General features: G+C 72.4%; 88 protein-coding genes, 4 tRNA genes and 3 pseudogenes (1 of these 95 running past the window's edge). 65 read left to right on the forward strand and 30 right to left on the reverse strand.

The window, feature by feature from the left end; genetic code table 11:
- Positions 1-331, reverse strand: a pseudogene (locus tag IO40_RS37165) (hypothetical protein); the annotation flags it as partial.
- Positions 332-405: 74 nt separating this feature from the next.
- Between IO40_RS37165 and IO40_RS0125105 the strand changes: the two are divergent.
- On the forward strand, positions 406-1,302 hold the full coding sequence (locus IO40_RS0125105; protein WP_016468995.1) for a LysR family transcriptional regulator: 897 nt from the start codon (positions 406-408) through the stop codon (positions 1,300-1,302).
- Positions 1,303-1,468: 166 nt separating this feature from the next.
- Positions 1,469-4,078: an aminopeptidase N gene (gene pepN / locus IO40_RS0125110; RefSeq protein ID WP_030408478.1), complete on the forward strand. Its 2,610-nt coding sequence runs from the start codon at positions 1,469-1,471 to the stop codon at positions 4,076-4,078.
- A gap of 297 nt (positions 4,079-4,375) precedes the next feature.
- Here the strand turns inward: pepN (IO40_RS0125110) and snpA are convergent, their stop codons facing one another.
- Positions 4,376-5,059, reverse strand: a complete 684-nt coding sequence (gene snpA, locus IO40_RS0125115) for a snapalysin (RefSeq protein ID WP_031176190.1) — start codon at positions 5,057-5,059, stop codon at positions 4,376-4,378.
- 235 nt (positions 5,060-5,294) lie between these two features.
- Between snpA and IO40_RS0125120 the strand changes: the two genes are divergently transcribed.
- Complete coding sequence (locus tag IO40_RS0125120) at positions 5,295-6,275, forward strand: LysR family transcriptional regulator (RefSeq protein WP_030408479.1); 981 nt, start codon at positions 5,295-5,297, stop codon at positions 6,273-6,275.
- Positions 6,276-6,330: 55 nt separating this feature from the next.
- Here IO40_RS0125120 and pepN (IO40_RS0125125) read toward each other — a convergent pair whose 3' ends face one another.
- Positions 6,331-8,952 carry an aminopeptidase N gene (gene pepN, locus IO40_RS0125125; RefSeq protein WP_031176191.1) on the reverse strand — a complete coding sequence of 874 codons (2,622 nt, stop codon included), beginning with the start codon at positions 8,950-8,952 and terminating at the stop codon, positions 6,331-6,333.
- A 194-nt stretch (positions 8,953-9,146) separates the two neighbouring features.
- Between pepN (IO40_RS0125125) and IO40_RS0125130 the strand changes: the two genes are divergently transcribed.
- Complete coding sequence (locus IO40_RS0125130; RefSeq protein WP_016468990.1) at positions 9,147-9,785, forward strand: DsbA family protein; 639 nt, start codon at positions 9,147-9,149, stop codon at positions 9,783-9,785.
- A gap of 136 nt (positions 9,786-9,921) precedes the next feature.
- On the opposite strand, the gene IO40_RS0125135 is transcribed toward IO40_RS0125130, so the two are convergent.
- Together IO40_RS0125135 and IO40_RS0125140 are read right to left on the reverse strand one after the other, a co-directional pair.
- Complete coding sequence (locus IO40_RS0125135) at positions 9,922-10,563, reverse strand: superoxide dismutase (RefSeq protein ID WP_030408482.1); 642 nt, start codon at positions 10,561-10,563, stop codon at positions 9,922-9,924.
- Between the two features lie 173 nt (positions 10,564-10,736).
- A complete protein-coding gene (locus tag IO40_RS0125140) occupies positions 10,737-12,188 on the reverse strand; it encodes an amino acid permease (RefSeq protein ID WP_016468988.1) in 1,452 nt (483 codons plus the stop codon).
- 418 nt (positions 12,189-12,606) lie between these two features.
- On the opposite strand from IO40_RS0125140, the gene IO40_RS0125145 reads away from it, so the two are divergent.
- Positions 12,607-13,215 (forward strand): biotin transporter BioY, encoded by a 609-nt coding sequence (locus IO40_RS0125145; protein WP_016468987.1) that lies wholly within the window; start codon positions 12,607-12,609, stop codon positions 13,213-13,215.
- A gap of 135 nt (positions 13,216-13,350) precedes the next feature.
- On the opposite strand, the gene IO40_RS0125150 is transcribed toward IO40_RS0125145, so the two are convergent.
- Positions 13,351-14,814, reverse strand: coding sequence for an amino acid permease (locus IO40_RS0125150; RefSeq protein WP_031025844.1), 1,464 nt, complete (start codon positions 14,812-14,814; stop codon positions 13,351-13,353).
- A gap of 191 nt (positions 14,815-15,005) precedes the next feature.
- Here IO40_RS0125150 and IO40_RS0125155 point away from each other — a divergent pair, with 191 nt between their 5' ends.
- Positions 15,006-15,509, forward strand: a complete 504-nt coding sequence (locus IO40_RS0125155) for a ribose-5-phosphate isomerase (RefSeq protein WP_016468985.1) — start codon at positions 15,006-15,008, stop codon at positions 15,507-15,509.
- A gap of 4 nt (positions 15,510-15,513) precedes the next feature.
- Positions 15,514-16,359 carry an Fpg/Nei family DNA glycosylase gene (locus IO40_RS0125160; protein WP_016468984.1) on the forward strand — a complete coding sequence of 282 codons (846 nt, stop codon included), beginning with the start codon at positions 15,514-15,516 and terminating at the stop codon, positions 16,357-16,359.
- Positions 16,360-16,390: 31 nt separating this feature from the next.
- Here the strand turns inward: IO40_RS0125160 and IO40_RS0125165 are convergent, their stop codons facing one another.
- Positions 16,391-17,647 (reverse strand): GNAT family N-acetyltransferase, encoded by a 1,257-nt coding sequence (locus tag IO40_RS0125165; RefSeq protein ID WP_016468983.1) that lies wholly within the window; start codon positions 17,645-17,647, stop codon positions 16,391-16,393.
- 148 nt (positions 17,648-17,795) lie between these two features.
- Between IO40_RS0125165 and IO40_RS0125170 the strand changes: the two genes are divergently transcribed.
- The 3 genes from IO40_RS0125170 to IO40_RS0125180 all read left to right on the forward strand — a co-directional run bounded on the left by IO40_RS0125170 (position 17,796) and on the right by IO40_RS0125180 (position 22,610).
- Positions 17,796-18,959 (forward strand): PP2C family protein-serine/threonine phosphatase, encoded by a 1,164-nt coding sequence (locus IO40_RS0125170; RefSeq protein ID WP_016468982.1) that lies wholly within the window; start codon positions 17,796-17,798, stop codon positions 18,957-18,959.
- Positions 18,960-19,125: 166 nt separating this feature from the next.
- Complete coding sequence (locus tag IO40_RS0125175; RefSeq protein ID WP_016468981.1) at positions 19,126-19,995, forward strand: ABC transporter ATP-binding protein; 870 nt, start codon at positions 19,126-19,128, stop codon at positions 19,993-19,995.
- Entirely contained in the window at positions 19,992-22,610 is a 2,619-nt protein-coding gene (locus IO40_RS0125180; protein WP_031176192.1) for an ABC transporter permease, read from the forward strand. Before IO40_RS0125175 ends, IO40_RS0125180 begins: the two co-directional genes overlap by 4 nt.
- Positions 22,611-22,719: 109 nt before the next feature.
- Here IO40_RS0125180 and IO40_RS0125185 read toward each other — a convergent pair whose 3' ends face one another.
- On the reverse strand, positions 22,720-23,958 hold the full coding sequence (locus tag IO40_RS0125185; RefSeq protein ID WP_016468979.1) for an acyltransferase family protein: 1,239 nt from the start codon (positions 23,956-23,958) through the stop codon (positions 22,720-22,722).
- Between the two features lie 572 nt (positions 23,959-24,530).
- Here IO40_RS0125185 and IO40_RS0125190 point away from each other — a divergent pair.
- Positions 24,531-24,725 carry a hypothetical protein gene (locus tag IO40_RS0125190; protein WP_016468978.1) on the forward strand — a complete coding sequence of 65 codons (195 nt, stop codon included), beginning with the start codon at positions 24,531-24,533 and terminating at the stop codon, positions 24,723-24,725.
- A 294-nt stretch (positions 24,726-25,019) separates the two neighbouring features.
- Here IO40_RS0125190 and IO40_RS0125195 read toward each other — a convergent pair.
- Positions 25,020-25,090, reverse strand: a tRNA-Gly gene (locus IO40_RS0125195).
- Positions 25,091-25,147: 57 nt separating this feature from the next.
- Here IO40_RS0125195 and IO40_RS0125200 point away from each other — a divergent pair.
- From IO40_RS0125200 to clpX, 5 genes are all read left to right on the forward strand, one after another.
- A tRNA-Pro gene (locus tag IO40_RS0125200) sits at positions 25,148-25,224 on the forward strand.
- A gap of 101 nt (positions 25,225-25,325) precedes the next feature.
- A complete protein-coding gene (tig, locus tag IO40_RS0125205; protein WP_016468977.1) occupies positions 25,326-26,726 on the forward strand; it encodes a trigger factor in 1,401 nt (466 codons plus the stop codon).
- Positions 26,727-26,977: 251 nt separating this feature from the next.
- Complete coding sequence (locus tag IO40_RS0125210) at positions 26,978-27,583, forward strand: ATP-dependent Clp protease proteolytic subunit (protein ID WP_030408487.1); 606 nt, start codon at positions 26,978-26,980, stop codon at positions 27,581-27,583.
- Between the two features lie 70 nt (positions 27,584-27,653).
- Positions 27,654-28,313, forward strand: coding sequence for an ATP-dependent Clp protease proteolytic subunit (locus IO40_RS0125215; RefSeq protein WP_016468975.1), 660 nt, complete (start codon positions 27,654-27,656; stop codon positions 28,311-28,313).
- 182 nt (positions 28,314-28,495) lie between these two features.
- On the forward strand, positions 28,496-29,779 hold the full coding sequence (clpX, locus tag IO40_RS0125220; RefSeq protein ID WP_016468974.1) for an ATP-dependent Clp protease ATP-binding subunit ClpX: 1,284 nt from the start codon (positions 28,496-28,498) through the stop codon (positions 29,777-29,779).
- A gap of 158 nt (positions 29,780-29,937) precedes the next feature.
- On the opposite strand, the gene IO40_RS0125225 is transcribed toward clpX, so the two are convergent.
- Together IO40_RS0125225 and IO40_RS0125230 are read right to left on the reverse strand one after the other, a co-directional pair.
- A complete protein-coding gene (locus IO40_RS0125225; protein ID WP_016468973.1) occupies positions 29,938-30,933 on the reverse strand; it encodes a hypothetical protein in 996 nt (331 codons plus the stop codon).
- A 284-nt stretch (positions 30,934-31,217) separates the two neighbouring features.
- Positions 31,218-32,249, reverse strand: a complete 1,032-nt coding sequence (locus IO40_RS0125230; RefSeq protein WP_016468972.1) for a hypothetical protein — start codon at positions 32,247-32,249, stop codon at positions 31,218-31,220.
- 132 nt (positions 32,250-32,381) lie between these two features.
- On the opposite strand from IO40_RS0125230, the gene IO40_RS0125235 reads away from it, so the two are divergent.
- Entirely contained in the window at positions 32,382-35,015 is a 2,634-nt protein-coding gene (locus tag IO40_RS0125235; protein WP_031025834.1) for a valine--tRNA ligase, read from the forward strand.
- Between the two features lie 182 nt (positions 35,016-35,197).
- Here the strand turns inward: IO40_RS0125235 and IO40_RS0125240 are convergent, their stop codons facing one another.
- Both IO40_RS0125240 and IO40_RS0125245 read right to left on the reverse strand, forming a co-directional pair.
- Positions 35,198-35,962, reverse strand: a complete 765-nt coding sequence (locus IO40_RS0125240) for a glucose 1-dehydrogenase (RefSeq protein ID WP_016468970.1) — start codon at positions 35,960-35,962, stop codon at positions 35,198-35,200.
- The gene (locus tag IO40_RS0125245; protein ID WP_016468969.1) at positions 35,959-36,600 is read right to left on the reverse strand and encodes a TetR family transcriptional regulator; all 642 of its coding nucleotides are present in this window, start codon (positions 36,598-36,600) and stop codon (positions 35,959-35,961) included. Before IO40_RS0125245 ends, IO40_RS0125240 begins: the two co-directional genes overlap by 4 nt.
- Before the next feature lie 80 nt (positions 36,601-36,680).
- On the opposite strand from IO40_RS0125245, the gene IO40_RS0125250 reads away from it, so the two are divergent.
- The 10 genes from IO40_RS0125250 (at position 36,681) to IO40_RS0125300 (ending at position 49,372) form a co-directional block, all read left to right on the forward strand.
- A complete protein-coding gene (locus IO40_RS0125250; RefSeq protein WP_031025833.1) occupies positions 36,681-37,955 on the forward strand; it encodes an ABC transporter substrate-binding protein in 1,275 nt (424 codons plus the stop codon).
- Between the two features lie 94 nt (positions 37,956-38,049).
- Entirely contained in the window at positions 38,050-39,609 is a 1,560-nt protein-coding gene (gene folC / locus IO40_RS0125255; RefSeq protein ID WP_031025832.1) for a bifunctional tetrahydrofolate synthase/dihydrofolate synthase, read from the forward strand.
- Positions 39,610-39,975 carry a DUF4233 domain-containing protein gene (locus IO40_RS0125260; RefSeq protein ID WP_030408493.1) on the forward strand — a complete coding sequence of 122 codons (366 nt, stop codon included), beginning with the start codon at positions 39,610-39,612 and terminating at the stop codon, positions 39,973-39,975.
- Between the two features lie 147 nt (positions 39,976-40,122).
- The gene (gene ndk / locus IO40_RS0125265; protein WP_016468965.1) at positions 40,123-40,536 is read left to right on the forward strand and encodes a nucleoside-diphosphate kinase; all 414 of its coding nucleotides are present in this window, start codon (positions 40,123-40,125) and stop codon (positions 40,534-40,536) included.
- A gap of 240 nt (positions 40,537-40,776) precedes the next feature.
- Positions 40,777-41,796 (forward strand): rod shape-determining protein, encoded by a 1,020-nt coding sequence (locus IO40_RS0125270; protein ID WP_016468964.1) that lies wholly within the window; start codon positions 40,777-40,779, stop codon positions 41,794-41,796.
- A gap of 153 nt (positions 41,797-41,949) precedes the next feature.
- On the forward strand, positions 41,950-42,885 hold the full coding sequence (gene mreC / locus IO40_RS0125275; protein WP_016468963.1) for a rod shape-determining protein MreC: 936 nt from the start codon (positions 41,950-41,952) through the stop codon (positions 42,883-42,885).
- Between the two features lie 9 nt (positions 42,886-42,894).
- Positions 42,895-43,620, forward strand: a complete 726-nt coding sequence (gene mreD, locus IO40_RS0125280) for a rod shape-determining protein MreD (RefSeq protein ID WP_030408495.1) — start codon at positions 42,895-42,897, stop codon at positions 43,618-43,620.
- A 174-nt stretch (positions 43,621-43,794) separates the two neighbouring features.
- Positions 43,795-46,113, forward strand: coding sequence for a penicillin-binding protein 2 (gene mrdA, locus IO40_RS0125285; protein ID WP_016468961.1), 2,319 nt, complete (start codon positions 43,795-43,797; stop codon positions 46,111-46,113).
- Positions 46,110-47,309 (forward strand): rod shape-determining protein RodA, encoded by a 1,200-nt coding sequence (rodA, locus tag IO40_RS0125295; RefSeq protein WP_016468960.1) that lies wholly within the window; start codon positions 46,110-46,112, stop codon positions 47,307-47,309. The genes mrdA and rodA overlap by 4 nt, the downstream gene beginning before the upstream one ends.
- Positions 47,310-47,446: 137 nt before the next feature.
- Positions 47,447-49,372 (forward strand): TIGR03960 family B12-binding radical SAM protein, encoded by a 1,926-nt coding sequence (locus IO40_RS0125300; RefSeq protein ID WP_030408498.1) that lies wholly within the window; start codon positions 47,447-47,449, stop codon positions 49,370-49,372.
- 267 nt (positions 49,373-49,639) lie between these two features.
- Here the strand turns inward: IO40_RS0125300 and IO40_RS0125305 are convergent, their stop codons facing one another.
- Positions 49,640-51,214 (reverse strand): recombinase family protein, encoded by a 1,575-nt coding sequence (locus IO40_RS0125305; protein ID WP_030408499.1) that lies wholly within the window; start codon positions 51,212-51,214, stop codon positions 49,640-49,642.
- 184 nt (positions 51,215-51,398) lie between these two features.
- Here IO40_RS0125305 and IO40_RS39495 point away from each other — a divergent pair, with 184 nt between their 5' ends.
- On the forward strand, positions 51,399-51,530 hold the full coding sequence (locus IO40_RS39495) for a hypothetical protein (RefSeq protein WP_258775743.1): 132 nt from the start codon (positions 51,399-51,401) through the stop codon (positions 51,528-51,530).
- A 541-nt stretch (positions 51,531-52,071) separates the two neighbouring features.
- On the opposite strand, the gene IO40_RS0125310 is transcribed toward IO40_RS39495, so the two are convergent.
- The gene (locus IO40_RS0125310) at positions 52,072-52,407 is read right to left on the reverse strand and encodes a hypothetical protein (protein ID WP_030408500.1); all 336 of its coding nucleotides are present in this window, start codon (positions 52,405-52,407) and stop codon (positions 52,072-52,074) included.
- Positions 52,408-52,743: 336 nt separating this feature from the next.
- Here IO40_RS0125310 and IO40_RS0125315 point away from each other — a divergent pair, with 336 nt between their 5' ends.
- The 7 genes from IO40_RS0125315 to obgE all read left to right on the forward strand — a co-directional run bounded on the left by IO40_RS0125315 (position 52,744) and on the right by obgE (position 63,429).
- Positions 52,744-53,538 (forward strand): VOC family protein, encoded by a 795-nt coding sequence (locus IO40_RS0125315; RefSeq protein ID WP_016468957.1) that lies wholly within the window; start codon positions 52,744-52,746, stop codon positions 53,536-53,538.
- 95 nt (positions 53,539-53,633) lie between these two features.
- The gene (locus IO40_RS0125320) at positions 53,634-54,779 is read left to right on the forward strand and encodes a hypothetical protein (protein WP_031025827.1); all 1,146 of its coding nucleotides are present in this window, start codon (positions 53,634-53,636) and stop codon (positions 54,777-54,779) included.
- Positions 54,780-55,036: 257 nt separating this feature from the next.
- Positions 55,037-55,846: a TIGR03936 family radical SAM-associated protein gene (locus IO40_RS0125325; protein WP_031176195.1), complete on the forward strand. Its 810-nt coding sequence runs from the start codon at positions 55,037-55,039 to the stop codon at positions 55,844-55,846.
- 245 nt (positions 55,847-56,091) lie between these two features.
- On the forward strand, positions 56,092-60,900 hold the full coding sequence (locus IO40_RS0125330) for an Rne/Rng family ribonuclease (RefSeq protein ID WP_031176196.1): 4,809 nt from the start codon (positions 56,092-56,094) through the stop codon (positions 60,898-60,900).
- A 327-nt stretch (positions 60,901-61,227) separates the two neighbouring features.
- A complete protein-coding gene (gene rplU / locus IO40_RS0125335) occupies positions 61,228-61,551 on the forward strand; it encodes a 50S ribosomal protein L21 (RefSeq protein ID WP_016468953.1) in 324 nt (107 codons plus the stop codon).
- A 13-nt stretch (positions 61,552-61,564) separates the two neighbouring features.
- Complete coding sequence (rpmA, locus tag IO40_RS0125340) at positions 61,565-61,822, forward strand: 50S ribosomal protein L27 (RefSeq protein WP_016468952.1); 258 nt, start codon at positions 61,565-61,567, stop codon at positions 61,820-61,822.
- 158 nt (positions 61,823-61,980) lie between these two features.
- Positions 61,981-63,429 carry a GTPase ObgE gene (obgE, locus tag IO40_RS0125345; protein WP_016468951.1) on the forward strand — a complete coding sequence of 483 codons (1,449 nt, stop codon included), beginning with the start codon at positions 61,981-61,983 and terminating at the stop codon, positions 63,427-63,429.
- 133 nt (positions 63,430-63,562) lie between these two features.
- Here the strand turns inward: obgE and IO40_RS0125350 are convergent, their stop codons facing one another.
- Together IO40_RS0125350 and IO40_RS0125355 are read right to left on the reverse strand one after the other, a co-directional pair.
- A complete protein-coding gene (locus IO40_RS0125350; RefSeq protein ID WP_031176197.1) occupies positions 63,563-64,816 on the reverse strand; it encodes a phospholipase D-like domain-containing protein in 1,254 nt (417 codons plus the stop codon).
- 269 nt (positions 64,817-65,085) lie between these two features.
- On the reverse strand, positions 65,086-67,179 hold the full coding sequence (locus IO40_RS0125355) for a hypothetical protein (protein ID WP_016468949.1): 2,094 nt from the start codon (positions 67,177-67,179) through the stop codon (positions 65,086-65,088).
- Between the two features lie 403 nt (positions 67,180-67,582).
- On the opposite strand from IO40_RS0125355, the gene proB reads away from it, so the two are divergent.
- From proB to IO40_RS0125380, 5 genes are all read left to right on the forward strand, one after another.
- Complete coding sequence (proB, locus tag IO40_RS0125360) at positions 67,583-68,689, forward strand: glutamate 5-kinase (protein ID WP_031176198.1); 1,107 nt, start codon at positions 67,583-67,585, stop codon at positions 68,687-68,689.
- 233 nt (positions 68,690-68,922) lie between these two features.
- On the forward strand, positions 68,923-69,297 hold the full coding sequence (locus tag IO40_RS0125365) for a hypothetical protein (RefSeq protein ID WP_225841818.1): 375 nt from the start codon (positions 68,923-68,925) through the stop codon (positions 69,295-69,297).
- Between the two features lie 192 nt (positions 69,298-69,489).
- Complete coding sequence (locus IO40_RS0125370) at positions 69,490-70,770, forward strand: glutamate-5-semialdehyde dehydrogenase (protein WP_016468946.1); 1,281 nt, start codon at positions 69,490-69,492, stop codon at positions 70,768-70,770.
- Positions 70,771-70,882: 112 nt separating this feature from the next.
- Entirely contained in the window at positions 70,883-71,545 is a 663-nt protein-coding gene (locus tag IO40_RS0125375; RefSeq protein ID WP_033229722.1) for an SCO2584 family spore wall biosynthesis protein, read from the forward strand.
- A gap of 227 nt (positions 71,546-71,772) precedes the next feature.
- Positions 71,773-72,894, forward strand: coding sequence for an SCO2583 family membrane protein (locus tag IO40_RS0125380; protein ID WP_031176201.1), 1,122 nt, complete (start codon positions 71,773-71,775; stop codon positions 72,892-72,894).
- 122 nt (positions 72,895-73,016) lie between these two features.
- Here IO40_RS0125380 and IO40_RS0125385 read toward each other — a convergent pair whose 3' ends face one another.
- Complete coding sequence (locus IO40_RS0125385) at positions 73,017-74,111, reverse strand: M48 family metallopeptidase (RefSeq protein WP_016468943.1); 1,095 nt, start codon at positions 74,109-74,111, stop codon at positions 73,017-73,019.
- Between the two features lie 231 nt (positions 74,112-74,342).
- Between IO40_RS0125385 and IO40_RS38035 the strand changes: the two genes are divergently transcribed.
- The 8 genes from IO40_RS38035 (at position 74,343) to IO40_RS0125420 (ending at position 79,541) form a co-directional block, all read left to right on the forward strand.
- Positions 74,343-74,510 (forward strand): hypothetical protein, encoded by a 168-nt coding sequence (locus IO40_RS38035; RefSeq protein WP_016468942.1) that lies wholly within the window; start codon positions 74,343-74,345, stop codon positions 74,508-74,510.
- Positions 74,511-74,582: 72 nt separating this feature from the next.
- Positions 74,583-75,227, forward strand: coding sequence for a nicotinate-nucleotide adenylyltransferase (nadD, locus tag IO40_RS0125395; RefSeq protein ID WP_016468941.1), 645 nt, complete (start codon positions 74,583-74,585; stop codon positions 75,225-75,227).
- The gene (locus IO40_RS0125400) at positions 75,224-77,116 is read left to right on the forward strand and encodes an LCP family protein (RefSeq protein ID WP_031176202.1); all 1,893 of its coding nucleotides are present in this window, start codon (positions 75,224-75,226) and stop codon (positions 77,114-77,116) included. The genes nadD and IO40_RS0125400 overlap by 4 nt, the downstream gene beginning before the upstream one ends.
- A gap of 154 nt (positions 77,117-77,270) precedes the next feature.
- A complete protein-coding gene (gene rsfS / locus IO40_RS0125405; RefSeq protein ID WP_031176203.1) occupies positions 77,271-77,723 on the forward strand; it encodes a ribosome silencing factor in 453 nt (150 codons plus the stop codon).
- Positions 77,720-78,373, forward strand: a complete 654-nt coding sequence (locus tag IO40_RS0125410) for a histidine phosphatase family protein (RefSeq protein WP_030408511.1) — start codon at positions 77,720-77,722, stop codon at positions 78,371-78,373. Before rsfS ends, IO40_RS0125410 begins: the two co-directional genes overlap by 4 nt.
- Before the next feature lie 89 nt (positions 78,374-78,462).
- Positions 78,463-78,535 (forward strand) — tRNA-Ala (locus IO40_RS0125415).
- 570 nt (positions 78,536-79,105) lie between these two features.
- Entirely contained in the window at positions 79,106-79,300 is a 195-nt protein-coding gene (locus IO40_RS39890; RefSeq protein WP_078565664.1) for a hypothetical protein, read from the forward strand.
- A gap of 7 nt (positions 79,301-79,307) precedes the next feature.
- Positions 79,308-79,541, forward strand: a complete 234-nt coding sequence (locus tag IO40_RS0125420; protein WP_016468937.1) for a hypothetical protein — start codon at positions 79,308-79,310, stop codon at positions 79,539-79,541.
- Here the strand turns inward: IO40_RS0125420 and IO40_RS0125425 are convergent.
- A complete protein-coding gene (locus IO40_RS0125425; protein WP_174500710.1) occupies positions 79,520-81,073 on the reverse strand; it encodes a glycosyltransferase 87 family protein in 1,554 nt (517 codons plus the stop codon). The genes IO40_RS0125420 and IO40_RS0125425 overlap by 22 nt on opposite strands.
- On the opposite strand from IO40_RS0125425, the gene IO40_RS0125430 reads away from it, so the two are divergent.
- The 6 genes and pseudogenes from IO40_RS0125430 to IO40_RS39895 form a co-directional block, all read left to right on the forward strand.
- A tRNA-Ala gene (locus IO40_RS0125430) sits at positions 81,041-81,113 on the forward strand. The genes IO40_RS0125425 and IO40_RS0125430 overlap by 33 nt on opposite strands.
- Positions 81,114-81,400: 287 nt before the next feature.
- Positions 81,401-84,274, forward strand: a complete 2,874-nt coding sequence (gene leuS, locus IO40_RS0125435) for a leucine--tRNA ligase (protein ID WP_031176205.1) — start codon at positions 81,401-81,403, stop codon at positions 84,272-84,274.
- 160 nt (positions 84,275-84,434) lie between these two features.
- Entirely contained in the window at positions 84,435-85,241 is an 807-nt protein-coding gene (locus tag IO40_RS34065) for a hypothetical protein (protein ID WP_033229724.1), read from the forward strand.
- A 35-nt stretch (positions 85,242-85,276) separates the two neighbouring features.
- The gene (locus IO40_RS0125445) at positions 85,277-86,122 is read left to right on the forward strand and encodes a DegV family protein (RefSeq protein ID WP_030408514.1); all 846 of its coding nucleotides are present in this window, start codon (positions 85,277-85,279) and stop codon (positions 86,120-86,122) included.
- Between the two features lie 897 nt (positions 86,123-87,019).
- A complete protein-coding gene (locus tag IO40_RS34070; RefSeq protein WP_016468932.1) occupies positions 87,020-88,006 on the forward strand; it encodes a ComEA family DNA-binding protein in 987 nt (328 codons plus the stop codon).
- Between the two features lie 1,058 nt (positions 88,007-89,064).
- Positions 89,065-90,717: pseudogene (locus IO40_RS39895) on the forward strand (ComEC/Rec2 family competence protein); the annotation flags it as partial.
- A gap of 421 nt (positions 90,718-91,138) precedes the next feature.
- Here the strand turns inward: IO40_RS39895 and IO40_RS39030 are convergent.
- Complete coding sequence (locus tag IO40_RS39030; RefSeq protein ID WP_030408517.1) at positions 91,139-91,384, reverse strand: hypothetical protein; 246 nt, start codon at positions 91,382-91,384, stop codon at positions 91,139-91,141.
- Positions 91,385-91,596: 212 nt separating this feature from the next.
- Here IO40_RS39030 and holA point away from each other — a divergent pair.
- Positions 91,597-92,520: pseudogene (holA, locus tag IO40_RS39035) on the forward strand (DNA polymerase III subunit delta); the annotation flags it as partial.
- Positions 92,521-92,949: 429 nt separating this feature from the next.
- Here holA and rpsT read toward each other — a convergent pair.
- Complete coding sequence (rpsT, locus tag IO40_RS0125470; protein WP_016468929.1) at positions 92,950-93,216, reverse strand: 30S ribosomal protein S20; 267 nt, start codon at positions 93,214-93,216, stop codon at positions 92,950-92,952.
- Positions 93,217-93,448: 232 nt separating this feature from the next.
- On the opposite strand from rpsT, the gene lepA reads away from it, so the two are divergent.
- Both lepA and IO40_RS0125480 read left to right on the forward strand, forming a co-directional pair.
- Complete coding sequence (lepA, locus tag IO40_RS0125475) at positions 93,449-95,320, forward strand: translation elongation factor 4 (RefSeq protein ID WP_016468928.1); 1,872 nt, start codon at positions 93,449-93,451, stop codon at positions 95,318-95,320.
- 250 nt (positions 95,321-95,570) lie between these two features.
- Positions 95,571-97,460 (forward strand): AMP-dependent synthetase/ligase, encoded by a 1,890-nt coding sequence (locus IO40_RS0125480; RefSeq protein WP_031176208.1) that lies wholly within the window; start codon positions 95,571-95,573, stop codon positions 97,458-97,460.
- 207 nt (positions 97,461-97,667) lie between these two features.
- Here IO40_RS0125480 and IO40_RS0125485 read toward each other — a convergent pair whose 3' ends face one another.
- A complete protein-coding gene (locus IO40_RS0125485) occupies positions 97,668-98,279 on the reverse strand; it encodes a response regulator (RefSeq protein ID WP_016468926.1) in 612 nt (203 codons plus the stop codon).
- Between the two features lie 301 nt (positions 98,280-98,580).
- Between IO40_RS0125485 and IO40_RS0125490 the strand changes: the two genes are divergently transcribed.
- The gene (locus tag IO40_RS0125490; protein WP_016468925.1) at positions 98,581-100,368 is read left to right on the forward strand and encodes a SpoIIE family protein phosphatase; all 1,788 of its coding nucleotides are present in this window, start codon (positions 98,581-98,583) and stop codon (positions 100,366-100,368) included.
- A 94-nt stretch (positions 100,369-100,462) separates the two neighbouring features.
- Here the strand turns inward: IO40_RS0125490 and hemW are convergent, their stop codons facing one another.
- From hemW to IO40_RS0125510, 4 genes are all read right to left on the reverse strand, one after another.
- Positions 100,463-101,704, reverse strand: a complete 1,242-nt coding sequence (gene hemW, locus IO40_RS0125495; protein ID WP_016468924.1) for a radical SAM family heme chaperone HemW — start codon at positions 101,702-101,704, stop codon at positions 100,463-100,465.
- A 450-nt stretch (positions 101,705-102,154) separates the two neighbouring features.
- Positions 102,155-102,484: an SCO4225 family membrane protein gene (locus IO40_RS0125500; RefSeq protein ID WP_016468923.1), complete on the reverse strand. Its 330-nt coding sequence runs from the start codon at positions 102,482-102,484 to the stop codon at positions 102,155-102,157.
- Between the two features lie 114 nt (positions 102,485-102,598).
- Complete coding sequence (locus IO40_RS0125505; protein ID WP_031176209.1) at positions 102,599-103,435, reverse strand: DUF3097 domain-containing protein; 837 nt, start codon at positions 103,433-103,435, stop codon at positions 102,599-102,601.
- 12 nt (positions 103,436-103,447) lie between these two features.
- Positions 103,448-104,200, reverse strand: a complete 753-nt coding sequence (locus tag IO40_RS0125510) for an MBL fold metallo-hydrolase (RefSeq protein WP_016468921.1) — start codon at positions 104,198-104,200, stop codon at positions 103,448-103,450.
- Between the two features lie 204 nt (positions 104,201-104,404).
- Between IO40_RS0125510 and hrcA the strand changes: the two genes are divergently transcribed.
- The 6 genes from hrcA (at position 104,405) to IO40_RS0125540 (ending at position 110,571) form a co-directional block, all read left to right on the forward strand.
- Positions 104,405-105,421 (forward strand): heat-inducible transcriptional repressor HrcA, encoded by a 1,017-nt coding sequence (gene hrcA, locus IO40_RS0125515; protein ID WP_016468920.1) that lies wholly within the window; start codon positions 104,405-104,407, stop codon positions 105,419-105,421.
- Positions 105,422-106,552, forward strand: coding sequence for a molecular chaperone DnaJ (gene dnaJ / locus IO40_RS0125520; protein ID WP_016468919.1), 1,131 nt, complete (start codon positions 105,422-105,424; stop codon positions 106,550-106,552).
- A 99-nt stretch (positions 106,553-106,651) separates the two neighbouring features.
- Positions 106,652-107,731 carry a nitronate monooxygenase gene (locus tag IO40_RS0125525; RefSeq protein WP_031025786.1) on the forward strand — a complete coding sequence of 360 codons (1,080 nt, stop codon included), beginning with the start codon at positions 106,652-106,654 and terminating at the stop codon, positions 107,729-107,731.
- Entirely contained in the window at positions 107,728-108,465 is a 738-nt protein-coding gene (locus IO40_RS0125530; RefSeq protein WP_016468917.1) for a 16S rRNA (uracil(1498)-N(3))-methyltransferase, read from the forward strand. Before IO40_RS0125525 ends, IO40_RS0125530 begins: the two co-directional genes overlap by 4 nt.
- A 789-nt stretch (positions 108,466-109,254) precedes the next feature.
- Positions 109,255-109,641 carry a histidine triad nucleotide-binding protein gene (locus IO40_RS0125535; RefSeq protein ID WP_016468916.1) on the forward strand — a complete coding sequence of 129 codons (387 nt, stop codon included), beginning with the start codon at positions 109,255-109,257 and terminating at the stop codon, positions 109,639-109,641.
- A gap of 6 nt (positions 109,642-109,647) precedes the next feature.
- The gene (locus tag IO40_RS0125540; protein WP_016468915.1) at positions 109,648-110,571 is read left to right on the forward strand and encodes a ribonuclease Z; all 924 of its coding nucleotides are present in this window, start codon (positions 109,648-109,650) and stop codon (positions 110,569-110,571) included.
- A gap of 4 nt (positions 110,572-110,575) precedes the next feature.
- On the opposite strand, the gene IO40_RS0125545 is transcribed toward IO40_RS0125540, so the two are convergent.
- The 4 genes from IO40_RS0125545 to IO40_RS0125560 form a co-directional block, all read right to left on the reverse strand.
- The gene (locus tag IO40_RS0125545; protein WP_031176210.1) at positions 110,576-111,553 is read right to left on the reverse strand and encodes a pyridoxal-phosphate dependent enzyme; all 978 of its coding nucleotides are present in this window, start codon (positions 111,551-111,553) and stop codon (positions 110,576-110,578) included.
- A gap of 86 nt (positions 111,554-111,639) precedes the next feature.
- Complete coding sequence (era, locus tag IO40_RS0125550) at positions 111,640-112,608, reverse strand: GTPase Era (RefSeq protein ID WP_016468913.1); 969 nt, start codon at positions 112,606-112,608, stop codon at positions 111,640-111,642.
- A 56-nt stretch (positions 112,609-112,664) separates the two neighbouring features.
- Positions 112,665-113,024 carry a cytidine/deoxycytidylate deaminase family protein gene (locus tag IO40_RS0125555; RefSeq protein ID WP_030408524.1) on the reverse strand — a complete coding sequence of 120 codons (360 nt, stop codon included), beginning with the start codon at positions 113,022-113,024 and terminating at the stop codon, positions 112,665-112,667.
- A gap of 117 nt (positions 113,025-113,141) precedes the next feature.
- On the reverse strand, positions 113,142-113,759 hold the full coding sequence (locus IO40_RS0125560; RefSeq protein WP_031176211.1) for a TetR/AcrR family transcriptional regulator: 618 nt from the start codon (positions 113,757-113,759) through the stop codon (positions 113,142-113,144).
- 83 nt (positions 113,760-113,842) lie between these two features.
- On the opposite strand from IO40_RS0125560, the gene IO40_RS0125565 reads away from it, so the two are divergent.
- Positions 113,843-115,343, forward strand: partial view of an FAD-dependent oxidoreductase gene (locus tag IO40_RS0125565; RefSeq protein WP_031176212.1) — the 5' portion only. It continues 107 nt past the right edge of the window; only the first 1,501 of its 1,608 coding nucleotides appear in the window; its start codon is at positions 113,843-113,845; its stop codon lies beyond the right edge, outside the window.

Below are 115,343 nucleotides of genomic sequence, written 5' to 3' on the forward strand. Positions count from 1 at the left end.
GGCCCGGGGTGGTGCGGTTTGCGGCGGGGCCGGTGGGGCTCGTGCCGGTGGAGGTGCGGTCGGCGGTGGCGGGGCCCGCGGTGGTGCGGCCGGAGGGGATGGCGTCCGCGGTGGTGGGGGCGGGAAACGTAGGGCCGCCGGCGGCTGGGCCCGGGGCGGCAGGGCCCGGGTTGGGGCCGCCGTCGGGGACGGTGCCGGCGGTGGCGGGGCCGGTGGCGCTCGTGGCGGGGGCCGTCGGGGTGTGGCCGGTGAGGGCGTCGCCGCGGGCTTGCGAGGGGTCGCGCGGCTGCGGGGTGTCGTACGGCTGGGCGTCCGTCTCCCTCATGCTCATGCCCAGCACTCTGCCTGTCCGGACTGACAAGCAAAAGCGACGATTCGTGACGGGTACCCATTAGCATCGCTGTCGTGTTCAGCGCCGACCGGCTCCGCGCCCTCCACGCCGTCGCCCAGCACGGCTCCCTGGCCCGCGCCGCCCGGGTCCTGCACATCACCCCCTCCGGCGTCTCCCAGCAACTGGCCAAACTGGAACGGGAGACGGGCCACACCCTGCTGGAACCGCACGGACGCGGGGTCCGGCTCACCCACGCCGGACGGGTCCTGGCCGGGCACGCGGCCCGTGTCGTGGCCCAGCTGACCGCCGCCGAGACCGACCTGGCCGACCTCCGGGACGAGATCCTCGGACCCCTGCGGATCGGCGGCGTCGGCAGCTCGCTGCGCGCCCTGATGCCCGACGTGCTCGCCACCCTCACCGCCGCGCACCCCCGGCTGCAGGTGACCGTCGAGGACGGGGAGGCCGTGGACATGGTGCCGCGGCTGTCGGGCGGCGAACTGGACCTGCTGCTCATCGAGAGCTGGCTCAACCGCCCCATGCCGCTGCCCGAGGGCGTGCGGGTGGCCACCCTCGCCGAGGAGGACGTGAGCGTCGCCCTGGCCACCGGGCACCCGCTCGCGGACCGCGCCACCGTGGACCTGGCCGAACTGGGCGACACCGCCTGGGCCGCCTGCCCGGCCGGTACGGAACCGCACGAGGCGCTGGTGCAGGCGCTCCGCTCCAGGGGAGTCGAGCCCCGGATGCGGTACACCCTCACCGAGTACGCCACCCAGCTCGCGTTCGTGGCCCGCGGACTGACCGCCGCACTGGTCCCCGGCATGGCGCAGACGCCCTGCCCGCCCGGGGTGCGGTTCGTACCCGTGGATCCCCCGCTGCGCCGCGAGGTGCGGGCCGCCTGGCGCGCGGGCGGCGACAGCCCCTCCGTACGGGCGTGCCTGGCCGCGCTGAGCGCGCACGGCGACGGCGGCTGACGCGGCGGCCCGGACGGCGGGCCCGGACCCGCCGCCCGGCGTCCGGCGGACCCGCCGGACGGGGCGGGAACGCCCGCCGCCGGTCGTCGTCGCCGCGTGGAAGGATGGGCGCAGCAGACAGCGCAGAACATCCGCGAGCGACTCGCGAGAGTGGGGAGATCACCAAGTGCCTGGCACGAATCTGACGCGCGAAGAGGCCCAGCGGCGGGCACAGCTGCTCACCGTGGACTCCTACGAGGTCGAGCTGGACCTCAGCGGCGCGCAGGAGGGCGGGACCTTCCGCTCGGTCACCACCATCCGCTTCACCGCCGCGGAGGCCGGTGACACCTTCGCCGATCTGGTGGCACCCACGGTGCACGAGGTGACCCTCAACGGGACGCCGCTGGACCCGGCCGCCGTCTTCGCCGACTCCCGCATCGCCCTCACCGGTCTGACCGCCGGCCCGCAGGAGCTGCGCGTGGTCGCCGACTGCGCGTACACCAACACGGGTGAGGGCCTGCACCGTTTCGTGGACCCGGTCGACGACCAGGCGTACCTCTACACCCAGTTCGAGGTGCCGGACGCGCGCCGGGTCTTCACCACCTTCGAGCAGCCGGACCTGAAGGCCACCTTCCAGTTCACGGTCCGCGCCCCCGAGGGCTGGACGGTGATCTCCAACTCCCCGACGCCGGAGCCGACGGACGACCACGTGTGGCGGTTCGCGCCCACGCCCCGCATCTCCACGTACATCACGGCGATCATCGCGGGTCCGTACCACTCCGTGCACAGCACCTGGGAAGAGAAGGGGGGCCAGGGCGAAGCCGGGTCCGCGGGCCGCAGCGTGCCGCTGGGCATCTACTGCCGTCCCTCGCTGGCCGAGCACCTGGACGCCGACGCCATCTTCGAGGTCACCCGGCAGGGCTTCGACTGGTTCCAGGAGAAGTTCGACTACCCGTACCCGTTCGAGAAGTACGACCAGCTCTTCGTGCCCGAGTTCAACGCGGGCGCCATGGAGAACGCCGGCGCGGTCACCATCCGCGACCAGTACGTCTTCCGCTCCAAGGTCACCGACGCCGCCTACGAGGGCCGCGCCGAGACCATCCTGCACGAGCTGGCCCACATGTGGTTCGGCGACCTGGTCACCATGGAGTGGTGGAACGACCTGTGGCTGAACGAGTCGTTCGCCACCTACACCTCCATCGCCTGCCAGGCGCACGCCCCCGGCAGCCGCTGGCCGCACGCCTGGACCAGCTTCGCCAACCAGATGAAGACCTGGGCCTACCGCCAGGACCAGCTCCCCTCCACCCACCCGATCATGGCGCCGATCCGCGACCTGGACGACGTCCTGGTCAACTTCGACGGCATCACCTACGCCAAGGGCGCCTCCGTCCTCAAGCAGCTCGTCGCCTACGTCGGCATGGACGAGTTCTTCCAGGGCGTGCGCGCCTACTTCAAGCGCCACGAGTGGGGCAACACCCGCCTGTCCGACCTGCTGGGCGCCCTGGAGGAGACCTCGGGCCGCGACCTGAAGACCTGGTCCAAGGCGTGGCTGGAGACCGCGGGCATCAACATCCTGCGCCCCGAACCCACCTGCGCCGAGGACGGCACCCTCACCGCGCTGGCCATCCGCCAGGAGGCGCCCGCCCTGCCGCAGGGCGCGACCGGCGAGCCCACGCTCCGCCCGCACCGCCTGGGCGTCGGCTTCTACGACCTGGTGGACGGCAAGCTGGTGCGCACCGACAGCGTCGAGCTGGACGTGGACGGCGAGCTGACCGAGGTGCCGCTGCCCCGCACCCGCAAGCGGCCCGACGTGCTGCTGCTCAACGACGGCGACTACACCTACGCCAAGGTGCGGCTGGACGCCGACTCGCTGGCCGTCGTCACCCAGCACCTCGGCGACTTCGCCGACCCGCTCCCGCGCGCCCTGTGCTGGGCCTCGGCCTGGGACATGACCCGCGACGGCGAGATGCCCGCCCGCGCCTATCTGGACCTGGTCCTGAGCGGAGTCGGCAAGGAGTCGGACATCGGCGTCGTCCAGTCCCTCCAGCGTCAGGTCAAGCTCGCCCTGGACCTGTACGCGGCCCCCGGCTGGCGGGAGACGGGGCTGACCCGCTGGGCCGAGGCCGCCCTGGAGCAGCTGCGTGCCGCCCGCCCCGGCAGCGACCACCAGCTCGCCTGGGCCCGGGCGTTCGCCGCCGCCGCCCGCACCGACGCCCAGCTCGACCTGCTGGCCGCGCTGCTCGACGGCGGTGAGACGGTCGAGGGCCTGACCGTGGACACCGAACTGCGCTGGGCGTTCCTGCAGCGGCTCGCCGCCACCGGCCGCGCCGGTGAGGCGGAGATCTCCGCCGAGCTGCGCCGGGACGCCACCTCGGCGGGCGAGCGGCACGCCGCCGCGGCCCGCGCCGCGCGGCCCACCCCCGAGGCCAAGGCGGAGGCGTGGCAGGCGGTCGTCGAGAGCGACACGCTGCCCAACGCCGTGCAGGAGGCCGTCATCTCCGGCTTCGTGCAGACCGACCAGCGCGAGCTGCTGGCGCCGTACGCGGAGCGGTACTTCGCCGTCGTCAAGGACGCGTGGGAGCAGCGCAGCCACGAGATGGCGCAGCAGATCGTCCTGGGCCTCTACCCGGCCCTGCACGTGTCCGAGGAGACCCTGCGCGCCACCGACGCCTGGCTCGCCGCGGCGGAGCCGAGCGCCGCGCTGCGCCGCCTGGTGACCGAGTCGCGGGCCGGCGTCGAGCGGGCGCTGCGCGCCCAGGCCGCCGACGAGGCAGCCGCCGGCACCACCGCGGACTGACCCGGGCACGGCCGTCCGGCGCCGGACAGGACCCGGCGCCGGACGGTACCGACCCGGTCTGCGGTCCGCCGCGTGGACCGGCTCCGCGCGAGCGCCCCCGTGCGTGAACGACGACGCCCCCGGCCGCGCGGCCGGGGGCGTCGTGCGCGGAGGCTCCGGCCGGCCCCTCGGCAGGGACCGGTGGGGGGTGGGGCGGTGCGGCGGCCCCGCCGGGGGCGGCCGGAGCCGGTGCGGAGCGGACGACCGGGGACCGTCAGGGGCGCGGACCGGGCCCGCGTTCCCGGCCCGCGCCGCGGATCACCGGATGCCGACCTTCTCGGCCATCACCTCGGTGACACCGTTGGCCCACAGCTGCTCGACCCGGGAGCGCTCGGCGGCGTTCGGCTGCGCGTTGGTGCAGGACGGGCCGGGGCCGCCACCGGACATCAGCTCGCTGCACGGACCCGAGTAGTGGTCCGGCAGGCCGAGCACGTGCCCGGTCTCGTGCGCGACGACGCGGTTGGAGTTGTACTGCTGGTTCTGCGCGTAGTCGAGGAAGATGTAGCCGCTGCCGTGCCCGTCGGTGTAGGCGTAGGAGCCGCGCGGGTCGTTGCCCTCGCGGTAGCTGAAGCTGGCGCCGCTGCCCTCGGCGAGCTGGACATTGCGGACGGCGGCGTTCCACACCCGGGTGCTGTTGGCTATCTGGCTGCGGAAGCTGGGCGCGCTGCTCGCGTTGTACCGGACGGTGACCTGCTGGAAGCCGGGCTTCTCGCCCTGCTTGCGGAGGGTCTCCTTCACGATGAACTTGAAGAACTCCCTGTTGGCGCGCTCGCTCTCGCCCGTGTAGCCCTGGGTGGTGGCCTCCGCGGGGGCGGACGCTGTCTGGTGGCGGGGGGCCGGGGCTGCCGCGTCGGAGGCGGTCGCGGGCACGGCGCCCAGTCCGAGGGCCACGGTCACACCGAGGCCGAGCGCCGCCGAGGCAGCCGATCTGCGGTATCGCATCGGGGGGTCTCCTTAGGCTCCGAGGGCCGGCGCCGCGAGGTGGGGCGTGCTGGCGTGGGGGCGTCGCCGGACCCTGGGGACGGATTCCTGCTGCGGGAGAGTCTGTTCGAGCGGACCGCGTTGCGGAATGATGCCATCTGGCGATAACACGGGCCCATCACCGGGTGCTCCGGGCCGATTTCGCGGCGTGTTCACCGGCCGGTCGCTGTCTGGTGTGACGTGTGACACCGCCGTTATGCTCCGCCCTGTGGAGCTCGAAGTGAGGCATCTTCGTGCACTGTGCGCGATAGCCGACACCGGCAGCGTGCACAAGGCGGCCCGCCAACTCGGCATGACACAGCCGTCGTTGACGACCCAGCTGCGCCGCATCGAGCAGGCCGTCGGCGGACAGCTCTTCACCCGGGAGCGCACCGGCAGCAGGCCCACCCCGCTCGGCCGTACCGTCCTCACCCGGGCCCGTCCCATCGTCGCGCAGATGACGGAGCTGATCCGCGAGGCCAAGGAGGCGGCCGGCCTGGGCTGGTCAGGCCCCGGTGCCCGGCTGCGGCTCGGCAGCACCGGGAGCAGGGCCGTGCCCGGCTGGCTGCGCCGTCTCCACCGCCGGCTGCCCGACACCGACATCACCTTCCAGACCGACGTCTCGGCCAACACGCTGCTGCGCATGGTGGCCTGCAACCAGCTCGACGCCGCCTTCGTGCACGAGGTCGAGGGCGCTCCGCTGCGGGTGCCGGAGGGGGTGGAGCTGCGGGTACTGGTGGGGCGCGAACCGCAGTTCGTGGCCGTGCCGGAGAGCCATCCCGCGGCCCGTGCCGGGCGTGCCGTGGCCGTACCGGAACTCGCCGGCGAGACGTGGATGGTCGATCCGTCGGTGGACGGGGACTGGGACGGGCTGCGGCAGGTCTTCGCCGCGGCCGGCATCGATCCGAGGGTGGTGTACGGCGACTATCTGTCCGCCGGCGACCTGGTGGCGGCGGGCGAGGTCGTCACACCCTGCCAGCCGACGTCCCGGCCGCGCCCCGGCATGGCCGTCGTGCCGCTGGCGGGGGACCCGCTCGGGGTGCGGCTCCTGGTCGGCTTCCGGGGCGGGGCCGGACTGACCCCCGAGGGCGACGCCGTCTTCGCCGATCTGCGGGCCGCCTACGAGGAGGTCGCCTGGTCCAGCCCCGCCTACGCGCGGTGGCTCACCGCCCGGCGCGGGCTGCCCGTGGTGGCCTGAACGGGCCCGTGCCCCGAGCGGGCCGCATCGGGACCGCCCGGGGCACGGGAAGGGCTCACTCGCCGGCGGCGGCGTCCGTGCGCTGGGCCGCCAGGGCGCGGGCCAGGTCGTCGCGGGACTCGGCGACCAGCCGCCGCAGGGCCGGTGCCGCGTCCCCGTGCGCCGCCAGCCACGCGTCGGCGGCGTCCAGCGTGGCCCGGTCGCCCTGGGAGGCGGGGAAGAGACCCCGCACGATGGCCATGGCGATCTCGATGGACCGCGAGGCCCACACCGACTCCAGCACCTCGAAGTACCGACCGGCGTACGGCGCGGTCAGCTCCGCCTGGGCGGGCTGGTCGAAACCGCTGATGGTGGCTTCGACGAGGGCGTTGGACAGCGCGTCGGACTCCACGACGGACGCCCACGCCTGGGCCTTGACGGCGGCCGACGGGCGGGCGGCCAGGCACCGCACCTGGTGCCGCTTGCCGGAGGCGGTGTCGTCGCGGGCCAGTTCCGCGGCGAGGGTGGTCTCGTCGGCGATGCCCTCGGCGGCCAGCGGTTCGAGGAAGGTCCAGCGCAGCTCCTGGTCGACCTCCAGACCGTCGATGCGCGCGGTGCCGGCCAGCAGCCCCTGCAGCAGCCGCAGTTCCTGTTCGCCGGAGGCGACGGCGGCCAGGAACCGGGCCCAGGCGAGCTGGTGGCCGCTGCCGGGCGCGGCCTGCCGCAGCCGGGTGACGGCGCCCTCGGACAGCAGCCGGCGGCCCTCGGTGCGCCACTGCGGCGCGGTGTACCGGTCGAGAGCGAGCTTCGCCTGGCCGTGGAGCATCTGGAGGACGCCGATCTCGGTCTCGTCGCCGGCGAAGCGCAGCACGAGGTCGAGGAAGTCGCGGGCGGGCATCAGCCCGTCGCGGGTGAGGTTCCACAGCGCGGTCCAGCACAGGGCGCGGGCCAGCGGGTCGGTGATCTCGCCGAGGTGGCCGCGGAGGGTGGCGAGCGACACCTCGTCGAAGCGGACCTTGCAGTACGTCAGGTCGGCGTCGTTGACCAGCACCAGGTCGGGACGCTCGGCACCGGCGAGCTCGGAAACGGTGGTGCGGGCACCGCTGACGTCGGTCTCGGCGTGGGCGTACCGCTCCAGGACGCCGCGGGCCGGATCGCGCCGGTAGAGGCCGACGGCGACGCGGTGGGGCCGCAGCACCGGGTGGCTGTCGGGGGCCTCCTGGAGCACGGCCAGTTCGGTGACCCGGCCGGCCGCGTCATAGGTGAGCTGCGGGGCGAGGGTGTTGACCCCGGCGGTCTGGAGCCAGGCCTTGGACCAGGCCGCCATGTCGCGGCCCGAGGTCTCCTCCAGGACGGCCAGCAGGTGTTCCAGCCGGGTATTGCCCCACTGGTGGCGCTTGAAGTAGCGGCGGGCGCCCTCCAGGAAGGCGTCCTCGCCGGCGTAGGCGACCAGTTGCTTGAGGACGGAGGCGCCCTTGGCGTAGGTGATGCCGTCGAAGTTGAGCTTGGCGTCCTCCAGGTCCCGGATGTCGGCGGTGACCGGGTGGGTGGAGGGGAGCTGGTCGGCGCGGTAGGCCCAGGACTTGCGGCGGTTGGCGAAGGTGATCCAGCCGCCGGTGAACCGGGTGGCCTCCACCAGCGAGAAGGCGCCCATGAAGTCGGCGAAGGACTCCTTGAGCCACAGGTCGTCCCACCACTCCATGGTGACCAGGTCGCCGAACCACATGTGCGCCATCTCGTGCAGGATGACGTTGGCCCGGCCCTCGTAGGAGGCCTCGGTGACCTTGCCGCGGAAGACGAACTCCTCGCGGAAGGTGACGCAGCCGGGGTTCTCCATGGCGCCGATGTTGTACTCGGGCACGAACGCCTGGTCGTACTTGCCGAACGGGTACGGGTAGTCGAAGTGGTCGTGGAAGAAGTCCAGGCCCTGCTTGGTGATGGTGAAGATGTCGTCCGCGTCGAAGTAGGGGGCCAGGCCCTTGCGGCACAGGGCGCCCAGCGGGACGACCAGCTCGGTGCCGTCGGGGAAGGTGCGGCGGTAGGTGTCGGCCACGTAGTGGTAGGGGCCGGCGACGACCGCGGTGATGTAGGTGGAGATCGGCCGGGTGCGGGCGAACCGCCACACCGCGGCGCCGTCGTCGAGGGGCTGCGGCTCGCCCTCCTGGGCGCCGTTGCTCAGCACCGTCCAGCCGGCGGGCGCGGTGACGGTGAAGTCGAAGGGCGCCTTGAGGTCGGGCTGCTCGAAGTTGGCGAAGACGCGGCGGGCGTCGGCCGGCTCGTACTGGGTGTAGAGGTAGACCTCTCCGTCCTCGGGGTCGAGGAAGTGGTGCAGGCCCTCACCGGTGCGGCTGTAGGCACACTGGGCGTCAACGGTCACGGTGTTCTCAGCGTTCTCGGCGCCGGCTCCGCGCAGCCGCGGCAGGGTGACGCGGCTGCCGTCGAAGACCTCCTCGACCCGCAGCGACTCCCCGTTGAGCGTCACGGAGTGTACGTGCGGCGCCACCAGGTCCAGGAAGGTGGTGGCGCCCTCCTCGGCGCAGGTGAAGCGGATCGTGGTGGTGGACCGGAAGGTGCGGGGACCCTCGGCGGGCGGGGGCTGGACAGCGGAACGCAGGTCCAGTGCCACGTCGTACCCGCTGACGGTCAGCAGGGCGGCTCGCCGCCGGGCCTCGGTGCGGGTCAGGTTCTCTCCGGGCACTGCCACGCTCCCTTTCCGTGCGGTCCCCGCGGGGACCGGTGCTCGTCTCGCATGGTGAACAACCCGCTCAGCATCCCATGCGCCTTTGACGGCCGGTACGCGGGAATGCCTCCGGGGCCCGGAACGTTGTCCGCGTCCGAGGATGCGTCCGGCGCACCGTGCCCGGACACCGTTCGTCGTGCTGAGGAGCCCGCATGCCCGAGACGTCGGAGAAGACCTACGCCGACTTCTGGTTCGACCCGCTGTGTCCGTGGGCGTGGATGACCTCCCGCTGGATGCTGGAGGTGGAGAAGGTCCGTCCGGTCGAGGTGCGCTGGCACGTGATGAGCCTGGCGGTGCTGAACGAGAACCGGCTGGACGAGCTGCCCGAGGGGTACGCCGAGATGCTGAGCCGTGCCTGGGGCCCGGTGCGGGTGTGCGTGGCGGCGGAGCAGGAGCACGGCAACGACGTGCTCGGCCCGCTCTACACCGCGATCGGCACCCGTGTGCACCCGGGAGGGCGCGAGCTGGACCGGGAGGTGCTGGTGGAGGCGCTCAAGGAGACCGGACTGCCGGTCTCGCTGGCGGACGCCGCCGACACCGACGCCTACGACGTGGCGCTGCGTGCCTCGCACGAGGAGGGCATCGGCCTGGTGGGGCAGGAGGTGGGCACCCCCGTCATCGCCGTCCCGGCCGCGGACGGTGGCAGGACCGCCTTCTTCGGGCCCGTGGTCACCCCGGCACCCAAGGGGGAGGCGGCGGGCCGGCTGTGGGACGGCACCCTGCTGGTGGCTGCCACCCCGGGCTTCTTCGAGATCAAGCGCACCCGTGACGTGGAGCCGATCTTCGACTGAACACTGCGCCCCCCGCTGCACCGCAGACCGAGGGCCCCCTGTGCGTCACGCCCGCACAGGGGGCCCTCTTCCTTCTCCCGCCCGCCGTGAAGGGTGAGAAGACGATCACGAGGACGGAAGCCGTGGCGGCCGGCGGTTACGGGGCCAGCAGCAGGTTGTCGGCGCGCTCCTTGGCGGCGGTGTAGCGGGCGGCGACGTCCTGCCAGTTGACGACGCGCCACATGGCCTCCACGAAGTCGACCTTCTGGTTGCGGTACTGGAGGTAGAAGGCGTGCTCCCAGGCGTCGAAGACGAGGATCGGCACCGATCCCTGCCCGACGTTGCCCTGGTGGTCGTAGACCTGCTCGACGATGAGCCGACCGGTGATCGGCTCGTAGGCCAGCACGCCCCAGCCGGAGCCCTGGGTGGTGGCGGCGGCCTTGGACAGCTGGGCCTTGAACTTGGCGAAGCTGCCGAAGGACTCCGCGATGGCGTCCGCCAGCTCGCCGGTGCCGTCCTTCTCCAGCGGTTCGCCGCCGCCGTCGCCGGTCATGTTCTGCCAGTAGATGGTGTGGAGGATGTGCCCGGACAGGTGGAAGGCCAGGTTCTTCTCCAGCCCGTTGATGGAGCCCCACTGGTCCTTGTCGCGCGCCTCCGCGAGCTGTTCGAGGGTGTCGTTGGCGCCCTTGACGTACCCGGCGTGGTGCTTGTCGTGGTGCAGCTCGATGATCTCGCCGCTGATGACCGGCTCCAGCGCGGAGTAGTCGTACGGCAGCTCCGGCAAGGTGTATGTCGACATGCTCTCGCCCTTCGCTCGCTAATGCACATTACTTGCAACTAGAAGTTAGCAGCAACAGCGCGCGAAAAAGCGGAGCGCCCCCTGCGGAAAGGGGGCGCTCCGCTCGTCGGTGATCGGTCGTCAGTCGTAGGACCGGCCGGGTCCGATGGGGGCCGTCCGGTCCCGGAGGGCGCTCAGGCGCTCTCCTCGGCCGGGGTGCGGGAGTGCAGCCGCTGGCGGATGTAGCCGGCCAGGGCCAGCACCGCCGTCAGTCCCGCGGTGAAGCTGAGCTGGGTACGGGTGTCGCCCTCCCGCAGCATCAGCAGCAGGATCGCCACGATGCCCAATATGGCCACGATGGTCAGCCAGGGGAACAGCCACATCCGCACCACCAGCTTCTCCGGCGCCTCCCGCTCCAGCCGGTGGCGCAGGATCAGCTGGGAGACGGCGATGAAGCCCCACACCACCAGCGTCGCGGCCCCGACCATGTTCAGCAGCCAGCGGAAGACGGTGTCCGCCCACAGGATGTTCAGCAGCACCGCCACGAAACCGAAGAAGGACGAGGCGATCACCGCGTAGCGGGGCACGCCCTTGGAGCTGAGCCGGTTGAGGAAGGCCGGGCCCTCACCGCGTTCGACCAGGGAGTAGGACATCCGCGAGGCACCGTAGATGTTGGCGTTCATCGCCGACAGCAGGGCGATGAGCACCACGACGTTCATCACCTGGGCGGCGGCGGGGATGCCCACGTAGTCCAGGACGGCCGCGTAGGGGCCGGTCTTGACGGACTCGTCGTTCCACGGCATCAGCGTGACGATGACCAGCATGGAACCGACGTAGAAGACGGCGATCCGCCACACCGCCGTGCGCACCGCCTTGGCCACACCGGAGACGGGCTTCTCCGACTCGGCCGCCGCGATCGTGACCGTCTCCAGCCCGCCGAAGGCGAACACGGAGGCCAGCAGGCCCACGATCAGCCCGTCGGCACCGGTGGGGAAGAAACCGCCGTCGCCGCTCAGATGGCTGCTGCCCGGAGACTCCGTCCCCGGCAGCAGCCCGGCTATCGCGAGCACGCCCAGCACCAGGAAGGCCGAGATCGTCAGCACCTTCAAGGCGGCGAACCAGAACTCGTACTCGCCGAAGTTGCGCACCGCGGCCAGATTGGTGCCGCAGAAGACGAGCATGAACAGCGCGACCCACATCCACTGCTCGGTGGCCGGCAGCCAGCCCGTCATGATCTTGGCCGCGGCCGTGGCCTCCGTCGCGATGGCCACGCACAACAGCGTCCAGTAGATCCACCCGGAGGCGAAACCCGCCCAAGGTCCTAGGGCCCGCTCGGCGTGCACGGAGAAGGAGCCGGACGCCGGGCGGGCCGCGGACATCTCGCCGAGCATCCGCATCACCAGCATCACCAGTGCGCCGGAGGCGGCGTAGGCGAGGACGATGGAGGGCCCGGCCGCGGCGATGCCCTCGCCGGAGCCCACGAACAGCCCGGCGCCGATCACCCCGCCCAGGGCGATCATCGACAGGTGCCGCTGCTTGAGGCCCCGCGCCAGCGAGCGCGGGGCGCCGGTGCCGCCGGACGATCTGGAGGTGGGCGCGGGCTCGCCGGACGAGTGCGGCGCGTCGGACGTCTCGGTGCGCGTCATCAGTGGCCGTTCCTGGGTGTGAGGGGATGGGCGGGGACAAGGCGGTTCCGTGTGGCGTACGCCCCCCACAGTGTTCGTGAGGCAGCCCCGGCACAGCAATAATCGTGCAGCCCGTCCCGGGATGCGGACGAGTCCCTCACTCCGCGGACACAGGTACGGGCGCCCCGCACGCCCGCTCTGCCGCCCGGCTCGCGCCCCCACCGTCCGCGGGCCCACTCCGGCGCTGCCGGCAAGCCCACGCCGCGCCCTGTCGCCGATCTCACGCCCGCACTGTCAGCAAGCTCACGCCCGTGCACGCTCAGCGCTCGAGCGGTTTCGGCTAGCGTCGACGGGCACACGCAATCGGCCGTGGCCGTCACGTGGGGGCCCGCTCCACCCCGAGGCGGCCCGCCCCGCTCGCACCGGACGGAGATACCAGATGAGTGCCCTCACTTCCGCCGCAGCCACCACGCGCCCCGGCGCCGTGCTCGCGGACCTGCTGCCGGCGGCCACCGCGACCCGCGCCCGGGTCCGGGACGCCGCGCTGGTGGCCGGCGGCGCCGCGCTGACCGGGATCGCCGCACAGATCGCCGTGCCCGTGCCCGGTTCGCCGGTGCCGGTCACCGGCCAGACCTTCGCCGCCCTGCTGGTCGGCGCCGGGCTGGGTGCCCGGCGCGGCTTCCTCGCCCTGGCCCTGTACGCCGCGGCGGGCATGGCCGGGATGCCGTGGTTCGCCGAGGCGTCCGCCGGTGTGGGCATGCCCACCCTCGGTTACGTGCTGGGCATGATGCTCGCGGCCGTCGTGGTGGGTTCCCTCGCCCGCCGGGGCGGTGACCGCGGCGCGCTGCGCACGGCGGGCACGATGGCCGCGGGCCTGGCCGTGGTGTACGCGGTCGGCGTCCCCTACCTGGCGCTGTCCACCGGGATGTCGCTGGGCGAGGCCGTCGCCGCCGGGCTGGTGCCGTTCCTGATCGGTGACGCCCTCAAGGCCGCGCTGGCCATGGGCGCCCTGCCCACCGCCTGGAAGCTGGCCGGCCGCAAGGGCTGACAGCACACCTTCTGGTCGATTTCCCGTCGATTTGCTGTCGACTTCCCGTCGTTTTCCGGTCCATCCGGCCGTCCACCGACGGCGAAGGGCCCGGCGCCGCCCCGGCGCCGGGCCCTCGTGCGTGTGTGCGGCGGCTCAGCCCGCGTCCACCGTCCCGGCCGGCTCGCCGCCGGGCACAGCCGCGCGCCGCAAGCGGTCCTTGACCAGCGAGGTGATCAGCACCCCGGCGGCGACGGCGAGCGAGAGCACCATCTGGGTCCGCCCGTCGTCGTCGGTGAACATGTAGCCGATCACGAAGACGATCAGCCCGATGGTCGCCCACGTCAGATACGGGTACAGCCACATCCGTACGGTCAGCCGCTCCGGGGCCTCCCGCTCGATCCGGCGCCGCATCCGCAGCTGCGAGGCGCAGATCACCAGCCACACGAAGAGCGCGACGGCGCCCGAGGAGTTGAGCAGGAACTCGAAGACGGTGTCCTTGGCGATGTAGTTGAAGAAGACCGCCACGAAGCCGAAGGCCACCGACGCCAGGATCGCCGCCGTGGGCACCCCGCGCCCGTTGGTCCGGCCGAAGGAGGCGGGGGCGTCGCCGCGCTCACCCAGCGAGAAGGCCATCCGGGAGGCGGTGTAGAGGCCGGAGTTGAGGCAGGAGAGCACCGCCGTCAGCACGACGACGTCCATCACGGTGCCCGCGTAGGGGATGTCGAGCGCGTCGAGCACCGCCACGTAGGGGCCGTCGGTGGCGATGGCCTTGGAGTCCCACGGCAGCAGCGAGACGATCACGAACATCGAGCCGATGTAGAACAGACCGATCCGCCAGATGACGCTGTTGACGGCCTTGCGCACGGCGGTGACCGGGTTGGGCGACTCGGCGGCGGCCAGTGTGACGATCTCGCTGCCCATGAAGGAGAAGACCACCAGCAGCATCCCGGAGAGGATCGCGCCGGGCCCGTTGGGCAGGAACCCGCCGTGTCCGGTCAGGTTCTCCATACCGGCGGCGCTGTCGGCGGGCGGCAGCCCGACGAAGGCGATCAGGCCGACGACGATGAACGCGATGATCGCCACGACCTTGATGCCCGCGAACCAGAACTCGAACTCCCCGTAGGAGCCGACGGAGATCAGGTTCGTCCCCGTCAGCACCAGCATCACCAGCAGGGCCCACACCCACTGGTCGACCGCCGGCACCCAGCCCTCCAGGATCTCGGCGGCGGCGGTCGCCTCCACGGCGAGCACCACCGCCCAGAAGAACCAGTACAGCCAGCCGATGGTGAACCCGGCCCAGCGGCCCAGCGCCCGGTCGGCGTAGGTGGAGAACGAGCCGGAGGCGGGATCGGCCGCCGCCATCTCGCCGAGCATCCGCATCACCAGCACGACCAGCAGCCCGGCCAGCGCGTAGGACAGCAGGATGCCGGGGCCCGCGTCGGCGATGCCGGCCTTGGAGCCGACGAACAGCCCGGCGCCGATCACCCCGCCGATGGCGATCATGGACAGATGGCGGTTCTTGAGACCGGCCTGAAGGCCGTCACCGCCCGGCGAACCCGGTGCGGGCGGGCTCTGCGGCGGCTCCCCCGACGGACGCGGGGTGTACTGGGAACTCATGGGGCAGCCGGCTCCTCGTGTGGTCGTCGTTGACGAGCGTTCACATGTAAGGGCTGGTTCTGCCCCCGGGGGAAGAGCCGAATCCGGTTTGTGGCCTGCGCAACATTCCGGCCGCCGGCGCCGCAACACCGCCGCCCGTCTGCGCCGCCCTGCGCGGGGCGCGCGCCGAGGGGGGTGGCACACTCTGCGGTATGCGCGTGTACCTCGGCTCCGACCATGCCGGTTTCGAACTGAAGAACCACCTCGTCGAGTGGCTGAAGTCCGCGGGCCACGAGCCCGTCGACTGCGGCCCGCACATCTACGACGCCGACGACGACTACCCCCCCTTCTGCCTCCGTGCCGCCGAGCGCACGGTGGCCGACAGCGGCTCCCTCGGCGTCGTGATCGGCGGTTCCGGCAACGGCGAGCAGATGGCAGCCAACAAGGTCCCCGGCGCCCGCTGCGCCCTGGCCTGGAGCCAGGAGACGGCGGCGCTGGCACGCGAGCACAACAACGCCAACCTGGTCAGCGTCGGCGCCCGGATGCACACGACGGAGGAGGCCGTCTCCTTCGTCGAGACGTTCCTGAACACCTCCTTCTCCGAGGGCGAGCGCCACCAGCGCCGCATCGGCATGCTCGCCGACTACGAGCGCACCGGCGAACTGCCGCCCGTCCCGGCCCACCACCCCAAGGCCCCGCAGACCTCCCAGGACTGAACCGGTGCCCGAAGGCCACACCATCCACCGGCTCGCGCGCGATGTCGCCGACCGGTTCGCCGGACACCCCCTGGACGCCTCCAGCCCCCAGGGGAAGTTCGCCGACGGCGCCGCACTGCTGGACGGCACCGCGCTGACCGTGACCGAGGCCCACGGGAAGCACCTCTTCCTGGGCTTCGGTCCGGTCGGCTGGGTGCACATACACCTGGGCCTGTACGGCACCTTCCGGTTCGGCGAGGGCCCGCCGCCCGAGCCGGTGGGCCAGGTGAGGCTGCGGCTGGCCACCCGGCCCGACGAGCCGGCCGTCGCAGGCGTGCCGGGGCCGCTGCACTACGCCGACCTGCGCGGACCCACCCGCTGCGAGCTGCTGACCGGCCCGGAGAAGCAGGCCGTCAGCGACCGGCTCGGCCCCGACCCGCTGCGCCCCGCCTCCGACCCGCGGGCGGCGTGGGAGCGGATCAGCCGCAGCCGCACCAGCATCGCCGCCCTGCTGATGGACCAGAAAGTGGTCGCCGGGGTCGGCAACGTCTACCGCGCCGAGGTCCTCTTCCGGCACGGCATCGACCCCTACCGGGCGGGCCGCGACCTGACCCGCGAGGAGTGGGACGCCCTGTGGGCGGACCTGGTCGCTCTGATGCGGGACGGGGTGCGCAAGAACCGCATCGACACCGTGCGCGACGAGCACACCCCCGAGGCCATGGGACGCCCGCCGCGCGTGGACGACCACGGCGGAGAGGTGTACGTCTACCGCCGCGCCGGGCAGCCCTGCCTGGTGTGCGGCAGTCCCGTCGCCACCGCCGAGCTGGCCGCCCGCAACCTGTTCTGGTGCCCGGGCTGCCAGCGCGGCTGAGCCCGGCCGGGCCGCGCCCGGCCGGGCCGGATCAGAAGCCGTGCGGCAGGAACGGCGCGGTCTCGCTCGCGAACGCCGTCGAGGCCGCCCGCAGCGCGCCCGAGGAGGGACGCTCCTCCGTCACCAGGCCGGCGCCCGCCAGCGAGTGCAGCGAGGTTCCGCCCAGGTAGGCGCTGCCGAGCTCACGGACGGACAGCGACAGGTCGGCGGCGTCCCGGGTGGGCTCGCACACCGCGCCCTTCTCGTCGCCGGACAGCCGCCAGTTGCCGGTGTTCCAGGGGCAGAACTCGTCCTCGACCCGCAGCACCACGTCCACGGGGGTGGCGTAGGTGCGGGCGGCCAGCGCGCCGCCCACGTCCACCGGGCGCACGTAGAGGGAGTCGGTGTTCAGCCGGGTGGGACAGCGGCGGATGTCGTCCACCAGGTGCTGCCACGGGTCGTCCAGGGGCCGGTTGTCGGCGACGATCCAGGTCGTCAGGTCGATGTCGAACAGGAAGCGCCACAGGGCCGCGTACCCGGCCGTGTCGAGCGCCTCCAGCTCCCGCAGCCGGACCTCGCCCGCGGGCGCGTCCGACTCGGTCCAGTCCGCCTTGACGGCGTAGCGGGCGTACGCCACCGGCTCGCCGTCGCGCAGCGCCACCACACAGCGCAGGGGCGAGGCCCCTTCGCGCCGGCGCTCGGGGTCGAGCAGGCGCTCGCGCTCGAACCCCGGGCGCCGCTCCAGCATCCCCGGGCGCCGGTCCAGCACCCGGGCGTACACCGACTCGCACTCCGCCAGCAGCGACGCCGCCTCGTCGGACTGCCGCAGCCGCAGCTCCGCCGCCTCGGCGGCCACCGCGGCGGGCAGCCGCAGCCGGACCCGGCCGGTGTCGATGCGGACCGCCAGCGAACGGACCGCCAGGCCGTACCCGAACCGCCCGTAGATCGGTGCCTCCGACGCCGTCAGCGCGGCCAGCGGCTCGGTGCCCGCCGTCCGCACGTCGTCCAACTGCCGCCGCATGAACGACCGCAGGATGCCCCGCCTGCGGTGGGTGGGCGCCACACTCACCATCGTCACGCCCGCCGTCGGGACGAGCGCGCCGCCGGGCACCGTCATCCGGAGCGAGAACAGCCCCGCCGTGGCCACCGGACGGTCCTCGTCCCACACCCCCAGGCAGCGCTCGACCTCGGTCAGCGAGCGGTACAGCTCCCGCTCCTCGGATGTGCTCTCACCGGCGAAGGCGCTCACCAGCGCGCTGTGCCAGGCATCCCATTCCGACGGCTGGAGTACCCGCGGCTCAATAGTCATACGGCCATGCCTAGCAGGCACGACGTGACGGAGCGAACGTTTTTTCCCGCCCGCCGCGCCACCCCGCACGCCCGGAGGCGTCGCGCGCGCCCCCGCCCGAGCGGGCGGGAATCGACGGGCAACCGAGCGGTGGCTAGGCTCCCTGAGCATGGCGGAACGCCGCGCACGACGCACATCGGCGACGGCCCGGACGCACCAGGTACTCAAAACCTGGCACCGGGTCCGCACCAACCTGCGCAAATCCGCCGTGGACTACTTCCGGGGCGGCGCCTCCGACTGGGTCGCGCTGACCGGACTGCTGCTCACCATCCCGGCATTGACCTGCGGCACCGTCATAGCTCCGCTGTGGTGCGCCCCCGAGGCGCTGGTGCTGCCGATCATCGCCGGCGGACTGCTGCTGCGGCCCGCCAGCCTGCTGGCGCTGTACGCCGCGGCGGCGGTGGCCCTCATGGTCGAGTCGCTGCTGCTGGAGCCGTGGCAGTTCCAGGACGGCGCCGGCCGGGTCACCCCCGGCACCATCCTGGTCGTCGCGGCGGCGGGCCTGTCCGGGCTGCTGATCGCCCAGTTCCGCAGCCGCGTCGGGGTGCCCTGGCGGCGCGGCGGAACGATGCTCTTCGACCTGCGGGAACGTATCCGCGTCCAGAGCAAGCTGCCCGCCCTCCCGGCCGGCTGGCACCACGAGATGGCGCTCCGCCCGGCAGGCGGCCAGTCCTTCTCCGGCGACTTCGTCGTCGCGACCCGCACCGGGCCCCGGCGCCGCACCCTGGAACTGGTGCTCACCGACGTGTCCGGCAAGGGCATGGACGCGGCCTCCCGCGCCCTGCTGCTGTCCGGCGCCTTCGGCGGGCTGCTCGGCTCCCTGCCGCCGCACGACTTCCTGCCCGCCGCCAACGGCTACCTCCTGCGCCAGTCCTGGGACGAGGGCTTCGCCACCTCCGTCCACCTCGTCCTCGACCTGGACTCCGGCGACTACGAGCTGCTGTCGGCGGGGCACGTGCCCGCGATGCAACTGCACGCCGGAAGCGGCAAATGGGAGGAGAAGGCCGCCGAGGGCCCGCTCCTGGGCGTCTACGACGGCGCCGAGTTCATCCCCGAGAAGGGCACGCTGCGCTCCGGCGACGTGCTGATGCTCTTCACCGACGGACTCGTCGAGACCGCCGACCGGGACCTGACCGAGGGCATCGACCGGCTCACCGGCGAGGCCGACCGCTACGTCGCCTCCAGCTTCCACGGCGCCGCCTGGCACCTGATCGAGTCGGTGGCCAAGGACGTCAACGACGACCGGGCGCTGCTGCTCATCTGCCGCGACTGACGGCTTCCCGGCCCGGCCGCCGCCCCGGCCCGGCCGCCTCCCCCAGGCCGGTCCCGGGGGCTGTCCCCACCCCGGGAACGGCGGCGAGCGGGATGGTCCCGCCACACCCCTGATCCGTACGTTCGGCATGTCCGAACAGACGAGAACACCAGGGACGGAGACCAGCATGCGCGACCGCACCCGGCGGCAGGGGACGCCGCCGTACGGACCCGGAGCGTACGGAGCGGCCGTCGAACTGCGCGGCGTGACCCGGCGCTACGGGCGCGGCGTGCACGCCCTGCGCGGTGTCGATCTGAGCCTGCCCTACGGCAGCTTCACCGCCGTCATGGGGCCCTCCGGCTCCGGGAAGTCCACCTTCCTCCAGTGCGCCGCCGGACTCGACCGCCCCACCAGCGGCACCGTCCGCCTCGGCGGCACCGACCTGGGGGCGCTGAACGAGAACAAGCTGACCGTCCTGCGCCGCACCCGCCTCGGCTTCGTCTTCCAGTCGTTCAACCTGCTGCCCTCGCTGACGGCCGAGCAGAACGTGCTGCTCCCGCTGCGGCTGGCCGGGCACCGCCCCGACCGGGCGCGGGCCGCCCGGTTCCTGGCCCAGGTCGGCCTCGGCGAGCACGCCGCACGCCGCCCCGACCAGCTCTCCGGCGGCCAGCAGCAGCGGGTGGCGCTCGCCCGCGCACTGGTCACCGCACCCGATGTGATCTTCGCCGACGAGCCCACGGGAGCACTGGACACCGGCACCGCCGCGCAGATCCTCACCCTGCTGCGCACCGCCGTGGACGCCCCGCCCGAACCGATGGGACCCCACGGCACGGGCGCGACGATCGTCATGGTCACCCACGACCCGACGGCCGCCGCCCACGCCGACCGCGTGCTCTTCCTCGCCGACGGCGCCATCGCCGGCACCCTGGACCGCGGCGACGAGCGGGACATCCCGCGGACGGCCGCCCGGATCGCGGACCGGATGGCCGCGCTCACGGGCCGGCCGCCCCGTCCCGTGCACCCGGCGCCGCACCCCGCCGAGGAGGCCGTGGCATGAACACCGCCCCCGGCCCGCGGCCCGGCGGCCGGCGACGGTTCGGGCCGCGGCTCGGCCCGCTGCTGCCCAACGGGCTGGCGCGGGCGGCCGTCCGCTTCAACCCCGTCTCCTTCGCCGGGACGTTCGTCGCCCTCACCCTCACCGCCCTGATCATCTCGGCCTGCGGTTTCCTCGCGGACACCGGAGCCCGCGCCCGTCCCGCCCCGCACCGCTACGCGGCTGCGCCCCTCGTGGTCACCGCCGACCAGCGCGCCCACCTGGTGACCGGCCGCGGCGAGGACCGCGAGGACAGCGCCGAGGACGTACCCGATCGCGCCCGGATCGCGGTCGGCCCCGCCACCGGGAAGGCCCAGCGGATCCCCGGCGTCTCCCGCGTCGTCCCCGACGCCACCGTCACCGTCCACGCCCGCCACCCCGCCGCCGCGCTCAGAGGCCACGGCTGGGGCGCCACCGCCTTCACCGGCGCCCGCCTGCACCAGGGCGCCCCGCCCCGCACGGACCACGACGTCGTGCTGACCGCCGCCACCGCCGCCGCCCACGGCGCGGGCCCCGGCGACACCGTGCGCCTGACCACAGCCGAGGGCGACCGCCCCTTCCACGTCACCGGCATCGTGGCGGACGGGGAGCGGGGACGGGACGACGCCGTCGCCTGGTTCACCGACGCCCGCGCCCGGGAACTGGCCGGCCACCCCGGCAAGGCCGACGCGCTCGCCGTACTGACCACACCCGGGGCCGACACCGAACAGGTGGCCTCGCGGCTGCGGGACGCCCTCGGCGACGGACCCGTCGTCCGCACCGGGCGCGACCGGGGCACCACCGAGGACAGCGGCCAGGAGACCGGCTACGGCAAGGAAGTGCTGGAGTCCCTCGGCTTCTCCTTCGGCGGTGTCGCCGCGCTGACCGCCGTCTTCACCGCTTCCGGCACCGTCGCCCTGGCCGTCTCCCAGCGCCGCCGCGAGTTCGCACTGCTGCGCGCCGTCGGTGCCACCCCGCGCCAGATCCGCCGCACCGTCGCCACCGAGACGCTGTTCGTCGCCCCGCTCGCCGGTGTCCTGGGCTGTCTGCCCGGGAGCGCCCTGGCCCGCTGGTGGTACGGGGCGCTGCGCGACCGCGACGCCGTGCCCGAGACCCTCCCCCTCCACTTGGGGGCCGGCCCCGCCGCCGTCGCCGTGGCCGTCACCGTGGGCACCGCCCTGCTCGCCGGGTGGCTGGCGGCCCGCCGCCCCGCCCGCATCCGGCCCGGCCAGGCCCTCTCGGAGGCCACCCGCGAACGTTTCCGGCCCGGCATCGTCCGGACCGTCCTGGGGGTGGGCGCCCTCGCCGGCGGGCTCGCCATGGCGCGGGTCGCCGCCGAGGAGGGCGGCGAGGACGCCGCGAACCTGGCGCTGGCCGTGGTGCTGCTGCTGATGACGGCGGTCGGACTGCTGGGCCAGTACGTGGCCAAGGCGTGCGCCGGACTGCTGGGGCTCGTCCTGCGCGCCGGATCGGCCGCCTCCCACCTGGCCGCCGCCAACACCTGGGCCAACGCCCGCCGGCTGGCCTCCGCGATCACCCCCGTGGTGCTGGCTTTCGCCTTCTGCTCGACGCTGGTCTTCCTCCAGACCAGCGAGGACAGGCAGACCTCCCGCCAGCAGACCGCCGGTCTGCGCGCCGACCACCTGATCGTCCCCGGCGGCGAGGCCGCCGGGCTGCCCCGCACGGTGGCCGGACGCGCGGCCGGCACCCCGGGCGTGGCCACCGCCGTCGCCGTACGGCGCGACACGGTGCTGGTCGAGATCCGCTCCGACGGCACCTTCCTGCAGACCGCCGAGGCGCAGGGCGTCGCCGCGGGCGGCACCGCGGGAGGGGCCGGGCGCGCCCTGGCCGCCGTCCAGGACCTCGACGTACGCGAGGGCTCGCTGGCCCGGCTGCGGAAGGGCACCGTCGCCGTCGACCGGCTGGTGGCCCGCGGCGCACGGGTGGGAGTGGGGGACCGGCTGGGCATGCGGCTGCCGGACGGCACGAAGGTGCGGCCCGAAGTGGTGGCCGTCTACGCCCGCGGCACCGGACTGTCCGCGGTCACCCTGCCCCGCACGGCCCTGGCCGGGCACGTGAGCGACCCGTACGACAGCCAGGTGCTGGTCCGCCGCGCACCCGGCGCCGACGCAGGAAGGGTGGCGCAGGCGCTCGGCGGGCTGGGCGGCGACGTCCTCGACAGGTCGTCCTGGACGGAGCTGGCCGACCGCGACCGCGCCGTCAACCGCTGGGGGAACCTCACCATGGCCCCGGTCCTGGCCGGCTTCGCCGCCGTCGCGGCGGCCAACACCCTGGTGATGACGGTCGCCGAACGCCGCCGTGAGTTGGCCGCGCTGCGCCTGGTGGGGGCGACCCGGCGGCAGGTGCTGCGGATGGTGCACTGGGAGTCGGCCCTGGTCGCGGTCTCCGCACTGGGTCTGGGCACCGCCATCGCCCTGGTCACCCTCTTCCCCATGATCGACGGCCTCTTCCAGGCGCCCCCGTACATCCCGCCGGGGCTGTACGCGGCGATGGCGGCCGGTGTGGCGGGCCTCACCCTGGCCGCCACCACGATTCCGGCCCGCCTCCTGCTGGCCCGGCAGGAGCGACGGCCCTCCTGAGCCGGGGCCCTGGGCAGGGGCCCTGGGCCGGGGCCCGCACATGAGACGGTCCCCTCCTCCCCGGGCGGGGCGGAGGGGACCGTCGTGGTGCGAGGGCGCGGAGGCGGGGCTACTGCTTCCGGTGGGAGACCGGCTGCCGTGCCGGCTCACCCCGCGAGGCCGTGGAGCCCGCGGGGTGCGAGGACTCCCGCTTGCGGGCCATGGCGCCGGGGTCCCGCTTGAAGAACCAGTCCATCTTCGGCTCGATGGCGAACCGGAACAGCCGCGTCACCCACGGGGTGCACAGCACCGTCATCATCACGGCCGCCAGCACGGTGATGGCCACCCGGCTGAGCGGATGGTCCACCCAGTCCATCTCGTACCAGTCGAACTGCCGCGAGCTTTGGATGAAGAAGATGTGCAGCAGGTACGCGTAGAGCGTGCCGGCACCCAGCGCCGTGAACCACATGTGGCGGCGCGGCACCCAGGACATGAAGCAGGCGGTCATCACCAGACCGCAGCCGAACAGCGCGAGGTACATCACGGCGCCCGCCCAGGAGGGCACGCCCATGTCGGCGGCGGCCTTGTCGTGCAGGAACCACGCCTTGGACATCCGGGGCACCGCCCAGTAGGCGAAGGCGACCGCGCACAGCGTCACCGGCACCGCCAGGTAGCGGGCCTCCTTCCGCTTGACCAGCTGGAAGTGGTGGGGACGCAGCTGGAGGCCGAGCACGAAGAAGGGCAGGAACTGGGCGACCCGCATCAGGTTGAGGTCGCCGCTGATCGAGGGCGTCACGCTGGCCGCCGCCCCGATCGCCAGCGCGACCGGCAGGGGCCAGCGCAGGTTCTTCCACAGCGGGGTCGTCAGCCGCCAGATGAACAGGGCGCACAGGAACCACAGGGCGAACCCGGGCTCCTGGAAGTGGAACTCGCGGTCGGGGTCGTCGTTGGCCCACCGCATGAAGAGGGTGTAGACGAACTGGATCGCCAGGTAGGGGACCACGACGCCGGTGATCAGGCGCTGCACCTGCTTGGGTTTGCCCTCGAAACTCCGGGACAGGTAGCCGGAGATGATGATGAACGCGGGCATGTGGAACGTGTAGAGGACGAAGTACAGCGCCTCGGCCGTACGGCTGTCCTCCCGCAGCGGATCCCATGCGTGGCCGATGCCGACCAGCACGATCGTCAGGTACTTCGCGTTGTCGAAGAACGGGTCCCGCTGCTTGGGTGCTGGTTTCTTGTGCCCCGCGGGGGGCTGCGCCTTCGCAGGCTGCTCCGTGGACGCCGGTGGCGTCTCGGAGGGGGACTCCTGGCGGACGGGGGGGAGCGGCGCCCGCTCATAACCAGCGTGCAACATCTGCCGCACCATAGCGCTTCGACGTGTGAGCCGTAAATTCTCGTACCCGCGCTTCTTCCCGCTCCGGCGCGCGCTAATTCCCCTTGTCGGGCACCGCGGCTGACGGTCAGTGGGAAAATGTTCGGTTTGCCGTGTGATGTCCCCCCTAAAGGGGGTGTATGCGGCCACCGTGCCGTCGAGGACTTGTCCGTTTTGATGGTGCTATGCGCCCGCCTGTGAGTGAGGCCACAATTCACAGGTCTGCACAAGGAATTCACTACGGGGGAGGGGTGCGGCACCGAGTGCCGAGACTAATGCACGTGGTGCACATATGCCGCGCAGGGTATTGATCAAGCCGAATTGATGGCCGAATTACGGGCGTACCCGGCGGCCGGTCCGGAATGCTCCCGAACGCCCCGACGTCCTGGTCCGGCACCTGGTGCCCGGACAAGGATTTACCCGATCATGGGACCGACGGATGGTCAGCCGACTCCTCTCCCTGCGCAGTTGGTGGCACGATGGGTGCGCGCTGTAGCGCAGGGGGGTGGGCCACGAGGCAGACCCCCGGGCCGGGTGAGGTTCCGACCATGAGGGTGTGAGCAGTTGTGGCCATCTCGCTGTCTGTAGTCGTGCTGTTGGCGGTCATCCTGGTGGTAATGATCCGCAGCAAGTCGATCAAGCCGGGGCCCGCCATCGTCGCCATACTCTTCGGCTTCTTCCTCGCCTCCTCGGGCATGGCGCCCTCGATCAACCGGTTCCTCAACTCGATCGCGAGCACGATCAACAACATCAGTCTCTGAGGCCGGCCCCGCTCGGGTGTCCGAGCGGGACGGCGCCCCGGAAAGCCCGGCACCAGGGCCGCCTGGCCGCCCGGCGGACCCCCGGTCTCCGCGGCCTGCCGCCGGCCGCGGGGTGCCACGGAGCGCTCCGGGGCGGTCCCGGTGTGTGTTCCCGTACCGTCCTGCGCCCTTCCCCTGCGGAGGAGGGCGGGGGGCGGTGCTGCCGCATCCAGAAGCCTGGTGACCTGCGGCGGGGCGAGGAGGAGAACGACGAAGGCCCGGCCCCGGGAAGGGGCCGGGCCTCCGTGCTGTGCGAGCGGGCGACGGGAATCGAACCCGCGTAGCTGGTTTGGAAGACCAGGGCTCTACCATTGAGCTACGCCCGCGTGGGCCGGATCGGCACGTGCCGCATCCTACGACATGTACTCTACGTGTCGCATCGACGGGGTGTGGCGCAGCTTGGTAGCGCGTCCGCTTTGGGAGCGGAAGGTCGTCGGTTCGAATCCGGCCACCCCGACCACGTACTATGAAAGACGCGCGTGCCTGTGTCGTGTCTGCATGCATACGGGGCGCAGCCAAGTACAGCAAGACCTCCAATGCCAGCCCCCAAGGAGACCGACCGTGAAGAGCGCCGTGGAGACTCTGAACCCGACCCGGGTTCGGCTCACTGTCGAGGTGCCCTTCGAGGAGCTCAAGGACAGCCTCGACGCGGCGTACAAGAAGATCAACCAGCAGGTCACCGTCCCCGGCTTCCGCAAGGGCAAGATCCCTGCGCGCCTGATCGACCAGCGCTTCGGTCGCGGTGCCGTGCTTGAGGAGGCCGTCAACGACGCGCTGCCCAAGCTCTACCAGTCCGCCGTCGAGGAGGGCGAGCTCAATGTGCTCGGCCAGCCCGAGGTGGACATCACCGAGCTGAAGGACAACGAGCTGCTGGCCTTCACCGCCGAGGTGGACGTCCGCCCCGAGATCGAGATCCCGGACTACTCGGGCATCGAGGTCGAGGTCGACGCCGTGGACGTCTCCGACGAGGACGTCGACAAGGCCGTCGAGCAGCTGCGGGAGCGCTTCGCCACCACGACGGCGGTCGAGCGCGCCGCCGCCGAGGGTGACGTCGTCAAGATCGACCTCGAAGCCCGTGTGGACGGCGAGGTCCTGGAGGACGGCGTCGCCAAGGGCGTGGACTACACCATCGGCTCCGGTGAGCTGCTGGACGGCATCGACGAGGCCGTCACCGGTCTGGAGGCCGGCGGTTCGGCCACCTTCACCTCCGAGCTCAAGGGCGGCTCGGCCGCCGGCAAGGAGGCGGAGGTCACCGTCACGGTGCAGTCCGTCTCCTCCCGCGAGCTGCCGGAGCTGGACGACGAGTTCGCCCAGCTGGCCAGCGAGTTCGACACGCTGGAGGAGCTCCGCGAGGACAGCCGCAAGCGGCTGGCCGACCAGAAGAAGTACGAGCAGGCCACCCAGGCCCAGGAGAAGGTCCTCGACGCCCTGCTGGAGCTGACCGAGGTCCCGATCCCGGAGAAGCTCCTCGCGGACGAGATCGAGAGCCGCAAGCACAACCTGGTCAACCACCAGCTCGCCCAGCTCGGGCTGGACCTGGCCGCGTACCTGAAGATGCAGGACAAGTCCGAGGAGGACTTCGACGCCGAGCTCAAGGAGCAGGCGGAGAAGGGCATCCGGACCCAGTTCGTCCTCGACGAGCTGGTCAGCAAGGAGAAGCTCAACGTCAGCCAGGAAGAGCTGACCGAGCACCTGATGCGCCGTGCCCAGTCCTCCGGGATGAGCCCGGACCAGTTCGCGCAGGCCGTCGTCGAGGGCGGCCAGGTGCCGGTCCTCGTCGGTGAGGTCGCCCGCGGCAAGGCCCTGGCCACCGTGGTCGAGGCCGTCACCGTCAAGGACACCAACGGCGAGGTCGTCGACATGAGCGACGACGAGGAAGCCGAGGAAGCCGAGGGCGAGGCCGCCGCCGACGCCGAGAAGCCGGCCGACAAGGCCGAGGGCGCCGAGAAGGCCGAGAGCTGACCCAGCGCCTGAGCCGACCCGTGGACGGGGGGCGCCGGGGCGCGTGAGAGCACGCCCCGGCGCCCCCCGTGCCCGTATCCGGGCCCCGGGCGCCCGGGGCGGTGGGGCACCTGCGCTCACAGCGAAATGCCCTCTGACCGGGATGGCTGCCGACGGGCGGCGCGTTAGGGTCCCCAGTAGACGAAGACCCCAGTGACGGCCAGCTTCGTGTGGCCGTCCGGACACGAGCAGGTGGACACGTGACGCTTCCGATGCCTTCCGCCGCCGGCGAGCCCAACTTCGGTGGTGGCCTCGGCGACCAGGTCTACAACCGGCTGCTCGACGAGCGCATCATTTTCCTCGGCCAGCCGGTGGACGACGACATCGCCAACAAGATCACCGCCCAGCTCCTTCTCCTTGCCGCCGACCCGGACAAGGACATCTACCTGTACATCAACAGCCCGGGCGGATCGGTCCAGGCCGGCATGGCGATCTACGACACCATGCAGTACATCAAGAACGACGTGGTCACCATCGCGATGGGACTCGCGGCGTCCATGGGCCAGTTCCTGCTGACCGCCGGCACCCGCGGCAAGCGCTTCGCGCTGCCCAACGCGGACATCCTCATCCACCAGCCGTCCGCCGGCCTGGCGGGTTCGGCCACGGACATCAAGATCCACGCCGAGCAGCTGCTGCGCACCAAGAAGCGGCTGGCCGAGCTGTCGGCCGCGCACAGCGGCCAGACCGTCGAGCAGTGGACCCGCGACGCGGACCGGGACCGCTGGTTCACCGCCGAGGAGGCCAAGGAGTACGGCCTCATCGACGAGGTCTACGGCAACGCCGCCCAGCTCCCGGGTGGCGGCGGAACGGGCGCGTGAGCCCCGCCACAGCGCCGCACGGCACCCGCCCCGACCGCAGCCACCCGATCGTCTCCAGGAGAACCTCCCGATGACCTCACTTCAGCCGGGCCCGAGGGCCGAGTTCACCGGCATCGCGCCCGAGTCCCGCTACGTCGTCCCCCGCTTCGTCGAGCGCACCTCGCAGGGCGTGCGCGAGTACGACCCGTACGCCAAGCTCTTCGAGGAGCGGGTGATCTTCCTCGGGGTGCAGATCGACGACGCGTCGGCCAACGACGTCATGGCGCAGCTGCTGTGCCTGGAGTCGATGGACCCGGACCGTGACATCTCGGTCTACATCAACTCCCCGGGCGGCTCCTTCACGGCGCTGACCGCGATCTACGACACGATGCAGTTCGTCAAGCCGGACATCCAGACGGTCTGCATGGGCCAGGCGGCCTCCGCCGCCGCCGTGCTGCTCGCCGCCGGCACCCCCGGCAAGCGGATGGCGCTGCCCAACGCCCGTATCCTCATCCACCAGCCCTACAGCGAGACGGGGCGGGGCCAGGTCTCCGACCTGGAGATCGCGGCCAACGAGATCCAGCGGATGCGCGACCAGCTGGAGGACATGCTGGCCAAGCACTCCACCAAGGACCGCGAGACCATCTCCAAGGACATCGAGCGGGACAAGATCCTCACCGCCGAGGAGTCCCTGGAGTACGGGCTGATCGACCAGATCGTCACGACCCGCAAGTCCTCCGTGGGAGTCTGACGGGCCCCGTCCAGGCGACCCGCGTCCCCTTGGAACGACGCCGAACGGCACGCCACGGCAAGGAAAGTGTCGGCCGGGTCGTTCCAAGGGGGGCCCATTCCGGCGGCCCGGCAAGGTACCGTCGGAGAGCACGTACCTCGGTCCGTCCACCCGACGGATCCCAGGCGAAGGGGAAGCTCCTCGTGGCACGCATCGGTGATGGCGGCGATCTGCTCAAGTGCTCGTTCTGCGGCAAGAGCCAGAAGCAGGTGAAGAAGCTCATCGCGGGTCCAGGTGTGTACATCTGCGACGAGTGCATCGACCTCTGCAACGAGATCATCGAGGAGGAGCTGGCCGAGTCCTCCGAGGTGCGCTGGGACGAGCTGCCCAAGCCCCGGGAGATCTACGAGTTCCTGGAGGGCTACGTCGTCGGCCAGGAGGCCGCGAAGAAGGCTCTCTCGGTGGCCGTCTACAACCACTACAAGCGGGTGCAGGCCGGTGAGAACGGCCAGGGACGGGACGACGGCATCGAGCTGTCGAAGTCCAACATCCTGCTGCTCGGCCCCACCGGTTCCGGCAAGACGCTGCTGGCGCAGACGCTCGCCCGGATGCTCAACGTCCCCTTCGCCATCGCCGACGCCACGGCGCTGACCGAGGCCGGGTACGTCGGTGAGGACGTCGAGAACATCCTGCTGAAACTGATCCAGGCGGCCGACTACGACGTCAAGAAGGCCGAGACCGGGATCATCTACATCGACGAGATCGACAAGGTCGCCCGCAAGAGCGAGAACCCGTCGATCACCCGGGACGTGAGCGGCGAGGGCGTCCAGCAGGCGCTGCTGAAGATCCTGGAGGGCACCACCGCCTCGGTGCCGCCGCAGGGCGGGCGCAAGCACCCGCACCAGGAGTTCATCCAGATCGACACCACGAACGTGCTGTTCATCGTGGGTGGTGCCTTCGCCGGGCTGGAGAAGATCATCGAGTCCCGGGCGGGTGCCAAGGGCATCGGCTTCGGCGCCACCATCCGCTCCAAGCGGGAGATCGAGGCGAGCAACCAGTTCGAGGAGGTCATGCCGGAGGACCTGGTGAAGTTCGGGATGATCCCGGAATTCATCGGCCGCCTCCCGGTCATCACCTCCGTGCACAACCTCGACCGTGAGGCGCTGCTCCAGATCCTGATGGAGCCCCGCAACGCGCTGGTCAAGCAGTACCAGCGGCTGTTCGAACTCGACGGCGTGGAGCTGGACTTCGACCGGCCCGCGCTGGAGGCCATCGCCGACCAGGCCATCCTGCGTGGCACCGGCGCCCGCGGGCTGCGCGCCATCATGGAGGAGGTCCTCCAGTCGGTGATGTACGAGGTGCCCTCCCGCAAGGACGTGGAGCGCGTGGTGATCACCGAGGACGTGGTGCACTCCAACGTGAATCCCACGCTCGTCCCGCGCGCCCGCGGCAACGGCGACCAGCAGCGGCACGAGAAGAGCGCCTGACCCGGCCGTTCCCGCCCCGCACGGGGCCGGCCGCCGGATGCGGGCCCCTGTGCTGTGCGGACCCGGTGCCACGACGAGAAGGGCCCGCCCCCAGGGGCGGGCCCTTCTCATGTCCGTGCGGCTTTTCGGCGCAGGGCCGGTTCACGCCTTCACACGGGTCAGGCCTTCACCCGGGCCTTGGCCCGCAGGTCGGCCGCGAACTTCGCGACCTCGTCGGTGGACAGGCTGTCACCGCTGCCCTTCATGGCCGCCGCCAGGTCCACGCCCAGGACGGTGCCCATCGTGCTGTGGTCGGCCCAGATGCAGATCGGGATGCTCATGTTGGTGGTGCCCTCGGTGACCTTCGCGGTGCGGCACTTCATCACTGCACCGTCCAGGCCCTCGGGCTCCACCGTCTCCGCGTCGCCCTCCCACTCGACCTTCTCGGACTCGCCGGCGTTGTCGCCGGTGTCCTTGGAGTTCTCGTCGGCCTTGGCGAAGGCGTTGTCCAGCGTGCCGGCCGGATCGTCGATGGTGCCGTAGACGCCGTTGAAGCTCATGGACTTACCCGTGGTGCCCACACCGTTGGTGTAACCGCCGGCCACCTTCTTGGCGTCCTTGACGCCCAGCTCCTCGGCCTTCTCCGAGTCGGTGGCGCCCACCGGCCCGCCGGAGCTGTTCATCCCCCCGGAGCTGGTCTTGTACTCGCCCACCTGGGAGGGGACGGTCAGCTTGTGCGGCCCGTCGTCGGCGACGTCGCTGTTGCCGCCCCCGCCGACGACACCGAACGCGAACAGCCCGCCGACGATGGCCCCCACCACGACCAGGGCGCCGACGACGATGCCGATGGTCTTGCCCTTGCCGCCCCCGCCCTGCGGCGGCTGCGGCGGCATCGGCATCCCCGGCATCCCCGGCTGGCCCGGGGGCATCCCGGGCTGGCCGGGCGGCATCCCGGGCTGGCCCGGCTGACCGTAGGGCATCCCGCCCTGCGGGGGCTGGCCCTGCTGCGGGAAGCCGTAACCGGGCTGCGGGGGCTGCCCCTGCTGCGGGTAGCCGTACCCCGGCTGGGGCTGGCCCGGAGCGCCACCGTAGGGTCCGGGCTGTCCTGGCTGCTGCGGCGGCTGCTGACCGTAGGGGTCCGGCTGGCCGTAGGGCCCTGGCTGCTGGTGACTCATGGTGGCGCTTCCCTCCCGTTGATGTGCATGACGCGCTCGCACATCTTGACGGATGCACGACGAGAAAACCCGGCCGCTGGCCGAATCGGGGCCCGGTGGGAACGCAATCGTGAAAAAGCCCCGGCGAGTTGTCCGGGTGCGCCCGGAAGGTCCTCGCGGGGGCGGGAGCGGGCACGGCGAGGGGCGCCCGGCGGTCTCCCGCCGGGCGCCCCTCGCCGAGCGTCTGTGTGCTCCGTGCGTCTCCGTGCCGCCGCCGCGCGAGCGGGCGGCGGCACGGCATCAGGTCACTTCAGCGGTACGCGGACGTCCTCGCGGACCTTGGCCGCCGTCTCACCGGCCTCGGCGACCGGTGTGTCCTTGCCGCTGATCACGTCGGCCGAGGCGACCGTCACCACGAAGCCGATGGTGCTGTGGTCGCCCCACATGCAGAACGGCATGGTGAAGCCCTTGATCCCGGAGGTGCTGCCGGGCGGTGCGGTGAACTTCACCTTCTGGCACTTCATCACCGCGTCGTCGCCCAGCCCGGACGGGTGCACTTCCTCCGGCTCGCCGTCCAGCTCCGCCTTGCCGCCGCCACCCGTGCTCGGGTCCTCCTTGGCCTCCTTGGCGACCATCAGCAGCGCCGCGTCGACGACCGCCTCCGGGTTCTGTATCTCCCCGTAGACGCCGCCGAAGTTGAGGTTCTTCGCGTCGACCCCGGTGCCGCTCTCGTAGGCGGCCGAGACGCTCTTGGGGTCCTTGACGCCGAACTGCTCGAACTTGCTCTTGTCGGACTCGCTGAACCCGCCCGTGGAGCTGTTCTCCGACCCGGGCTTCTTGTCGAACTCCGCGGCCACCGTCTCCGGCGTGATCAGCTTGTACCGCTTGCCGTCGTCGGCGACCGTCGAACCGCCCTTGCCGTCCTTGTCGTCGCCGCCGGTGAACAGGATCACACCGCCGACCACCGCGGCGACCACGACCAGGGCGCCGACGACGATGCCGATGGTCTTGCCCTTGCCGCCCCCGCTCTGCGGCGGCTGCGGCGGCATCGGCATCCCCGGCTGGCCGGGACCGCTCCCGTAGGGGCCGCCCGGCTGGCCCGGCATGCCGGGCTGCTGCTGGGGGAAGCCGTAGCCGGGGTTCGGCGGCTGGCCGGGCGGCTGCTGGGGCATGCCCGGCTGCTGCGGGTAGCCGTAACCGGGCTGACCGGGGGCGCCGCCGTACGGGTTGGGACCGCCGGGCTGCTGCGGCGGCTGCCCGTACGGACCCGGCTGCTGGCCGTACGGACCCGGCTGCCCTGGCTGCCCGCCGTACGGGCCGGGCTGGTTGTTGCTCATTGCGGCGCTTCCCCTCCGTGAACATCTTCGTCGAATGCGCTCCGCTCATAGTGACGGATGGCACCGACGGTTGCCGCACCGGTCCTCAAACCGATTCGAGCCCGGCAGGCGGGCGCCCGTACACTGGCGGTCGTGACCGACAACACTCAGCAGAGCCCGGAGGCGACCGGGCCGCACAGCACCGTTCCCGCAGATCTGCCGACCCAGTACGCGCCGGCCGAGGTAGAGGGGAAGCTGTACGAGCGCTGGGTGGAGCGAGGCTACTTCGAGGCGGACGCCAAGAGCGACAAGCCGCCGTACACCATCGTCATCCCGCCCCCGAACGTCACAGGATCTCTCCATCTCGGACACGCTTTCCAGCACACCCTCATGGACGCCCTCACCCGCCGCAAGCGGATGCAGGGCCACGAGGCGCTCTGGCTGCCGGGCATGGACCACGCGGGCATCGCCACGCAGAACAAGGTCGAACAGCAGCTCGCCGAGGAGGGCAAGTCCCGCCAGGACCTGGGCCGCGAGGAGTTCGTCGAGCGCGTGTGGCGGTGGAAGGAGGAGTACGGCGGCAAGATCCTCGGCCAGATGCGGCGCCTGGGCGACGGCGTCGACTGGTCCCGTGAGCGCTTCACGATGGACGAGGGCCTCTCGCGGGCCGTCCAGACCGTCTTCAAGAAGATGTACGACGACGGTCTCATCTACCGCGCCGAGCGGATCATCAACTGGTGCCCGCGCTGTCTGACGGCCATCTCCGACATCGAGGTGGAGTACCAGGAGGACGACGGCGAGCTGGTCCAGCTCAAGTACGGCGAGGGCGAGGACACCGTCGTGGTGGCCACCACCCGCGCCGAGACGATGCTGGGCGACACCGCGGTCGCCGTCCACCCCGACGACGAGCGGTACAAGCACCTGATCGGCAAGCAGATCAAGCTGCCGCTGACCGACCGCACCATTCCCGTCGTCGCCGACAGCCACGTCGACCCGGAGTTCGGCACCGGTCAGGTCAAGGTCACGCCGGCCCACGACCCCAACGACTTCGAGATCGGCCGCCGCCACGACCTGCCGATGCTCACGGTCATGGACGAGCGCGGCGTGATCACCGCGCACGGCCCGTTCCAGGGCCTGGACCGCTTCGAGGCCCGCTCGGCCATCGTGGCCGCGCTGCGCGAGCAGGGCCGGGTCCTGGAGGAGAAGCGCCCCTACGTCCACAGCGTCGGCCACTGCTCCCGCTGCAAGACGACGATCGAGCCGCGGCTGTCGATGCAGTGGTGGGTCAAGGTCGCGCCGCTGGCCAAGGCCGCCGGGGACGCCGTCCGTGACGGGCGCACCCGCATCCACCCCGCCGAGATGTCCTCCCGGTACTTCGACTGGGTCGACAACATGCACGACTGGACGATCTCCCGCCAGCTGTGGTGGGGGCACCGCATCCCGGTCTGGTACGGACCCGGGGGCGAGGTCGTCTGCGTCGGCCCGGACGAGGAGCCGCCCGCCGGCGAGGGCTGGCACCAGGACACGGACGTCCTGGACACCTGGTTCTCCTCCGGTCTGTGGCCCTTCTCCACGCTCGGCTGGCCGGACCGCACCCCGGACCTGGAGCGGTTCTACGCCACCGACGTCCTGGTCACCGGCTACGACATCATCTTCTTCTGGGTCGCCCGGATGATGATGTTCGGCATGTACGTGATGGAGGAGCCGCCCTTCCACACCGTGGCGCTCACCGGTCTGGTCCGGGACGAGCACGGCAAGAAGATGTCCAAGTCCTTCGGCAACGTCGTCGACCCGCTGGACTGGATGGACGCCTACGGCTCCGACGCGCTGCGCTTCACCCTGGCCTCCGGCGCCAACCCCGGCACCGATGTGCCGATCGGCGAGGACTGGGTCAAGGCGTCCCGGAACTTCGCCAACAAGATCTGGAACGCCACCCGGTTCGCGCTGATGAACGGCGCCACGGTGGAGGGGCCGCTGCCCGACGCGGCGGAGATGTCGGCCACCGACCGGTGGATCCTCTCCCGGCTCAACGAGGTCGTGGCGGAGGTCGACGGCTACTACGACGACTACCAGTTCGCCAAGCTCTCCGACGCGCTGCGCCACTTCGCGTGGGACGAGGTCTTCGACTGGTACGTGGAGCTGTCCAAGACCACCTTCGCGGCGGGCGGCCGGCCCGCCGAGGTCACCCGCCGGGTCCTGGGTGAGGTGCTGGACGTCACGCTGCGGCTGCTGCACCCGGTCGTCCCCTTCGTCACCGAGGAGCTGTGGACGACGCTGACCGGCGGCGAGTCCGTCGTGGTCGCCGACTGGCCGAAGGACTCCGGGTTCCGGGACGCCGAGGCCGAGCGGGAGATCGCCACCGTCCAGCAGGCGGTCACCGAGGTGCGGCGCTTCCGTGCCGACCAGGGCCTCCAGCCGGGCCAGAAGGTGCCCGCCGAGCTCGACCTGGCCGGCACCCCGCTGGCGGACCACGAGGACGCCATCCGGCAGCTGCTGCGGCTCCAGCCCGCGGGTGAGGGCTTCCAGGCCACCGCGTCGCTGCCCGTCGCGGGTGCCACGGTCAGCCTCGACCTGTCCGGCGCCATCGACGTGGAGGCCGAACGCAAGCGGCTGGGCAAGGATCTGGCGGCGGCGGAGAAGGAGTTGGCGCAGACGGGCGCCAAGCTGTCCAACGAGGCGTTCCTCGCCAAGGCGCCGGACCACGTGGTGGACAAGATCCGGGGCCGCAAGGCGGCGGCGGAGGCCGACATCGCGCGGCTGAAGCAGCAGTTGGAGCGGCTGGGCTGAGCATCGCCGCGCCCTTCGGCGAGTGAGCCGAAGGGCGCGCGCGGAACCACAGCACACGAGCGGCGGTGCCGGACCGGTGGAAACCGGGCCCGGCACCGCCGCTCGCGTCGGGCGGGGTGCCCGCCTCCGCCGCGGCCGGAAGGGGTAGGGGGCCGCGGCGGTGGATCAGCCGTCCTGGTGGATCACTGGCCCATGACGTACTTGACGGTCGGGCCGGTGGTCCAGCCGCCGTCGACGGCCAGTTCGGCGCCGGTGATGTAGGAGGCGGCGTCGGAGAGCAGGAAGCAGATCGCGGAGGCGATCTCGTGCGGCTCGCCCACCCGGGCCATCGGGGTGTTGGGGTAGTTGCCCTCGCCCTGCTGGATGCCGACCTCGGCCGTCATCGGGGTGTAGGTCATGCCCGGGTGCACGGAGTTGAGCCGGATGCGGTCGGTGCCCAGTTCCACGGCGCCGATCTTGGTGAGGCCGCGCACACCCCACTTGGAGGCGCCGTAACCGGCGGTCAGGGCCAGGCCCATCAGCCCGGCCGCGGAGGAGATGTTGACGATCGAGCCGCCGCCGGCCTGCCGCATCGCCGGGACGGCGGTCTTGATGCCGATGAAGACGCCCGTCAGGTTGACGTCGAGCACCTTGCGGAAGAAGTCGGTGGAGACGGACTCCAGCGGGGCGCCGGTGGAGATGCCGGCGTTGTTGACGAGGCCGTCGAGCGAGCCGAACTCGGCGACGGTGTAGTCGGCGACGCGCTGCCACTCCTCGTCGCTGGTCACGTCGTGGCGGACGAAGCGGGCGGCCTCGCCCAGCCCGGCCGCGGTGGCCTTGCCCTCCTCCTCCAGGACGTCGGTGAGCACGACACGGGCGCCGGCGGCGACGGCCTGCCGGGCCGTCTCGGCGCCGATGCCGCGGGCGGCGCCGGTGATGAGGATGGTCTTGCCGTTGAGATCGTTCATGTCGTGCTCCAGGGGGATTCACTCAGGGATGCGATGCAGCGCGCGGCGAGCGCCGCGGGGCCCTCGGGCCCGGCGGCCGGTGCGTCACCGGCCGCCCACGTCTCGACGGCCACCCGGACCGCCGTCGCCGCCGTGCCGGCCGCCAGCCGCACCGGGAGGGACCCGGCGCGTTCGGGGGCGCCCTCCCGCTCGGCGAGCACGGCCGCCAGAGCCGTCTCGGACGCGTGGTAGGCGTCCATCCACACCGAGCGCAGCGCCGGGCTGCTGTGGGCCAGCCGCAGCAGGGCCCGTACCCACTCCAGCGACTCCGCGTTGGCGGGGTCGTCGGTGCTGAGCGCTTCCCGGGTGCCGTGCGCGAGGGCCTCGGCGAGGGGGAGGCGGGCGGGTGCCGCGCGGGTGGCGTCCACCCACTGCCGGGCCCCCGCCTCGAACAGCGGTGCGACGGCCTCTTCCTTGGTGGGGAAGTAGCGGTAGAAGGTCCGCGGCGCGACGCCCGCCTCGCGGGCGATGTCCTCGGCACGGGTCTCCCGGACGCCGTGTTCGACGAAGAGCGCGGCGGCCGTGCGGGCGATGTCCGTGCGCGTCTCGGCCTTGCGCCGCTCGGTGAGCGGGGTGGCGGGGGTACGGGCGACCGGCATGACAGCAGATTATGCCTGCATGGCACAATCTGCCACCGCGGGGGAGTTGAACGATCGTACGACCATGGGTGGCAAGACCAGTGCATCGACGCCAGTTCCTCCTCGGCGCCTCCTCCCTCGCCGCCACGGCCGGCCTCGGCGTGGGACTCACCGGCTGCTCCGGCGGCAGCGGACGGAGCACGCTGACCGTCCTGGCCGCCAGCTACGACAAGAGCGTCGGCTCCGGCATCACCGAACAGTGGAACGACGTCATCCACGCCTTCGGCAGGAAACACCCCGACATCGAGGTGGACCTCCAGCTCGTCCCCTTCACCCGGATCGACCAGGAGCTGGCCCGGCGCGTCAAGGACGGCGACCCGCCCGACATCTCGCAGGGCAACGTCTTCGCCGGGTACGCCGAGGACGGTGACCTCTACCACGCCAGCGACGTCTTCAAGATCCCCGTCCAGGCGGACTTCATCGCCTCCTTCGCCCAGGCCGGCGAGGTCGACTTCGCCCAGTACGGCATCCCGTTCCTGGCCAGCACCCCGCGGCTCTTCTACAACACCGCCCTCTTCGAGAAGGCCGGGCTCAGCGGCCCGCCCGGCAGCTGGGCCGAGCTGCGCTCCGCCGCCCAGGCCCTCAAGAAGGCCGGGGTGCACACCCCCTACGGCCTGGCCATGGGACCCGAGGCCGCCGAGGACGAGGCCCTCGCCTGGATGCTGGCGGCGGACGGCGGCTACGCCAGCTCCGCCGGGTACGACTTCGTCAAGAGCGAGAACGTCCACGCCCTGACCTGGCTGCGCACCCGGCTGGTCGCCGACGGACTGGCCGGCCCCGACCCCGCCGGGCTGACCCGTACCAAGGCGTACGAGGGCTTCCTCAAGGGGCGGATCGCCATGATGAACGCGCACCCCCTGCTGCTGGGCAGCGCCCGGCAGGCCAAGGTGCCCTGCGCACACGCCCCCTTCCCCAAGGAGAACGGCGGCGCCGCCCCGCCGGTGGGCCTGTCGGACTGGCTGATGGCGTTCCGGGCCGGAGGCCGCCGCAAGGAGTGCTCCGCCTTCTTGAACTTCCTCTACCAGGTCACCTCCGTACGCCGGTACGGCACCGGACAGGGCACCCTGCCCGTCACCGTCTCCGGGTCCCGCGCCCTGCGCAGCGAGCCGGCCGGCAAGCCGCTGCGCGCGTTCATCGACCAGATGCCCGACGCGGAGTTCCAGCCGATGGGCCGCCGCTCCTGGCCGGCCGTCCGCACCCGGGTGCAGCGCACCATCGGCAAGGCCGTCGAGCCCAAGGGGCCCTCGCCGCGCGCCGTGCTCGACGCCCTGCAGAAGGCCGCCGACGAGGCGGAGCGCACCGCGCAGCACCAGTAGGCCCCCGGGCCGCCGCCACCCTGCCCCGGGCGGGGCGGGGCGGCACCCGCCCGCCCCGCCCGGGGCCGCGGTGCTCTTCCGTAGACTGGTCCGCGTGAGCGACGAGCCCCAGCCCCACGAACCCGACCCCTCCTCGTCCCGGCCCTCCGAGTCGTTCGACAGCGCCGAGTCGCCCGACGCCTTCGAGGAGATCGTCGGGGAGGAGACCGACCGCGATCCGGACCTCGCGGTGATCGAGGCGGGCAGCCGCACCCTGCGGGCCCAGGCCGGACCCCCGCAGCCCGACGTGGTGCCGGGCCGGCCCGAGGACCCGGAGGTGGACCGGGCGCTGCGCGCGGTGGAGGAGGAGCTGGCCACCCGCTGGGGCGAGACCAAGCTGGACCCCTCGGTCGAGCGGATCGCCGCCCTGGTGGACGTGCTGGGCCAGCCGCAGCGCTCCTACCCGTCCATCCACATCACCGGCACCAACGGCAAGACCACCACGGCCCGCATGATCGAGGCGCTGCTCGGCGCCTTCGAGCTGCGCACCGGCCGCTACAGCTCCCCGCACGTGCAGTCGGTCACCGAGCGCATCAGCATCGACGGCGCACCGGTGCCGGCCGAGCGGTTCATCGAGACGTACCAGGACATCAAGCCGTACGTGGAGCTGGTCGACGCCCAGCAGGACTACCGGCTCTCCTTCTTCGAGGTGCTGACCGGCATGGCGTACGCCGCCTTCGCCGACGCGCCCGTGGACGTGGCCGTCGTCGAGGTCGGCATGGGCGGCACCTGGGACGCCACCAACGTCATCGACGCGAGCGTCGCCGTCGTCACCCCCATCTCCCTCGACCACACCGACCGGCTCGGCGACACGCCCGAGAAGATCGCCACGGAGAAGTCCGGCATCGTCAAGCAGGACGCCACCGTGGTGCTCGCCCAGCAGCCGGTCGAGGCCGCCTCCGTCATCCTCAAGAAGGCCGTCGAGGTGGACGCCACCGTCGCCCGCGAGGGCATGGAGTTCGGTGTCGTCTCCCGGCAGCTCGCGGTCGGCGGCCAGCAGCTGACGCTGCGCGGCCTGGGCGGTGAGTACCCCGACATCTTCCTGCCGCTGCACGGCGCCCACATGGCGCACAACGCCAGTGTGGCGCTGGCGGCCGTCGAGGCGTTCTTCGGCATCGGCCAGCAGCACGCCCGCACCCTCGACCTCGACGTGGTGCGCCAGGCGTTCGCCTCCGTCACATCGCCCGGCCGGCTGGAGGTCGTGCGCACCAGCCCCACGGTGCTGCTGGACGCCGCCCACAACCCGGGCGGCGCGCGGGCCACCGCCGAGGCCGTCAGCGAGGCGTTCGGCTTCTCCCGGCTGGTCGGTGTCGTCGCCCCCAGCGCCGACAAGGACGTGCGCGGACTGCTGGAGGCCTTCGAGCCGGTCTTCGCCGAGGTCGTGGTCACCCGCAACTCCAGCCACCGGTCCATGGACGTGGACGAACTGGCCGCCGTCGCCGTGGAGGTCTTCGGCGACGAGCGGGTGCAGGTCGAGCCGCGGCTGGACGCGGCACTGGAGGAAGCGGTCACCCTCGCCGAGGAGGAGGGCGAGTACGCGGGAGCCGGGGTGCTGGTCACCGGCTCGGTCATCACGGTCGGCGAGGCCCGGCTGCTGCTGCGAGGGAGGCGCTAGATGCGGACCCTGTGTGCGTCCACGCTGATCGGCGAGTTCTTCATCGTCGGTTTCGCCGGATTGGTCGCGATGCGAACGAGTGACCTTTCCGTGACCACCGTATGGACGGTCAGCGGGATCGCCATGGTGCTCTGCGTGCTGCTGTGCGGATTCCTCACCCGGCCGGGTGGCGTGCAGCTCGGATGGGCGCTCCAGATCGCATTGATCGCCAGCGGTTTCGTCGTCCCGACGATGTTTTTCCTCGGCGCCTGTTTCGCGGCGCTGTGGTGGGCCTCGGTGCATTTCGGCAAGAAGATCGACGAGGCGAAGGCGCGGTTCGCCGAGCAGGCCGGGACCGAGCGTGCCCCCGAGCCGGACGCTGTGTGAGACACCTGCCCTCACCCATGTAGCCTCTTTTGACCGCCGGGCCCACGACCGCGTCGGAACGCCCGGCCCGGCGGCGCCTGCCCTCCCCAGCCTTCGGCCGGGAGGTGCCCCCAGCCGTCCGCACGACCAGCCAAGGAGCACCACACCATGAGCCAGCGCACCCTCGTCATCCTCAAGCCCGACGCCGTCGCGCGCGGACTGATGGGCGAGATCATCGGCCGTATCGAGCGCAAGGCCGGCTGGACCATCGCGGCGCTGGAACTGCGCACCCTGGACCGTGCCACGCTGGAGCAGCACTACGCCGAGCACGAGGGGCGCCCCTTCTACGAGCCGCTGGTGGAGTTCATGTCCTCGGGGCCGTCCGCCGTCATGGTGGTCGAGGGCGAGCGGGTGATCGAGGGCATCCGTGCCCTGGCCGGTCCGACCGACCCGATCGCGGCCCCGCCCGGATCGGTGCGCGGCGACTTCGGCACCATCGTGCGGGAGAACCTGATTCACGCCTCCGACTCGGAGGAGTCCGCCCAGCGGGAGCTGAAAATCTTCTTCCCGAGTTTCGCCTGAGGCGCGAGCGAACACCGGGACGGAAGAGACTCAACAGCCGTCTCCGACACGACGTCACCATTACGGTGGCCGTTCCCACTTCCCCCGACAATGGCGGAGGAACCGTCTCTACGTGTTCGAGCAAGCGCGTCTACGATGGAACCCGCGCGCTTCGAGCATGGCGGCGCGTACCCACATCCTTCCGTAGCCGCACACCACATCGCCCCACTTGGAAGGCCAGACGCATCCATGGGAACCAACATGTCGTTCATCGGCCGTGATATGGCTGTCGACCTCGGGACCGCCAACACGCTGGTGTACGTCAGGGGTCGCGGGATCGTCCTCAACGAGCCGTCCGTCGTCGCGATCAACACCAACACCGGCGGCATTCTCGCGGTCGGCGCCGAAGCCAAGAAGATGATCGGCCGCACCCCTGGCAACATCGTGGCCGTCCGCCCCCTCAAGGACGGCGTCATCGCGGACTTCGAGATCACCGAGCGGATGCTCCGCTACTTCATTCTCAAGATCCACAAGCGGCGTTATCTCGCCCGGCCCCGCGTGGTGGTGTGCGTGCCCTCCGGTATCACGGGAGTGGAGCGCCGCGCCGTCATCGAGGCGTCCACCCAGGCGGGCGCCCGGCAGGTGCACATCATCGAGGAGCCGATGGCGGCGGCGATCGGCTCCGGCCTGCCCGTCCACGAGGCCACCGGGAACATGGTGGTCGACATCGGCGGCGGCACCACCGAGGTCGCCGTCATCTCGCTCGGCGGGATCGTCACCGCGCAGTCCATCAGGGTGGCCGGCGACGAACTCGACAACGCGATCATCCAGCACATCAAGAAGGAGTACAGCCTCCTTCTCGGTGAGCGCACCGCCGAATCCATCAAGATCACCATCGGCTCGGCGTACGACCTGGAGAAGGACGAGCACACCGAGATCCGCGGCCGTGACCTCGTCAGCGGGCTGCCCAAGACGGTGGTGATCTCCGCCGCCGAGGTCCGCAAGGCCATCGAGGAACCGGTCAACGCGATCGTGGACGCGGTCAAGACCACCCTCGACAAGTGCCCGCCCGAACTGTCGGGCGACGTGATGGACCGCGGCATCGTCCTCACCGGGGGCGGCGCCCTGCTGCGCGGCCTGGACGAGCGGCTCCGCCGCGAGACGGGCATGCCGATCCACATCGCCGAGGACCCGCTGGACTCCGTCGCCCTGGGCTCCGGCAAGTGCGTCGAGGAGTTCGAGGCACTCCAGCAGGTGCTCGACGCCCAGCCGCGTCGCTGACCGGCGGGCTGCCGGCGCCGGCCGGCGGGCACACAGCACACCTGTACGCAACAACTGACCGTTCACGCGGCGGGTCGTACGAAGGCAGTGGCGCCGCCGCCACGCACCCCGCCCCGGCGGGGCTGCCCCACGAGAAAGGCACGGCCGCCGCACGTGAGGGACACACGAGAAAGCCGGCTGCTGCTCGTCCTGCTGGTCGCCATCGCGTTCGCACTGATCACGGTGGACCTCAGAGGGGGCGAGCAGTCTCCGCTCGACGGGGCGCGGCAGGGGGCCGCCTCCGTCCTTGGTCCGGTCGAAAGCGGCGTGGCATCGGCGGTCAACCCCGTCGGCAACGCCATCGCCGCCGTCCGCGACTCGGGTGACCGCCACGACAGAATCACCCGGCTGGAGCGGGAGAACGCGGCGCTCAAGCAGGAACTCGGCTCCGACGACCGCAACCGCGCCCGGGCGAAGGAACTGGACAAACTGCTCAAGACCGCCGGCGCCGGCGGCTACGGCGTCAAGGGCGCCCAGGTCGTCGCGATCGGCGCGGCACAGGGCTTCTCCTGGACCGTCACCCTCGACGCGGGCCGCGAGGACGGCATCCGCCGCGACATGACCGTCATCAACGGCGACGGACTGGTGGGCCGCGTCACCACCGTGGGCCCCGCCACCTCCACCGTGGTGCTGGCCAACGACCCCGACTTCACCGTCGGCACCCGGATGGAGAACAGCAACGAACTCGGATTCGCCACCGGACGCGGCGGCAACGCGCTCAGCGTGCAACTGCTCAACGGCAAGGCCAAGGTGAAGAAGGGCGACCGGCTCGTCACCTTCGGCTCCAGCGACGACAAACCGTTCGTCCCCGGCGTACCGGTCGGCGAGGTCACCAAGGTGGAACGGCACAAGGGCACCCTCACCCGCACCGTCCGCGTCAAGCCGTACGTCGGCTTCACCCGGCTGGACGTGGTCGGCATCGTCGTCCAACCCCCGCGCCAGAACCCGCGCGACGATGTCCTCAAGGTCAAGAAGCCGCCGAAACCCAAGCCCACACCCACGGTGACCGTGACCGCCACCCCCGGCGGCGAAACCCCGCCCAGGAGCTGACCCCACGTGGTGTACGTCAACCGGATGCTGCTCACGGCCGCTCTCGTGGTCGTCGCCCTCGTCGTCCAGGTCGCCGTCCTGGCCCGACTGCAACTGCCCGGCGCCGTGCCGGACCTGCTGCTCCTCGTCGTCCTCGGCCTCGCCCTCGTCTACGGGCACACCGCCGGCGCCCTCGTCGGCTTCTTCGCCGGACTGCTGGCCGACATCGCCCCGCCCGCCGACCACGCGGTCGGCCGCTACGCACTGGTGCTCTGCCTCATCGGCTACGCGGCCGGACTGACCAAACCGGAGGGCGGAGCCCACCGCTCGGCGACCGTACCGATGCTCGTCGTCGCCTCCGCCGCCATCTGCTCCACCCTGCTGTACGCCGGCGTCGGCGCCCTCGTCGGCGACACCGCCGCCCGCCAGGTCGGCCTCACCGGGCTGCTGATCACCGCCACCGTCTACGACCTGCTGCTCGCCCCGTTCACCGTCCCGCTGATCATGGCGCTGGCGCGCCGCGGCGAGAAGGACCCCATCGGCGCGGAGACCGGCGGCACCGGCGGCCTGCGCGCCTACGGCTGGCTGGGCTCCGGAACGGGCCTCACCACCTCCGGCACCGGGCTGCTGAGCAAGGGCGGCAAGGCACCGAAGATGGGCAAGGCCGGCAAGCGCAGCGCGCGCAACGCCAAGCCGGCCACCCTGGCCGCCGCACGCGGCAAGGCGGGCAAGATCAAGGGGGTCAAACGCCTGTGAGGACCCCCGCCCCGGCCCCCGCCCCGCGTACCTCGCCGACGCCGCCGGAGGGAGCGCCGCGCCCGCCCGGCCCCCTCCCGTCGCCCGACCACCGCCCCTCAAGGAGGCGCTGCGCGCCGTGAGCAACGCCCTCCCGTCGCCCGACCACCGCCCCCCAAGGAGGCGCTGCGCGCCGTGAGTAACATCCCCGAGACCGGCCGCTCCTCCCGTGTCACCATCCGGTTGATCGCCATCCAGATCCTGGTGATGTCACTGCTGCTGACCCTCGGCGGGCGGCTGTGGTACCTCCAGATCCGCAACGGTGACGAATACCAGAAGGAAGCCAAGGGCAACCACGTCCAGCAGGTCGTCGAGCCCGCCGTACGCGGCGCGATCCTCGACGCGCGCGGCATGCCGCTGGCCGACAACGAGACCCGGCTGGTGGTCTCCGCGTCCCGCACCGAACTGATGAAGCAGGACGACGGCGGCAAGGCCGTACTGGAACGCCTCGCCAAAGTCCTCCGCATGGACCCCAGGACCGTCCGCCAGAAGGTCCGCCTCTGCGACGCGAAGACCCCCCAGCCGTGCTGGAACGGGTCGCCCTACCAGCCGATCCCCGTCACGGACGACGCCAAGCCCCAGCAGGCCCTCCAGATCCGCGAACGCTCCGAGGACTTCCCCGGCATCAAGGCCGAACCCGAGGCCGTACGGCGCTACCCCGCGCCCTACGGGGCCAACACCGCACAGGCGCTCGGCTATCTCTCGCCCGTCACCGACGAGGAGATCGAGAAGGCCAAGGACAGCGACTCGCCCTTCCTGCCCTCCGACGAGATCGGCCGCTCCGGACTCGAACGCAGCTACGACAGCAAACTGCGCGGCAGCTCCGGCGTCACCCGCTACGAGGTGGACAACCTCGGCCGCGTCATGGGACAGGCCGAGAGCGAGAAGGCCAAGCCCGGCTCCAACCTGGTCACCTCCATCGACGCACGCGTCCAGGCCGTCGCCGAGAAGCAGCTCGACCAGGCCATGAAGAAGGCCCGCACCGAGTTCGACAAGAACACCGGCCGCAACTACAAGGCCGACGCCGGCGCCGTCGTCGTCATGGAGAACAAGACCGGCCGCGTCGTGGCGATGGCCTCCAACCCCGAGTACGACCCCAACGCCTGGGTCGGCGGCATCTCCGGCAAGGAGTACGCCAAACTCACCGGGAAGAACTCCAACTACCCGCTGCTCAACCGCGCCATCCAGGGGCTGGCCGCACCCGGCTCGATCTTCAAGGTCATCTCCACCTCCGCCGCCGTCAAGGCCGGCTACCCCTTCGACGGCAACTACGACTGCTCCTCGTCCTACGAGGTCGGCGGACAGACGTTCAAGAACTTCGAGTCGAAGGGCTACGGCAACATCGACCTGGGCCGCGCCCTGGAGGTCTCCTGCGACACCGTCTTCTACCGCCTCGCCTACAAGGAGTGGAAGAAGGACGGCGGGAACATGCCCAAGAAGGGCGCCCACGACTGGTTCTACAAGATGGCCCACGACTACGGGCTCGGCAAGGAGACCGGCGTGGACCTCCCCAACGAGGTCTCCGGCCGGGTCCCGGACCGCAAGTGGAAGAAGAACTACTGGGAGGCCAACAAGGACGCCTGGTGCAAACAGGCGAAGAACGGCGGCGGCAACCCCAGCTACGCCGAGAAGATCGCCAAGGAGAACTGCGCCTCCGGCATGAAGATGCGCGCCGGTGACAGCATCAACTACTCCATCGGCCAGGGCGACACCCTCGTCACCCCCATCCAGATGGCCACCATCTACGCGGCCCTCGGCAACGGCGGCACCCTCCACGACCCCACACTCGGCAAGGCGATCGTCAGCCCGGACGGCAAGTCGGTGCACGAGATCCGGCCCACGTCGCACGGCAAGCTGCCGATCAGCGACAAAACCCTCCACCAGATGGACGGCGCCCTCCAGGGCGTCGCCACCCGGGGCTCGGCGGCCTGGCGGTTCGGCGAGGCCGGCTGGCCCCAGGACAAGATCAAACTCCGCGCCAAGACCGGTACCGCCGAGGTCGCAGGCAAGCAGACCACCTCCTGGCTGGCCACCTACACCGACGACTTCACCGTCGTCATGACGATCTCCCAGGGCGGCACCGGCTCCGGCGCCTCCGGCCCCGCCGTCCGCAACATCTACAACGCCATGTACGGCGTGGGCGCCGACGGCGGCATCGACAAGAGCAAGGCACTGCTGCCCAAGCCGCAGGCGAAGCTGCCCAAGATCTCCAAGGACGGCACCATCGTGCCCCAGCGCGACAAGAAGCCCCGCGGCCAGAACGCCGAGCGGCCGGCCGACGCCCCCTCCGGCAGCCCCAGCGCGCCCCCCGGCGAACAGACCCCCGCCGAGTCCCCCGACACCCGCGGCGAGGCCCAGGCCGCCCGCCACGAGGGACAACGACAGCAGCACCGCAGGGACGGCACCCCGCCGGCCCGCGAGATCCGCCAGCTCGCCGGAGGTGAGCGGCGATGAGCTCCCGCAGCTTCGCACTCGGCGGCTACGGCCCCCGCCGCCGCTCCCTGTGGGACCGGCTCACCGCCCGCGACTCCGTCGTATGGCGGCTGGACTGGATCATGCTGCTGTCCGGCGCCGTGCTCGCCGTCATCGGCTCACTGCTCGTCTACTCCGCCACCCGCAACCGCACCGAGCTCAACCAGGGCGACCCGCAGTACTTCCTCGTCCGGCACGTCATCAGCCTGATCATCGGCATCGGCCTGATGATCGGCACCGTCTGGCTCGGACACCGCAGACTGCGCAGCGCCGTACCCGTGCTCTACGGCGTCACCGTGCTGCTGGCCGTCTGCGTGCTCACCCCGCTCGGCGCCACCATCAACGGCTCCCGGGCCTGGCTCAACCTCGGCGGCGGCTTCACCGTCCAGCCCGCCGAGTTCATCAAGATCACCGTCATCCTCGGCATGGCCATGCTGCTCGCCGCCAAGGTGGACGCCGGCGACCAGGAACACCCCGACCACCGCACCGTCCTCCAGGCCCTCGGCGTCGCCGCCCTGCCCGTCCTGGTCATCCTGATGATGCCGGACCTCGGCTCCGTCATGGTGCTGGTCTTCATCGTCCTCGCCGTCCTGCTGGCCTCCGGCGCCTCCAACCGCTGGATCATCGGCCTGTGCCTGGCCGGCGCCCTCGGAGCCGTCCTGGTGTGGGCGCTCGGACTGCTGGACGAGTACCAGATCAACCGCTTCGCCGCATTCGCCAACCCGGCCCTCGACCCCTCCGGCGTGGGCTACAACACCAACCAGGCCCGCATCGCCATCGGCTCCGGCGGCCTCACCGGAAAGGGACTCTTCGAGGGCACCCAGACGACCGGACAGTTCGTGCCCGAACAGCAGACCGACTTCGTCTTCACCGTCGCCGGGGAAGAACTCGGCTTCATCGGCGCCGGACTGATCCTCGTCCTCCTCGGCATCCTCATCTGGCGCGCCTGCCGCATCGCACGCGAGTCCACCGAGCTGTACAGCACCATCGTGGCCGCCGGGGTCATCGCCTGGTTCGCGTTCCAGGCGTTCGAGAACATCGGCATGACCCTCGGGATCATGCCCGTCGCCGGACTGCCGCTGCCGTTCGTCTCCTACGGCGGCACCTCCATGTTCGCCGTCTGGATCGCCGTCGGACTCCTGCAGTCCATCCGCACACAGAAACCCATAGCGGCCTGACCAGGGCCCGCCGCCTGCCCCGCCGCCCCCACGGCCCCGGCGGGGCAGACGGACCGGAAGGAAGCGAGCCGGGGGACGCGGCCACAACCGTTACTCTGGACGACTGGCCCTGTCCGTCGTACGAAAGCGCGCCCGAGATGCCCGTCGAGTCGGTGTTCCCCCAGCTAGAGGCCCTCCTGCCGCACGTTCAAAAGCCCATCCAGTACGTCGGCGGCGAGCTGAACTCCACCGTCAAGGAGTGGGACGAGACCGACGTGCGCTGGGCACTGATGTACCCGGACGCCTACGAGGTCGGCCTGCCCAACCAAGGCGTCATGATCCTCTACGAGGTCCTCAACGAACGCGAGGGCGTCCTCGCCGAACGCACCTACAGCGTCTGGCCCGACCTGGAGAAACTCATGCGGGAGAAGGGCGTCCCGCAATTCACCGTGGACGCCCACCGCCCCGTCGGCGCCTTCGACGTGCTCGGCGTCTCCTTCGCCACCGAACTGGGCTACACCAACCTGCTCACCGCCCTCGACCTGGCCGGCATCCCCCTCGAAGCCGCCGACCGCACCGTCGACCACCCCATCGTGATGGCCGGCGGGCACGCGGCGTTCAACCCGGAGCCCATCGCGGACTTCATCGACGTCGCGGTGATCGGCGACGGCGAACAGGCCGTGCTGGAGATCAGCGACATCATCCGCGACTGGAAGAACGAGGGCCGCCCCGGCGGCCGGGACGAACTGCTGCTGCGGCTGGCCAAGACCGGCGGCGTCTACGTACCGCGCTTCTACGACGTCGAATACCTGCCCGACGGCCGTATCGCCCGCGTCGTCCCCAACCGCTCCGGCGTCCCGTGGCGGGTCAGCAAGCACACCGTCATGGACCTCGACGAGTGGCCCTACCCCAAGCAGCCCCTCGTCCCCCTCGCCGAGACCGTCCACGAACGGATGTCCGTGGAGATCTTCCGCGGCTGCACCCGCGGCTGCCGCTTCTGCCAGGCCGGCATGATCACCCGCCCGGTCCGGGAGCGGTCCATCACCGGCATCGGCGAGATGGTCGACAAGGGACTGCGCAACACCGGCTTCGAGGAGGTCGGCCTCCTCTCCCTCTCCTCCGCCGACCACAGCGAGATCGGCGACATCGCCAAGGGACTGGCCGACCGCTACGAGGAGGACAAGGTCGGCCTCTCGCTGCCCTCCACCCGCGTCGACGCCTTCAACATCGACCTCGCCAACGAGCTGACCCGCAACGGACGCCGCTCCGGCCTCACCTTCGCCCCCGAAGGCGGCAGCGAGCGCATCCGCAAGGTCATCAACAAGATGGTCTCCGAGGACGACCTGATCCGCACCGTCGCCACCGCCTACGGCAACGGCTGGCGCCAGGTGAAGCTCTACTTCATGTGCGGCCTGCCGACCGAGACCGACGAGGACGTCCTCCAGATCGCCGACATGGCCACCCGCGTCATCGCCAAGGGCCGCGAGGTCGCGAAGTCCAACGACATCCGCTGCACCGTCTCCATCGGCGGCTTCGTCCCCAAACCGCACACCCCCTTCCAGTGGGCGCCGCAGCTGTCCGCGGAGCAGACCGACGAGCGGCTGGGCAAGCTGCGGGACAAGATCCGCGGCGACAAGAAGTACGGCCGCTCCATCGGCTTCCGCTACCACGACGGCAAGCCCGGCATCGTCGAGGGCCTGCTCTCGCGCGGTGACCGCCGCATCGGTGCGGTGATCCGCGAGGTGTACGAGCAGGGCGGCCGTTTCGACGGCTGGCGGGAGTACTTCTCCTACGACCTGTGGATGGAATCGGCCGCCAAGGCGCTGGCCGGCACCGGTGTGGACGTCGACTGGTACACCACCCGCGAGCGCTCCTACGAGGAGGTCCTGCCCTGGGACCACCTCGACTCCGGCCTGGACAAGGACTGGCTGTGGGAGGACTGGCAGGACGCCCTCGACGAGACCGAGGTCCCCGACTGCCGCTGGGACCCCTGCTTCGACTGCGGGGTGTGTCCTCAGATGGACACGACCATACAAATCGGTCCGACCGGCAAGAAGCTGCTCCCGCTCACGGTCAAGAAATAGCCTGACCAGCGGTGACGCCCTCCGGGGAATGGGCGAGGCGCTTGCCGACACGCAGCAAATCTCGACGGCCGAGTGGGTATGAGGGCGCGCGGAGGCGCCTGGACGAACCTGTCCGGGCGCCTCTCGGCGTTCCCGGCCCTTGTCACGGACAACGCGCACAGCTGCGAGAGTGCGTAGCTTCCTCCTCGTCCACATGCCCGGCGACCGCAGCAAGGCAGTGGTCCGTAGACCGGCAAAAGCTGCCCGGAGGGGTATGTCTCCGGTTCGTCAGCGTCTTGCGGGAAAGTCGTCGCCCTTGATGACCAGGCGTTCCCTCACGTCACGAGGGATCTTCAACCGCAGTTGCACGGACGGAGCGCGCACCCCCTGGACCTTCTTGCGGGTCACCTCGCAGGTCACACCCACGCGGCGCAGGTCCTCGGCCATGGCCTCCATGCCGCCCGCTTCCCACATCTGACGGAAGGTCCTGCCGTTGTGCACCAGGATCCAACGGTCCTGGGTGGTCTCGGGGTCGATGGCGTTCAACTTTCCCGTGAGCTCTTCGAGCGTCTTCTCCGCTCGCTCCCGAGTGAACCGGGTCTTCGTGAAACGGCCTCCCGGCGCGAGCTCCGTCATGTAGTGGGAGATGGCTTCTTCGAGCCGCTCGACTTCGGCACGAGCCTCGGCGCCTGGCGCGTACTCCCGGACTTGGACGGGAAAGTCACCGAGAAGGCGGAGCACATCGTCCACGAGGATGTCGTAGACGTTCTGCGGGCCGGGTGCTCCGAGGCCGCCGCCTTTGCACTTACCGCACCGCAGATAGCTGTAGGTCCTGCCGTTTCTCCGGTTCCTCTGCACGGTCATGTTGGTCGAGCAGTCGGCGCAGATCAGTACGCCGAGGAACCGCGTCGCTCCACCCGCTTGTCGTGTGGGCTGTTCTTTGGCCCTGCGGTCCAGTGCGGCCTGCAGGGTGTGGAACTCCTCGTGGGTGAAGAGCGGGGGGCCGACCCGTATCGGCTTGCCGCCGTCGCCGAGGACGAGCTGGCTCCGTCGCTTCCCGCCCTGCTTGTTCTCCGCTACGCGGTAGCCCATGAGCGCGGGGTTACGGAGGCGGCGGAGAAGAGTCGACGTGGTGAGACCTGCCGACATGAGTCCGGAGCGGACGAGACAGCGGGCCATACGTCGGGCGGACACACCTCTGAGCGCCATACGCCGGGCCCAGTGCAGTGCCCTGTGGGCGCACGGCTCGATGGCGAGTGCCGGTTTCCCGTCCACTTTCGTGGTGACGTACCCGTAGGCCGGCTTGCCGACGAGCCATGAGTCCTGGGTACGCGCGTAGTCCCACAGCGATGTGACGCGGGTCGAGGTGTTCGCCGCCTCGATCTCGGCGATTCCGCCGATGAGCGTGACCATGCTCCGACCCAGAGTCGTACTGAGGTCGATCGCGTCGTGCTTCGACACGAGGTTCTTCCCGTACCGCTCACACCACTCGATCATCGCGGAGAGATCCGTCACCCGGCGGATGAAGCGGTCGAGCTTCCAGAAGAGCAGCGCGTCGAACTCCGGAACCCGATTGTTGATCCACTCGCCGAGCTCCCTCCGTCTCCACGGGGGAACCTTCGTCGCCGACACGTTGAGGTCGGAGGCGACGCCGACGACGCGATACCCCTTCTGCCTGGCCAGGAGACGCAGGTCGAGTTCCTGTCGCACAGGGGACGTCGTGTCCGCGGTCAACACGGACAGGCGGACGGAGAGGAGTGCACGCGGTGCGTTCTCGGGCAGGAGAGCCTCCGCCCGTTTCAGATTTTCCAATTGGGCCAGGGCTGAGGTCGTCCACTCGGGTCCGCCGTCGTACGTCTTCACGGCTGCGGAGAGTACAGAGCAGAGGCGGGGGTCGCTTTGTTGTCTCCTGCACGGAAAGACATATTGAGTCTCAGCTTGACTGTGGTGAACCACTCGGTCAGTTGAACGCCTGGTCGCATGTTCGGATATGCCGCGTCCGTCTGTCGGTCAGAAGTCCTGCGGCGCGGCGTTTGGAGAGCACGCTATGGAATTTCTGTACCTGTCCGATGCCAAGCTCGAAGAATTCCTCTTCGCGAAGGGGAAAGGGCTCACCCGTCGGGCTGTGGAGACGGAAGTGTCGGCGCTCGGCGCCGGGAATGCGGGTGGCCCCGGGTGAACCGCTGACGGCGGAAGAGGCGCTTGGGCGTCGTCTGCAGCGTGTGTGGGACTGCGTCAGCGCCAAGTGTGGGGCTCACACGAACGTTCCGGGCTCCTGCCAGTCGCTTGCCGCCTATGACTGGCTTGAATTCGCGGGTTTCTTCCGGCATTGGTCCAGGGTCCGAGACGGAGGAAATTTCGAACGACGTTCGGGTTGTCGTCTACGCGAATGGGGTCCGGGTCGGACTGACTGGACGATGTGGCCGCCTCATTGTGGCGACTCCTTTTACGTGGAGGCCGTGCCGCGTCCCCGGCGCGGAGCCATTCGGACAGTCGGCCTCAGCCGGCGTGCGGCGGGGATGGCGGCGAAGGTTTCTGCATCGCGGAACATGACGGACGGCTGTGCAGCTGTCATCCGTGCCGCTGGGCCTCAGATGGACACGACCATCCAGATCGGTCCGACCGGCAAGAAGCTGTTGCCGTTGTCCGTCGTCAACAAGTGAGACCGGCGGGGGCCGTGGTGTGCGGCACCACGGCCCCCGCTACCGCTCGGACCCGGTTCAGCCCTCGTTCTGGTCCTGCTCCGAGCCCTCGATCTCGAACGGCGCCTTCGCACCCTTGCCCTTCGCGACGTTCTTGATGTCGCCCGTGCGGATCGCCTCGTTCTGGGCCGCCACGCCGACCTTCTTGGAGTTCTGGACCCAGTTGGACGCCAGGTTGCCGGGGCCGAACTCGTTGGCGAACTGGGCGTCGCCGCGGCCGACGTAGACGTTGATGACGTCCTCCGGCGCGGTGTTGCCCTTGCCGTGACCGGCGGCCGAGGCGGCGGGGGCGACGGAGACGGCGACACCGGCCGCGATCAGGACGGTGGCGGCGTTGCGGACGAGCTTCCTCATGTGTTCCTCAACTCTTCTCGTGACAAGGAACGTGGCCTCCCGGACGGGAAGCGTGATGATCCTTTCCGCCTATGGCCCGACGGTCCGACTATCAGCGTGTGTGATCACCTGTTCCGGGCGCAGAACATGGGCCGAACGGCCGTCGGATGCGCCCCACTTGTCGCAACCTCCCGGCGGTGCCGGGCCGGCGGGCGCCGGAAGGGCGTGGTGGCGCCGAGTGGCGGGACCGTCCGGGGGCGGGGAGCCTGGGAGGGGAGTGTGGCGCGGCCGGACGGCCGGCCCGGTGGCCCGTCCGTCGGGCCCTCGCGCCGCCCGTCCCGCCGTCGAGGAGGCACGATGCCCGAGGTCGTCTCCGGCTACCGGCCCGGTACGCCCTGCTGGACCGATCTGGCCGCCCCGGACCAGCAGGCGGCGCTGGATTTCTACAGCCGCGTGTTCGGCTGGTCCGGCCGGATCGGCCCTCCGGAGCGGGGCGGCTACAGCATCTGTGAGGCCGGCGGGCTGCCGGTTGCCGGGATCAGTGCGGCGGAGCCGCCGGGGGAGGGGCCGCCACCGCCGACTGTGTGGACCACGTATCTGTCGGTGGCCGATGCGGACGCCACGGTGCGGGCGGTGGTCACCGCGGGCGGGCAGACGGTGATGCCGGTGACGGACGTGATGAACCTCGGCAGGACGGCTGTGCTGGCCGACCCCACGGGTGGAGTGTTCGGCATCTGGCAGCCGCGTGACTTCGCGGGTGCGGGTCTCGTCAACGAGCACGGTGCCATGATCTGGAACGAGCTCAACACCACCGACCGGCCCGCGGCCTCCGCCTTCTACCGGGCCGCGCTCGGCATCGACAGCGCGCCCATGGAGGACGGCGGCGAGACCTACTTCTCGTTGCTGGCCGACGGCCGGGAGGTCGGCGGTATGCAGGCCATGCCGGAGGGCGTCCCCGCCGGTACCCCTTCCCACTGGCTGGTGTACTTCGCCGTCGACGACGCCGACCGGACGGCGGCGACGGCGACCGCGGCCGGGGGCTCGGTGCTCAAGGCGCCCTTCGACATGGTGGCGGGACGGATGGCCGTGCTGGCCGATTCGCAGGGGGCGCCCTTCGCGGTCCTCACGCCCCGTCCGCTGAACGAGGGCTGAGGGCGGGGCCGCCTCTCTCCGGGCCGGCCTGCGCTGTTACCGGATCGCCACAGCCTCTTGCGAACCGGTGTGCGGACGGTCGCGTCCCCCACGGCGTGACCGGATACCAGCCACGCCACGCCTCCGCCCCGAGCCCGCGCGGGCACGAGCCCGAGGGCTGTCTGACGGTGGCCGTACGGCTGCCGGTGCGTGTGGTGATGTTCGTCCTGGTGCTGCCGGTGCGGCTGGTGTGGGACGGGCTGGTGGCCGCGGGGCGGGCCTTCCGCCGCGGCGTCCTGGGCCCGGTGGGCCGCGCCCTGTCCTGGCTGGGCCGGGTGCTCCTCGTCACACCGGCACGGTGGACCTGGCACCGTCTCGTCGTTCCTCTGGGCCGCGGTCTGGCCGTGGTGTTCCGCTGGACGGTGACGGCCCTGTTCGTGTGGCCCTGGGCCGCCCTGTGGCGGTACGTCCTGCTGCCGGTGGGACGGGGCGCCGGGTGGCTGGGGCGGGGGCTGGCCGCCGCCGGTGCCTTCCTCGGCCGGGTGCTGGTCGTCGTCCCCGTCACCTGGGTGCACACCCGTCTTCTGGTGCCGCTCGCCCGGGCTGTCGGCCGCGGCTGCGGGCTGCTGGGGCGGTACCTGTTCGTCCTGCCCGCCGTGCTGCTGTGGCGTCATGTGCTCGCCCCCGCCGGGCGGGGCACCGGTCTGGCCCTCGCCTGGCTGTGGCGGTGGCTGGTGGCCGCCCCCGCCGCCGCCCTGCACCGGTATGTGCTCGTCCCGCTGGGGCGCGCGGTGGTGGCCGCCGTCCGCGGAACGGGTGCCGTCCTGCTCCTGCTGGGGCGGTACCTGCTCGTCGTGCCGCTCGTCGCGCTGTACCGGTGGGTCCTGGCCCCGGCGGGGCGCGGCCTGGCCCTCGTCGTACGGGAGATCGCCGCGGCTGCCGCGGTGGCCTGGCGGGTGACCGGCCGGGTGACCGCCTTTCTCCTGCGGGGTGCCGGGCGGGTGCTGTACGTGCTGCTGGTGGCGCCGCTCATCGGCCTGTGGCGTCACGTGCTCGCCCCCTTCGGCCGGGTGCTGCGCGGCTGGGTGTGGCAGCCGGTGGCCGCCGCCTGCCGTGCGGCGGGGCGCGCCTTGCGGTCCGCCGGATATTCGGTGCGCTCGGCCCTGCGGGCGGCGCGGGCATCGGTCCGGTCGGCGCGGGCGGAGATACGGCGCGCCCTGTTCGGGGTGCCCCGCTCCCGGGAGCGGGAGCCGCTGCCGTAGAGCAGCCGCGTACCCTGGACAGAAGGATCATCCGCACAAACGCACAACGCGTCCGTCGGGCGGCGCCCGGTGGCCGCTGTCGCGTAACGGCCGCGGGCACCGCGCTCCGCCGCGCGGGCGCCGGCCCGGCCGGTGCGGACTTCCGCCGACCTATCCGTCCTGTCCGACAGGGGCGGCCCGCTCCGCGTGCCGCCCAGGCACATAGGAGAGAACCACTGGGCAAGCGACAGCCCGAAGGCCCGCCGCCCGCGCCCGCGGTGCAGCGCATCCGCCTGCGGTACACCAAGCGGGGCCGCCTTCGGTTCACCAGCCACCGCGACTTCCAGCGCGCCTTCGAGCGGGCGCTGCGCCGGGCCGAGGTCCCCATGGCCTACTCCGCCGGCTTCACCCCGCATCCGAAGGTCAGCTACGCCAACGCCGCTCCCACCGGCACCGGCAGCGAGGCCGAGTACCTGGAGATCGCCCTCGTCCAGCGGCGTGACCCCGAGGAGCTGCGCGCCCAGCTCAACGCCTGTATGCCGGACGGCCTCGACATCGTCGACGCCGTGGAGGCACACGGCTCCGACTTCACCGACCGGCTGCAGGCCTCCGAGTGGGAGCTGCGGCTCGACGGGGTCGGTGTCGACGAGGCGCGGGAGGCGGTCGCCGCGTTCCTCGCGGCCGGGACCGTCGAGGTGGAGCGGCAGACGAAGAAGGGCTTGCGCACTTTCGACGCCCGCGCCGCCGTCCTGGCGCTCTCCGCGGCCGGTCCGGGTCCCGCGCAGGGTGACGAGGCGAACACCTCTCCCGTCACCGATAGGCCGGGCGAGGGGGCCTGTGCGATACTGCGCCTGGTAGTACGGCACGTAACACCTGCTGTACGACCCGACGACGTCCTGTCCGGTCTCCGCGCTGCGGCCGGCCTGGCGCCGCCGGTCCCCGCAGCGGTGACCAGGCTGGCGCAGGGGCCGCTCGATGAGGAGACCGGCACGGTGACCGACCCGTTCGCACCCGACCGTGACGCGGTCCCGGAGCCCACCGGCTCCGGGGTTCCCAGCGCCGCGACGGTGCCGGGCGGCGCCGCGTAGGACGGCCGTCGAAGCCGCGCGCCGCCGCCGACGCACGCCAGGGAGCCACCCGGGCCGCTGTGCGGAAGGCGAGCGCACCGACCAGCAGACTTTCGCCGAAGCCAGGCCCCGAGGGCCGGAACCGGCGAGTGAGACAACAGCTCCCGTGCGGCGCCCGCGCCCCCGGAGAGCGCCCCGCCCCCCGGGCGGGCCGCCCCGGACAGAACGAGCACGGCGCCCGGGAGCGTGACGGGAGAACCGCCCGCATGCTCGAACCAACTGAATCCAACGAGGCAGAGACCGCCATCGGCGGGACGGCCCACCCCGGCGGCTCGGCCGTCGAGTCCGGCACCGTCGCCGGCGGCGGCGACGCCTCGGCACCGCAGCCGGCCGGAGATGCGCCGGGCACCCCCAGCGACACCCTGCCGCCGCGCCGTCGGCGCCGCGCCGCCAGCCGTCCCGCGGGCCCGCCCGCCGCGGCCGGGGCCACCGCGGAGGAGACGGCGACCGTGCGCGACAGTGCGGCCGGCGCCCCGCAGCCCGAGCCGGCCGGCCAGGACGAGGCCCCGGGCCGGGCCACCGAGGCCGCCGCCGACATCGCCCCGGCGCCTGCCGCCCGTACCCGCCGCCGGGCCACCCGTAAGGCGACGGCTCCGGCCGGTTCGCCCCCGCCCGCGGAGCCGGACAGCGGTCCGGTGAGCGCGGAGCAGACGGTGCCGGCCACCCCGGCGCCCGACGCCGGTGAGCCCGCCGCCACCACTCCTTCCGGCGATGCGGCTGCGGAGGAGCCCAAGCCCCGTACCCGCCGCCGGGCCACCCGTAAGGCGACGGCCCCGGCCGGTTCGCCCGCGCCGGCCGAGCCCGCCGAGGAGAGCTCCGGCAGCGAGGGCGAGGCCGGTGAGGCCGGGACGGCGAAGACCCGCACCCGTCGTAAGGCGGCGCCGGCCGCCCCGGCAGCGGAGGCGGCCACCTCCGAGGAGGGGGCGGCCACCGAGGAGCAGCCCGCGCCGCGTGCCCGTACCCGCCGCCGGGCCACCCGCGACACCTCCGCGCCCGCCGCGGAGCCGGCGCAGGACGCGGAGCAGCCCGCCGCCGAGGCTGAGGCCGAGGAGTCCAAGCCCCGTACCCGGCGCCGCGCCACCTCCCGCAAGAGCGCCGAGGCCGCGCAGGAGACGCCGTCGCAGCCGGCGGAGGGCCAGGGCGCCGAGCAGTCCGCGCCGGCCGAGGCAGCCGCCGAGGCCCCGTCCGGTGGCCGTACCCGGCGCCGGGCCACCCGTGCCGCCTCCGCGCCGGCTGCCGAGGCCGAGGGTGCCGGTGAGGCGGCTGCATCCGCCACGGCGGAGGAGAGCGAGGCGCCCGCCAGTGAGGCGCCCGCCCGTACCCGGCGGCGCGCGACCCGCAAGGGCGCCGAGGACAAGAGCGCCGGCAAGCCCGGCAAGAGCACTGACGAGGCCGCCGGCACGGCTGCCGTCGCCGCGTCCGGCGAGCAGCCGGAGGAGCAGCAGGGCTCGACCGGCAAGGCCGCCAAGGGCAGCAAGGCCGCCAAGGCCGGGAAGCCGGGCAAGGCCGCCGAGTCCGACCAGGCGGCGGGCGAGACCGGGGCCGCCGAAGCGGAGGCCGCGCGGGAAGAGGCCGCCGGCCAGGAGCAGGCCCCCGCAGGCCAGCGGCGCCGGGGCGGCCGTCCGCGTGTGGCCAAGGGCTTCGAGGCGCCGCCCGCGCCGGCCAAGCCCGCCGCGGGCGCTGCGGAGCCCGAGGAGGAGACGCCCGGCGGTCGCCGCAAGCGGCCGATGCCGCCCATGGCGGTCTTCCAGGCACCTGTCTTCGCCGAGCCCGCCTTCCAGACCCCGCAAAGCGCCGCCGCTGCGGCCGAGGCCGAACGCCGTGCCGAGGCCGAGGCGGACGAGGCGGAGGAGACCGAGGCCGAGGAGACGACCGGTTCCGAGGGCGCCGAGGAGGAGACGGGCGGCACCTCGCGCCGTCGCCGTCGCCGCCGCGCCGAACCGGCGGAGCAGGCCCCCGCCCGGGACGAGCGGGAGGACGAGACCGCCCAGGAGACCGGCACGGACGAGGGCGCCGACACCGAGGGTGCCGAGACCGAGGGCGAGGAGGCCCACGCGGGCGACCGTCCGGCGCGGCGTCGCCGCCGGGGCGGCCGTCGCCGTCGCCGCGGGGAGCTCGCGGAGCAGGCCGAGCAGGAGGAGCAGACCGGCGCCGAGGAGCGGGAGTCCCGTTCCGAGGAGGCCGACGAGCAGGCCGGGGGCGAGGAGCCGGAGGCCGCCGGTGCGGGCGGCGACGAGGGGGAGACCGGCGCGGCCGGTGCGCCCTCGACCAGCAGCTCGCGGCGTCGCCGTCGGCGCCGTCGCCGCTCGGGTGACGCGGAGGCGGCCACCACCAGCGAGACGGTCACCTCGGACGACCCGGAGCGCACCGTCGTCAAGGTCCGTGAGCCGCGCAAGAAGAAGGACGAGCCCACCGACGAGGTGCAGGCCATCAAGGGCTCGACGCGGCTGGAGGCCAAGAAGCAGCGCCGCCGCGAGGGCCGTGAGCAGGGCCGGCGGCGGGTGCCGATCATCACCGAGGCGGAGTTCCTCGCCCGCCGCGAGGCCGTCAAGCGCGAGATGATCGTCCGGCAGAGCGGTGAGCGTACGCAGATCGCCGTGCTGGAGGACGACGTGCTGGTGGAGCACTTCGTCAACAAGGAGCAGTCCACCTCGTACGTCGGCAATGTGTACCTGGGCAAGGTGCAGAACGTCCTGCCGTCGATGGAGGCCGCGTTCGTCGACATCGGCAAGGGCCGCAACGCCGTGCTGTACGCGGGCGAGGTCAACTTCGAGGCGCTGGGCATGGCGGGCGGCCCGCGCCGGATCGAGACGGCGCTCAAGTCCGGCCAGCCGGTGCTGGTGCAGGTGACCAAGGACCCGATCGGCCACAAGGGCGCCCGGCTGACCAGCCAGGTCTCGCTGCCGGGCCGCTACCTGGTCTATGTGCCCGAGGGCTCCATGACGGGCATCAGCCGCAAGCTGCCGGACACCGAGCGCTCGCGGCTCAAGCAGATCCTCAAGCGGGTCGTCCCCGAGGACGCGGGCGTGATCGTGCGCACCGCGGCCGAGGGCGCCAGCGAGGACGAGCTGCGCCGGGACGTGGAGCGGCTGCAGGCGCAGTGGGAGGACATCCAGAAGAAGGCCCAGAAGGGCAACGCGCCCACGCTGTTGTACGGCGAGCCGGACATGACCGTCCGGGTGGTGCGGGACATCTTCAACGAGGACTTCTCCAAGGTCATCGTCAGCGGTGACGAGGCGTGGGAGACCATCCACGGCTATGTCTCGCACGTGGCGCCCGATCTGAGCGACCGGCTCCAGAAGTGGACCTCGGACGTCGACGTCTTCGCCACGTACCGCATCGACGAGCAGCTCGCCAAGGCGCTGGACCGCAAGGTGTGGCTGCCCAGCGGCGGCTCGCTGGTGATCGACCGCACCGAGGCGATGGTGGTCGTCGACGTCAACACCGGGAAGTTCACCGGCCAGGGCGGCAACCTGGAGGAGACGGTCACCAGGAACAACCTGGAGGCGGCCGAGGAGATCGTGCGCCAGCTTCGGCTGCGCGACCTGGGCGGCATCATCGTCATCGACTTCATCGACATGGTGCTGGAGTCCAACCGCGATCTGGTGCTGCGCCGGCTGCTGGAGTGCCTGGGCCGGGACCGTACGAAGCACCAGGTGGCGGAGGTCACCTCGCTGGGTCTGGTGCAGATGACCCGTAAGCGGGTCGGGCAGGGGCTGCTGGAGGCGTTCTCCGAGCAGTGCGTGCACTGCAACGGCCGTGGCGTGATCGTCCACCTGGACCAGGCCACCGCGCCCGCCGGCGGCGGCAAGAAGGGCAAGAAGGGCCGCGGCAAGGGCGAGACCAAGCCCGAGCCGAAGGCCGAGACCAAGCCCGAGGCCAAGGCGGAGGCGAAGGCCGAGCCCGGGACCGCGGGTGAGGAGAAGCCCGAGGGCGGCAAGGGCAGGGACAAGGGCAAGGGTGCCCGGCCGGGGCCGCAGGCCGCGGCCCAGCCGGTGCCCGAGCCGGAGCCGTCGCCCGCGACCGCGCCCGCCGCAGCCGCGGTGGAGCCCGCCGAGACGGCCGCCGCGGCAGCCGAGCTGACGGCGCCGCCTGCCGCGCCCGTGGAGTTCGTCCCGGACGAGGAGCTGTTCAACAGCGCCGCCGAGGCGGAGGCCGCCGCCACCGCGGCCCGCGGCCGGCTGCGCCGCCGGGGCAGCCGCAAGGCCAGTGCCCCCGCCGGCTCGCCGCGTGGGGCGGCGGGCGTACCCGCCGAGGTCGTCGAACCGGCCGCTCCGCAGGCCGCCGCTGCCGAGGAGCAGGCGGAGACCGCAGCCGGGGCGGCCACCGGTCCGGTGGCCGAGGCCGCCCCGGTGACGGGTGCCGCCGCCCAGCCCGCGGGGCAGCCCGAGCCCGCCGGGGAAGCCGCGGCGCAGGGGCCCAGGTCCCGGCGCCGGGCGACCCGGAAGGTGACGGCTCCGGCCGGATCGCCGCGGGCGGCCGACGACACCGCCGCGGTCCTGGTCGTCCCGGCCGACGAGCAGGCAGCCGCACCGGCTCCCGCCGCCTCCGAACAGACCGGCGGGGAGGTCGTCACCGATGTGGCGCCGGTAAGGCCGCGCCGCCGGGTGACCCGCTCGGTCACCACGACGGCCCCCGCCTCGGACGCCGAGCAGGCCGCCGCCGCGGCGCCCGCTCCGGCACCGGTGCCCGAGCAGGAGCAGGAGCAGGCGGCTGCGCCGGCTCCCGAGGGCGAGGCCGAGGCCGCGGCACCGGCCAAGAAGACCGCCAAGAAGGCGGCCAAGGCCACGAAGTCGGCGAAGACCGCGAAGTCGGCGAAGACCGCCAAGTCGGCCACGAAGGCGACCGCCAAGAAGGCCGCGACGAAGACCGCCGCCAAGAAGACGACGGCCAAGAAGACGACGGCGAAGAAGGCGACCGCCAAGAAGGCCACGAAGAAGACCACGGCCAAGAAGACGGCAGCCGCCGAGCAGGAGGGTTCGTCGTCGGTGTCGGCACCGTCCGGCGACGAGTGACCCGGCGCGTGTCCGGGGGCGGCCCGTTCCGCCCCCGGACACGGCCCGGCCCCGGTACGCCCGGCCCGGCCCCGGTACGCCCGGCCCGGCCCCGGTACGCCCGGCCCGGCCCCGGTACGCCCGGCCCGGCCCCCGGGCAGGCCACAGGGCCGGATGGGGTAACCTAGAGCGTCGGCGTGCCGTATGCAGGGCAGGCCGCTCCTGAGCAACTACCTCCCGCTCCGGTGGGAGAGGCCGTCCAGTCCTCATGGATCAGGTCCGCGCCTCGCGCGGACGGTGGGCGGCTGGCGTCAGGGGCTCCGTTTTCCGAGCGAGAGAGAGTTCCGCGTGTACGCGATCGTGCGCACCGGCGGACGCCAGCAGAAGGTCTCTGTGGGCGACGTCATCGAGGTTGACCGTATTTCTGACAGCAAGGTCGGCGACACCGTCGAGCTCTCGACCCTGCTCGTCGTCGACGGTGACGCGGTCACCAGCGACCCGTGGGTCCTGGCGGGCGTGAAGGTCCAGGCCGAGGTGGTGGACCACCACAAGGGCGACAAGATCCGGATCCAGAAGTACAAGAACAAGACCGGGTACAAGAAGCGCATCGGCCACCGCCAGCTGCACACCGCGCTGAAGGTCACCGACATCCCCGCCCCGGCCAAGAAGTAAGGACTGAGGAGAGATGGCACACAAGAAGGGCGCATCGTCCACCCGGAACGGTCGCGACTCCAACCCGCAGTACCTGGGCGTGAAGCGCTTCGGCGGTCAGCTCGTCAACGCGGGTGAGATCCTGGTCCGCCAGCGCGGCACCCACTTCCACCCGGGCAAGGGCGTCGGCCGCGGCGGCGACGACACCCTGTTCGCGCTGGACGCCGGTGCGGTGCAGTTCGGCACCCACCGTGGCCGCAAGGTCGTGAACATCGTTCCGGCTGCTCAGTAAGCAGCGGGACGGCACACTCACTCACTCCGAGGGCGGACCTCCTCTTCCGTACGTACGCGGTCGCGTGACGTACGGGAAGCGGGTCCGCCCTCGGTGCGTTCGAATGACAGACAGCACCATCACCACGTTCGCCACAGCACGCCGGGAGGCACACCCCTATGACCACCTTCGTGGACCGCGTCGAGCTGCACGTCGCCGCGGGTAACGGTGGGCACGGCTGCGCCTCCGTGCACCGGGAGAAGTTCAAGCCGCTCGGCGGACCCGACGGCGGCAACGGCGGGCGCGGCGGCGATGTCGTCTTCGTCGTCGACCCGGATGTGACCACGCTCCTCGACTACCACCACAGCCCGCACCGCAAGGCCACCAACGGCCGTCCCGGCGAGGGCGGCCACCGCTCCGGGCAGGACGGCAAGGACCTGGTGCTGCCGGTCCCGGACGGCACCGTCGTGCTCGACCGGAACGGGGAGGTGCTGGCCGACATGGTCGGCGCCGGCACCACCTTCATCGCCGGCCGCGGCGGCCGGGGCGGCCTCGGCAACGCCGCGCTGGCCTCCGCCCGCCGCAAGGCGCCCGGCTTCGCGCTGCTGGGCGAGCCCGGCGAGGCCCGGGACGTGGTGCTGGAGCTCAAGACGGTCGCCGATGTGGCGCTCGTCGGCTACCCCAGCGCCGGCAAGTCCTCGTTGATCTCGGTGCTCTCCGCGGCCAAGCCGAAGATCGCCGACTACCCGTTCACCACCCTGGTGCCGAACCTGGGCGTCGTCACCGCCGGTGCCGGCGTCTACACCATCGCGGACGTACCCGGGCTGATCCCGGGCGCCAGTGAGGGCCGGGGGCTCGGGCTGGAGTTCCTGCGGCACGTCGAGCGGTGCTCCGTCCTCGTGCACGTACTGGACTGCGCCACCCTGGAGACCGACCGCGACCCGGTCAGCGACCTGGACGTCATCGAGGCGGAGCTGGCCCGCTACGGCGGTCTTGAGGACCGTCCCCGGGTGGTCGTCCTCAACAAGACGGACATCCCCGAGGGCAAGGACCTGGCCGACATCATCCGGCCCGATCTGGAGGCACGCGGCCTGCCCGTCTTCGAGGTGTCCGCCGTCTCCCGGCAGGGCCTCAAGGAGCTGTCCTACGCCCTGGCGGGCCTCGTGGACGAGGCCCGCGCGGCCCGCCCAGTGGAGCAGGCCACCCGCGTCGTCATCCGGCCCAAGGCGGTGGACGACACCGGCTTCACGGTGACCCGCGTCGAGGAGGGCCTCTTCAGGGTTCGCGGCGAGAAGCCGGAGCGCTGGGTGCGGCAGACCGACTTCAACAACGACGAGGCCGTCGGCTACCTCGCCGACCGGCTCGCCCGTCTCGGGGTCGAGGACGAACTCCTCAAGGCCGGTGCCCGCGAGGGTGACGGCGTCGCCATCGGCGACGAGGAGAACGCCGTCGTCTTCGACTGGGAGCCCACCATGGTCAGCGGCGCCGAGATGCTCGGCCGCCGGGGCGAGGACCACCGGTTCGAGGCTCCCCGTCCCGCCGCCCAGCGCCGCCGCGACCGTGAGGCCGAACGCGCGGAGCGGGAGGCCATGGACGAGTACCAGGGTTTCGACCCCTTCGAGGGCTGACCGGGAACCGGCCCGGCGCACTCCGGACCGGCCCGGCGGACTCCACCGCCGGGCCGGAACTTTTCCGGGGCCGTCTTCCGGGTCCGTCCTCCCGGGGCCCGTCCTCCCGGGGCGCGCTGCCCGTGTCCGGCCGTCAGTGCTCCGGCTGGGGACTGACCCCCTTGCAGCGGGGGGTGTCGTCGTGGACGCCGGGGACGGCCGAGGCCCGCAGCGCGCGGAAGCGCTGGAGGTAGGCGTCGTGGACGGCGGGCGAGTCCACCTTCAGCAGCGTCTCGTCGTTCTTGGTGAGGGCGGGGCCGGAGTAGTTGTGGCTGCCGGTCCACACCAGTGCGCGCCGGGCACCGGCGTAGCGGCCGGTGATCAGCAGGGTCTTGGAGTGCACGACCTGGCGCGAGGTGCCCGGGTCGCCGTCGTCGTCGTAGTGCAGGCACCGCACGGTGGGGCCGCCGGGCTGGTGCAGGGTCTCCCAGGTGCCCGGGGAGCCGGTGCTGTCCGCGCTGTCGGTCTCCGCGTAGACGATGTCCACCGCGCAGCCCTGCCGCTGGAGCGAGCGGAGCCGGTCGGCGACGGCCTGCCGGGTGAGCTTGAACATGGCCAGCCGGACGGCGGTGCGGTGCTCGCCCTGTGCGTCGCGCCAGCGGCAGGTGACGTTGTCGAGGATTCCGGTCACGGTGTCCCCGCCGTGCGGTCGCGGGAAGAAGTAGCCGGTGTAGGGGCCGGCGGTCCGGCGGGTGTAGCGCCAGGCGCGCCAGTCGGCCTTGGCGACGGCGTCGAAGTACCGGCTGTAGGCGGTGTACGTCCCCGTGTGCGCGACGACGAGCGCGTCGTTCCAGAACTTGCTGTAGCTGCCGCTCGACAGGTTGGAGGACGTCTGCACCACGACGTTTCTCAGGCCGCCGGTGTCCGAGAAGAGCCAGAACTTGTTGTGCGCGATGGAGGCGCCGGCGGCCGGGTCGCCCAGGCAGGAGCGGTTCTTGGGACAGAGCCCGACGAAGGACCGTTTCCTCCGGTCGGTGCCCAGTGCCTTGCGCAGGATCCCGTAGGACGTGCTGGAGGGCATGGAGCTGACGCTGGACTCGTCCAGCATCACCTGGACGTTGACGCGACGTTTCTTCGCGGTGTGCGCCCCTGCCAGCGCACGCGCGATCCCGGCGTCCCAGAAGTGGTACAGGGCCACCTTGACGGTCGAGCGGGGCGCGGCGCCCTTGATACGGGTCAGCAGGGCGCTGCGGATGGCGCGCTGCTGGGCACGGGTGCCGTCCGGCTGGTTGAAGACCGGGCCGGTGCGCGGGGCGGCGGTCTGCGCGTGGGCGGGCGTGGTGAGGGGGAGCCCCGCGGCGAGCAGCAGCGCGGCGAGGGGTGGTGCGGCGGCTTGCAGGCGTGACAACTGTGTCCCTCCGGGCGGATGGGGCGGACTGGCCGCAAGCGAGCGTAGGTATGTAAGACGTTCCTACTCAGCCGGTTCCTGACCTGCCCGGCCCGCCGTGTTGCTGGTGTGACGCAGGTATACGGAAGGGCCCCGGGAGGCGAATCATCCTCCCGGGGCCCCACACCTTCACGCGCTTCCGTGCGCCGTCACACGCACCGTGCGCCGCCCGAACGAGTGAACCGTGCTGTGCCGCACCTCACACGGGGCGGCGCGGCGCGGCGTCGTCCTCACGTCGTGACCGCGTCCTCCGGGTCGGCGGCACCCGGCGCCTCCAGCTCGGACTCCTCGGCCCCCTGGTTCGTCTCCCGCTGGCCGGGGATCTCGGCCGTACGCCGCGCGACGCGCGCGTTGCGGGCGTCCGCCTCCGCGGCCAGCTTGAGCGCCGCGGCGTTGAACCGGACCAGCGAGGGCGGGTCGGAGGGACCCAGCAGATGCCGCTTGAGCTCCTTGCGCGCCTGCACCAGGGTGTCCTTGGCCGGATCGCGCACCGTCTCCAGCAGCGCCGGGACCTGCTTCGCGTCGGGCGTGAGCACCGTACCGGCCCGAACGGTCGGGAAGGTCGCCCGGAACTCCTCCTCGGTCATCCCGCTGGTGTTGGCCACCGCGTACGGCTTCTCGCTGCTCAGGTAGTCCGAGACGACGGAGGAGACGTCCGAGATCAGCAGGTCGGCCTGGTTGAAGCAGGTGAAGATCGCCGGCCGGGGGCCGGTGATGATCTGGTGCTCCGACTCGGGAAAGGAGGCCCAGTAGGCGGCCTCCCACGCCTCGGTCGCGGCGCGCACCCGGTCGGCGTTGCCCTCCTCCGGGGCGCCCTGGACCTTCATCCGCTCCATCTCGTCCGCACTGGCACGGAACGCGGTGGTCGTGACCCGGTCCAGCTCCGCCGTGCGGCGCTCCAGCTCAGCCACGGCCTCCGCGTCGCGCCGGCCGCTGCCGCGCTCGGCGTTGGCCTGCGTGATCATGGCGCGGATGCGCTGGTCGGCGGCGCCCGCCCGGGGGTCGACCGAGCCGGTCATCGGGTGCGGCTTGTACAGCAGGCGGACCTTCGGGTCGGCCAGCAGGTGCCGGACGATGTTCTCACCGGCGAGCACCACCGAGGTGTTGCCCGGGTTGCCGTCCCAGCCCTCCCAGGTGGGGGCGTACAGCACGGTCGTGTACGCGCTGCGGGGGGCGGCTGCCCGCTCGTCGGCGTGCTGGATGGGGCTCAGCTGGGGACGGCCGACCTCGACCACGTCGTTGTCGTCCACGCCCACCTCGGCGAGCGCGTACCGCTCGCGGGCCGCCTCACCGGCCACCCACACCTCGTCGTACGCCTTGGCGTACGGGTTGCAGGAGGAGAGCTTGTCCGACTCACCGTGGTTGATGAAGGCGTGCTTGATGGTGGGGATGCGCAGCACCTGGGAGGTCTTGCCGGAGTTCGCCGGGTGGATCAGCACCCGCAGCGTGGAGTGCTCCAGCCGCATGAGGTGGGCGACCTTGGGGATGCACACGATCGGGATGTCGGTGGCGTCGATCTTCTGCACCATGAAGCGTTCCCGCAGCACGATCAGCGGCCGGCCGTCGAGGTCCGCCAGGGTGCCCAGCCACATGTTGGCCTGGTAGGCGCTGGTCGTCCCGCCGGAGAAGTACATGCCGACGGTCGGCCGGTAGTCGGCCAGCCACTTGTCGAGCCAGGCCAGCACCTCCTGCTCGCTCCTGGCGCGCTTCTTCGGCAGCAGCCAGGTGGCCAGGTAGAAGGCGCTGCCGAGCGACAGCAGGAACGAGCAGCCCACGCCGACCAGGCCCCACTCCTGCTGGGAGAGGCCCGCGGTGAGCATCAGCCCGAGGGTGCCGGGGATGGAGAAGCGCAGCAGCCGGCGGCTGGGCTGCCGGGCGAGCAGCCGGGAGGGCGCGTTGGTGAGGTTGAGCGCGGTCGCGTCGATGTTGCGGGTGACGACCGGCAGGGTGCGGCTGCGGCGGACGAGCTGGGCCACCGCCTGGCACAGGAAGTGCGCGGCGTAGACGAAAAGCAGCAGCAGGGTCAGCGGACGTTCGATGTCCGGCGGGACGTCGGGGATCCGGACCAGTCCGATGACGATCAGCATGTCGCGCAGCAGCTGTCTCGTCGTGACGTCGAAGCGGACCTTCCCGAGGAGCGCCAGCAGCCCCGGCTGCTGGTGTGTCAGGTACAGGTCGAGCGCGAGGCCCGCCAGCGAGGCGGTGACGAAGACGGGCACGTTCGGCAGCAGTGCGCCCGCCAGCTGTGCGGTGTAGAACACCGCCAGCGCGAGCAGCGCCGCGAGCTGCACGGCGCGTCGTGTGGAGAGTCCGGCAGAGGGCACGGGCTGGGCTCCTGGCATGGAGATCGAAGGTCTGCTGAAGGGGTGGCCGGTGACGGTGGCCAGAGTCGACCCCTGACCGTATGCCGCCCGCGGGTCAAGTGACAATCTTCCCCGGCCCGGGATACGTGCTTACGGGGTCAAAGGTAACCATCCTCACCCGTCCACCGAGCGAAACGGATGAGCGTCCCGGACCAGCGCTGACGTAGATTGCGACGGAGGATCCGTGGCGGACACACCGGTTCGCGGGCGCACAGCCGCGCCCCGTCCCACGCCGCGGCGGGCACGGTACGAGGGGTGCGTAACGGGCGTGGCAGGGCAGACGGCACAGGGGCGCGGGACGGGCACCGCGCGGCAGCGGACCGAGCAGACGGTCACCCAGGGTGAGGGACAGGAGCGGCGGGCGGTGGCCGAGGCGCGCCGCGTCGTCGTCAAGGTCGGCTCCTCCTCGCTGACCACCGCCGCCGGCGGGCTGGACGCCGACCGGGTGGACGCCCTCGTCGACGTCCTCGCCACCCACGCCGCCCGCCCCGACCGCGAGATAGTGCTGGTCTCCTCCGGCGCCATCGCCGCCGGCCTGGCGCCGCTGGGCCTCACCAAACGGCCCCGCGACCTCGCCCGCCAGCAGGCCGCCGCCAGTGTCGGCCAGGGGCTGCTGGTGGCCCGCTACACCGCGTCCTTCGCCCGTTACGGCCGCCGCGTCGGCCAGGTGCTGCTCACCTCCGACGACACCAGCCGCCGCGCCCACTACCGCAACGCATACCGCACCCTCGACCAGCTGCTGACCATGGGCGCCGTGCCCGTCGTCAACGAGAACGACACGGTGGCCACCGACGAGATCCGCTTCGGGGACAACGACCGCCTCGCCGCCCTCGTCGCCCATCTGGTCCGCGCCGACCTCCTCGTCCTCCTCTCCGACGTCGACGGGCTCTACGACGGCAATCCGGCCACCCCCGGCACCCGGCGCATCGGCGAGGTGCGCGGCCCGGCCGAGCTGGAGGGCATCGACATCGGCAGCGCGGGCAGTGCCGGGGTGGGCACGGGCGGCATGGTCACCAAGGTGGAGGCCGCGGGCATCGCGGCCGGGGCGGGCATCCCGGTGGTGCTCACCTCCGCCGTGCACGCCGCCGACGCGCTGGCCGGGCGCGGGACGGGCACCTATTTCCACCCCACCGGGCGGCGGGCGGCCGGACGGCTGCTGTGGCTGGCGCACGCCTCCGCGCCCACCGGCGCGCTCACCCTCGACGACGGCGCCGTCCGCGCCGTGGTGGACCGCCGCACCTCGCTGCTGCCCGCCGGCATCGCCGGGGTCGAGGGAGAGTTCTCGGCCGGCGACCCGGTGGAGCTGCGCGACTCCGAGGGCCGCGCGGTCGCCCGCGGGCTGGTGAACTTCGACGCAAGAGAGCTGCCCCGGCTGCTGGGCCGCTCCACGTACGAGCTGGCCAGGGAGCTGGGCCCGGCCTACGAGCGCGAGGTCGTCCACCGTGACGATCTGGTGGTGCTGCGCCCCTGAGCACACCGGCCGGCTCGTACGTGTGGGCGGTGCCGTACCCGGGCGGCGGGGAAAAAGTCCAGCCTTTCCATGGACACCTTCGGCAAAACCGCCCCGCGCGGGCGCCCGGACTGGTCAACTTTGACTCGGGCGGTGCGCGCGGCACGTGCACTCGCACGTGCACGCGCCCTCCTCGCCGCACACACCAGCACCACTCCAGGAGGCCACCGGTGAGACGACTGGCCAGCGTCGACATGGCGTCTTCTCCCCAGCCCGAGGAACGAGCCGCATCCCGGCTCTGGCACATCACGCTCAGCGTCGCCGGCCAGGAGGCGCCGCTGGGCGAGGTGCGGCGCGCGCTGGAACAGCTCGCCCACGACCACCCGTTCCTGCTCACCAGCCGGTACGCCAACGACCACGCGGAGATCCGCTACTGGGAGGAGGCGCGCGACCTGCACGACGCCGCCGCCGTGGCACTGCGGCTGTGGGGCGAACACCGGTCCACAGCGAGACTGCCGCCCTGGGAGATCGTCGGCCTGGAGGTCATCGGCCGCCGGACCTACCAGCAGCGCGTCGCCGAGGGCTACGGCCCCCCGCCCGCCAGCCGGGTCGGAGTGCACCCCTTCTGACCCCGGGACGCACAGCCCGTGGTGATTCCGGTACGCATGGCCGGTACGGCCGGTACTGATCACCGGAGGCACAGCCCCCGGCATGGGGCCGCAGCCCCCAGCATGGGGCCGCAGCACCCGGCGTAGGCGGCTGCCGGAGGCGTCCCGCAGCCCGTGAGACGCCGGGGCGCCACCGCACGCGCCCCGGCTACCATGCGCGCCATGAGCGCACCCCAGACCACGGACAGCCCCGTCCTCGAAGCGGCCCGCCGCGCGCGGACGGCGGCGGCCGACCTCGCTCCGGCACCCCGCACCCTGCGCGACGCGGCCCTCGCGGCGATCGCCGACGCGCTCACCGCGCGCACCGACGAGATCGTCACCGCCAACGCCGAGGACGTCTCGGCGGCCCGCGCCGCGGGCACCCCCGAGTCGGTCGTCGACCGGCTCACCCTCACCCCCGAGCGGGTCGCGGCCATCGCCTCGGACGTGAGGGACGTGATCGCCCTCCCCGACCCGGTGGGCGAGGTGCTGCGCGGCTCGACGCTCCCCAACGGGCTGGAACTGCGCCAGGTCCGCGTCCCCCTCGGGGTCGTCGGCATCATCTACGAGGCGCGCCCCAACGTGACCGTGGACGCGGCGGCCCTCTGCCTCAAGTCGGGCAACGCCGTGCTGCTGCGCGGCTCCTCCTCGGCGCACGCCTCCAACACCGCGCTGGTGGCGGTGCTCCGCGACGCGGTGACCGAGGCGGGGCTGCCGGCCGACGTCGTCCAGCTCGTACCCGGACAGAGCCGGGAGAGCGTCACCGAGCTGATGCGCGCCCGCGGCCTGGTGGACGTCCTCATCCCGCGCGGCGGCGCCTCGCTGATCAAGACGGTGGTCGAACAGTCCACGGTGCCGGTCATCGAGACGGGCACCGGTAACTGCCACGTGTACGTGGACGAGCGGGCCGACCTGGAGACCGCGCTGGCCATCCTCGTCAACTCCAAGGCCCAGCGGCCCAGCGTCTGCAACGCCGCCGAGACGGTCCTGGTGCACGAGGGCATCGCCGACGCCTTCCTCCCGCGCGCCCTGGACGCGCTTGCCCAGGCCGGCGTCACCGTGCACGGGGACAAGGCGTGGCAGCAGGCCGGCGGCGAGACGGTGGTGCCCGCGACCGACGACGACTGGGCGGCCGAGTACCTCTCCTACGACATCGCCGCCGCCGTCGTCCCCTCGCTGGACGCCGCCGTCGAACACATCCGGACGCACTCCTCCGGCCACACCGAGGCGATCGTCACCACCGACACCGCGGCGGCCCGCCGCTTCACCGCACTGGTGGACTCCGCCGCCGTCATGGTCAACGCCTCCACACGGTTCACCGACGGATCGCAGTTCGGCTTCGGCGCGGAGATCGGCATCTCGACGCAGAAGCTGCACGCCCGCGGCCCCATGGGACTGCCGGAGCTGACCTCCACGAAGTACGTGGTCACCGGGGACGGGCACATCCGCCGCTGAACCCCGGGGCACCGGGCGGGGCGGGGCCGGCACCGCGGGGTGGGGGAGGGATTTCCCGCCCGATTTCCGCTGGCCCTGCCCAAATCGCCCGCCTGGGTCTACGCTGGATCGCGTGCCGGACGACGTGGGGGGTCAGCCGTTCCCGGACGGCGAGGAGCCCGAGTACCGCGACCACGGGGCAGCGGACGACGAGTTCGCGTCCGTGGTGCTCGACGAGGACTTCGTACGGGCGGCCGAGGTCCACGAGCCCAGCGCGGCCGAGCGCATACTCGCCTCCGCCCAGTCCCACGCCGAGCTGACGGAAGGCGACAGCCAGCGCCTCCTCGACGAGAGCGCCGGTTACGCCCGCGCCAAGCAGGACTTCCCGCCCGACGATCCGGCGGACGACGAGCCCTGCTTCGACGACGACCCGGAGGACGAGGGGCGCTTCGACCGCTCCGAGTACCGCGAGTACGGCCCGCACGGCGTGCCCCCCGAGTTGGAGCCGGCCTACGAGCACGGGGCGGACTTCGGTTACCTGCACGGTGCCCACGGCCCCCGCGCGGGCGGCGGAGGACGCCCCTACCGGGGCCACCGCAGCTGGCAGCGGCCCGTCGCCTGGGTGCTCGCCGTGGTGATGGGGATCGGCGTGGTGGCGCTGGCCTTCTCCGCCGTCTACCGCGGCGCCTCCAACCAGCGCCAGGAGCCCGCGCCGCCACCCGCCACCAGCGGTGTGGAGCCGACGAGCGAACCGGACGCGCTGCCGAGCGTCTCCGCCGGCACCCCCGGCGGCTGAGGACCCCGCGTCAGCGGGCACACCGGGGCACGCCGGTCGCCGTACCGCGTACACCGCCGGAGCCGTCGGTGCGGACCGCCGCGTCCGTCCGCGCGCACCGCCGGGTCCGTCCACGCCACCCTCGGCGGACCGGCCGGGCCGGCGTAGGAGAACAGCCCGCCGGCCATCCGGCAAGTTGTCCGGGACCACGCCGTCTGCGTTCCCCCGCCCGGTCCTACCCTGGTGCTATGGCCGGGCGAGTGGATCCTCCTGACGGGATGCCCGACGGGGCTCCCGGGGGCGACGACGAATACCGATCACTGGTGTTCGACGAGTCGTTCATCAAGGCTGCGCGGCTCCAGGAGTTCTCCGCCAAGGAACGGCTGGAGGACGAGGAGCACGCCGCTGTCCGCGCCCGTTCGGATGCCGAGCGGGAGGGCCGGGCGGCGCTGGGCTTCTCCCGGCAGGGCCTCGTCCTGGTGCTGCTCATCGTGATCGCCTTCGGCACGGCCATCTACATGGGCATACGCAACCCCTACCGGACCCCGCCGCGGGCCGGTGACGAACCGTTGCGCAGCGAGGTCATGCCGCTGGCGCCCGTCGATCCCGTACCGGGCGCCACCCCGGCCGATCTGTTCGCGCACAGCCCGGCCGCGCGCTTCGCGAAAGGGGCCGACGGGGTGACGCTGCCGGCCCCCGTCCGGGGCAGCGACCACTTCTCCGAGAGCCAGGTCCAGGCCGCGCTGCTGGCGGCCAAGGACTACATCGTGGAGAGCTCCATCGACCCCGAGGTGCTCACCGGCGCCGTGCAGCCCGTCCGGGCCCTGCTCGCCCCCCGTCAGCAGCGGCAGTTCGACCGCAGCGTGAACGACCCCCGCGACGACGGGAAGCACGCGGCGACGGCCTGGATGGTCCGCTTCGACCGGGCCAGGGCCGTACTGGCCAGCGACCAGGTGCGGGTGCGGGGCACCCTCACCGCCCAGGAGGTCGCCACCAACGCGCTGGAGGTCACCGCCGACCACGTCTTCGTCTACGCCCTGCGCCCCACCGAAGCCGGCCGGGGGAAGGACGCCGACAAGGCGGCCTCCCTCTTCTCCGTACGCCGGGAGGTGCGCTTCCACATCGAGCGCTCCGACCTCCAGGACCACCGGGTCTCACTGCGGCAGGTCTCCATGCGGGTCGGGCCGATGAACTGCGGCGAGGACCCCTCGGACACGCTCAGCCCCCTGCTGGCCGGTGAGCGGGCCAAGGACGCGGGCAAGGCGGGGACCGACCCGTTCGCGCGGGGCAGGTCCACCGCCTCGATGTGCGGCCTGCTGGCGGCCGACGCCCAGCCGAAGCCGGCGCACCCCGCCCGCCAGGAGGGCTGAGCAGCCCGCCTGCCGCGGCGCCGCCGTCCGGACGGGCTCGACAGCGCGGGGCCGTACACGGTGTGCGTACACGGTGACGGCCCGCGCCGCGGAGTGCCGCGGGGCGGGCCGTCGGCGGGGGTTCAGTTCTCCGTGTTCGAGCTGCCGTTCGCGCCGCCGCCGGAGCCGCCCTGGCCGCCGCCCGGGTTCCGGCCGCCCGTGAAGGTGTCGCGCAGCTTGCTGCCCACGTCCCCGACGCCGCCCGCGATGTCGCGGAAGATGCCCATCAGCGGGTCCTTGCTGGTGCGCACCGACTCCGAGTAGTGGTCGGCGGACTCGCGGAAGGAGTCCCGTATCGAGGCGTCCTTGTCCTCCGAGCGCCGGGGGTAGTGGCCGTCCATGATCCGCTGGTGGTCGCGGCTGGCCGCCCACTTCTTCAGCTCCGCCGCCCGCACGGTGGTGAACGGGTGCGAACGCGGCATCACGTTCATGATCTTCAGGACGGAGTCGCGGACGTCGCCGCCCGCCTCGTACTCCTCGGCCTGTGCCAGGAACGCGTCCACGTTCATCTCGTGCAGGTGGTTGCCGCCCGCCAGCTTCATCAGGCCGCGCATCGACGCCTGGAGGTCCTGACCCACCAGCAGCCCCGCCCGGTCGGCGGACAGTTCCGACTTGCGGAACCACTCGCGCAGCGCCACCATCAGCGCCCGCACCGCGACACTGCCCAGCGGGATCCAGGCGATGTTGACGGCGAGGTTCGACAGGAACAGCAGTACCGTCCGGTAGACGGCGTGGCCCGAGAGCGCGTGCCCGACCTCGTGGCCGATCACCGCCCGCATCTCCTCCTCGTCGAGCAGCTCGACCAGGCCGGTGGTGACCACGATGACCGGCTCGTCCATGCCCACGCACATCGCGTTGGGCTTCGGGTCCTGGGTGACGTACATCGGCGGGACCTTCTCCAGGTCCAGGATGTAACAGGCGTCCCGCAGCATCGCGTTGAGGTGCGCGAACTGCTGGTCGCTGACCCGCACCGAGTCGGAGAGGTACAGCAGCCGCATGCTGCGCTCCGGCAGCAGCCCGCTGAGCGCCTTGACGGCCGTGTCGAAGCCGCTCAGCTTGCGCAGCGACACCAGTGCCGAGCGATCGGTCGGGTGTTCGTACGCCCGGGACGAGATGCCCGGGAAGCGCCGCCTCTCGCGGCCCGGCAGGCGCTCCGTACCGCCCGTGCCGTCTGTCATGGTGGTTCCCCCTCCTCGACTGGGCTGTCCACACTAGAGGGTGGGACGCGGAGCGGGGCCGTCCCGTTGCGTCCGCCCCCGACGACTCAGCCCGTGTGGGCTGAGTCGGAGTGAGGGGCGCGAGGGGCGCCGCTTACGATGTGCCTGCACAGCTTCACGCCGCACACCCAGTGCGGAGGGGATGTGCGGTACGCCAACTGTCCGCGCCTCACGGGATAGGTTTCGCCGACGATGACTCTGCCCAGCACCGCACACGACGCCCTGCTGACCCTCGCCTCGGGGGGCGAGCACGGCGAGGGCGGTCACGAGAGCCTCAGCCCCTATCTGACGGGCGGGGGCGCGCTCGTGGCGCTCTTCCTGCTGCTGTGGATCACCACGCGCTTCAACCGGGACCGCTGAGCGGACCCGCCCCGGCGCCGGGCCACCGGCCGCAGGACGACACCCGGACGACTAAGGATAGAGTCCGCCCGCATGGGAGAGTACGGCGAGGATTCTGTGCCCGGCACCGCTAAACGGCGGCTCGGCGTGATGGGTGGCACCTTCGATCCCATCCACCACGGTCACCTGGTGGCCGCGAGCGAGGTGGCCGCACGCTTCCACCTGGACGAGGTCGTGTTCGTGCCGGCCGGGCAGCCGTGGCAGAAGAGCCACAGGAAGGTTTCGCCCGCCGAGGACCGCTATTTGATGACGGTCATCGCGACGGCGTCGAACCCGCAGTTCTCCGTCAGCCGCATCGACATCGACCGGGGCGGCAAGACGTACACGATCGACACCCTGCGCGAGCTGGCCGAGGCCAACCCGAAGACGGATCTGTTCTTCATCACGGGTGCCGACGCCCTCTCGCAGATCCTCAGCTGGCGCAACACCGAAGAGCTGTTCTCGCTGGCCCACTTCATCGGCGTCACCCGGCCGGGGCACGCGCTGGCCGACCCGGGGCTGCCCCAGGGCGGCGTCTCCCTGGTGGAGGTGCCGGCGCTCGCCATCTCCTCCACGGACTGCCGGGCACGGGTGGAGCGCGGCGACCCGGTCTGGTATCTGGTCCCCGACGGCGTCGTGCGCTACATCAGCAAGCGCGCGCTGTACACGGGCGGCCCGGAGGGGGAGTCGCGGGCGTGAGCGACGGCTACGGATACGACCCGTACGGACGTCAGCCGGAGATCATCGGTTACGACGAGTACGGCAGGCCCGTCTACCGGCAGGAGACGCCGCAGGACGGTTCCCACCCCGGCGGACAGGGTTACGGCCCCGGCACGGGCGCCTACGACCCGTACGCCTCCGCGCAGCCACCCCAGCAGGGCGGCTACGACCAGGGCGCCTACGACCCGTACGCGGCGCAGAGCGGCACCGGGGAGCAGGGCGGCGCCTACGCACCGCACGGCACCTACCAGGACCCCGCCTCCTACAGCCCGTACGACGCCGCCTCGTACCCGGCGGCCTACGGTCAGCAGCAAGCGCAGCAGCACGGGACCCACGAGGCCACGCAGACGGCCCAGCAGCAGGCGTGGCTGCCCGGACAGGGCCAGTACGGCGAACAGGGGTACGCCGCCGCGCCGCAGGACCCGGGACCGTACGCCGCACAGCAGACCGCGCCGGCGCAGCACACCGCCGAGCCGCAGCCCGCGCAGCACACCGCCGGGCCGTACGCTGCCCAGCCGCATGTACCCGGTCAGCGGAGCGCCGGCCGGCCCGCGGGGGAGCAGCCCGCCGGGGGAGAGCGCGGCCAGGGGGAGGAGACGGCGGGGCAGCAGGGGGAAGAGGGCGACTACCGCACCGAGCAGTTCTCCTTCGTCGAGGAGTCCAGCGACGACTCCGAGGACGTCATCGACTGGCTCAAGTTCACCGAGTCGCGCACCGAACGCCGTGAGGAGGCCCGGCGCCGGGGCCGCAACCGCGTCGTGGCGCTCGTCGTCGTCCTCGCGCTCGTCGTGGCGGGCGGCGTCGGCTACCTGTGGTACGCGGGCATGCTGCCGGGCCTGGGCGGCGGGGACGAGAAGGGCCAGGCGGCGGCGGGCACCCAGCGGGACGTCATCGTGGTGCACCTGCGCGAGCGCGGCGGTACCAGTTCGACGGCGCTGCTGGTGGACAACGAGGGCGCCGGCCAGGGCACCACCGTGCTGCTGCCCAATTCCCTGGCCGTCTCCACGGAGAACGGCACCACCACCACGCTCGGCAAGTCCGTCGACGACCAGGGCGCGGGCCCCACCCGGGACGCGCTGAACACACTGCTGGGCGCGGACATCGAGGGCACTTGGCGCCTGGACACCCCATTCCTGGAGAACCTCGTCGAACTGGTCGGCGGCATCGACGTGGACACCGACACCACCGTGCCCGGCAAGAAGAAGGGTGCCGCGCCCCTGGTCGAACAGGGTGCCGAGCAGAGCCTGAACGGCCGGACCGCCGTCGCCTACGCCACCTACCGGGCGCAGGGCGAACCCCAGGACAAGCAGCTCGCCCGGTTCGGGCAGGTCATGCAGGCCGTCCTCAAGAAGATCTCCACCGATCCGGGCGCCGCGACCAAGACCGTCGAGTCGCTCGGCCAGATCCCCGACCCCTCGCTCTCCGAGTCCCAGCTCGGCGCCTCGCTGGCAAAACTCGCCACCCACGTGAAGAAGGGCGACTACCGCACCCAGGTGCTGCCCGTGCAGCCGAACGGCACGCTGAGCGAGCAGGTCAGCGACCAGGTCGTGGGGAAGGTCCTGGGCGGCAGCGTCAAGAACTCCGACCCCGACGCCGCCCCCCGGGTCAGCGTGAAGAACGCCACGGGCAAGCCCGGCCTGGACAACGCCGCCTCCGCCGCCCTGGTGAACGCCGGCTACACCGTCGTCAAGGGCGGCACGGGCGGTACGCACGCCACCTCGGTGGTCGGGTACGTGAAGGCGGCCCAGCGGGACAAGGCCGTGGAGGTCGCCAAGACACTGGGCCTGCCCGGCAGCGCCGTCCGCAAGGCCGACGGCAGCGGCAACACGGACGTCACCGTGATCCTCGGCGCCGACTACGAAGGGTGACCGGCCCCGGTCCCGCCCGGTCCGCGGCCGGCCACCGGCCGTGGACCGTCCCCTGCCCGCCGGGGTCTGCCGGGCGTGCCGATAAGGGCTGAAGCCCGCCGCGTGGCCGTGAGACCCTGGAATACGACATGTTTCCGATCCGAAAGCCTTGCCTGTGACCGCCACGGACCGTTCCGTCGAGCTGATCAACGTCGCCGCCCAGGCGGCTGCCGACAAGCTCGCACACGACATCGTCGCCCACGACGTAAGCGACGTGCTCGCCATCACCGACGCCTTCCTGCTCGCCTCCGCGCCCAACGACCGCCAGGTCAAGGGCATCGTCGACGAGATCGAGGAGCGGCTGCTCAAGGAGCTGGGCGCCAAGCCCGCACGCCGTGAGGGCGAGCGGGAGGGCCGCTGGGTCCTGCTGGACTACGTCGACATCGTCGTGCACGTCCAGCACAGCGAGGAGCGGGTCTTCTACGCGCTGGAGCGGCTGTGGAAGGACTGCCCCGAGCTGGAGCTGCCCGAGGACGCCCGGGCGACGCGCGGCAAGGCCGCCGAGCACGCGAGCGCCACGGCGGCGGGCGCCGGACAGGGCGATGATCTGGACGGAGGTGTGCGCTGAACGGCACGGGAGCGGTCAGGAACCGCAAGATCGTCCTGTGGCGGCACGGCCAGACGGCCTGGAACCTGGAGCGGCGCTTCCAGGGCACCACGGACATCCCGCTGACCGATGCGGGGCTCGACCAGGCGCGGCGCTCGGCGCGGCTGCTCGCCGCGCTGCGGCCGGACGCCATCGTCGCCTCCGACCTGCGGCGCACGGTCGCCACCGCCGCCGAACTGGCGGCGCTCACCGGGCTCGACGTCACCTACGACGAGGGGCTGCGGGAGACGTACGCGGGCGACTGGCAGGGGCTCACCCACGAGGAGATCGTCGCCCGCTACGGCGAGCAGTACGCCGCCTGGAAGCGCGGTGAGCCGGTCCGGCGGGGCGGCGGCGAGCTGGAGACGGAGGTCGCCGACCGCGCGGCCCCCGTCGTGGAGCGCTGCGCCGAGAAGCTGCCGGACGGCGGCACCCTCGTCGTCGTCAGCCACGGCGGCACCATCCGCACCACCATCGGACGGCTCATCGGCCTGCCGTCGGGCACCTGGGAGGCCCTGGGCGGGCTGTCGAACTGCAGCTGGTCGGTACTGGGCGAGACGGTGCGCGGCTGGCGTCTGCTGGAGCACAACGCGGGCAGCCTGCCCGAGCCGGTGCTCGGCGACGACGACTGAGCCGGGCCGGGCCCCGGCGGCCGATTTCTCATTTCGGCCGGTCACCGGCTAAGCTACTTCTCGTTCGCGGCGCTCCGGCGCCGGAGCGCGGGGCTATAGCTCAGTTGGTAGAGCGCTTGCATGGCATGCAAGAGGTCAGGAGTTCGATTCTCCTTAGCTCCACAGAAACGAGAAACGAGGCGGCTCACGGAAACGTGAGCCGCCTCGTTTTCTGTGTATCGGCATGAGCCCGCTTCTTGCCGCCCCTGGTTCCGTACCGGTGGCGGCCCCGTGCCCGCTCTCCCGCGCCGCACCACGGCAGCCCCCTCGAAGCAGCCGCCGAAGCGGCGTCCTTGGGAAAACGCAGCCGGTCGCCGACGCCTCACGGACGTGCGCTGACGGCGCGTCCACACCCGGCCGCTGCGGGCCGATTGGGCCCGACGGGCCGTCAGCTTCCGTCACAGAGTGGAGGGTTGCGCACTCGCCTCCGCTTCCCTCGAACGGGTGACGGATGGCCGGGGTGCCGTCCGGCATCGGGTGCGGGAGGGCGCTTGCCGCCGCCTCCGCCGCGGGAGCGCGAAACCGCGTGGTGGCCGGGCTGTTGAACCGGGCGCGGACGGGGTAAACGCTCTGACACGGAACGGGCGCACGCTTCCGCCGAAGATCGCTGACCGGGCCTTAGATCGGACGGCGGAACGTGGCAGAATCGTGACGGCTGGGAGGGGGCAGGCCAAAAGGGGAGGGACGAGTGCGATGTCGGCGACGGACCTCGGCCCGGACGGTGCCGAAGACGCGCCCCGTCGGCTCCCACCCCGTCTGGAGCGTCCCGGTGAGGTTTCGGGCAACCTCCAGTGCCCGTCCTGCGGTTCGGCGAACGTCGCCCAAGTGCTCGGCGACAATGGAGGAGTGTCCTACGTGTGCACGGCTTGCGGCCATATCTGGAGCTGAGTGAGCGATGGGTGCCCACAGCAGGAAGTGCGACTGGTGCGGCAGCGGCACCCCGATCGTGCGTGACATGGAGCCGGTCAACACCGCGTACCAGTACTGGTGCGAGGACTGTGCGCGGGCGCTGATCATAAAAGGCGACCCGATCGAGACCTACCGTGAGCTGGACGGTGAGCCGATCTACGGTCGTCTGCTCGAAGCGCACTGCACCTTGAAACGTTTCTACTCCTTCGCCACGGCCTGAGCCGCGGGTGCCGCCGCGGGCGTCGTCCCCGTCTCCGGTGACGTGTGCCGGCGGCGCAGCGCGCGCAGCGCCACCACCGCCGTCAGGACGAGGAACGCCGTCCCGGCCAGCGGATAGGCGGCGGACAGCAGCATCTGCGGTGCGCTCTGGTCGAGTTCGGGAGCGCGGGCCGCGTCCGCGTCGCGCGGTACCCACCACAGCGCGTACGAGAAGAAGACCACGCCGCCCACCGCCGCGGCGCCCAGCCGGCGGCGGCAGCCGTGCCGCTGTGCGTCGGCGCCCAGCAACAGCAGCAGCGGCACGCACCACACCCAGTGGTGCGACCAGGAGATCGGACTGATCAGCAGCGCCGTGACGGCGCAGGCGACGGCCCCCCAGGCGGGCGCGTGCGGCAGGCGCCGCTCGCCGGCCAGGGCAGCCGCCACGGCTGCGCCCAGGCCGAGCACGGCGGCGGCCAGCGCGACGACGGCCCACACCCAGCCGGGGTCCCCGGTGTGCAGCAGCCGGGCGACGGCGCCGCTCAGCGACTGGTTGTCCGTGATCTCCGTCCGGCCGACCCGGCCGGACTGGAAGACCGCCTCGCCCCAGAAGCGCCGCGAGTCGTGCGGCAGTACGAGCGCGGACAGCGCCACGGTCGCCGTGAACGCCGCCGCGGCGACGGCCGCCTGCCGCAGCCAGGGGTTCCACAGGGCGGCGGCCCGCCCGGTGCGGCGCAGCAGCCGGCAGCCGTGCACCAGACCGCACAGGGCGAGGAAGACGGCGAAGAGCGCGGGGGTGAGCTTGATGCCCGCGGCCACCCCGATGCCGACGCCCGCCCAGCGGTGCCCGCTGCGCCGGGTCAGGTCCCACAGCACCAGGACGGCCAGCAGCAGATTGATCTGCCCGTAGCGCAGCGTCGTCCACACCGGCTCGCACCACACGGCCGCCGAGGCGATCAGCAAGGTGGCGGCGGCACGCGGGGCGCGCAGCGGGCGGCCCAGCAGCCGCAGCGTCAGATGGATCACCGCCAGCAGCAGGCCGAGGTTGCCGAAGGTCGCCAGAGCCCGCATCCCGGGCACGTCGAGCAGTGTCAGCGGCAGGAAGAGCAGCGCGGCGAACGGCGGGTAGGTGGTGGGCAGCTCCGCGGCGGTGGCGCGCATGGCGTACAGATCGCGTCCGTCGCGTACGGCCCAGCCCTCGGCGCGGTAGACCATCAGGTCGATCATCGAGACGTCGGCGGTGCGCTGGGCCGCCCAGAAGGCGGCGAAGGAGACCATGCACAGGGCCGCGGCGAGCGTGACCGGCCGTCGCAGCAGATGTGCCCGGAGCGCCTGTGACCTTGTGCGTTCGGCGGTCTGTAGCAACGTGCTCACGGGCCCGACAGTACCGGCCGGCCTGCGCCCCGACCGGCCGCCCGGGCCGCGGGCCGCAGCGGTGAGGGAACCGATTTGGCAGAAGGCGGTGCACCCCGTGTAAGCTGGCGGAGCCGCCGCGGGGAAAACCCCGGCGGACCAGCACTCGGGGCTATAGCTCAGTTGGTAGAGCGCTTGCATGGCATGCAAGAGGTCAGGAGTTCGATTCTCCTTAGCTCCACAGCAGTGAGAGGCGAGGCACCGCGCAGAGCGCGACTGCCTCGCCTCTTCCGTTTCTCATGGAGCCGCCCCCAGGGGTCGGTCGCCTCCAGGATGGGGGTCCGGGGGTGTGCGGTACCCTGTGCCCTATGCGTGCCGTACGCCTTCTGCTTAGCGAGCCGCGCTGAACCACCGCCGGCCCCTCCGTGACGGAGGCGGACCGGAATCGGCGCGGCTCCCCCTCCTGTGCGAGGGGTTTTTTCATTTCAGGAGCGCTGGGCAGAGACGACCGATGGAGCTTTGAGGACGATGAGCGAGACGACCACCGCCGCCGAGACCGCGGCCCCCCATCGCTACACGGCGGCGCTGGCCGCCGACATCGAGGCACGCTGGCAGGACTTCTGGGAGAAGCAGGGCACCTACGAGGCGCCCAACCCGGGGGACGGTCCGCTGGGCGGTGAGCCGGCCCGGACGGCGCTCCCGAAGAAGTTCATCATGGACATGTTCCCGTACCCGTCGGGTGCGGGGTTGCACGTCGGGCACCCGCTGGGCTACATCGCCACCGACGTCTACGCCCGTTACTCCCGGATGACCGGGCACAACGTGCTGCACACGCTGGGCTTCGACGCGTTCGGCCTGCCCGCCGAGCAGTACGCCGTCCAGACGGGCACCCACCCGCGCGTCTCCACCGAGGCCAACATGGTCCAGATGAAGGCGCAGCTGCGCCGCCTGGGCCTGGGCCACGACCAGCGGCGGTCCTTCGCCACGATCGACCCCGAGTACTACCGCTGGACCCAGTGGATCTTCCTCCAGATCTTCAACTCCTGGTACGACCCCGAGGCGAAAGCGGCCCGCCCCATCGCCGAACTGGTCGAGCAGTTCGCCTCCGGCGCCCGTGAGACCCCCGAGGGCTGGGGGCCGTGGCACGAGCTGAGCGAACGCGAGCGGGCCGACCTGCTGGGCGAGTACCGGCTGGCCTACGCCTCCGACGCCCCGGTCAACTGGAGCCCCGGCCTGGGCACCGTCCTGGCCAACGAGGAGGTGACCGCGGACGGCCGTTCCGAGCGCGGCAACTTCCCCGTCTTCAAGGCCAAGCTGCGCCAGTGGAACATGCGGATCACCGCCTACGCCGACCGGCTGCTGGAGGACCTGGACGAGCTGGACTGGCCCGAGGCCATCAAGCTCCAGCAGCGCAACTGGATCGGCCGCAGCGAGGGCGCCCGTATCGCCTTCCCCCTGGGCGACCAGCACATCGACGTCTTCACCACCCGCCAGGACACCCTCTTCGGTGCCACCTACATGGTGCTGGCCCCCGAGCACCCGCTGGTCGACTCCGTCGTGCCGGACGTCTGGCCCGAGGGCACGCGTGAGGCGTGGACCGGCGGCTACGCGACGCCCGCCGAGGCCGTCGCCGCCTACCGGGCACAGGCGGAGGCCAAGTCCGACGTGGAGCGCCAGGCCGAGGCCAAGGACAAGACCGGTGTCTTCACCGGCGCCTACGCCACCAACCCGGTCAGCCGGGAGAGCGTCCCGGTCTTCATCGCGGACTACGTGCTGATGGGCTACGGCACCGGCGCGATCATGGCGGTCCCGGCGCACGACCAGCGCGACTTCGAGTTCGCGCGCGCCTTCGAGCTGCCGATGCGCTGTGTCGTCGAACCCACCGACGGCCGCGGACTGGACCCGGCCGCCTGGCAGGACGCCTTCAGCTCCTACGACGCGACGCTGGTCAACTCCGCCAACCACGGCATCAGCCTGGACGGCCTGGGCGTGGCCGAGGCCAAGGAGCGGATGCGCCGCTGGCTGGAGGAGCACGAACTGGGCGAGGGCACCGTCAACTACCGGCTGCGCGACTGGCTGTTCAGCCGGCAGCGGTACTGGGGCGAGCCCTTCCCGATCGTCTACGACGAGGACGGCATCGCGCACGCGCTGCCCGAGTCGATGCTGCCCCTGGAGCTGCCGGAGGTCGAGGACTACTCGCCGCGCACCTTCGACCCGGACGACGCCGACACCTCCCCCGAGACCCCGCTGTCCCGCAACGAGGAGTGGGTCAACGTCACCCTGGACCTGGGCGACGGCAAGGGGCCGCGGCGCTTCCGCCGTGAGACCAACACCATGCCCAACTGGGCCGGTTCCTGCTGGTACGAGCTGCGCTACCTGGACCCGCACAACGACGAGCGGCTGGTCGACCCGGAGGCCGAGCGCTACTGGATGGGTCCGCGCGAGGGCATGCCGCACGGCGGTGTGGACCTGTACGTGGGCGGCCAGGAGCACGCCGTGCTGCACCTGCTGTACGCCCGTTTCTGGTCGAAGGTGCTGTACGACCTGGGGCACATCTCGTCCTCCGAGCCGTTCCACCGGCTCTTCAACCAGGGCATGATCCAGGCGTACGTCTACCGGGACGCGCGCGGGATCGCCGTACCGGCCGCCGAGGTGGAGGAGCGCGACGGCGCGTACTACTACCAGGGCGAGAAGGTCAGCCGGCTGCTGGGCAAGATGGGCAAGTCCCTCAAGAACGCGGTCACGCCGGACGAGATCTGCGCGGAGTACGGCGCCGACACCCTGCGCCTCTACGAGATGGCCATGGGCCCGCTGGACGTCTCCCGGCCCTGGGACACCCGAGCGGTCGTCGGACAGTTCCGGCTGCTCCAGCGGCTGTGGCGGAACGTCGTGGACGAGGCGAGTGGCGAGGTCACCGTCGTCGACACCGAGCCGGACGAGGCCACCCTGCGTGCCGTGCACAAGGCGATCGACGGCGTCACCCAGGACATGGCGGGGCTGCGCTTCAACACGGCCATCGCCAAGATCACCGAGCTGAACAACCACGTCACCAAGCTGCGCGAGGTGCCGCGCTCGGTGGCCGAGACGCTGGTGCTGCTGGTCGCCCCGCTGGCCCCGCACATCGCCGAGGAGCTGTGGCGCAGGCTGGGCCACGACGAGACGGTCGTCTACCGGGACTTCCCCGTCGCCGACCCCGCCTACCTGGTGGACGAGACGGTCACCTGCGTCGTGCAGATCAAGGGCAAGGTCAAGGCCAGGCTGGAGGTCTCGCCCTCCGTGTCGGAGGCCGACCTGGAGGCCGCGGCGCTGGCCGAGCCGGCGATCGTCAAGGCGCTGGGCGGCGCCGAGGTGCGCAAGGTGATCGTCCGGGCTCCCAAGCTGGTCAACATCGTGCCGGCCTGAGACCGGAACCGGGCCCTTCCCGGGCCGTGCCGGCCCGGGAAGGGCAGCCCTTACGGGATGTAACGGGGGCGGCTCAGGGTTCACTCGGAACCCTGAGCCGCCCCCGCCCGTTTACGCTGAAACGACAGACGCCGCCAGTAACGGACCCGAGGAGCGACCTGTGGACGTCGGAGTCGTCATCGTGCTGGTGCTCTTGCTGGCTTTCTTCGTCCTCGGCGGTATCGCCACGGTACGTACCGTGCGGGCCGTCAAACGGGGCGTGGAGCGTACGGGCGCGCAGGTGCGGCGCACGGTGGAGGAGACCACCCTCAAGGCGCGCTCGGCGCAGCCCGGGCCGGTCGGCGAGGCGGCGCGGATCCGGCTGGAGCTGCGTTCCTCCATCGACGGCACGCGCGCCGCCCTGGAAGCGGGCGCCTCCGCCGATCCGGGCCTCTCCGAGGCGGTCAGCCTGCTCGACCAGCTCCACGAGCACGCCCGCCGGCTCGACGGCGAACTGCGGCTGCTGATGGAGCGCGAGCCCGACCGCGCGCGGCTCGCCGCCCGGCTGCCCGAGGCCCGCGAGCGGATGCGGCACATCAAGGAGTCCGCCGACGCCCTCCGGTTCGCGGCCCAGGACCGCGCACGCCAGTTCGACGACGAGGAGCTGGCCGAGTTGCGCGGGCGGATCGACATCGAGACGGGCGCACTCCGCCACTGGGTCTCCGAGCCGGCCCCCGGCCAGGCACCCGGTGCCGGCACCCCGGGGGACGGTGCCACGGGGCACTCTTCCGCCTCCTCGTCCTCCTCGTCGCCGTCTTCTTCGTCGTCCTCCTCGCCGTCCTCAGCGTCGTTCTCCCGTCAGCGGCCGGCGCAGCCCGAGCTGGGCCCCTCGGGGCAGCAGCTCGACCCGTCGCTGACCGACCCGACGGCCGACCGACGGCGCTCGGCCCAGCCGTTCGGCAAGCGCCCCCCGCGGAGTGCCTCCTGACCGGCCCCCTTCACCCGCCCGATACCCTCCGTTCCATGCACGGCCGCCTCGCGATCATCACCGACTCCACCGCCTATCTGCCGCCAGAGGCGCTGCGGCGGCACCGGATCGAGGCCGTTCCGCTGACCGTCGTCCTCGGCGACGAGGCGCTGGAGGAGGGCACCGAGATCTCCGCGCGCTCACTGGCCACCGCCCTGCGCGAGCGCCGCCCCGTCACCACCTCGCGGCCCAGCCCGGACATGTTCGCCCGCGCCTACCGGGCCGCCGCCGGCTCCGGCGCCGAGGGGATCGTTTCGCTGCACCTGTCCGCCGAGTTCTCCGGGACGTACGACGCCGCGGCACGGGCCGCCAAGGACGCGCCCGTACCGGTGCGGGTCGTCGACACCGGGGTGGTCGCCATGGCCCTCGGCTTCTGCGCCCTGGCCGCGGCCGAGACGGCCGAGGCGGGCGGCTCCCTGGACGAGGCCGTCTCCGCCGCCACCAAGACCGCCGAACGCACCTCGGCGGTCTTCTACGTGGACACCCTCGACTACCTCCGCCGGGGCGGCCGTATCGGCGCCGCCCAGGCGCTGCTGGGTTCGGCCCTCGCGGTCAAGCCCCTGCTGGAGATCGCGGACGGCCGTATCGGGATGCTGGAGAAGGTCCGCACGGCCTCCCGGGCCATCGCCCGGCTGGAGGAGATCGTCCTGGAGCGGGCGGGGGAGGCGCGGGTGGACATCGCCGTGCACCACCTTGCCGCCGCCGAACGCGCGGACCAGCTCGCCCAGCGGCTCCGCGAACGCGTTCCCGGTCTGCGCGAGCTCCACGTCAGCGAGGTCGGTGCTGTGATCGGCGCCCACACCGGGCCGGGGCTGTTGGGAGCCGTGCTGTCACTCAGGTGAGTGAGCGGGTTTTCCACAACTCGCGGGCTATCCACCGGAATTCAGCAAGATCATTGCACTCGTGCGGGACTGCCTACGGTCCTTTCCATGAGCGAGCGAGTGGAAGCACGTGCGGGTCGTGGGACCGGGGGCCGGGCAGGGCTGGTGGCCGCTGAGGGGGAGAGGGCCGGCCCGGCCCTGTCTCCGTCGGCCCCTCCTTCTTCTCCACTGGGGCCGCCCTCGCGCGACGGGGGAGCGGGAGCCGGGAGCGGTGGGGGAGCGGGCCTCGGCGGCGGTACCTGTCTTCCGGGGGAGGAGGGCGGGGAACGGGACTGGGGCGGTGACGTTGACGGTGACGTGGGGCCGGGGCCCGGGGGCGTAGAGCCCTCGGCCCGGGCCGAGGGCGGGGTCGGGGCCGGAAGAAGGGGGACTCGGCGGCTGCCGTCGCGCCGCCCGCCCCGGGGGCCCAGGGCCAACTCCGGTACGGGGCCCGGCCGCCGGGGAGCGCATCGGCTGCAGCGTCGCACGCGACGAACGGTGCCGGGCCCCGGCACGGCCGCCACGCGCGCCCGATCACTCCTCGCCGAGCCGCCTGCTGATGAGGCCGACGTGCCCCGGCCCACGGCCAGGACCCGGCCCCTTGTCGAACGACCCGTGCCCGATCCGGACACGCCCGCCCCGCCCCGCGCCGAGGCCGTCGCCATGGCACGCGAAGCGGTGCGCCGCAGCCAGGAGCGTGCCCGGCGGGAGCGTACGGCGATGCGGGGACCGTCGCCGCTGCCGGGTACGCCCAGCGCGGCAGTCCTGTTGCGGGGCGATCCCGCGCCGGCACCGGACGGTGCCGAACCGCTCCGGGGATCAGGGTCCTTGAGCAGCCCTGTGCAGGCTCCTCCATGGCCTGCGGGGAAGCACGGTGCCATGGCCGGGCCTGGGGACGAGGAGGAGCAGGGCGCACGGCCGGCCGAGGATGAGCCCCGCCCGGTGGAGATCCGGGTGGCGGCTCCGCACCGGAGCGCGTCGAATGGTGACGGCGGGGATGCCGACGGCGCCTTGGCGGGCCGCCTGGGTGAGCGCTTCTTCGCGGAGCGACCCGAGGAGAAGGGGAAGGCCGGGGAGGACGAGGAACGGTCACGGCTTCCGCTGCGTGAGCGGTGGTCCCTGGCGCTGGAGGACCGGCTGCCGCTCTGGCTGCGGCTGCGGTGCGGGATCGAGCCCAAGACGCTGATCGCGGTCGTCCTGGTGCTGCTGGTCGGGATCGGTTTCGCGGTGCACCACTTCTGGACGGGGCGGCCCCAGGGTGTCGCCGTGCCGAGTACGCCGCGAGCCGCGCCCGGGGAGGGCGCGACCCGGCAGCCCGGTCCGGACGGCTCCCCAGTGCCTGTGCCCGGTGGAGCCCCCGCCCCCGGAGGCCCGGGCGGCCCCGGAGCTGCGGGAGGGGCCTCGCCCGGCAAACGCCTCGTGGTGGACGTCTCGGGGAAAGTGCGCGAGCCCGGCATCCACCGGCTGCCGGCCGGCTCCCGGGTGACCGATGCCATCGAGGCGGCGGGCGGTCTCCGCAAGGGCGCCGACACCGAGGGCCTCAACCAGGCGCGGCTGCTCGTGGACGGCGAACAGATCGTGGTGGGGGAACCGGGGAAGGCAGGGGCTGCCGCGGCACCCGCACCGGGGGCCGCCGCAGGGCCCGCGGCCGGCGGCGCAGGTGGTGCGCCGGGTACTCCCATCAGCCTCAGTTCGGCCACCCCGGAACAGTTGGAGACCCTGCCGGGGGTCGGCCCGGTGCTGGCCCAGCACATCGTGGACTACCGCACCCAGCACGGTGGATTCACCTCGGTCGATCAGCTCAAGGATGTCGACGGCATCGGCGACAAACGGTTCGCCGACATCAAACCGATGGTGACGCCGTGAGCCGCCGGCAGCTCTCCGGCCCGGACGTCCGGCGGCCGTCCGCCGATGCACACACCCGGGCTTCGGGCAGCGCGCCGACCGGCGAACGCGGCCCGGGCGCCGGAGGAGGGACCACCCCGTGTGGCGAGCTCCCACCCGGGGAGTCCGCGGACCATGGGCCAGGGAAGGAGGAACCGCAGGATCTGCGGCTGGTCGTACCGGCGCTCGCGGCCTGGGCCGCCGCAGCCCTGGCCCTGGGCGCCTCGGGCACGCGGGCGGCGATGGGCACCGCCGTATGCGCTCTCGCCGGACTGCTTCTGCTGGGCGCGGCGTTCGTGAGGATGAGCCGGGACGACACTGGGGCGACGGCTGCGGCTGCTGGGACGGCTGCGGCGGCTCCAGCGGTTTCGGCTGCCCCGGAGGCGCCAGTTGTCCCGGTGGTGCGGGGAGGGCAGCCCGGATCGTCCAGCGGGCCGGGAGCGGTGTCCGACTCCTCCGGTCCGGCCCCGCCAGCGGCGGCGGCGCAAGGGCAGGGGGCACCGTCGGCAGCGGCGCCGCCACCGGCACCGTCCGCAGCCCCGCGAGCCGCGCGCAACGCGACCCGGCGAACAGGCCTCCTGGGCGACCGGAGGCTGCTGGCAGGTGCTGCGGTCAGCCTGCTGTGCGCGGCGGCTGCAGGCGGCACCGCCGCCCTGCATGCGGCGGATCTGCACAGGGGGCCGTTGCCCGAGCTGGCGCAGCGCCGGGCGGCGGCGACGGTGGAGGTGACCGTGCAAGAGGACCCGCGTGCGCTCAGGCCGCGGGTGCGGGGAGCACAGCAGTCGTCGGGGCTGATCATGGTGCGCGCCCAGGCGGACACCCTCACGGATGCGGGCGGTGTCCGCACCCGGGTGCGGACACCGGTGCTGCTGCTGGTCAGGACGGACGGGGCCACCGCGCGTACGCGCACGGCGTGGCTGCGGCTGCTGCCTTCCACGCGGTTGCGGATGCGGGCGGAAATGATGCCCCCCGCCGGTGACAGGCCGGGCGGCCAGGACGTGGCGGCGGTACTGCGCGCGGGCCCGGGGCCGCCCGAGGTGATGGCCGGACCGACTGCGGTGCAGCGGGCGGCGGGAGAGCTGCGGGCGGGGCTGCGCAAGGCGAGCGATGGCCTGGGGGAGGACGCGCGAGGGCTGCTGCCGGGATTGGTGGTCGGGGACACCTCACGGCTGAGCCCGGAGCTGGACGAGGCCTTCCGCGCCACCGACATGACGCATTTGACGGCTGTGAGCGGGGCCAACCTCTCGATCCTGCTGGTGCTGCTCATCGGTCCGCCGGGGATCGCGCACCTGGCGGAGCGGCGGGGGCTGGCGCCCCGGCTCGGTCTGCCGTTGCGTACCACGGCGGTGGTGGCGGCCTTGCTGACGCTGGGTTTCGTGGTGGTGTGCCGCCCGGAGCCGAGCGTGCTGAGGGCGGCGGCGTGCGGGCTGATCACCGTCTGGGCGATCGGTACCGGGCGGCGGCGGTCGCTGCTGCCCGCGCTCGCCGCCGCGGTGCTGGCGCTGCTCTTCTACGACCCCTGGCTGGCTCGGGACTTCGGCTTCCTGCTCTCCGTGCTGGCCACCGGCTCCCTGCTGACGCTGGCGCCTCGCTGGTCGGCGGGGCTGCGGCGCAGAGGGTGCCCGGGGCGGTTGGCGGAGGCGCTGGCAGCCGCGGCTGCGGCACAGACGGTGTGTGCGCCGGTGGTCGTCGTGCTGGCCGCGCACGTGAGCCTGGTGGCGGTGCCGTGCAATCTGCTGGCGGAGTTCGCCGTCGCACCGGCCACGGTGCTCGGGTTCGCGGCGCTGGTGGCGGCGCCGTTCGGGATGCCGGTGGCGAAAGGGTGCGCGTGGCTGGCGGGCTGGCCCGTGGAGGCCATCGCGGAGATCGCGCGGACGGGTGCGTCACTGCCCGGTGCGGAGATGAGCTGGCCCGGTTCGTGGGCGGGGGCGCTGGGGCTTGCGGTGGTGTCGGTCGTGCTGTGGCTGGTCGTGGTCCGGTTGCGGTTGCCGGGCAGGCCGTGGCTGTGTGCCGTTGGCGCGCTCGCACTGCTGGTGGCGCTGGTGCGGCCGGCGCCTCTGGTGCGGCCGTTCACGGGATGGCCGCCGGTGGGCTGGCGGGTGGTGGCCTGCGACGTGGGGCAGGGGGACGCCCTGGTGCTCGCGGCGGACGCGGGGCGCGGCGGCGGGGGCGGTGCCGTGGTGGTGGACGCCGGCCCGGAGCCCCGCGCCGTGGACAGGTGCCTGCGCGGGCTGGGTGTGCGGTCGGTGCCGCTGGTGGTGCTCACCCATTTCCACGCCGACCATGTGGCGGGGCTGCCAGGTGTGCTGCGGGGGCGGAGAGTGGGGGAGATCCGGACGACGGGGCTGGCGCAGCCGGCGGACCAGGCCGCGTTCGTGCGCAGGACGGCGCGGGAGGCCGGGGTACCGGTGACCGCCGCGTACGCCGGGGAGCGGGGCCGGAACGGGGATCTGCGCTGGGAGGTCGTATGGCCCCTGCCACCGTCCGGCACCGTCGGGGGGAACGGCGCCCCGGGCGGCAGCGCGGCCGGAAACGTGGGCGGGACAGGGAGTGCCGGCTGGGGCGGTGGGTCGGAGGAGGGCGGGGCGGGGGCCAACGATGCGAGCGTCACCCTGCTCGTCCGCACGGGAGGGCTGAGCGTGTTCCTGCCGGGTGACCTCGAACCTGACGCGCAGCAGGCCCTGTTGGCCCAGCGCCCCGATCTGCCCCGGGTCGATGTGCTGAAGGTCGCCCATCACGGGTCCCGGTTCCAGGACCCGGAGCTGCTGCGGCGTCTGCGGCCCCGGGTGGCGCTCGTCTCGGCCGGGTCGGACAACCCCTACGGGCATCCGGCCCGCGAGACGCTGGGGACGCTGGCCGCGGCCGGGGTGCTGGTCGCGCGTACGGACCGGCACGGGGAGCTGGCACTCGTGGACAGGCCCGACGGGACGCCCGCCGTGGTGACGCGGCGTGGCAGTCCGGGGGCGGACGACGGCGCCCCGATGCCGCCTGTCCCCGCTTCCGGGCAGGGGGCCGGGGCGCCGGAACGGGCCGGGCGGACCCGTCGCCGTTCCCTTCCGTCCTGTGGCGGCCCGGCATCCGCGGCGGGTGGCCGCCGGCCGGGCGGGGGCGGGGTCAGTCGCGCTCCAGCCAGCCTTCGTGTGCGGCGGCGAGGGAGTCGAGCAGGGCGGGGTCGTGGAGGCCGTCGGGATCTTCGAGCACCACCAGCCACTGGGCGTCCTCGGCGTCGTCCTCGCCGGCCAGCGCGTCCCGCACGAGCTCCGGCTCTTCGCTCAGATCCAGGCGCGCCTCCAGTTCGGCGGCCACTTCCTCGGCCGCGTCCCGGTCGGGCAGCACCAGTACATGCCGTACGTCGCTCACCTCGGCATTGTCCCAGTGACGGGTGGCGCGGTGTGCGCGGGCCGGTCCCGGGGCTGCCGTGCGGACCGGTCCCGGGGGCCGCCCGCGGACCGGTGCCGGGGAGAGGGCGGGGCAGGGTGTCGGCGGGGCGTGGGATGCTGTTCGCGATGGCTGGTAAGCGGAAGAAGACCTCGGACGATCCCCTCGCCCCCGTGACCGTGGCGGTGGGCCAGGAGGAGCTGCTCGTCGAACGGGCCGTGCGTGTGGTGATCGACGCGGCGCGCGCCGCAGACGCGGACACGGACGTGCGGGATCTGGCGCCCGGCGATCTCCAACCGGGCACTCTCGCCGAGCTGACCAGCCCCTCGCTGTTCGCGGAGCGGAAGGTCGTCGTGGTGCGGGCGGCGCAGGATCTCGCGGCGGACACCGTCAAGGACGTGAAGGCGTATCTGGCGGCGCCCGTCGAGGAGATCACCCTCGTCCTCGTCCACGCGGGCGGGGCCAAGGGCAAGGGACTGCTCGACGCCGCGCGCAAGGCGGGGGCGCGTGAGGTCGAATGCCCGAAGATGACCAAGCCCGCCGACCGGCTGGCCTTCGTCCGGGGAGAGTTCCGGACGCTGGGGCGGTCGGCGACGGCCGAGGCGTGCCAGGCACTGGTCGACGCGATCGGCAGTGATCTGCGGGAGCTGGCCTCGGCGTGTGCGCAGCTGACCGCCGACGTCGAGGGCACGATCGACGAGGCCGTGGTCGGGCGCTACTACACGGGCAGGGCGGAGGCGTCCAGCTTCACGGTCGCCGACCGGGCGGTCGAGGGGAAGGCCGCCGAGGCACTGGAGACGCTGCGCTGGGCCGTGGCCACGGGAGTGGCACCGGTACTGATCACCAGCGCACTGGCCCAGGGCGTGCGGGCGATCGGCAAGCTGGCGGGGGCGCCGCGTGGTGCGCGGCCGGGCGATCTCGCCCGTGAGCTGGGCATGCCTCCGTGGAAGATCGACCGGGTGCGGCAGCAGATGCGGGGCTGGACGCCGGACGGTGTGGCCACCGCGTTGCGCGCCGTCGCCGAGGCGGACGCCGCGGTCAAGGGAGCCGGCAGCGATCCGGAGTACGCGCTGGAGAAAGCGGTCGTCACCATCGCGAACGCAGCCCGCGCCCGCTGACCAGCCACCTGGCGGGGCAGGCCCTGGGTCAAGGGACGGGGCCCGCCGCCCATGGTGCACCTGACGCTCCCCGGCGCCGCCCCCGCAAGCGGCGGCAGCCCTCACCACCACGCCGCCGCGTAGCTGTCGAGCCCGTCGAGCGCGACCGTCGCCTCCCAGACGCCGGGCCCGCCCCGCCGCGCGCAACGGCACTCGACGCACGCGCCCCAACGCTTCCGGCAACGCCGAAGGCCCCGCGACCCTGGGGAAGGGGTCGGGCGGGGCCTTCGGTTCCGTGCTGTGTGGTGCGCCGCACCCGCGTGGCGAACGCAGGCCGCGTGCGGCGCGGAGTGGTGAGGTCTCAAGCGGTGGCTCGGGCGTACGGCGGATGAGAGAGGGCCCGCCTCATGGTGCCGGAGCCGGTCGTGGACCCGTCGGGCTGTGCGGAGGTCAGCCCTGGATGGAGGCGACGTGCTTGGCCAGCGCGGCCTTCTTGTTGGCGGCGTTGTTCTTGTGCAGCACGCCCTTGCTGACGGCCTTGTCCAGCTTGCGGGCGGCGTTACGCTGGGCCTCGGTGGCCTTGGCGGCGTCGCCGGCGGCCACGGCCTCGCGGGTGCGACGGATCGCGGTCTTCAGCTCGGACTTGACGGCCTTGTTGCGCTGCCGCGCCTTCTCGTTGGTCTTGTTCCGCTTGATCTGGGACTTGATGTTCGCCACGAAAGAGCCTTTGCGGTTCGGAGTTTCACACACAGGTGCCGACGGGCACCGCATCAGTGCCATAAGGCACAGTCGCCCAGGCTACCAGCCGGGTGCGGGCCCCTCCCAATCCGGTCGGTCCCCCGTGCGCATGGGACCATGGTGTGCGACACACCCTCTCACGGCGGCGCCGTCCGGCGCCCCGTGGACGTAGCCCCGAGAACCCGACAGGCCAGAACCGACAGGACACTGCGTGCCCGCGACCCCAACGAACGCGCCGGAGCCGAGCCGTACCGACCCGGCGCTGATCCGTAACTTCTGCATCATCGCGCACATCGATCACGGCAAGTCCACGCTTGCCGACCGGATGCTCCAGCTGACCGGCGTCGTGGACAAGAGGCAGATGCGCGCGCAGTACCTCGACCGCATGGACATCGAGCGCGAGCGGGGCATCACGATCAAGTCCCAGGCCGTGCGGATGCCCTGGGCGCCCACGGACGATCCGGGCACCCCGCACATCCTCAACATGATCGACACCCCCGGCCACGTGGACTTCACCTATGAGGTCTCGCGTTCGCTGGCCGCCTGTGAGGGGTGCATCCTGCTGGTCGACGCCGCCCAGGGCATCGAGGCGCAGACCCTCGCCAATCTGTATCTGGCGATGGAGCACGACCTGACGATCATCCCGGTGCTCAACAAGATCGACCTGCCCGCGGCCCAGCCGGACAAGTTCGCGGCGGAGCTGGCGCACCTCATCGGCTGTGAGCCGGGGGACGTGCTGCGGGTGTCGGCGAAGACGGGCGAGGGCGTCGAGGAGCTGCTGGACGAGGTGGTGCGCCAGGTCACTCCGCCCACGGGTGTGGCGGATGCCCCGGCGCGCGCGATGATCTTCGACTCGGTGTACGACGCGTACCGCGGTGTGGTCACCTACATCAAGGTCGTCGACGGCAGGCTCGGCAAGCGTGAGCGGATCCGGATGATGTCCACGGGCGCCACGCACGAGCTGCTGGAGATCGGTGCGAACTCGCCCGAGATGACGCCGGCCGACGGGCTGAGCGTCGGCGAGGTCGGCTATCTGATCACCGGCGTGAAGGATGTGCGCCAGTCGAAGGTGGGTGACACGGTCACCCAGCAGTCCGCCGGGGCGAGTGATCCGCTGCCCGGTTACAAGGACCCGAAGCCGATGGTGTTCTCCGGGCTGTATCCGCTGGACGGCTCGGACTATCCGGAGCTGCGGGACGCGCTGGACAAGCTGCTGCTCAATGATGCCGCCCTCACGTACGAGCCGGAGACCTCGGCGGCGCTCGGTTTCGGTTTCCGGGTGGGCTTCCTGGGGCTGCTGCACCTGGAGGTGATCCGGGAGCGGCTGGAGCGCGAGTTCGGGCTGGACCTGATCGCCACGGCGCCGAACGTGGTGTACCGCGTGGAGATGGAGGACGGCACCGAGCATGTGGTGACCAACCCCAGTGAATTCCCCACCGGGAAGATCGCCACGGTGCACGAGCCGGTGGTACGGGCCACACTGATCGCGCCCAGCGAGTTCATCGGCGCGATCATGGAGCTGTGCCAGTCGCGGCGCGGCAGCCTCCAGGGCATGGACTATCTGTCCGAGGACCGGGTGGAGCTGCGCTACACGCTGCCGCTGGCGGAGATCGTCTTCGACTTCTTCGACGCGCTGAAGTCCCGTACCCGGGGTTACGCCTCGCTCGACTACGAGCCGACGGGCGAGCAGGCGGCCGACCTGGTGAAGGTGGACATCCTCCTCCAGGGCGACAAGGTGGACGCGTTCTCGGCGATCGTCCACAAGGACAAGGCGTACTCCTACGGCACCCGGATGGCCAACAAGCTGCGTGAGCTGATCCCGCGGCAGCAGTTCGAGGTGCCCATCCAGGCGGCCGTCGGCGCGCGGGTCATCGCGCGCGAGACGATCCGCGCCATCCGCAAGGACGTGCTCGCCAAGTGCTACGGCGGTGACATCTCCCGGAAGCGGAAGCTGCTGGAGAAGCAGAAGGAGGGCAAGAAGCGGATGAAGGTCGTCGGCCGGGTGGAGGTGCCGCAGGAGGCGTTCATCGCGGCGCTGTCCACCGACGACGGCGGCGGCGAGGGCGGCAAGGGCAAGAAGTAGCCGTTCCCGGGCGGGAGGGCGGTGTCACGCTCCGTTCCCGGCATGTTCCGCGCAGCAGCCCCCTTACGTAAGGGGGCTGCTGCCTTTAGTCTGATCACTGCTCAGTAGTTACTCGTGAGTCATAAGCGCGGGCCGCGCCTGCCGGACGCGGCGCGCACATGGCCGAGCGCGGCGCACGGCGGATCGCAGGACGCACGGCCGCGCGGCGTGCAGGACGCAGAACGCAAGGATGCGGGCCCCGGAGGATGGCGTGAGCGACACACAGTCCCTGATCGACAACCGGCCGCCTTCCGTGGCGACCCTCTTCCTGGAGCGGGTCGAGGCCACCCCCGACGCGGAGGCCTACCGATACCCGGTCATCCGGCCGGGGGGCGGCGAGGGCCCGGACAAGTGGCGCTCCTACAGCTGGCGCGAGGCCGCGGAGCGGGTCTTCTCGATCGCGGCGGGGCTGATGGACCTGGGGATCCGCTCGGAGGAGCGGGTCGCCATCGCCTCCGGCACGCGGATCGAGTGGATCCTCGCGGACCTGGGGATCCTGTGCGCGGGCGCGGCCACCACGACCGTCTACCCGAGCACCAACGCCTCCGAGACGGCCTACATCCTGGCCGACTCCGGCAGCAGGGTGCTGATCGCCGAGGACGCCTCGCAGCTGGCCAAGGTCCGCGCCCACCGGGACGAACTGCCCGAGCTGGCGCATGTGGTGCTGCTCGACGGGGAGCCCGGGGCCGAGGACACCGAGGACGGCTGGGTGCTCGGTTTCGCGGAGCTGGAGCGCCGGGGCGCCGCCTACCGCGAGAAGCACCCGGACGCGATCGCCGAGACGGTGCGCGGCCTGCGCGCGGACCAGCTGGCCACCCTCATCTACACCTCCGGCACGACGGGCCGGCCCAAGGGCGTCCGGCTGGCGCAGGACGCCTGGTCCTACATGGCCAAGGCGGTGCCGCTCTCCGGTCTGCTGAACGCCGACGACGTGCAGTACCTGTGGCTGCCGCTGGCGCACGTCTTCGGCAAGATGCTGATCTCGGTGCAGATCGACTCGGGGCACGTCGTGGCGGTGGACGGCCGCGTCGACAAGATCATCGACAATCTGCCGGTGGTCCAGCCGACGAAGATGTGCGCGGTGCCGCGGATCTTCGAGAAGGTCTACAACGGAGTGGCGCAGAAGGCGCGGGCCGGCGGCCCGGCCAAGTACAAGATCTTCCTGTGGGCCGCCGAGGTGGCCCGCGAGTACGCCAGGACGGCGCAGGACAACCAGCGCCGGACGGGAGTGGCCGACGTCCCCGCCGGGCTGCGGGTCAAGCACGCCATCGCCGACCGGCTCGTCTACAGCAAGCTGCGCGAGGCGTTCGGCGGCCGGATGGTCGGCTGTGTCTCGGGTTCGGCCGCGCTCGCCCCGGAACTGGGCTACTTCTTCGCGGGCGCGGGCATCCCCGTGCTGGAGGGGTACGGCCTCACCGAGTCGTCCGCGGCCAGTTTCTGCAACCGCAGCGACAACTTCCGCACCGGTACGGTCGGCAAGCCCTTCCCGGGCACCGAGGTGCGGATCGCCGACGACGGCGAGATCCTGCTGCGCGGCCCCGGCATCATGCAGGGCTACCACGGGCTCCCGGACAAGACCGCGGAGGTGCTGGAGGAGGACGGCTGGTTCCACACCGGCGACATCGGCGAGCTGTCCGACGACGGATACCTGCGCATCACCGACCGCAAGAAGGACCTCATCAAGACCTCGGGCGGCAAGTACATCGCGCCGGCCGAGGTGGAGGGCCGCTTCAAGGCGCTCTGCCCGTACGTCTCCAACATCCTGGTGCACGGCGCGGGCCGGAACTTCTGCACCGCGCTGATCGCCCTCGACGAGCCGGCCGTGACGGGCTGGGCGGCGCAGCAGGAGGACCTCAAGGGGAAGCCGTACGCGGAGATCGTCGCATCGCCGCAGGTGCGGGCGCTGGTGGAGGGCTACGTCGAGGAGCTGAACCAGGGCCTCCAGCGCTGGCAGACGATCAAGAAGTTCCGCATCCTGCCGCGTGACCTGGACATCGAGCACGGCGAGCTGACGCCCAGCCTGAAGATGAAACGGCCGGTGGTGGAGAAGAAGTTCGGCGACCTGATCGAGGAGATGTACGAGGGGACGCGCGAGCGCTGACCCCGCGCGCCCTCGCCCGCACCCGGCGCCTCTCCGTCCGGCCCTGCCCTCGCCCGCGTCGGGCGCCCTCCCGTCCGGCGCCCCCCGCCCCACCAGCCGGCTCGCGTCCGGTCGCCCTCCGGCTTGTGTCCGGTCGCCCTCCGGCTCGTGTCCGGTCGCGCTCCCACCCCGCGTCCCGTCGCCCGTCCGGCGCGGGGCGCGGGCCGTTCAGACGCCGCGCAGACCGTCCAGCGCGTCGGCCAGCGAGGCCACGTCACGGGCGAGCCGGGCGGCGTCGGTGCCGCCGTCGGCCGCCAGTGTGCTCTCCACCACCTCCAGGCGGCGCGCGAAGTCGTCGAGCCGGTACCGCTCCTCCTCCAACTGGTGCAGCCGGCGGCTCTTGCGGTGCAGGTCGAGGAAGACGGTCGCCTTGGTGCGCAGCACCCACGGGTCGAACGGTTTGGCCAGATAGTCCACCACGCCGGTCGCATAGCCGCGGAAGGCCAGCTTGCCCGCAGGCGCCTGCTGGTCGCCGGTGAGGAAGACGACCGGCACGTCCCTGGTCCGCTCGCGGTGCTTGATGCGCCGTGCCGTCTCGAAACCGTCCATGCCCGGCATGGCCACATCCAGCAGGACGAGGGCGATGTCGTGCCGCTCCAGTGCCGCCATGGCCTCCTCGCCGGATCTGGCGCTCACGAGCGGCACCTGGAGGCCGGCCAGTACCGCCTCCAGTGCGACGAGGTTGTCCTCCATGTCGTCCACGAGCAGGATTCCGGCGTCGTGCGCGGCGGCGCCGGACAGTGGTGCGGTGCTGGTACGCCCTGTGGGTCCCGTACTCATCGTCCCCGTTGACTTCCGCTTTCGCTCTGTTGGTTGATTCTCGAAGTGGTCAGGAAATCGTGCACGGTACCCGGCGGCGGCGCCGTGTCAACCGCCGGGGTGCCCCGGCGGCCCGGGCGGCTGCCGGACGGGTAAGGCCGGGGGCCGGGACCGACCGGGTCGGCGGGGAAAGCCGGGGAGAATTCCGGCCACAGTTTTTGTGACACCACGCGTATGTGCCTGCCCTTTCTGTCACCCTTGCTCTACCGTCGCTCCACCGCGCCGAGCGGCGCGCAGGCAACAGCGGGGAGGCGGGGGCGTCATGGGACACGGGGACACGCACACGGTGGACGGTGACGGGGGCGGGGGCGGGGGACACTGCGGACTGGCGCACGTCGTGCGGACGGAACTGCCGGGCAACGCACTCGCCGCGGCGGCGGCCAGGGGTTTCGCCCGCGCTGCGCTCGACGAGTGGGGGGCCTCGGCGGGGTCGGCGGCCGACGCCGTCCTGCTGATCAGCGAACTGGTCACCAACGCGGTGGTGCACGCGGGCACTTCCGTCGAGCTGGAGTGCCGGTTCGGCGCCGGCGTCGTCTACGCCCAGGTCGCCGACCGGCACCCGGCAAGGCGGGTCGCCGCGCGAGGCGAGGACGGCCACGGATACGGCTTACGGCTCGTCGGCGCGCTCGCGAAGGAGTGGGGCATCAACTACCGGCGGGACCGCAAGGCCGTCTGGTTCCAGCTCGCTCCCGCCCCCGACGACGAGGGTCTCCCGGACCCGCTGGAGGCCCGGCCCTCCGACGAACGGCCCGCACATCCCGCAACGTCCCCCGCCCTCCGCCCCGGCGCCGCCCCCGGTGCCGACGCCGGCCGGGAGTGGACGGACAACGGGGCGCTCTCCTTCCTCGCCGAGGCGTCCGACCTGCTGGCCGGGCACACCGACGAGGACAAGGTCGCCTCCCTGGCCGGTCAGCTGGTGGTGCCGCGCTTCGCCGACTGGTGCGCCGTGTGGCTGCGTGACGACGACCGCTCCCGGCTGCCGCGGCTCGCCCGGGTCTGGCACGCCCACGAGAGCCGCATCGAGGAACTGCGCGCCGCTCTCCTCCAGTTCCCGCCGCCCACGGCGCCGCGCACCCTGCCGGGCCGGGCCGTCGCCTGTCCGTGGCCGTCGGCCGGTGCGGCACGTGACGGCAGGACTCCGGGCGCCGCGGTCCGCTGCGACCTGGTCGTCGGCGGGCGCTCGGTCGGCACGCTGATGATCGGCCGCGCCGGGCTGGCACGGCTGCCCGACGAAGTGCTCGGCCTCATCGAGGACTTCGCCCGCCGGGTGGCGCTCGCGGTGCTCTCCGCCCGCCGCTACGCCCTCCAGGCCAACATCAGCCGCATCCTCCAGCGCGGTCTGCTGCCCCGCGAGGAGGTGGCGGTGCCCGGCCTGGACACCGCACTGGTCTACGAGCCGGCCGGTGAAGGCACCTGGGCGGGCGGCGACTTCTACGACCTGCTGCGCCTGCCCGACGGGCGCTGGCGGTTCGCCCTCGGCGACGTGTGCGGCAGCGGTCCCGAGGCCGCCGTCGTCACCGGGCTGGCCCGGCCCGTGCTGCGGCTCCTCGCCCGGGAGGGCTACTCGGTCCCCGAGACCCTCGACCGGCTCAACCGCGAGGTGGGCGAGCAGGCCCGTTTCCTGTCCGTCGTCTACGGCGAACTCGCCTTCCGGGACGGCCTGGTGGACTGCACCCTCACCTGCGCCGGACACCCGCTGCCGCTGGTTCGGGACGCCTCCGGCACCGTCCGCCCGGCTGCCCGGCCGCAGCTCCTGCTCGGGGTCGAGCAGGAGACGGCGTACGAAAGCCAGTCGTGCACGCTGCACCCCGGGGACACCCTGCTGTGCGTCACCGACGGTGTCACCGAGCGCCGCCGCGGCCGGCAGCTCTTCGACGACGGCGACGGACTGGCCGCACTCTTCGCCGACTGCGCCGGTCTGGACGCCACGGGCACGGCCGAGCGGCTGCGGCGGGCCGTCTACGCGTTCGCGCCCGACCTTCCGGCCGACGACCTGGCCATGCTCGTCCTGCGCTCACCAGCTCCCGACGAAGCCCCGGCGTCCGGCTGACCGCCCGACCGTGCCCGGGCATCCGCGTCCGGTCGCCGCCGGCTCGTGCCCGGCATCCGCATCCCGTCCGCCGGCTCGTGTCCCGGTGTCCGCGTCAGTCCACCAGGTCGCGCACCACGGCGTCCGCCAGCAGCCGGCCGCGCAGGGTGAGGCGGGCCCGGCCCCGCTCGTAGGCGTCCGGTTCCAGCAGTCCGTCGTCGCGGGCCCGCTCGGCGGCCTTCGCGCCCTGCGGGGCCAGCAGGTCGAGCGGGCAGCCCTCCCGCAGCCGCAGCTCCAGCAGGATCCGTTCGATGCGCTGGTCCTCCGCCGAGAGCACCTCACGGCCCGCGCCGGGGGAGCGGCCCTCGGCGAGGGCGCGCGCATAGGCGGCCGGATGCTTGACGTTCCACCAGCGGACGCCGCCCACGTGGCTGTGCGCGCCCGGGCCGGCGCCCCACCAGTCGGCGCCCGTCCAGTACAGCTCGTTGTGGCGGCACCGGGCGGCCGTGTCGCCGGCCACCGCCCAGTTGGAGACCTCGTACCACTCCAGTCCCGCGGCGCTCAGCCGTTCCTCCGCGATCAGGTAGCGGTCGGCGTGCACGTCGTCGTCGGTCATCGGCACCTCGCCCCGCCGGATGCGTCGGGCCAGCCGGGTGCCCTCCTCCACGATCAGGGCGTACGCCGAGATGTGATCGGGGCCGGCGCCCAGGGCCGCCTCCAGGGAAGCCCGCCAGTCGTCGTCCGACTCGCCCGGCGTGCCGTAGATCAGGTCGAGGTTCACGTGCCGGAACCCCGCCGCACGGGCCAGGGCCACGCATTCCTCGGGGCGCCCCGGGGTGTGCGTGCGCTCCAGTATCCGCAGGACGTGTGCGCGGGCGCTCTGCATGCCGAACGAGATCCGGTTGAAGCCCGCCTCCCGCAGCTCGGCCAGGTACGCCGCGTCCACGGACTCCGGGTTCGCCTCGGTGGTCACCTCGGCGTCGTCGGCGAGGCCGAACTCCTCCCGGACGGCCGCCAGCATGCGGCCCAGGTCGGCGGCGGGCAGCAGGGTGGGCGTGCCGCCGCCGACGAAGACCGTCTCGACGGGGCGCGGATCGTCCCCCAGCACCTTGCGGGCCAGCCGGATCTCCTCGACCAGCGTGCCGGCGTAGGTGTCCCGCGAGGCGAGGACACCGTCGCTGCCGCCGCCCAGCTCGGTGGCGGTGTAGGTGTTGAAGTCGCAGTAGCCGCAGCGGGTGGCGCAGTAGGGGACGTGCAGATACATCCCGAGGGGGCGCCGGTCGCTGCCGGCCAGGGCGTGCGGGGGGAGCGAGCCGTCGCTGGGCACGGGCTCGCCATCGGGCAGTGCGGAGGGCATTCGTCCATTGTCCCCGCTCGCGCGGAAAACCCCGCGCGAGCGGGCGGTGGCCCGGCAGACAGGTCTGCCGGGCCACCGCCCTCCCCTGGGCCGTCCCCCGTTGCGGCGGCCCCAGGTCGTCCCCCGTGGTGCGGACGGTCGGGTCCGTCCGTTTCCCCGTTGTGCGGACGGTCGGGTCCGCCTGTTCCCCCGTGATGTGGACGGTTCAGCCCGTCCGTTCCCCCGTGGTGCGGCCTGCCGGGCCCGTCCCCCTGTTCGGCCCGGTCGGCCATCCCCCGTCCCCCGTCCCCCGTTGTCCGGCCACCATGGGCCGGTCCCCCGTACGCGGCCCCATCGGGCCGTCCCCCGTTTTGGCGTCCCGCCGGGTCGCCCCCCGTCGTGCGTCCCGCCGGGCCTTCCCCCGTGCCCGGGGCCGGTGGGCCCCGGGAAGTGCGTGTCCCAGGCCGGCGGTCAGGCCGCCGGGCCGCCCGCGGGGCGCAGCCGGCCGCGTATCGCGTGGTAGACGGCGCCGATCACGGCGGCCTGCACCAGCGCGGCGGCGGCGACCACCACGAAGGCCAGCCAGCTGCTGTCCGGGACCAGCGGCAGCAGCACCGGGGAGAGGGGCGCCGTGGCGAAGAACATCCATACGCCCGCGAGCGAGGCGTCGGGGGAGGTGTTGAGCAGTACGTCGCCGGCTGTGAACAGGACAGTCGCGACAACCACCGCGAGATAGGTGAGTGAGGCCGGGTTGAGCCACAGCGCCCGTGCCGTCATGCCCTGGTGGCGGAAGCCTGCCATTGGAACTCCCTGTGCTAGGTCACACGCGAGGTGGTCGCGTGCCGTGTTCCCCTCCAACGTAGGAACAGCGCAGGTGCCCGCACATGAGTACAGGTACTCAACCGGCTGTGGGTGTCACGACGCGTCCGGTGCCGTCACGAAGTCGATCAGTTCCTCGACGCGGCCCAGCAGCGCGGGCTCCAGGTCCTTGTAGGTGCGTACGCCGCCCAGGATGCGCCGCCAGGCCGCGCCCGTGTTCGGCTCCCAGCCCAGGGCCCGGCACACGCCCAGCTTCCAGTCGGTGCCGCGGGGCACCTGCGGCCACGCGGCGATGCCGACGGAGGCGGGCTTCACCGCTTCCCAGACGTCGATGTAGGGGTGCCCGACCACCAGCACGTGCTCGCCGCTCACCTGCGCGGCGATCCGTGACTCCTTGGAGCCGGGCACCAAGTGGTCCACCAGCACGCCCAGCCGCGCCCCGGGCCCGGGGGCGAAGCGTTCCACGATGGCGGGCAGGTCGTCCACGCCCTCCAGGTACTCGACGACGACGCCCTCGATGCGCAGGTCGTCGCCCCACACCTTCTCCACCAGTTCGGCGTCGTGCCGGCCCTCGACGTAGATGCGGCCCGCCCGTGCCACCCGGGCCCGGGCGCCCGGTACGGCCAGGGAGCCTGAGGCCGTCAGCCGGGGGCCGGAGGCGGCCGGGGCGCCGCCGGCGGGCCGAACCAGCGTCACCGTCCGTCCCTCCAGGAGGAAGCCGCGGGGTGCCATGGGGAAGACGCGGTGCTTGCCGAAGCGGTCCTCCAGGGTGACGGTCGGTCCCTCGGCGGTCTTCTCGCACCGCACCACGGCACCGCAGAACCCCGTGGTGACCTCCTCCACCACGAGGTCCCGTTCGGCGGGCACCTCGGGCACGGCCTGCTTCCGCTTCCACGGAGGGGTCAGGTCCGGGTTGTCGTAACGGCTGCGCATGCGCACATTCTGCTATGCGAACCGGCGGGCCAGCTCGTCCCGTTGTGCCCGGACGAACGCGGCGTCCACGACGGCGCCGTGCCCCGGCACGTACAGCGCCTCCTCGCCGCCGAGGGCCAGCAGCCGGTCCAGCGCCGCGGGCCAGCGTGCGGGGCGGGCGTCCGGCCCGGCCTGCGGTTCGCCGGACTCCTCCACCAGGTCGCCGCAGAAGACGACGTCGGGACAGCCGGGTACCAGTACCGCCAGGTCGTGCTCGGTGTGGGCCGGTCCCAGGTTGGTGACGACGACCTCGCGCCCGCCCAGGTCGAGGGTCAGCCGGCCGCTGACCGTGCGGTGCGGCCGTACCAGGACGTCGGCCGCCTCGGCCGCCTCGCGCTCCGGCAGCCCGTTGGCGACGGCGTCGTCGCGCAGCGTTCGCGCCCCGCGGGCCAGCAGGGCGTCCACCCCGACCGCGCCGTAGACCTGTGCGCCCGCGAAGACGGCGGTGCCGAAGACGTGGTCGAAGTGGGGGTGGGTGAGGACCACCCACGCCACCCGGCGGTCCAGTACCCCGGTCACGCCGGCGCGGACGGCCGCGCCCTCCCGCAGTGAGGCGCCCGTGTCGATCACCAGTGCGCCGTCACCGCCCGCGACGGCGCCCACCGTCGCGTCCCAGCGCGGCAGCCGGCGCCGCACCACTCCGGCGGCGAGCCGTTCCCATTCCGCGTCCTGTGCGCCGGCGGGCTCCCGCCCGGCCGCCGCGGGGCCGTCCCCATGCGCCTGCATACGACGACGCTAACCGCAGCGCAGGAGCGGCGCCCTTCTCCCCGCCGCGCGGTACCGTCGAGGCAGCGATCAGGCGGCCCTTGCCCTGGCCGTGGTGACCGGCCGTACACTGGCTCAGGGACTTGGCACTCCGGCAGGAAGAGTGCCAGCGAAGACCGCCAGGGAACGGGTTCCGGACCAGCGGCCGGACGGGAGGTGTGCGACATGCTCAGCGAGCGCCGGCTGGAAGTGCTCCGCGCCATCGTCCAGGACTACGTCGGCACCGAGGAGCCGGTGGGCTCCAAGGCCCTCACGGAACGGCACAACCTGAAGGTGTCACCGGCCACTGTCCGTAACGACATGGCGGCGCTGGAGGAAGAGGGCTACATCGCGCAGCCCCACACCAGCGCGGGGCGCATCCCCACCGACAAGGGGTACCGCCTCTTCGTCGACAAGCTCGCCGGCGTCAAGCCGCTGTCGCCGCCGGAGCGGCGCGCGATCCAGAACTTCCTCGACGGCGCCGTCGACCTCGACGACGTCGTGGGGCGTACGGTGCGGCTGCTGGCGCAGCTCACCCGGCAGGTCGCCGTCGTGCAGTACCCGTCCCTGACGCGTTCGACGGTGCGGCACGTGGAGCTGCTGGGGCTGGCGCCCGCGCGGCTGATGCTGGTGCTGATCACCGACACCGGACGCGTGGAGCAGCGCATGATCGACTGCCCGGCGCCGATCGGTGAGACGGTGCTGGCGGATCTGCGGGCCCGGCTCAACAGCCGGGTCGTCGGGGAGCGCTTCACCGAAGTGCCCTCGCTGGTGCAGGACCTGCCCGAGTCGTTCGACACCGACGACCGGGGCACGATCCAGGCCGTACTGGCCACCTTGCTGGAGACCCTGGTCGAGGAGACCGAGGAGCGGCTGATGATCGGCGGTACCGCCAATCTCACCCGCTTCGGACACGACTTCCCCCTCACCATCCGGCCGGTGCTGGAGGCGCTGGAGGAGCAGGTCGTCCTCCTCAAACTGCTCGGCGAGGCCAAGGACCCGGGAATGACCGTCCGCATCGGGCACGAGAACCAGCACGAGGGACTGAGTTCCACATCGGTCGTCTCGGTCGGCTACGGTTCGGGCGACGAAGCAGTCGCCAAACTCGGCGTGGTCGGACCGACCCGCATGGACTACCCCGGAACGATGGGAGCTGTACGCGCAGTGGCACGGTACGTCGGACAGATCCTGGCGGAGTCATAAGTGGCGACGGACTACTACGCGGTCCTGGGCGTACAGCGCGACGCCTCGCAGGACGAGATCAAGAAGGCGTTCCGCAGGCTGGCGCGTGAGCTGCACCCGGACGTCAACCCGGACCCGAAGACCCAGGAGCGGTTCAAGGAGATCAACACCGCTTACGAGGTGCTCTCCGACCCGCAGAAGAAGCAGGTCTACGACCTGGGCGGGGACCCGGGCTCCGGCGCGGCCGGTGCCGGCGCCGGCGGATTCGGCGGCTTCGGCAACTTCAGCGACATCATGGACGCCTTCTTCGGCACCGCGGCGCAGCGCGGCCCGCGCTCGCGCACCCGCCGCGGCCAGGACGCCATGATCCGCCTCGACATCGACCTGGAGGAGGCCGCCTTCGGCACCACCAAGGACATCCAGGTCGACACCGCCGTCGTCTGCAACACCTGCAACGGCGAGGGCGCGGCGCCGGGCACCTCGGCGCAGACCTGTGACATGTGCCGGGGCCGCGGTGAGGTCTCCCAGGTCACCCGCTCCTTCCTGGGCCAGGTCATGACGTCCCGGCCCTGCCCCCAGTGCCAGGGCTTCGGCACCGTGGTGCCCACCCCCTGCCCCGAGTGCGCCGGCGACGGCCGGGTGCGCTCGCGGCGCAGCCTCACGGTGAAGATCCCCGCGGGCGTGGACAACGGCACCCGCATCCAGCTCGCCGGGGAGGGCGAGGTGGGCCCGGGCGGCGGCCCGGCGGGCGACCTGTACGTGGAGATCCACGAGAACTCGCACCCGGTCTTCCAGCGCCGCGGGGACGATCTGCACTGCACGGTCACCATCCCCATGACGGCGGCGGCGCTCGGCACGAAGGTGCCGCTGGAGACGCTGGACGGCATGGAAGAGGTGGACATCCGCCCCGGAACCCAGTCCGGGCAGTCCATCCCGCTGCACGAGCGCGGCGTCACGCATCTGCGCGGGGGCGGTCGCGGCCAGCTGATCGTCCACGTCGAGGTGACCACCCCCACCAAGCTGGAGCCGGAGCAGGAGGAACTTCTCCGCCGGCTGGCCAAGCTGCGCGGCGAGGAGCGGCCGACCGGCCAGTTCCAGCCCGGTCAGCAGGGCCTGTTCTCCCGCTTGAAGGACGCTTTCAACGGCCGCTGACGGCCGCCCTCGTCGGGCCGGCCGGCCCGACGGAGGTGCGGGTCCGCCCGTTCGGGAACGCCCCGGAGGGGCGGCGGCGGTGCGTGACAGGATGAGGGCATGCCCACCCCGCCGTCCGCGTTCCGCGAGCTGACCGATCCGATCCCGCATCCCGTCGTCCAGGCACCGATGGCGGGCGGAGCCTCGTGCCCCGAACTGGCGGCGGCCGTCGGCGAGGCCGGCGGCCTGGGCTTCCTCGCCGCCGGGTACAAGACGCCGCAGGCCATGGCGGAGGAGATCGGACGGCTGCGCCGGCTCACGGACCGGCCCTTCGGCGTCAACCTCTTCCTGCCGCAGCCCGCCACGGCCGACGCCGCGGCGGTGGACGCCTACCGCGCACACCTGGCGGGTGAGGCGGCCAGGTACGGGGTGGAGCCGGGCGGCACGGAGGGGCCGGGCGACGACGCGTGGGAGGAGAAGCTGGCGATCCTGCTGGCCGACCCCGTGCCGCTGGTCTCCTTCACCTTCGGCTGCCCCTCCCGCCAGGTGCTGGAGCGGTTCGCGGCGGCGGGCACCCGCACGATGGTGACGGCCACGTCGGTCGCCGAGGCACAAGCCGCGCAGGAGGCGGGCGCCGACGCCGTGTGCCTCCAGGGCATCGAGGCGGGCGGCCACCAGGGCACCCACCAAGACGATCCGTCGGCCGGCACGCGCGGCGGCACCGGCCTGCTGACGCTCCTGGCCCAGGTGAGGGAGGCGGTGCGGCTGCCGATCGTGGCGTCGGGCGGACTGATGCGCGGCGGACAGATCGCCGCGGTGCTGGCGGCCGGCGCGACCGCCGCCCAACTGGGCACCGCCTTCCTGGTCACCCCCGAGTCCGGCGCCCATCCGCTGCACAAGCGGGCCATGACCGATCCGGCCTTCGACCGTACGGAGCTGACCCGGGCGTTCTCCGGGCGCCCGGCCCGCGGGCTGGTCAACCGGTTCATCCGTGAGCACGGCCCGTACGCACCCGCCGCCTACCCCCAGGTGCACCGGCTGACGGCGGGGCTGCGCAAGGCGGCGGCAGGGGCCGGTGACCCGCAGGCGATGGCGCTGTGGGCGGGGCAGGGCCACCGACTGGCCCGGGAACTGGCGGCAGGAGACCTGGTGGAGGTACTCGTGGCCGAGCTCGATGCGGCACGGGAGGCGTTGGCATGACGGCCCCGGTCTTTCTCGCCGACCCCGCGCTGCTGCGCGAGGGCACCGTGGTGCTGGACGGCCCCGAGGGGCGGCACGCGGTCTCGGTGCGCCGGCTGCGCCCCGGGGAGGAGGTCGTGCTCACCGACGGCGCCGGCACCGGCGCTCTCGGCACGGTCACCGCCGCCGAGGGCAAGGACCGGCTGGAGGTCGCCGTACGGGAGGTCCGCGCGGAAGCCGAGCCGCGGCCCCGGCTCACGGTCGTCCAGGCCCTGCCCAAGGGGGACCGGGGAGAGCTGGCCGTCGAGATGATGACGGAGACGGGCGTGGACGTCGTCGTCCCGTGGGCGGCGGCGCGGGCCGTGACGCGCTGGAAGGCCGAGCGCGGCGCCAAGTCGCTGGCCAAATGGCGGGCCACGGCGAAGGAGGCGGGCAAGCAGGCGCGGCGGCTGCGGTTCCCCGAGGTGACCGAACCTGCCACCTCGCAGCAGGTCGCCGAGCTGCTGCGGGGCGCCGATTTCGCCGCGGTGCTGCACGAGGAGGGCAGCACCCCGCTGGCGACGGCGCCGCTGCCCGACGAGGGCGGCATCGTGCTGGTGGTCGGCCCCGAGGGCGGGGTGTCCCCGGAGGAGCTGGCGATGTTCGCCGAGGCGGGGGCGGCGCCGTTCCGGCTGGGACCGAGCGTGCTGCGGACCTCCACGGCGGGCACGGCAGCCGCCGCGCTGATCCTTTCCCGCTCCCCACGCTGGCGGTGAGCGGGGAGCACCGGCGGAACAGCCCGGCCAGTGCTCCCGCGCACGCCCCGTACGGCAACGCTGTGCCACCCCGGTGCTCCGGGCGGGCAGCGGTATCCCCTCGCGTGCTCCCCCGCACCCGCGGGGGGCCTGCCTTCGGACTTGCCGCGAGTCCGCGCCGTGACGCGCGCTCCCCACGCCGCCGGGCCGGTTTGCGGGCGCGGCCTTTCGGCCCCCAGCCGTAGGTGGTGGGGCAGCGGCCGTACGCGGTGCGGCCGGTCTTCGCGCTCCGTCGGCGGGTGGGCGGGGCTGAGTGGACGGGGTGTCGGCGGGCCGTCCGGTGTCGTCGGCTGTCGGCTGTGGAGCGGCCGGTGGGCGGCCGTGGTGACGGTTCGTCGGGCCGGCCTGCGGGCGCGTGTCTTGCCGCGGCCTCGACGGTGGGTGGTGGTGCGGCCGTGTGCGGTACGGCCGGTTTCCGCGCTCTGTCGGTGAGCGGGCGGGCTCCAACCGCCCTAGGTGTCGGTGGGCGTCCGGTGTCGTCGGCTGTGGAGCGGGCCGGTGGAAGGCCGTGGTGACGGTTCGTCGGGCCGGCCTGCGGGCGCGTCTCTTGCCGCCGCCTCGACGGTGGGCGGCGGGGCGGCGGCCGTGCGCGGTGCGGCCGGTTCTCGCGCTCTGCCGGTGGGGCGGGCGCCACCGTCCGAAGCGTCGGCGGAGTGCCCGAAGTCGTCGCTGCGGGGCCGCCCGGGATCCGGGCTGGTGACGGCCCGTCGGGGCGTCCGGGCGCGGAGGGGGCTCGGGTACCATCCGGGCATGGCTTCCAACGGAGAACCGCAGCAGGACTGCCTGTTCTGCAAGATCGTCGCGGGTGAGGTGCCCGCGACGCTGGTGCGGGAGACCGACACGACCGTCGCGTTCCGCGACATCAACCCGCAGGCCCCCACGCACGTGCTGGTGATCCCGAAGGCACACTACCCGGATGCGGCCTCCCTGGCCGCCGCCGCGCCCGAGGTGGCCGCCGACGTGCTGCGCGAGGCCGGGGAGGTCGCGGCGCTGGAGAAGATCACCCCCGCCGACGGCGAGGGCCCCGGTGTCGGTTACCGCGTGGTCTTCAACACCGGCGCGGGCGCCGGGCAGACGGTGTTCCACGCGCACGCGCACGTCCTGGGCGGTCGCGGGCTCGAATGGCCCCCCGGGTGACGTAAGTTGTCGCTGCGCGAACTGGTCGTGCTGGGCACCGCGAGCCAGGTGCCCACGCGGCAGCGTAACCACAACGGGTACGTCCTGCTGTGGGACGGCGAAGGCATCCTGTTCGACCCCGGCGAGGGTACGCAGCGGCAGATGCTGCACACGTCCGTCGCCGCGCACGACCTCACCCGCATCTGTCTGACGCACTTCCACGGTGACCACACGCTGGGCCTGCCCGGCGTGATCCAGCACATGAGCCTCGACGGGGTGCCGCACGAGGTGACGGCCCATTTCCCGGCGAGCGGACGCGCCTACTTCGAGCGGCTGCGCCATGCGACACCGTTCCACGACACGGTGGCGCTGCGGGAGGCGCCGATCACCGCGCCCGGCGTGATCGCGGGCGGCGGGTCCGGGGCTGAGCTGCCGTTCACCCTGGAGGCCCGGCGGCTCAGCCACCGTATCGAGGCGTTCGGCTACCGGCTGACGGAGCCGGACGCGCGGCGGATGCTGCCGGACCGGCTCGCGGCGCACGGCATCGGCGGCCCCGACGTGGGCCGCCTCCAGCGGGACGGGGAACTGCGCGGGGTGCGGCTGGCGGACGTCAGCGAGCCGCGAGTGGGGCAGCGGTTCGCGTTCGTGATGGACACCCGGCTGTGCGACGGGGTCTACGAGCTGGCCGATGGCTGCGACATGCTGGTCATCGAGTCGACGTTCCTGCACGCGGACGCGGAACTGGCCGAGGTCGCCGGTCACCTGACGGCCTATCAGGCGGGCCGGGTCGCCGCCGAGTCGGGGGTGCGGCACCTGGTGCTGACGCACTTCTCCCAGCGTTACCAGGACACGGAACTCTTCGCGGCGGAGGCACGGGAAGCCGGTTTCGAGGGCGAACTGACCGCAGCGCGGGACCTGATGCGCATCCCCGTGCCCAAGCGCCGCCGCTGACCCGTCACCCGCCCATCACCTCCATGAACCGCTCCAGGCCGATGTTGCCGCCGGAGATGATGACGCCCACCCGCGCGGGCGGCGGGTCGACGCGGTCGGCCAGCAGGGCGGCCAGGCCGGCCGCGCCCCCGGGCTCCACCAGCATCTTGAGCCGTTCCAGGGCGAACCGCATCGCGGTGCGCAGCTCGTCGTCGCCGACCACCAGCACGCCGTCCAGCAGCCGCTGGTTGATCGCGAAGGTCACCGCGCCCGGGGTGGTGGCGGTCAGGGCGTCGGCGATGGTGCGCGGCACCTCGACGCCGACCCGCTCGCCCGCCGCCAGGGAGCGCGCCGTGTCGTCGCCGGCCTCCGGCTCGACGCCGAGGACCCGCATGCCCGGATGGAGGCTCTTGGCCACCGTGGCGCAGCCGGCGGCCAGCCCGCCGCCGCCCACGGGGACGAGCAGCGCGTCCAGCTCGCCGGTCTCCTCCAGCAGTTCGAGGGCGGCCGTGCCCTGGCCCGCGATGGTGCGCGGATGGTCGTACGGCGGGATGAGCGTCAGCCCCCGCTCGGCGGCGATCTTCTCGCCGATGGCCTCGCGGTTCTCCGTGTAGCGGTCGTAGGTGACGATCTCGGCGCCGTACCCGGCCGTCGCGTCCAGCTTGGCGGTGGGGGCGTCCGCGGGCATGACGATGACCGCGCTGGTGCCGAACTCGCGGGCGGCCAGCGCCACCGCCTGCGCATGGTTGCCGGACGAGCAGGCCACCACGCCGCGCTGCCGCTGCTCGGGCGTCAGCTGCACCAGCCAGTTGTAGGCGCCGCGGAACTTGAAGGCGCCGATCCGCTGGAGGTTCTCGCACTTGAGGTGGACCTCGGCCCCGACCAGCCGGTCGAGGGTACGGGAGCGCACGACGGGTGTGCGGTGCACGGCGCCCTCGATCCGGGCGGCGGCGGCACGGACGTCGTCGAGCGTGAGCGAAGGGGTGGTCGTCTCGTCGGTCACCCTGTGACCGTATCCCAGCGGTCCGACAGCGGGCGACCGGCCGATGCCGGGGCGGGACCGGTGCGGGCCCGCCCCGCCGGCGCCGCTCAGAAGCCCAGGCGGCGCAGCTGCTTGGGGTCGCGCTGCCAGTCCTTGGCGACCTTCACGTGCAGGTCGAGGTAGACGGGTGTGCCCAGCAGCGCCTCGATGTGACGGCGCGAGGTGCTGCCGACCTCCTTGAGCCGCTTGCCCTTGGGGCCGATGACGATGCCCTTCTGGCTGGGCCGCTCCAGATAGATGTTGGCGTGCACGTCCAGCAGGGGCCGGTCGGCGGGACGGCCCTCGCGGGGCACCATCTCCTCGACGACGACCGCGATCGAGTGCGGCAGCTCGTCCCGTACGCCCTCCAGCGCCGCCTCGCGGATCAGCTCGGCGACCATCACCTGCTCCGGCTCGTCCGTCAGGTCGCCGTCCGGGTACAGCGGCGGCCCCTCGGGCAGCAGCGGCACCAGCAGGTCGGCCAGCAGTTCCACCTGGGTGCCCTCGGTGCCGGAGACCGGGACGATCTCCGCCCACTCGATGCCCAGCTCCTTGCCGAGCTGGTCGACGGCGACCAGTTGCCGGGCCAGGGCGTCGCCGCTGACCAGGTCGGTCTTGGTGACGACGGCGACCTTCGGGGTGCGCTTGCGCAGTTCGGCCAACTCGCCGGCGATGAACCGGTCACCGGGGCCGATCTTCTGGTCGGCGGGGACGCAGAAGCCGATGACGTCCACCTCGGCCCATGTGGTGCGCACGACGTCGTTGAGCCGTTCGCCCAGCAGCGTGCGGGGCTTGTGCAGACCCGGGGTGTCCACCAGCACCAGCTGTGCGTCGGGGCGGTGGACGATGCCGCGCACCGTGTGCCGGGTGGTCTGCGGGCGGGTCGAGGTGATCGCGACCTTCGTGCCCACCAGCGCGTTGGTCAGCGTGGACTTGCCCGCGTTCGGGCGGCCGACGAAGCAGGCGAACCCCGAACGGTAGGGGGTCTCGCCCGCGGGGCGGCCTTCGGTGTCGCTGGCGGCGGAGGAAGCGTTCATGACGCCCATTGTCCCCGATGCGGCGGCACGCCCCGGCCGCGTCCCCGCATGCGGTCTCAGCCCGCCGTCACCGTCTCGCGGACGGTGCCGTCCGGGCCCGCGAGCAGCACCGGGGTCGCCGGGCCGCCCAGGTCCCGTACGGTCGCCAGGTCCTCGGCCGGCACCTGCCCGGCCTCGGAGACGACGGCCGCGGCCTCCAGGGACGTGGCGCCCGAGGCGACCGCCATGGCGACGGCCGTACGCAGCGCGGACAGCTGGAGCGAGGGCAGCGCGACCGAGCCGGCCACGTAGGTGCGTCCGGTCTCGTCCCGTACCGCCGCGCCCTCCGGGACGGCGTTGCGGGCGCGGGCGCTGCGCGCCAGCGTGACGATCTTGCGGTCTTCGGGATCGAGTCCGTCGGTGCTCCGGTCAGTCATGACGGTGAGCATATGCGGCCCCGGTCACCTGCGGCAGCGGGGGCCGCCGGCGCCCCGCACGCGCCCGAGTCCCTCGCCCGCGAGGCGCACCCGCGCGAGGGCGTACGGAACACCCTCTCACCGGGAGCGCGGGGACAGGCCGGCGCTCAGCAGTGTGAAGGCGCGCTCCAGCCGGTCCTGGTGCGCCGCACTGATCTCGTCGAGGTCGCCGCCGGCCAGCCGTGCCCGTGCTGTTTCCACGGCGACCGTCCGGTAGGCGGCGACGAGCAGGGCGGCGCTCAGCGCGCTGTCGCCGTGGAAGCGGGCGTCGGCCTCCAGTTCGGCGGCCAGTGCGCTCTCGATCTCGTACTCGAAGTCGCGGAGCCGTGACAGCAGCGCGGGTGAGGCCCGCACGGTCCGCAAGAACGCGTCGGCGCCGGGGGCGAGCCCCGACAGCGCGTGCCGTTCGGCGGCGAGTGCGAGCGCCTGCCGGCGGAACGCCTCGACGGGATCGATGTCGTCCGGGCGCTCACGCACCACGGTGCGGACGAGCTCGACGGCGCCGGGGAGGCGGTCGAACAGCAGGTCCTCTTTGCGGTCGAAATGGGCGAAGACTGTCACCTTGGACACGCTGGCGGCTGCGGCGACCTCGCTGATGGTCACCTCCTCGAACCCTCGCTCCAGGAACAGCTCCGTCGCGACTTCGGCGATGCGGGCCCTTGTCCGCGCTCCGCCGCGGTCCCCTCGTTTCGGCATGCGGCAAAAGTACCTTAACCGAGTTAGCCTTACCGGGTAAGTTAACTGAGTAAGTTAATCGAGTCAGGTGCCAGGGAGTCGGTATGCGACACACAGATGTACTCGTCGTCGGGGCGGGGCCCACCGGACTTTTTCTCGCCGCCGAGCTGGCGCTCCGGGGAGTGCGGGCGAGGGTCGTGGAGCGGCTGGAGGAGCCCGATCCGACGATCAAGGCCGGTTCGGTCAACGTCGCCAGCGCCGCGATACTCGACCGCCGCGGTCTGCTGCCCGCCGCCGAGAGCGTGCAGCGCCGCCTGCTGGCGTCCGCGAAGACCTTCGCCCGGGAGAGTGCGGACAACGGGGGCGACGAGGACGGCCGGCTGGACGGGCTGGAGCGGGCCTTCCGCCGCTTCCCGGTCGTCGGGCACTTCGCGGGCATGCTGTTCCGCGACGACCTCGTCGACCAGGACGACCCGCTGCTGGCCGCGCACACGGCGGTGGCGAACGGCGTCCTGGTGCCCCAGCGCGACCTCGAAGCCCTGCTGGCGGAGCACTGCGCCCGGCTCGGCGTCGAGATCCGCCGCGGCATCGAGGTGCGCGGGGTGCGCTCCGCGGGCGCGGACCTGACGGATGACGCCGATGTCGTGGTGGAGACCAGCGAGGGCGACATGACGGCCGGATGGGTCGTCGCCGCCGACGGCGGGCGCAGCGTGCTCCGCAAACAGCTCGGCATCGCATTCGACGGCACCGAGCCGCAGATGGTGGGTTACCAGGCCATCGCCGACTTCGAGGACGCGAGCGGACTGCGGCCCGGATGGACCTGGACGCCCCGCGGTGTTCACTCCTACGGGCCGGTTCCCGGGCGCATCCTCGTCGCCCGGTTCGGGCCGCAGCCGGCCGACCGCGACGCGCCGGTCACGCTGGAGGAGTTGCAGAGCGCCGTACGGGAGGTCACCGGCACACAGGTGACCCTCACGGGTCTGCGGGGCCGCGCCACCCGCTGGTCGGACAACGCACGGCAGGCGCGCACGTACCGGCACGGCCGGGTACTTCTCGCGGGCGACGCCGCGCACGTCCACGCACCGTTCAGCGGACAGGGCCTGAACCTCGGCCTCGGCGACGCGGTCAACCTCGGCTGGAAGCTCGCCGCCACGATCCAGGGCTGGGCCCCGGACGGGCTGCTCGGCACCTACGAGAGCGAACGCCGGCCCGTCGCGGCCTGGGTCCTGGACTGGACGCGGGCGCAGGTCGCCCTCCTGCGCGGGGACGAGCACACCGCGCGGCTGCGCGCCGTCGTCCGCGACGAACTGTTCACCGTGCCGGGGGCGATGAACCGCGTGGTGGCGCTGACCTCCGGGATCATGCAGCGCTACGACGTCTGCGAGTCCGCCGAGGAGGCCGCGGCCCCGGTCGGATCGCTCGCCGGGAACGTCGAGCTGACCTTCGGCGGCCGGCTCGCCGACCACGCGCACGACGGCCGCTTCGTCCTCGTCGACCGGTCACCCGACAGCCGCTTCGCCGCAGCGGTGCGCCCGTTGGAGCACCGGATCGCCTACGTGGCCGATCCCGCTGCCGCCCCGTCGTCGCCGAGCCTGCTCGTACGCC

Source organism: Streptomyces albus subsp. albus (genome assembly GCF_000725885.1).
GTDB lineage: Bacteria > Actinomycetota > Actinomycetes > Streptomycetales > Streptomycetaceae > Streptomyces > Streptomyces albus.

What these genes read in the sequence shown, in the direction of transcription:
- snpA (WP_031176190.1), bottom strand. Translation starts at nt 5,059, where the DNA reads ATGCGATACCGCAGATCGGCTGCCTCGGCGGCGCTCGGCCTCGGTGTG.
- IO40_RS0125120 (WP_030408479.1), top strand. Translation starts at nt 5,295, where the DNA reads ATGCTCCGCCCTGTGGAGCTCGAAGTGAGGCATCTTCGTGCACTGTGC.
- IO40_RS0125130 (WP_016468990.1), top strand. Translation starts at nt 9,147, where the DNA reads ATGCCCGAGACGTCGGAGAAGACCTACGCCGACTTCTGGTTCGACCCG.
- IO40_RS0125135 (WP_030408482.1), bottom strand. Translation starts at nt 10,563, where the DNA reads ATGTCGACATACACCTTGCCGGAGCTGCCGTACGACTACTCCGCGCTG.
- IO40_RS0125140 (WP_016468988.1), bottom strand. Translation starts at nt 12,188, where the DNA reads ATGACGCGCACCGAGACGTCCGACGCGCCGCACTCGTCCGGCGAGCCC.
- IO40_RS0125145 (WP_016468987.1), top strand. Translation starts at nt 12,607, where the DNA reads ATGAGTGCCCTCACTTCCGCCGCAGCCACCACGCGCCCCGGCGCCGTG.
- IO40_RS0125150 (WP_031025844.1), bottom strand. Translation starts at nt 14,814, where the DNA reads ATGAGTTCCCAGTACACCCCGCGTCCGTCGGGGGAGCCGCCGCAGAGC.
- IO40_RS0125155 (WP_016468985.1), top strand. Translation starts at nt 15,006, where the DNA reads ATGCGCGTGTACCTCGGCTCCGACCATGCCGGTTTCGAACTGAAGAAC.
- IO40_RS0125165 (WP_016468983.1), bottom strand. Translation starts at nt 17,647, where the DNA reads ATGACTATTGAGCCGCGGGTACTCCAGCCGTCGGAATGGGATGCCTGG.
- IO40_RS0125170 (WP_016468982.1), top strand. Translation starts at nt 17,796, where the DNA reads ATGGCGGAACGCCGCGCACGACGCACATCGGCGACGGCCCGGACGCAC.
- IO40_RS0125175 (WP_016468981.1), top strand. Translation starts at nt 19,126, where the DNA reads ATGCGCGACCGCACCCGGCGGCAGGGGACGCCGCCGTACGGACCCGGA.
- IO40_RS0125180 (WP_031176192.1), top strand. Translation starts at nt 19,992, where the DNA reads ATGAACACCGCCCCCGGCCCGCGGCCCGGCGGCCGGCGACGGTTCGGG.
- IO40_RS0125185 (WP_016468979.1), bottom strand. Translation starts at nt 23,958, where the DNA reads ATGGTGCGGCAGATGTTGCACGCTGGTTATGAGCGGGCGCCGCTCCCC.
- IO40_RS0125210 (WP_030408487.1), top strand. Translation starts at nt 26,978, where the DNA reads ATGCCTTCCGCCGCCGGCGAGCCCAACTTCGGTGGTGGCCTCGGCGAC.
- IO40_RS0125215 (WP_016468975.1), top strand. Translation starts at nt 27,654, where the DNA reads ATGACCTCACTTCAGCCGGGCCCGAGGGCCGAGTTCACCGGCATCGCG.
- IO40_RS0125225 (WP_016468973.1), bottom strand. Translation starts at nt 30,933, where the DNA reads ATGAGTCACCAGCAGCCAGGGCCCTACGGCCAGCCGGACCCCTACGGT.
- IO40_RS0125230 (WP_016468972.1), bottom strand. Translation starts at nt 32,249, where the DNA reads ATGAGCAACAACCAGCCCGGCCCGTACGGCGGGCAGCCAGGGCAGCCG.
- IO40_RS0125240 (WP_016468970.1), bottom strand. Translation starts at nt 35,962, where the DNA reads ATGAACGATCTCAACGGCAAGACCATCCTCATCACCGGCGCCGCCCGC.
- IO40_RS0125245 (WP_016468969.1), bottom strand. Translation starts at nt 36,600, where the DNA reads ATGCCGGTCGCCCGTACCCCCGCCACCCCGCTCACCGAGCGGCGCAAG.
- IO40_RS0125260 (WP_030408493.1), top strand. Translation starts at nt 39,610, where the DNA reads ATGCGGACCCTGTGTGCGTCCACGCTGATCGGCGAGTTCTTCATCGTC.
- ndk (WP_016468965.1), top strand. Translation starts at nt 40,123, where the DNA reads ATGAGCCAGCGCACCCTCGTCATCCTCAAGCCCGACGCCGTCGCGCGC.
- IO40_RS0125270 (WP_016468964.1), top strand. Translation starts at nt 40,777, where the DNA reads ATGTCGTTCATCGGCCGTGATATGGCTGTCGACCTCGGGACCGCCAAC.
- rodA (WP_016468960.1), top strand. Translation starts at nt 46,110, where the DNA reads ATGAGCTCCCGCAGCTTCGCACTCGGCGGCTACGGCCCCCGCCGCCGC.
- IO40_RS0125300 (WP_030408498.1), top strand. Translation starts at nt 47,447, where the DNA reads ATGCCCGTCGAGTCGGTGTTCCCCCAGCTAGAGGCCCTCCTGCCGCAC.
- IO40_RS39495 (WP_258775743.1), top strand. Translation starts at nt 51,399, where the DNA reads ATGGAATTTCTGTACCTGTCCGATGCCAAGCTCGAAGAATTCCTCTTC.
- IO40_RS0125310 (WP_030408500.1), bottom strand. Translation starts at nt 52,407, where the DNA reads ATGAGGAAGCTCGTCCGCAACGCCGCCACCGTCCTGATCGCGGCCGGT.
- IO40_RS0125315 (WP_016468957.1), top strand. Translation starts at nt 52,744, where the DNA reads ATGCCCGAGGTCGTCTCCGGCTACCGGCCCGGTACGCCCTGCTGGACC.
- IO40_RS0125330 (WP_031176196.1), top strand. Translation starts at nt 56,092, where the DNA reads ATGCTCGAACCAACTGAATCCAACGAGGCAGAGACCGCCATCGGCGGG.
- rpmA (WP_016468952.1), top strand. Translation starts at nt 61,565, where the DNA reads ATGGCACACAAGAAGGGCGCATCGTCCACCCGGAACGGTCGCGACTCC.
- obgE (WP_016468951.1), top strand. Translation starts at nt 61,981, where the DNA reads ATGACCACCTTCGTGGACCGCGTCGAGCTGCACGTCGCCGCGGGTAAC.
- IO40_RS0125365 (WP_225841818.1), top strand. Translation starts at nt 68,923, where the DNA reads ATGGCGTCTTCTCCCCAGCCCGAGGAACGAGCCGCATCCCGGCTCTGG.
- IO40_RS0125370 (WP_016468946.1), top strand. Translation starts at nt 69,490, where the DNA reads ATGCGCGCCATGAGCGCACCCCAGACCACGGACAGCCCCGTCCTCGAA.
- IO40_RS0125380 (WP_031176201.1), top strand. Translation starts at nt 71,773, where the DNA reads ATGGCCGGGCGAGTGGATCCTCCTGACGGGATGCCCGACGGGGCTCCC.
- IO40_RS0125385 (WP_016468943.1), bottom strand. Translation starts at nt 74,111, where the DNA reads ATGACAGACGGCACGGGCGGTACGGAGCGCCTGCCGGGCCGCGAGAGG.
- IO40_RS38035 (WP_016468942.1), top strand. Translation starts at nt 74,343, where the DNA reads ATGACTCTGCCCAGCACCGCACACGACGCCCTGCTGACCCTCGCCTCG.
- nadD (WP_016468941.1), top strand. Translation starts at nt 74,583, where the DNA reads ATGGGAGAGTACGGCGAGGATTCTGTGCCCGGCACCGCTAAACGGCGG.
- IO40_RS39890 (WP_078565664.1), top strand. Translation starts at nt 79,106, where the DNA reads ATGTCGGCGACGGACCTCGGCCCGGACGGTGCCGAAGACGCGCCCCGT.
- IO40_RS0125420 (WP_016468937.1), top strand. Translation starts at nt 79,308, where the DNA reads ATGGGTGCCCACAGCAGGAAGTGCGACTGGTGCGGCAGCGGCACCCCG.
- IO40_RS0125425 (WP_174500710.1), bottom strand. Translation starts at nt 81,073, where the DNA reads ATGCAAGCGCTCTACCAACTGAGCTATAGCCCCGAGTGCTGGTCCGCC.
- leuS (WP_031176205.1), top strand. Translation starts at nt 81,401, where the DNA reads ATGAGCGAGACGACCACCGCCGCCGAGACCGCGGCCCCCCATCGCTAC.
- IO40_RS0125445 (WP_030408514.1), top strand. Translation starts at nt 85,277, where the DNA reads ATGCACGGCCGCCTCGCGATCATCACCGACTCCACCGCCTATCTGCCG.
- IO40_RS34070 (WP_016468932.1), top strand. Translation starts at nt 87,020, where the DNA reads ATGGCCGGGCCTGGGGACGAGGAGGAGCAGGGCGCACGGCCGGCCGAG.
- IO40_RS0125485 (WP_016468926.1), bottom strand. Translation starts at nt 98,279, where the DNA reads ATGAGTACGGGACCCACAGGGCGTACCAGCACCGCACCACTGTCCGGC.
- IO40_RS0125490 (WP_016468925.1), top strand. Translation starts at nt 98,581, where the DNA reads ATGGGACACGGGGACACGCACACGGTGGACGGTGACGGGGGCGGGGGC.
- hemW (WP_016468924.1), bottom strand. Translation starts at nt 101,704, where the DNA reads ATGCCCTCCGCACTGCCCGATGGCGAGCCCGTGCCCAGCGACGGCTCG.
- IO40_RS0125500 (WP_016468923.1), bottom strand. Translation starts at nt 102,484, where the DNA reads ATGGCAGGCTTCCGCCACCAGGGCATGACGGCACGGGCGCTGTGGCTC.
- IO40_RS0125505 (WP_031176209.1), bottom strand. Translation starts at nt 103,435, where the DNA reads ATGCGCAGCCGTTACGACAACCCGGACCTGACCCCTCCGTGGAAGCGG.
- IO40_RS0125510 (WP_016468921.1), bottom strand. Translation starts at nt 104,200, where the DNA reads ATGCAGGCGCATGGGGACGGCCCCGCGGCGGCCGGGCGGGAGCCCGCC.
- hrcA (WP_016468920.1), top strand. Translation starts at nt 104,405, where the DNA reads ATGCTCAGCGAGCGCCGGCTGGAAGTGCTCCGCGCCATCGTCCAGGAC.
- IO40_RS0125525 (WP_031025786.1), top strand. Translation starts at nt 106,652, where the DNA reads ATGCCCACCCCGCCGTCCGCGTTCCGCGAGCTGACCGATCCGATCCCG.
- IO40_RS0125530 (WP_016468917.1), top strand. Translation starts at nt 107,728, where the DNA reads ATGACGGCCCCGGTCTTTCTCGCCGACCCCGCGCTGCTGCGCGAGGGC.
- IO40_RS0125535 (WP_016468916.1), top strand. Translation starts at nt 109,255, where the DNA reads ATGGCTTCCAACGGAGAACCGCAGCAGGACTGCCTGTTCTGCAAGATC.
- era (WP_016468913.1), bottom strand. Translation starts at nt 112,608, where the DNA reads ATGAACGCTTCCTCCGCCGCCAGCGACACCGAAGGCCGCCCCGCGGGC.
- IO40_RS0125555 (WP_030408524.1), bottom strand. Translation starts at nt 113,024, where the DNA reads ATGACTGACCGGAGCACCGACGGACTCGATCCCGAAGACCGCAAGATC.
- IO40_RS0125560 (WP_031176211.1), bottom strand. Translation starts at nt 113,759, where the DNA reads ATGCCGAAACGAGGGGACCGCGGCGGAGCGCGGACAAGGGCCCGCATC.